General features: G+C 73.4%; 96 protein-coding genes and 1 pseudogene (2 of these 97 only partly in view). 67 read left to right on the top strand and 30 right to left on the bottom strand.

Features of this window, described 5'->3' with window-relative positions; genetic code table 11:
- The 3 genes in view from ACSDG8_RS04265 to ACSDG8_RS04255 are tightly spaced (each overlapping or abutting the next) and all read left to right on the top strand, a layout consistent with a single transcriptional unit that may run on beyond the window.
- A protein-coding gene (locus ACSDG8_RS04265; protein ID WP_210942704.1) for an ABC transporter ATP-binding protein crosses the window boundary here: on the top strand, nt 1–268 show its 3' portion. It extends 548 nt beyond the left edge of the window; 268 of the gene's 816 nt are visible here — the last part of the coding sequence; its start codon lies beyond the left edge, outside the window; its stop codon occupies nt 266–268.
- Nucleotides 265–1,182 carry an MBL fold metallo-hydrolase gene (locus tag ACSDG8_RS04260; RefSeq protein WP_210942703.1) on the top strand — a complete coding sequence of 306 codons (918 nt, stop codon included), beginning with the start codon at nt 265–267 and terminating at the stop codon, nt 1,180–1,182. Before ACSDG8_RS04265 ends, ACSDG8_RS04260 begins: the two co-directional genes overlap by 4 nt.
- Entirely contained in the window at nt 1,182–2,111 is a 930-nt protein-coding gene (locus ACSDG8_RS04255; protein ID WP_210942702.1) for an amidohydrolase family protein, read from the top strand. Before ACSDG8_RS04260 ends, ACSDG8_RS04255 begins: the two co-directional genes overlap by 1 nt.
- Before the next feature lie 36 nt (nt 2,112–2,147).
- On the opposite strand, the gene ACSDG8_RS04250 is transcribed toward ACSDG8_RS04255, so the two are convergent.
- Nucleotides 2,148–2,711, bottom strand: a complete 564-nt coding sequence (locus ACSDG8_RS04250) for a DM13 domain-containing protein (RefSeq protein WP_210942701.1) — start codon at nt 2,709–2,711, stop codon at nt 2,148–2,150.
- A 102-nt stretch (nt 2,712–2,813) separates the two neighbouring features.
- On the opposite strand from ACSDG8_RS04250, the gene ACSDG8_RS04245 reads away from it, so the two are divergent.
- Together ACSDG8_RS04245 and ACSDG8_RS04240 are read left to right on the top strand one after the other, a co-directional pair.
- The gene (locus ACSDG8_RS04245; protein ID WP_210942700.1) at nt 2,814–3,509 is read left to right on the top strand and encodes a response regulator transcription factor; all 696 of its coding nucleotides are present in this window, start codon (nt 2,814–2,816) and stop codon (nt 3,507–3,509) included.
- Nucleotides 3,506–4,528: a sensor histidine kinase gene (locus ACSDG8_RS04240; RefSeq protein ID WP_210942699.1), complete on the top strand. Its 1,023-nt coding sequence runs from the start codon at nt 3,506–3,508 to the stop codon at nt 4,526–4,528. The genes ACSDG8_RS04245 and ACSDG8_RS04240 overlap by 4 nt, the downstream gene beginning before the upstream one ends.
- Before the next feature lie 17 nt (nt 4,529–4,545).
- Here ACSDG8_RS04240 and abc-f read toward each other — a convergent pair whose 3' ends face one another.
- The gene (gene abc-f / locus ACSDG8_RS04235) at nt 4,546–6,183 is read right to left on the bottom strand and encodes a ribosomal protection-like ABC-F family protein (RefSeq protein WP_439427669.1); all 1,638 of its coding nucleotides are present in this window, start codon (nt 6,181–6,183) and stop codon (nt 4,546–4,548) included.
- Nucleotides 6,184–6,535: 352 nt separating this feature from the next.
- Here abc-f and ACSDG8_RS04230 point away from each other — a divergent pair, with 352 nt between their 5' ends.
- The 11 genes from ACSDG8_RS04230 (at nt 6,536) to ACSDG8_RS04180 (ending at nt 33,008) form a co-directional block, all read left to right on the top strand.
- On the top strand, nt 6,536–7,300 hold the full coding sequence (locus ACSDG8_RS04230) for a thioesterase II family protein (protein ID WP_247688123.1): 765 nt from the start codon (nt 6,536–6,538) through the stop codon (nt 7,298–7,300).
- Between the two features lie 161 nt (nt 7,301–7,461).
- Nucleotides 7,462–8,475: a class I SAM-dependent methyltransferase gene (locus ACSDG8_RS04225; RefSeq protein WP_210942696.1), complete on the top strand. Its 1,014-nt coding sequence runs from the start codon at nt 7,462–7,464 to the stop codon at nt 8,473–8,475.
- Nucleotides 8,472–11,099, top strand: a complete 2,628-nt coding sequence (locus ACSDG8_RS04220; protein WP_210942695.1) for an amino acid adenylation domain-containing protein — start codon at nt 8,472–8,474, stop codon at nt 11,097–11,099. The genes ACSDG8_RS04225 and ACSDG8_RS04220 overlap by 4 nt, the downstream gene beginning before the upstream one ends.
- Nucleotides 11,080–12,231, top strand: coding sequence for a potassium transporter TrkA (locus ACSDG8_RS04215; RefSeq protein WP_210942694.1), 1,152 nt, complete (start codon nt 11,080–11,082; stop codon nt 12,229–12,231). Before ACSDG8_RS04220 ends, ACSDG8_RS04215 begins: the two co-directional genes overlap by 20 nt.
- Complete coding sequence (locus ACSDG8_RS04210) at nt 12,228–13,583, top strand: DUF6002 family protein (protein ID WP_210890996.1); 1,356 nt, start codon at nt 12,228–12,230, stop codon at nt 13,581–13,583. Before ACSDG8_RS04215 ends, ACSDG8_RS04210 begins: the two co-directional genes overlap by 4 nt.
- A complete protein-coding gene (locus tag ACSDG8_RS04205; protein ID WP_210890998.1) occupies nt 13,580–15,943 on the top strand; it encodes a non-ribosomal peptide synthetase in 2,364 nt (787 codons plus the stop codon). Before ACSDG8_RS04210 ends, ACSDG8_RS04205 begins: the two co-directional genes overlap by 4 nt.
- Complete coding sequence (locus ACSDG8_RS04200; protein WP_210891000.1) at nt 15,940–17,589, top strand: beta-ketoacyl synthase N-terminal-like domain-containing protein; 1,650 nt, start codon at nt 15,940–15,942, stop codon at nt 17,587–17,589. The genes ACSDG8_RS04205 and ACSDG8_RS04200 overlap by 4 nt, the downstream gene beginning before the upstream one ends.
- On the top strand, nt 17,586–21,065 hold the full coding sequence (locus ACSDG8_RS04195; protein WP_210891002.1) for a non-ribosomal peptide synthetase: 3,480 nt from the start codon (nt 17,586–17,588) through the stop codon (nt 21,063–21,065). The genes ACSDG8_RS04200 and ACSDG8_RS04195 overlap by 4 nt, the downstream gene beginning before the upstream one ends.
- Nucleotides 21,062–23,377 (top strand): lantibiotic dehydratase, encoded by a 2,316-nt coding sequence (locus ACSDG8_RS04190; protein WP_439427668.1) that lies wholly within the window; start codon nt 21,062–21,064, stop codon nt 23,375–23,377. Before ACSDG8_RS04195 ends, ACSDG8_RS04190 begins: the two co-directional genes overlap by 4 nt.
- Nucleotides 23,374–27,711 carry a type I polyketide synthase gene (locus ACSDG8_RS04185; RefSeq protein ID WP_210891013.1) on the top strand — a complete coding sequence of 1,446 codons (4,338 nt, stop codon included), beginning with the start codon at nt 23,374–23,376 and terminating at the stop codon, nt 27,709–27,711. Before ACSDG8_RS04190 ends, ACSDG8_RS04185 begins: the two co-directional genes overlap by 4 nt.
- Nucleotides 27,708–33,008: a non-ribosomal peptide synthetase/MFS transporter gene (locus tag ACSDG8_RS04180; protein WP_210891015.1), complete on the top strand. Its 5,301-nt coding sequence runs from the start codon at nt 27,708–27,710 to the stop codon at nt 33,006–33,008. Before ACSDG8_RS04185 ends, ACSDG8_RS04180 begins: the two co-directional genes overlap by 4 nt.
- Here ACSDG8_RS04180 and ACSDG8_RS04175 read toward each other — a convergent pair.
- Nucleotides 32,976–35,291 carry a lantibiotic dehydratase gene (locus ACSDG8_RS04175; protein WP_439427667.1) on the bottom strand — a complete coding sequence of 772 codons (2,316 nt, stop codon included), beginning with the start codon at nt 35,289–35,291 and terminating at the stop codon, nt 32,976–32,978. The genes ACSDG8_RS04180 and ACSDG8_RS04175 overlap by 33 nt on opposite strands.
- Before the next feature lie 45 nt (nt 35,292–35,336).
- On the opposite strand from ACSDG8_RS04175, the gene ACSDG8_RS04170 reads away from it, so the two are divergent.
- The 6 genes from ACSDG8_RS04170 (at nt 35,337) to ACSDG8_RS04145 (ending at nt 41,637) form a co-directional block, all read left to right on the top strand.
- The gene (locus ACSDG8_RS04170; protein WP_210891027.1) at nt 35,337–36,347 is read left to right on the top strand and encodes a 3-oxoacyl-[acyl-carrier-protein] synthase III C-terminal domain-containing protein; all 1,011 of its coding nucleotides are present in this window, start codon (nt 35,337–35,339) and stop codon (nt 36,345–36,347) included.
- A complete protein-coding gene (locus ACSDG8_RS04165; protein ID WP_247677904.1) occupies nt 36,344–36,583 on the top strand; it encodes an acyl carrier protein in 240 nt (79 codons plus the stop codon). The genes ACSDG8_RS04170 and ACSDG8_RS04165 overlap by 4 nt, the downstream gene beginning before the upstream one ends.
- Entirely contained in the window at nt 36,580–37,482 is a 903-nt protein-coding gene (locus tag ACSDG8_RS04160) for a thiamine pyrophosphate-dependent dehydrogenase E1 component subunit alpha (RefSeq protein ID WP_210891028.1), read from the top strand. The genes ACSDG8_RS04165 and ACSDG8_RS04160 overlap by 4 nt, the downstream gene beginning before the upstream one ends.
- Nucleotides 37,479–39,539 carry a 2-oxo acid dehydrogenase subunit E2 gene (locus tag ACSDG8_RS04155; protein ID WP_210891030.1) on the top strand — a complete coding sequence of 687 codons (2,061 nt, stop codon included), beginning with the start codon at nt 37,479–37,481 and terminating at the stop codon, nt 39,537–39,539. The genes ACSDG8_RS04160 and ACSDG8_RS04155 overlap by 4 nt, the downstream gene beginning before the upstream one ends.
- A gap of 278 nt (nt 39,540–39,817) precedes the next feature.
- On the top strand, nt 39,818–41,041 hold the full coding sequence (locus ACSDG8_RS04150; protein WP_210891032.1) for a multidrug effflux MFS transporter: 1,224 nt from the start codon (nt 39,818–39,820) through the stop codon (nt 41,039–41,041).
- 47 nt (nt 41,042–41,088) lie between these two features.
- Entirely contained in the window at nt 41,089–41,637 is a 549-nt protein-coding gene (locus ACSDG8_RS04145; protein ID WP_210891035.1) for an adenylate kinase, read from the top strand.
- On the opposite strand, the gene ACSDG8_RS04140 is transcribed toward ACSDG8_RS04145, so the two are convergent.
- Genes ACSDG8_RS04140 through ACSDG8_RS04130 form a run of 3 tightly spaced genes read right to left on the bottom strand, consistent with a single transcriptional unit; the run spans nt 41,638 to nt 43,791 of the window.
- A complete protein-coding gene (locus ACSDG8_RS04140; protein ID WP_210891037.1) occupies nt 41,638–42,585 on the bottom strand; it encodes an acyltransferase domain-containing protein in 948 nt (315 codons plus the stop codon).
- Nucleotides 42,586–42,634: 49 nt separating this feature from the next.
- Nucleotides 42,635–42,949: a TraR/DksA family transcriptional regulator gene (locus ACSDG8_RS04135; protein ID WP_210891039.1), complete on the bottom strand. Its 315-nt coding sequence runs from the start codon at nt 42,947–42,949 to the stop codon at nt 42,635–42,637.
- A 2-nt stretch (nt 42,950–42,951) separates the two neighbouring features.
- Nucleotides 42,952–43,791, bottom strand: coding sequence for a rod shape-determining protein (locus ACSDG8_RS04130; RefSeq protein ID WP_210891041.1), 840 nt, complete (start codon nt 43,789–43,791; stop codon nt 42,952–42,954).
- 369 nt (nt 43,792–44,160) lie between these two features.
- Between ACSDG8_RS04130 and ACSDG8_RS04125 the strand changes: the two genes are divergently transcribed.
- Nucleotides 44,161–44,391 carry a potassium transporter TrkA gene (locus ACSDG8_RS04125; protein WP_210891043.1) on the top strand — a complete coding sequence of 77 codons (231 nt, stop codon included), beginning with the start codon at nt 44,161–44,163 and terminating at the stop codon, nt 44,389–44,391.
- Between the two features lie 3 nt (nt 44,392–44,394).
- On the opposite strand, the gene ACSDG8_RS04120 is transcribed toward ACSDG8_RS04125, so the two are convergent.
- Together ACSDG8_RS04120 and ACSDG8_RS04115 are read right to left on the bottom strand one after the other, a co-directional pair.
- Entirely contained in the window at nt 44,395–45,621 is a 1,227-nt protein-coding gene (locus ACSDG8_RS04120) for a PucR family transcriptional regulator (RefSeq protein WP_210891045.1), read from the bottom strand.
- A gap of 124 nt (nt 45,622–45,745) precedes the next feature.
- Nucleotides 45,746–46,711: a SpoIIE family protein phosphatase gene (locus tag ACSDG8_RS04115; RefSeq protein WP_210891605.1), complete on the bottom strand. Its 966-nt coding sequence runs from the start codon at nt 46,709–46,711 to the stop codon at nt 45,746–45,748.
- A gap of 192 nt (nt 46,712–46,903) precedes the next feature.
- Here ACSDG8_RS04115 and ACSDG8_RS04110 point away from each other — a divergent pair, with 192 nt between their 5' ends.
- Genes ACSDG8_RS04110 through ACSDG8_RS04080 form a run of 7 tightly spaced genes read left to right on the top strand, consistent with a single transcriptional unit; the run spans nt 46,904 to nt 54,664 of the window.
- Nucleotides 46,904–49,738 carry a Na+/H+ antiporter subunit A gene (locus ACSDG8_RS04110; protein WP_210891047.1) on the top strand — a complete coding sequence of 945 codons (2,835 nt, stop codon included), beginning with the start codon at nt 46,904–46,906 and terminating at the stop codon, nt 49,736–49,738.
- Nucleotides 49,735–50,214 (top strand): Na(+)/H(+) antiporter subunit C, encoded by a 480-nt coding sequence (locus ACSDG8_RS04105; RefSeq protein ID WP_210891049.1) that lies wholly within the window; start codon nt 49,735–49,737, stop codon nt 50,212–50,214. Before ACSDG8_RS04110 ends, ACSDG8_RS04105 begins: the two co-directional genes overlap by 4 nt.
- The gene (locus ACSDG8_RS04100) at nt 50,211–51,782 is read left to right on the top strand and encodes a Na+/H+ antiporter subunit D (RefSeq protein ID WP_210891050.1); all 1,572 of its coding nucleotides are present in this window, start codon (nt 50,211–50,213) and stop codon (nt 51,780–51,782) included. Before ACSDG8_RS04105 ends, ACSDG8_RS04100 begins: the two co-directional genes overlap by 4 nt.
- Nucleotides 51,779–52,381, top strand: coding sequence for a Na+/H+ antiporter subunit E (locus tag ACSDG8_RS04095; protein WP_210891052.1), 603 nt, complete (start codon nt 51,779–51,781; stop codon nt 52,379–52,381). Before ACSDG8_RS04100 ends, ACSDG8_RS04095 begins: the two co-directional genes overlap by 4 nt.
- Nucleotides 52,378–52,641, top strand: a complete 264-nt coding sequence (locus tag ACSDG8_RS04090; protein WP_043324755.1) for a monovalent cation/H+ antiporter complex subunit F — start codon at nt 52,378–52,380, stop codon at nt 52,639–52,641. Before ACSDG8_RS04095 ends, ACSDG8_RS04090 begins: the two co-directional genes overlap by 4 nt.
- Entirely contained in the window at nt 52,638–53,036 is a 399-nt protein-coding gene (mnhG, locus tag ACSDG8_RS04085; RefSeq protein ID WP_184685324.1) for a monovalent cation/H(+) antiporter subunit G, read from the top strand. The genes ACSDG8_RS04090 and mnhG overlap by 4 nt, the downstream gene beginning before the upstream one ends.
- Before the next feature lie 35 nt (nt 53,037–53,071).
- Complete coding sequence (locus ACSDG8_RS04080) at nt 53,072–54,664, top strand: amidohydrolase (protein WP_210891054.1); 1,593 nt, start codon at nt 53,072–53,074, stop codon at nt 54,662–54,664.
- Between the two features lie 43 nt (nt 54,665–54,707).
- Here ACSDG8_RS04080 and ACSDG8_RS04075 read toward each other — a convergent pair whose 3' ends face one another.
- The 5 genes from ACSDG8_RS04075 to ACSDG8_RS04055 all read right to left on the bottom strand — a co-directional run bounded on the left by ACSDG8_RS04075 (nt 54,708) and on the right by ACSDG8_RS04055 (nt 60,081).
- Entirely contained in the window at nt 54,708–56,462 is a 1,755-nt protein-coding gene (locus ACSDG8_RS04075; protein WP_210891056.1) for an exo-alpha-sialidase, read from the bottom strand.
- Between the two features lie 140 nt (nt 56,463–56,602).
- On the bottom strand, nt 56,603–57,598 hold the full coding sequence (locus ACSDG8_RS04070) for an ArsR/SmtB family transcription factor (RefSeq protein WP_210942683.1): 996 nt from the start codon (nt 57,596–57,598) through the stop codon (nt 56,603–56,605).
- Nucleotides 57,599–57,729: 131 nt separating this feature from the next.
- The gene (locus ACSDG8_RS04065; protein WP_210891060.1) at nt 57,730–58,221 is read right to left on the bottom strand and encodes a hypothetical protein; all 492 of its coding nucleotides are present in this window, start codon (nt 58,219–58,221) and stop codon (nt 57,730–57,732) included.
- Between the two features lie 58 nt (nt 58,222–58,279).
- On the bottom strand, nt 58,280–59,233 hold the full coding sequence (locus tag ACSDG8_RS04060; RefSeq protein ID WP_439427666.1) for a hypothetical protein: 954 nt from the start codon (nt 59,231–59,233) through the stop codon (nt 58,280–58,282).
- Nucleotides 59,234–59,349: 116 nt separating this feature from the next.
- Nucleotides 59,350–60,081, bottom strand: a complete 732-nt coding sequence (locus ACSDG8_RS04055) for a FadR/GntR family transcriptional regulator (RefSeq protein WP_439427665.1) — start codon at nt 60,079–60,081, stop codon at nt 59,350–59,352.
- A 138-nt stretch (nt 60,082–60,219) separates the two neighbouring features.
- Here ACSDG8_RS04055 and ACSDG8_RS04050 point away from each other — a divergent pair, with 138 nt between their 5' ends.
- The 8 genes from ACSDG8_RS04050 to ACSDG8_RS04015 all read left to right on the top strand — a co-directional run bounded on the left by ACSDG8_RS04050 (nt 60,220) and on the right by ACSDG8_RS04015 (nt 69,439).
- On the top strand, nt 60,220–61,845 hold the full coding sequence (locus tag ACSDG8_RS04050) for an ABC transporter substrate-binding protein (RefSeq protein WP_439427664.1): 1,626 nt from the start codon (nt 60,220–60,222) through the stop codon (nt 61,843–61,845).
- Nucleotides 61,846–61,948: 103 nt separating this feature from the next.
- Complete coding sequence (locus ACSDG8_RS04045; RefSeq protein WP_064446265.1) at nt 61,949–62,905, top strand: ABC transporter permease; 957 nt, start codon at nt 61,949–61,951, stop codon at nt 62,903–62,905.
- Nucleotides 62,905–64,863, top strand: coding sequence for a dipeptide/oligopeptide/nickel ABC transporter permease/ATP-binding protein (locus ACSDG8_RS04040; protein WP_439427663.1), 1,959 nt, complete (start codon nt 62,905–62,907; stop codon nt 64,861–64,863). Before ACSDG8_RS04045 ends, ACSDG8_RS04040 begins: the two co-directional genes overlap by 1 nt.
- Complete coding sequence (locus tag ACSDG8_RS04035) at nt 64,860–65,927, top strand: oligopeptide/dipeptide ABC transporter ATP-binding protein (RefSeq protein ID WP_210891069.1); 1,068 nt, start codon at nt 64,860–64,862, stop codon at nt 65,925–65,927. The genes ACSDG8_RS04040 and ACSDG8_RS04035 overlap by 4 nt, the downstream gene beginning before the upstream one ends.
- Nucleotides 65,924–66,862, top strand: a complete 939-nt coding sequence (locus ACSDG8_RS04030) for a dihydrodipicolinate synthase family protein (RefSeq protein WP_210891071.1) — start codon at nt 65,924–65,926, stop codon at nt 66,860–66,862. The genes ACSDG8_RS04035 and ACSDG8_RS04030 overlap by 4 nt, the downstream gene beginning before the upstream one ends.
- A gap of 2 nt (nt 66,863–66,864) precedes the next feature.
- Entirely contained in the window at nt 66,865–67,794 is a 930-nt protein-coding gene (locus ACSDG8_RS04025) for an ROK family protein (protein WP_439427662.1), read from the top strand.
- Nucleotides 67,791–68,480: an N-acetylmannosamine-6-phosphate 2-epimerase gene (locus ACSDG8_RS04020; protein WP_210891075.1), complete on the top strand. Its 690-nt coding sequence runs from the start codon at nt 67,791–67,793 to the stop codon at nt 68,478–68,480. Before ACSDG8_RS04025 ends, ACSDG8_RS04020 begins: the two co-directional genes overlap by 4 nt.
- Nucleotides 68,471–69,439: an acetylxylan esterase gene (locus ACSDG8_RS04015; RefSeq protein ID WP_210891077.1), complete on the top strand. Its 969-nt coding sequence runs from the start codon at nt 68,471–68,473 to the stop codon at nt 69,437–69,439. Before ACSDG8_RS04020 ends, ACSDG8_RS04015 begins: the two co-directional genes overlap by 10 nt.
- Here ACSDG8_RS04015 and ACSDG8_RS04010 read toward each other — a convergent pair.
- Nucleotides 69,436–70,479, bottom strand: a complete 1,044-nt coding sequence (locus tag ACSDG8_RS04010) for a polyprenyl synthetase family protein (protein WP_210891079.1) — start codon at nt 70,477–70,479, stop codon at nt 69,436–69,438. The genes ACSDG8_RS04015 and ACSDG8_RS04010 overlap by 4 nt on opposite strands.
- 7 nt (nt 70,480–70,486) lie before the next feature.
- A complete protein-coding gene (locus ACSDG8_RS04005; RefSeq protein WP_210891081.1) occupies nt 70,487–70,897 on the bottom strand; it encodes a hypothetical protein in 411 nt (136 codons plus the stop codon).
- Nucleotides 70,898–71,058: 161 nt separating this feature from the next.
- On the opposite strand from ACSDG8_RS04005, the gene ACSDG8_RS04000 reads away from it, so the two are divergent.
- From ACSDG8_RS04000 to ACSDG8_RS03980, 5 genes are all read left to right on the top strand, one after another.
- Nucleotides 71,059–72,621 (top strand): phenylacetate--CoA ligase family protein, encoded by a 1,563-nt coding sequence (locus ACSDG8_RS04000; protein ID WP_210891083.1) that lies wholly within the window; start codon nt 71,059–71,061, stop codon nt 72,619–72,621.
- A 3-nt stretch (nt 72,622–72,624) separates the two neighbouring features.
- Nucleotides 72,625–73,065, top strand: coding sequence for a DUF4188 domain-containing protein (locus ACSDG8_RS03995; protein WP_210891085.1), 441 nt, complete (start codon nt 72,625–72,627; stop codon nt 73,063–73,065).
- A complete protein-coding gene (locus ACSDG8_RS03990; protein WP_210891087.1) occupies nt 73,062–74,144 on the top strand; it encodes a hypothetical protein in 1,083 nt (360 codons plus the stop codon). The genes ACSDG8_RS03995 and ACSDG8_RS03990 overlap by 4 nt, the downstream gene beginning before the upstream one ends.
- Nucleotides 74,145–74,146: 2 nt before the next feature.
- Nucleotides 74,147–75,160, top strand: coding sequence for a nitroreductase (locus ACSDG8_RS03985; protein WP_210891089.1), 1,014 nt, complete (start codon nt 74,147–74,149; stop codon nt 75,158–75,160).
- 155 nt (nt 75,161–75,315) lie between these two features.
- Nucleotides 75,316–78,132: a glycosyl hydrolase family 95 catalytic domain-containing protein gene (locus tag ACSDG8_RS03980; protein WP_210891091.1), complete on the top strand. Its 2,817-nt coding sequence runs from the start codon at nt 75,316–75,318 to the stop codon at nt 78,130–78,132.
- 58 nt (nt 78,133–78,190) lie between these two features.
- Here ACSDG8_RS03980 and ACSDG8_RS03975 read toward each other — a convergent pair whose 3' ends face one another.
- Nucleotides 78,191–78,904 (bottom strand): hypothetical protein, encoded by a 714-nt coding sequence (locus ACSDG8_RS03975; RefSeq protein WP_210891093.1) that lies wholly within the window; start codon nt 78,902–78,904, stop codon nt 78,191–78,193.
- A gap of 73 nt (nt 78,905–78,977) precedes the next feature.
- On the opposite strand from ACSDG8_RS03975, the gene ACSDG8_RS03970 reads away from it, so the two are divergent.
- Nucleotides 78,978–79,805 (top strand): PIG-L family deacetylase, encoded by an 828-nt coding sequence (locus tag ACSDG8_RS03970; protein ID WP_210891095.1) that lies wholly within the window; start codon nt 78,978–78,980, stop codon nt 79,803–79,805.
- Between the two features lie 46 nt (nt 79,806–79,851).
- On the opposite strand, the gene ACSDG8_RS03965 is transcribed toward ACSDG8_RS03970, so the two are convergent.
- Complete coding sequence (locus tag ACSDG8_RS03965) at nt 79,852–80,883, bottom strand: glutamate--cysteine ligase (RefSeq protein WP_247677983.1); 1,032 nt, start codon at nt 80,881–80,883, stop codon at nt 79,852–79,854.
- 726 nt (nt 80,884–81,609) lie between these two features.
- Between ACSDG8_RS03965 and ACSDG8_RS03960 the strand changes: the two genes are divergently transcribed.
- On the top strand, nt 81,610–81,987 hold the full coding sequence (locus ACSDG8_RS03960; protein WP_307856159.1) for a transposase family protein: 378 nt from the start codon (nt 81,610–81,612) through the stop codon (nt 81,985–81,987).
- Nucleotides 81,988–82,767: 780 nt separating this feature from the next.
- Here ACSDG8_RS03960 and ACSDG8_RS03955 read toward each other — a convergent pair.
- Nucleotides 82,768–83,241 carry a transposase gene (locus ACSDG8_RS03955; RefSeq protein WP_247677985.1) on the bottom strand — a complete coding sequence of 158 codons (474 nt, stop codon included), beginning with the start codon at nt 83,239–83,241 and terminating at the stop codon, nt 82,768–82,770.
- Nucleotides 83,242–83,282: 41 nt separating this feature from the next.
- On the opposite strand from ACSDG8_RS03955, the pseudogene ACSDG8_RS03950 reads away from it, so the two are divergent.
- Both ACSDG8_RS03950 and ACSDG8_RS03945 read left to right on the top strand, forming a co-directional pair.
- Nucleotides 83,283–83,402 (top strand): annotated as a pseudogene (locus ACSDG8_RS03950) (hypothetical protein); the annotation flags it as partial.
- Nucleotides 83,403–83,555 (top strand): hypothetical protein, encoded by a 153-nt coding sequence (locus tag ACSDG8_RS03945; RefSeq protein WP_307856167.1) that lies wholly within the window; start codon nt 83,403–83,405, stop codon nt 83,553–83,555.
- Between the two features lie 81 nt (nt 83,556–83,636).
- Here the strand turns inward: ACSDG8_RS03945 and glnA are convergent, their stop codons facing one another.
- A complete protein-coding gene (gene glnA, locus ACSDG8_RS03940; protein ID WP_210891099.1) occupies nt 83,637–85,061 on the bottom strand; it encodes a type I glutamate--ammonia ligase in 1,425 nt (474 codons plus the stop codon).
- 235 nt (nt 85,062–85,296) lie between these two features.
- On the opposite strand from glnA, the gene ACSDG8_RS03935 reads away from it, so the two are divergent.
- Nucleotides 85,297–87,081 (top strand): N-acetylglutaminylglutamine amidotransferase, encoded by a 1,785-nt coding sequence (locus ACSDG8_RS03935; protein ID WP_210891607.1) that lies wholly within the window; start codon nt 85,297–85,299, stop codon nt 87,079–87,081.
- Between the two features lie 32 nt (nt 87,082–87,113).
- Nucleotides 87,114–87,377 carry a hypothetical protein gene (locus ACSDG8_RS03930; protein ID WP_241826423.1) on the top strand — a complete coding sequence of 88 codons (264 nt, stop codon included), beginning with the start codon at nt 87,114–87,116 and terminating at the stop codon, nt 87,375–87,377.
- Nucleotides 87,378–87,433: 56 nt separating this feature from the next.
- Here ACSDG8_RS03930 and ACSDG8_RS03925 read toward each other — a convergent pair whose 3' ends face one another.
- From ACSDG8_RS03925 to ACSDG8_RS03910, 4 genes are all read right to left on the bottom strand, one after another.
- Nucleotides 87,434–87,604 carry a hypothetical protein gene (locus tag ACSDG8_RS03925; RefSeq protein WP_013285860.1) on the bottom strand — a complete coding sequence of 57 codons (171 nt, stop codon included), beginning with the start codon at nt 87,602–87,604 and terminating at the stop codon, nt 87,434–87,436.
- Between the two features lie 563 nt (nt 87,605–88,167).
- Nucleotides 88,168–88,902 carry a serine/threonine protein kinase gene (locus ACSDG8_RS03920; RefSeq protein ID WP_210942674.1) on the bottom strand — a complete coding sequence of 245 codons (735 nt, stop codon included), beginning with the start codon at nt 88,900–88,902 and terminating at the stop codon, nt 88,168–88,170.
- A gap of 43 nt (nt 88,903–88,945) precedes the next feature.
- Entirely contained in the window at nt 88,946–89,935 is a 990-nt protein-coding gene (locus ACSDG8_RS03915) for an Acg family FMN-binding oxidoreductase (protein ID WP_210942673.1), read from the bottom strand.
- 107 nt (nt 89,936–90,042) lie between these two features.
- The gene (locus ACSDG8_RS03910; protein ID WP_210942672.1) at nt 90,043–91,266 is read right to left on the bottom strand and encodes a PucR family transcriptional regulator; all 1,224 of its coding nucleotides are present in this window, start codon (nt 91,264–91,266) and stop codon (nt 90,043–90,045) included.
- 83 nt (nt 91,267–91,349) lie between these two features.
- Between ACSDG8_RS03910 and ACSDG8_RS03905 the strand changes: the two genes are divergently transcribed.
- From ACSDG8_RS03905 to ACSDG8_RS03880, 6 genes are all read left to right on the top strand, one after another.
- Entirely contained in the window at nt 91,350–92,441 is a 1,092-nt protein-coding gene (locus tag ACSDG8_RS03905; protein ID WP_210942671.1) for a ferredoxin reductase, read from the top strand.
- A gap of 15 nt (nt 92,442–92,456) precedes the next feature.
- Complete coding sequence (locus ACSDG8_RS03900) at nt 92,457–93,596, top strand: fatty acid desaturase family protein (protein ID WP_210891108.1); 1,140 nt, start codon at nt 92,457–92,459, stop codon at nt 93,594–93,596.
- 169 nt (nt 93,597–93,765) lie between these two features.
- Nucleotides 93,766–95,169, top strand: a complete 1,404-nt coding sequence (locus ACSDG8_RS03895; protein ID WP_210891110.1) for a glycosyltransferase family 4 protein — start codon at nt 93,766–93,768, stop codon at nt 95,167–95,169.
- 460 nt (nt 95,170–95,629) lie between these two features.
- Nucleotides 95,630–96,823: an alanine--tRNA ligase-related protein gene (locus ACSDG8_RS03890; RefSeq protein WP_439427661.1), complete on the top strand. Its 1,194-nt coding sequence runs from the start codon at nt 95,630–95,632 to the stop codon at nt 96,821–96,823.
- Nucleotides 96,824–96,960: 137 nt separating this feature from the next.
- A complete protein-coding gene (locus ACSDG8_RS03885; protein WP_210891114.1) occupies nt 96,961–98,421 on the top strand; it encodes an ATP-binding protein in 1,461 nt (486 codons plus the stop codon).
- 16 nt (nt 98,422–98,437) lie between these two features.
- Nucleotides 98,438–100,258 carry an acyl-CoA dehydrogenase gene (locus ACSDG8_RS03880; protein WP_210891116.1) on the top strand — a complete coding sequence of 607 codons (1,821 nt, stop codon included), beginning with the start codon at nt 98,438–98,440 and terminating at the stop codon, nt 100,256–100,258.
- Nucleotides 100,259–100,993: 735 nt separating this feature from the next.
- Here ACSDG8_RS03880 and ACSDG8_RS03875 read toward each other — a convergent pair.
- On the bottom strand, nt 100,994–101,128 hold the full coding sequence (locus ACSDG8_RS03875; protein ID WP_256440755.1) for a hypothetical protein: 135 nt from the start codon (nt 101,126–101,128) through the stop codon (nt 100,994–100,996).
- 90 nt (nt 101,129–101,218) lie between these two features.
- Nucleotides 101,219–102,151 carry an SMP-30/gluconolactonase/LRE family protein gene (locus ACSDG8_RS03870; protein WP_210891610.1) on the bottom strand — a complete coding sequence of 311 codons (933 nt, stop codon included), beginning with the start codon at nt 102,149–102,151 and terminating at the stop codon, nt 101,219–101,221.
- Nucleotides 102,152–102,247: 96 nt separating this feature from the next.
- Between ACSDG8_RS03870 and ACSDG8_RS03865 the strand changes: the two genes are divergently transcribed.
- Both ACSDG8_RS03865 and fxsT read left to right on the top strand, forming a co-directional pair.
- The gene (locus ACSDG8_RS03865) at nt 102,248–102,718 is read left to right on the top strand and encodes an Lrp/AsnC family transcriptional regulator (protein ID WP_210891118.1); all 471 of its coding nucleotides are present in this window, start codon (nt 102,248–102,250) and stop codon (nt 102,716–102,718) included.
- 552 nt (nt 102,719–103,270) lie between these two features.
- Complete coding sequence (gene fxsT / locus ACSDG8_RS03860) at nt 103,271–105,295, top strand: FxSxx-COOH system tetratricopeptide repeat protein (RefSeq protein WP_210891119.1); 2,025 nt, start codon at nt 103,271–103,273, stop codon at nt 105,293–105,295.
- A gap of 171 nt (nt 105,296–105,466) precedes the next feature.
- Here the strand turns inward: fxsT and ACSDG8_RS03855 are convergent, their stop codons facing one another.
- On the bottom strand, nt 105,467–106,213 hold the full coding sequence (locus ACSDG8_RS03855) for a GntR family transcriptional regulator (RefSeq protein ID WP_210891121.1): 747 nt from the start codon (nt 106,211–106,213) through the stop codon (nt 105,467–105,469).
- A gap of 176 nt (nt 106,214–106,389) precedes the next feature.
- On the opposite strand from ACSDG8_RS03855, the gene ACSDG8_RS03850 reads away from it, so the two are divergent.
- The 5 genes from ACSDG8_RS03850 to pyrE all read left to right on the top strand — a co-directional run bounded on the left by ACSDG8_RS03850 (nt 106,390) and on the right by pyrE (nt 109,173).
- Nucleotides 106,390–107,580 carry a helix-turn-helix domain-containing protein gene (locus ACSDG8_RS03850; RefSeq protein WP_210891123.1) on the top strand — a complete coding sequence of 397 codons (1,191 nt, stop codon included), beginning with the start codon at nt 106,390–106,392 and terminating at the stop codon, nt 107,578–107,580.
- A 223-nt stretch (nt 107,581–107,803) separates the two neighbouring features.
- Nucleotides 107,804–108,244 (top strand): hypothetical protein, encoded by a 441-nt coding sequence (locus tag ACSDG8_RS03845; RefSeq protein WP_374223505.1) that lies wholly within the window; start codon nt 107,804–107,806, stop codon nt 108,242–108,244.
- On the top strand, nt 108,241–108,459 hold the full coding sequence (locus ACSDG8_RS03840; RefSeq protein WP_013477111.1) for a hypothetical protein: 219 nt from the start codon (nt 108,241–108,243) through the stop codon (nt 108,457–108,459). The genes ACSDG8_RS03845 and ACSDG8_RS03840 overlap by 4 nt, the downstream gene beginning before the upstream one ends.
- Nucleotides 108,456–108,629: a hypothetical protein gene (locus ACSDG8_RS03835; RefSeq protein WP_166456489.1), complete on the top strand. Its 174-nt coding sequence runs from the start codon at nt 108,456–108,458 to the stop codon at nt 108,627–108,629. Before ACSDG8_RS03840 ends, ACSDG8_RS03835 begins: the two co-directional genes overlap by 4 nt.
- A gap of 19 nt (nt 108,630–108,648) precedes the next feature.
- Complete coding sequence (gene pyrE, locus ACSDG8_RS03830; protein ID WP_210891125.1) at nt 108,649–109,173, top strand: orotate phosphoribosyltransferase; 525 nt, start codon at nt 108,649–108,651, stop codon at nt 109,171–109,173.
- Nucleotides 109,174–109,204: 31 nt separating this feature from the next.
- On the opposite strand, the gene ACSDG8_RS03825 is transcribed toward pyrE, so the two are convergent.
- Complete coding sequence (locus ACSDG8_RS03825) at nt 109,205–109,789, bottom strand: GIY-YIG nuclease family protein (RefSeq protein WP_210891127.1); 585 nt, start codon at nt 109,787–109,789, stop codon at nt 109,205–109,207.
- 59 nt (nt 109,790–109,848) lie between these two features.
- Here ACSDG8_RS03825 and ACSDG8_RS03820 point away from each other — a divergent pair, with 59 nt between their 5' ends.
- On the top strand, nt 109,849–110,292 hold the full coding sequence (locus ACSDG8_RS03820) for a YunG family protein (protein ID WP_307856158.1): 444 nt from the start codon (nt 109,849–109,851) through the stop codon (nt 110,290–110,292).
- Nucleotides 110,293–110,356: 64 nt separating this feature from the next.
- Entirely contained in the window at nt 110,357–110,719 is a 363-nt protein-coding gene (locus tag ACSDG8_RS03815) for an antibiotic biosynthesis monooxygenase (RefSeq protein ID WP_210942667.1), read from the top strand.
- A 46-nt stretch (nt 110,720–110,765) separates the two neighbouring features.
- On the opposite strand, the gene ACSDG8_RS03810 is transcribed toward ACSDG8_RS03815, so the two are convergent.
- Nucleotides 110,766–111,797 carry a hypothetical protein gene (locus ACSDG8_RS03810; protein WP_210891131.1) on the bottom strand — a complete coding sequence of 344 codons (1,032 nt, stop codon included), beginning with the start codon at nt 111,795–111,797 and terminating at the stop codon, nt 110,766–110,768.
- A gap of 81 nt (nt 111,798–111,878) precedes the next feature.
- Here ACSDG8_RS03810 and ACSDG8_RS03805 point away from each other — a divergent pair, with 81 nt between their 5' ends.
- Complete coding sequence (locus ACSDG8_RS03805) at nt 111,879–112,802, top strand: AEC family transporter (protein ID WP_210891133.1); 924 nt, start codon at nt 111,879–111,881, stop codon at nt 112,800–112,802.
- 6 nt (nt 112,803–112,808) lie between these two features.
- Here ACSDG8_RS03805 and ACSDG8_RS03800 read toward each other — a convergent pair whose 3' ends face one another.
- Complete coding sequence (locus tag ACSDG8_RS03800) at nt 112,809–113,462, bottom strand: Type 1 glutamine amidotransferase-like domain-containing protein (RefSeq protein WP_210891135.1); 654 nt, start codon at nt 113,460–113,462, stop codon at nt 112,809–112,811.
- A 79-nt stretch (nt 113,463–113,541) separates the two neighbouring features.
- Nucleotides 113,542–113,904, bottom strand: a complete 363-nt coding sequence (locus ACSDG8_RS03795; protein WP_210891137.1) for a nuclear transport factor 2 family protein — start codon at nt 113,902–113,904, stop codon at nt 113,542–113,544.
- A gap of 134 nt (nt 113,905–114,038) precedes the next feature.
- On the opposite strand from ACSDG8_RS03795, the gene ACSDG8_RS03790 reads away from it, so the two are divergent.
- Nucleotides 114,039–114,530 carry a hypothetical protein gene (locus ACSDG8_RS03790; protein ID WP_210891139.1) on the top strand — a complete coding sequence of 164 codons (492 nt, stop codon included), beginning with the start codon at nt 114,039–114,041 and terminating at the stop codon, nt 114,528–114,530.
- A 73-nt stretch (nt 114,531–114,603) separates the two neighbouring features.
- Nucleotides 114,604–115,050, top strand: the 5' portion of a protein-coding gene (locus tag ACSDG8_RS03785; RefSeq protein WP_210891614.1) for an AraC family transcriptional regulator. It continues 375 nt past the right edge of the window; the window shows 447 of its 822 coding nt (coding positions 1–447); the start codon lies at nt 114,604–114,606; its stop codon lies off the right edge, out of view.

Below are 115,050 nucleotides of genomic sequence, written 5' to 3'. Positions count from 1 at the left end.
GTGGAAGCGCTACGGCATGACCATCGTCTTCGTCACCCACGACATCGACGAGGCGGTCTACCTCAGTCAGCGCGTCGTGGTGCTCGGCGCCGGCGTCTGCGGCGTCCAGGCCGACATCCCGGTCGACCTGCCCGCCGACCGGGAACAGATCGGCACCCGTTCCTCCGCCCGCTTCGGCGAGCTGCGCACCCGAGTGTGGACGCAGGTCCGCCGTACCCCCGACGGCGAGCCGCACGCTCGCCGCACACCCGAGAGCGAGATGGCATGAGCAACGCCCGATGGACCGACACCGGCGGCGGCGAGGGCCCGCTCTGGTCCTTCCGGGTCGGTGAGGTCGAGGTCTTCCCGATCCGCGAGGTCGACTACTTCGTGGACCCGGCCGAGTTCTTCCCGCAGATGGAGACCGAGTCGTGGACCGACGGCGCGTTCTACACCCGGGAACCGTTCACCCACGACGGCCGGATCCTGCTCAACCAGGAGGCCCACCTGCTGCGTACGCCGGACCGGCTGATCCTGGTCGACGCGGGCGGCGGCAACGGCAAGCCGCGCAACGGCGGCGTGTTCGACCGGGCGGACCGGCCGTTCCTGGAACAGTTCGCCCGCGCCGGGGTGTCGCTCGGCGACATCGACACCGTCGTCTTCACCCACCTGCACGTCGACCACGTCGGGTTCGCGACCAGCGCGGACGGCCGCGGCGGCTGGGAGCCGACGTTCCCGAACGCCCGGTACCTGGTGGTCCGGGAGGAGTTCGACTGGTGGACCGGCCCGGACGGCGCGCGGGCCATGCAGCGTACCGGCGACTACATCGCCGACAGCATCCTGCCGCTGCGCGACGCCGGGGTGCTCGACCTGATCGAGGCCGACCACGTCCTGTCCCCGCAGGTGCACCTGGTGCCGGCGTTCGGCCACACGCCGGGCAACGTCTACCTGGTCGTCGAGTCGGCCGGGGAGCGGGCGCTGTTCGCCGGCGACATGCTGCACCACGGCGTCCAGCTGGAACGGCCGGAGTGGAGCATCCGTTACTGCGTGGTGCCGGGCGACTCCGCCGACCAGCGCCGCCGGCTGCTCGAACGAGCGGCCGACTCGGGTGACCTGCTCGTGCCGGCGCACTTCCCGTTCCCCGCGGCCGGGTACGTGCGCCGGGCCGAGCGCGGCTTCACCTACACGTTCCTCGACGTCTGATGTTCATCGCGGACTTCCACACCCACCACGCCTGTCCGGACTATCCCGCGGTGCTGCCGCACAACGCCACCGGTGTGCTCGCCGCCCGCTGGGCCGACACCGCGCGGCGGGTCGCCGACCTCGACGGCCTGCTCGCCGAGTCCGGCCGGCACGGCGTGGACCTGCGTGTCCTCAGCGCCCCGCCGGCGATGGTCACACCGCACGGCGAACGGACCCGGCCGGACGACCAGCGGCGGCTCAACGACCATCTGGCCACAGTGGTCGCCGCGCACCCGGGCCGCCTCGCCGGGCTCGCCACGATCGACGCGTTCGGCGGCGACGCGGCCGCCGGGGAGGTGGTCCGGGCCGTCCGCGAGCTGGGCCTGCCGGGCGTGGTGGTCGACTGTGCCGCCGCGGACGGGCGGCTGCTCGGCGACCCGGCCGCCCGTGCCACCCTGTCCGCCGCGGCCGAGCTGGGCGTGCCGGTCTTCGCGCATCCGATCAGCAGGTCCACGCTGACCGCCGAGTTCGCTCACCTGGGCCGGCTCGGCACGTCGCTGGCCCGCGGCACGGTCAACGCCGCCGCGCTGCTGTCCCTGCTCACCGGCGGCGTCCTGGCCGCGCTGCCGGGCATGCACGTGGTCTTCCCGATGCTCGGGATGGCCGGCCTGGCGCTCGCCGCCGCCACCGACGAGGGCGCGTTGCTCACCGCGCCGGACCGGCGCGCCCACGTGTACGCCGACACGATGGGCTTCGCGCCGTCGGCGATCCGCTTCGCCACCGACCTGCTCGGCGCCGACCACGTGGTCGTCGGCGGGGACTGGCCGGTCGCCGAACGGGAAACCACAAGGGAGCGGGTCGAGGCGGCGCTGCTCGGCGCGGGCCTCGACCCCGACGACCGGGCCCGGGTGGCCGGCGGCAACACGCTGCGGTTGCTGGGCCGCGGCTGAGCCCCGGCGCCGGGCTGCGGCGGGCCGCCCGGGGCGTCAGGCCGGCGCCGAGCCGGTCACCGCCGCGGCCAGCGGCGCCGCGCCGAACGACACCGCGAACCGCTTGCACCAGATGGACACGCTGCGCAGCCCGTCCAGGTCCACCGACGCCGGGATATCGTACGCCTGGTCGCCGATGTTACCCTTGAGGCGGCCCAGTTCCACCCAGCGGCCGTCGTCGAACACCTGCCAGCCGGCGCGGCCGGGCAGCACCTTCCGATCGGTGAGCCACACCCGCAGGTCGGGACCGTCCGACGTGTTCAGACCCCGCAGCAGCAACTGGCGGCGGCCGTCGGCGAGACGGACCAGCTGCGCCCGGCCGGACGTGTCGTGCTCGTGGGTGACGAAGTCACCGGCGGCGAGGACCACGTCGGCGGGCGGCCCGCCGGTCGCCGGCGGGGCGCTCGGGCCGGCCGTCGGCGGCTCGGTCACCGACGGCAGCGCCTCGCGCACCTCGCGGTCGGTCACCAGCCGCCACGGCTGGAACAGGTACAGGCTCACCCCGAGACCGGCGACGGCCACGACGGCGAGCACCGACAACACCACACGTCTTCTGCCCATGCCGTGAACCGTAGGGCCGGACGCGGCCGGCGGATCTTTCCGTCCGCTTACGGCCCGATCGCGGGCCGCCGCACCGGGACGCCGGTGGGTAGCGTCAGGCCCATGGAGCGCTACGTGCTCGTCGTCGACGACGACCGGACGGTGAGCGACGTCGTCCGGCGCTATCTCGAACAGGACGGCTACCGGGTCCGGCTGTCCTTCGACGGTGCGGACGCGCTCGTCGCGGCCGGGGAGCAGCCGCCCGACCTCGTGGTCCTCGACCTGATGATGCCGGGCCTCGACGGCATCGAGGTGTGCCGGCGGCTGCGTCGCCGGCTGCCGGAGCTGCCCGTCGTCATGCTCACCGCGCTCGGCGACGAGGCCGACCGGGTCGCCGGGCTGGAGGTCGGCGCGGACGACTACGTGACGAAGCCGTTCTCCCCACGGGAACTGGTGCTGCGCATCCGGTCGGTGCTGCGCCGCACGGCCCGCGACGACCGGGGACCGGCCGGGGTGCTGCGCGACGGCGACCTGACCGTCGACGCGGACCGGCGGGTCGCCGAGCGCGGCGGGGACCCGCTGGCGCTGACCGTGCGGGAGTTCGACCTGCTCGCGTTCCTGCTGGCGAACCCGGGGCGCGCGTGGTCCCGGGCCGAACTGCTGGACCGCGTGTGGGGCTGGCGCTTCGGCGACCAGTCGACGGTCACCGTCCACGTCCGGCGGCTGCGGGAGAAGATCGAGGACCGTCCCGCGCAGCCGAGCCGCATCGTCACCGTCTGGGGCGTCGGCTACCGCTACGAGCCGCAGGAGTCCGCGTGAACGAGCTGCTGGTCATCGGGCTCTACGCCCTGCTGGCCGGCGCGGTCGTCGGCGTGCTCGGCGTGGGCGCGCTGCGGCTGGTGCGCCGCCGGTCGATCCTCGCGCACATCGCGGTGCTGCTCGCGGTCACGATCGCCTCGGTGACGGCCGGCGTCACCGCCGTCGCCCAGGCCATGTTCCTGTCCGCGCACGACCTCCAGGTCGTCCTCGTGACGGTCGCGGCGTCCGCGGCGCTCAGCCTCGGCGTCGGCGTGGCGTTCGCCCGCCGGCTGGCGAAGGCGGCCGTCTGGGCCGACCAGGCCCGCCAGCGGGAACGGCAGTTGGAGGCCGGCCGCCGCGAGCTGGTCGCCTGGGTCTCCCACGACCTGCGGACGCCGCTCGCCGGCCTGCGGGCGATGGCGGAGGCGCTGGAGGACCGGGTGGTCGACGACCCGGCCACGGTGGCCGAGTACCACCACCGGATCCGGGTCGAGGCCGACCGGATGACGCGCCTGGTCGACGACCTGTTCGAGCTGTCCCGGATCAACGCCGGCGCGCTGCGGCCCGCGCTGTCCGCGGTGCCGCTCGGCGACGTCGTCTCCGACGCAATCGCCGCCACCGCGCCGCTGGCCGCCGACCGGGGGGTGCGCGTGCTCGCCCCGGAGGCCGGCTGGCCCACGGTCCGGGCCGCCGAGGCCGAACTCGCCCGCGTCGTGACGAACCTGCTCGTCAACTCGGTGCGGTACACGCCGCCGGACGGCACGGTGCGCGTCGACGCCGGCCACGACGACGGCGACGTGTGGTTCGCCGTCTCCGACACCTGCGGCGGCATCCCCGAAGCGGACCTGCCCCGGGTGTTCGACGTGGCGTTCCGGGGGACACGGGCCCGCACGCCCGCCGGCACCGACCAGCCCGCGCCGGCCGGTGGCGGGCTGGGCCTGGCCATCGTGCGCGGCCTGGTCGAGGCGCACGGCGGGCGGGTGCACGCGCACAACGTCACCGGCGGGTGCCGGTTTGTCGTGCGCCTCCCGCCCGCCTGACCACCCGCCGCGCCGGGTCAGGCGGCGTCCGGGGGACCGGTCTCGACCAGGCGCCCGTCGGCGAGGCGCAGCCAGCGGTCGATCCCGACCGCGGCGAGGAACCGCTCGTCGTGGCTGACCACGAGCAGCGCGCCCCGGTACGCGTCGAGCGCGCTCTCCAACTGCGCGACGCTCACCAGGTCGAGGTTGTTCGTCGGCTCGTCGAGCAGCAGGAGCTGCGGCGCCGGTTCGGCGCCCAGGACGCAGGCCAGGGTCGCCCGCAGCCGCTCGCCGCCGGACAGCACCCCGGCCGGCAGGTGCGCCCGCGGGCCGCGGAACAGGAAGCGGGCCAGCAGGTTCATCCGCTGCGCGTCCGGGGCCTGCGGCGCGAACGCGGCCAGGTTCTCCGCCACCGTACGGTCGGAGTCCAGCAGGTCCAGGCGCTGCGACAGGTACGCGATACGGCCGTCGGCCCGGGTGATCCGGCCCTGCTCGGGTTGCAGGTCGCCGCTGATCAGGCGCAGCAGCGTGGACTTGCCCGCGCCGTTGCCGCCGAGCAGGGCGATCCGCTCCGGTCCCCGGATCGTCAGGTCGACGCCACCGGCGGCGAACAGCGGCCGGTCGCCGTACCGGATCTGGGCTCCTTCGGCGGTGAGCAGCGTGCGCCCGGCCGGCACCTCGGTGGCGGGCAGCTCCACCGAGATCTTCCGCTCGTTGCGCAGCGCCCGCTCGGCCTCGTCGAGCCGGGCCCGGGCGTCGTCGACCCGCCCGGAGTGCATCTCGTTCGCCTTGCCCGCGGACACCTGCGCGTCCCGCTTCATGCCGCCGGCGACGATCCTCGGCAGGCCCGCGTTCTTCAGGTTGCGGGCGGCGTTGCCGGCCCGCCGGGCCGCCCGCTCGCGGGCCTCCTGCAACTCCCGTTTCTCCCGCTTGAGGTCCTGCTCGGCGTTGCGGACGTTCTTCTCCGCCACCTCCCGCGCGGCGCGCACCGCCTCCTCGTACGCGGTGAAGTTGCCGCCGTAGAAGCGCAGCTCACCGCGATCGAGTTCGGCGATGCGGTCCATCCGGTCCAGCAGCGCCCGGTCGTGGCTGACCAGCAGCAGGCAGCCGTGCCACTGCTCCAGCACGTCGTAGAGCCGGTGCCGGGCGCCCAGGTCGAGGTTGTTCGTGGGCTCGTCCAGCAGCAGCACGTCGGGCTGCTTGAGCAGCTGCGCCGCCAGGCCGAGCGAGACGACCTGCCCGCCGCTGAGGGTGTCCAGGCGCCGGTCCAGGGCGAGGTCGCCGAGGCCGAGCCGGTCCAGCTCGGCGCGGGTGCGCTCCTCGATGTCCCAGTCGCTGCCGATGGTCGTGAAGTGCCGCTCGTCGGCGTCCCCGGCCTCGATGGCGTGCAGCGCGGCGATCAGCGGGGCGATCTCCAGCACCTCCGCCACGGTCAGATCGCCGGACAGCGGCAGGCTCTGCGGGAGATAGCCCGGCACACCGTGCACGGTGACCGACCCGGCGGCGGGCCGTAGCTCACCGGCGATCAGCTTGAGCAGCGTGCTCTTGCCGGCGCCGTTCGGCGCGACCAGGCCGGTCCGGCCCGCGCCGAGGGTGAAGGAGAGGTTCTGGAAGACCGGGGTGTCGTCCGGCCAGGAGAAGGTCAGGTTCGAGCAGACGACGAAGGAATCGGACATCAGGAAGACGACCTCGAAGATGAGGGCGGGCGGACCTCAGCCGCCCGGCGGGGGACACGGTCTCGGGGTACGACGACACGACCACGGCGCCTGCCTGCGGTCGGTCACATGTCCGGTCTCACCCGGAGATGTCGTCGTCACCCGCCATGTCTGGTCTCCCTGCCTGCCTGATCGCCACTGGATCACTCCGGTCCACCGTAACACCGGCGGTGGTCGCCAGGTGGTCCTGGAGACGGGCGTGCCGGAACTGGTGGACCGGCCCCACCGTACGCGGCACCGACCGGCGGTGCGCGTAGGAAGCCGCCGACGATGCCACAGGCGATGCCACCTTCCGAGCCCTATGCTCCTGGCCATGTCCCAGGTGACTGCGAGCCGCTGGTTCGGGCCGGCCGGATCCTCGACCGGCGACGCCCAGGTGTTCGTCTTCCCGTACGCCGGTGGCGTCGCCGCCTCCTTCGCGCAGTGGCGGGAACTGGCCGCGCCGGAGCTGTCGGTGCAGGTCGCGCTGATGCCGGGCCGGGGCGCCCGGCTGCACGAGCCACCGGTGGACGACCTCGCGGAGCTGGTGGACGCGCTGGCGACAGCCGTCGCCGAGCGGGCGTCCGGGCCGTTCCTGCTGTTCGGCCACAGCCTGGGGGCGCTGGTGGCGTTCGAGGTGACCCGGGAGCTGCGCCGCCGGGGCGCGCCCGCACCGCTGGCGTTGCTGGTCGGCGGCGCGGAGGCGCCGGGGACCCGGCTGGTACGGCGGCGCGTCCACGACCTGGACGACGCCGGTCTCATCGACGCGCTGCGCGACTTCGGGGCCACGCCGGCCGCGCTGCTGGCCGACCGCGACCTGATGGAGCTGATCCTGCCCGGGGTGCGGGCCGACTTCGCGCTGTCCGAGCGGTACGCCTATCGCCAGGGGCCGCCGCTGGAGGTGCCGGTGCACGTGCTGCTCGGCGACGGGGACGAGCACGTGGACCCGGACCGGGCCGCGGGGTGGGCCCGGGAATGTGTCACCGAGCCGCGATGGCACGTGTTTCCCGGCGGGCATTTCTTCCTTACCGACCATCTGCCGGAAATCATCGACCTAATGCGACACATCGTCGCCAGTCACACCCCTGTGGCGGAATAAGCGACAAAGAGCAGGTAAGGACTCGTACCCGCGCCGGACCTTCCACAATGTCCGGTATTCGACCTGGTGAATGGCCGAGAAGCGGTGTTAAAGTTCGCCATCCGTTCGCCGAAGGGACGTCGCTGACGAGGCGGCATACTGTCGCGTGCGCCGAGGTGCTCATGAGCCGGCCGTACCTTCCGTCCCTGGTCCTGCGCGATTACCTGCACACCGTGGCGACCCTCCACCCGCAACTGCGCGAGCTGCTCGACTTCGGCCGTCCGGGCGCGGACGCGGCCCTCGCGGAACTGGCCGGCACGGTCAGCGAGTTCGACACCGACGCCACCGGCCGGGGCGATTCCTATCGCCGGGCTCAGCGGGACACGCTCGTCCGCTGGACCGGTATGCGGCGGCTGCTGGACCTCGCCACGCCGGACGCCGCCGCCCCGGTCACGCTGATCCTCGACGTGCTCGGCGGCGACGGCACGGTGGCCCGCGCCGCGAGCAGCCAGTCGGCCTGCTTCGAGTCCAAACTCGCATTCATCACCGGCGACCTGTCCGGCCACATGGTCGACAAGGCGCTCGCCCACGGCCTGCCCGCCGTCCGCCAGGCCGCGCACTTCCTGTTCCTGCGCGACGCCGGCGTGGACGCGGTGCTGCTGGCGTACGGCACGCACCACATCCCGGCGGCCCGGCGGCCGCAGGCGGTGGCGGAGGCGGCCCGGGTGGTCCGGCCCGGCGGCCGGATCGTGCTGCACGACTTCGACGAGTCCAGCCCGATGGCCGGGTTCTTCGGCGAGGTGGTGCACCCGCACGCCGCCGGCGGCCACGACTACCGGCACTTCAGCCGCGCCGAGCTGACCGGCCTGTTCACCACGGCCGGGCTGTCGGTACGCGTCGTCGACCTGTACGACCCACTGATCGTGCGCGCCGACAGCGCCGAGTCCGCGTCCGCCGGCATGCGCGACTACGTCGGCGACATGTACGGCGTGCGCGACTACTTCGCGACGCTCACCGACGACGAGGTGTGGCAGCTGCTGACACGCCACTTCGACCACACCCGCTACCTGGCCGGGATCGGCCGCGACGACGTGCCGGCCCGTCCGCTGGTCCACCGGGCCGACGGGCAGTTCGTCGCCGAGGTGCCCCGGATGGCGATCGTCGCGGTGGCGACGAGGCCGCAGGCAGCGCCGTGACCGGCCCGCGCTACCTGACCGACCTGGTGCACCGGCCCGCCGGAGCCGACGGCGACCGGCCCGCGATCGTCGGCCCGGACGGCGAGCTGAGCTACACCGCGCTGTGGGAGCGGGCCGGCGCGACGGCCGAACTGCTGCGCCGCGCCCGCGTGCGGCCGGGTGACCTGGTGGGTCTGTACCTGCACCGGTCCGTCGACTACGTGACGTCGTTGCTGGCGACGCTCGCGGTGGGCGCGGTGGCGGTCCCGATCGACCCCGAGTTGCCCTCCGGCCGGGCCGAGCAGATGCTCGCCGCGGCCGCGCCCCGGCTCGTCCTGTACGCCGACCGTCCGCCCGCCGTCGCCGCGCCCGCGTCCACCATGTGGCGGGACGTGCGTACCGCGCGGGCCGGGTCGACGGCCGACCTGACCGATCGCACCGGCTGGCTGCCGCCGGGTGAGCACGCCGCGCTCGTGCTGTTCACCTCCGGCTCCACCGGCCGGCCGAAGGGCGTGGTGCTGCACCACGCCGGGCTGGTCAACCGGCTGGCCTGGGGTCACGAGTGGTTCGGCTTCGGCGCCGACGACCGGGTGCTGCACAAGGCGTCGATCGGGTTCGACGCGTCGGTGCACGAGATCCTCTCCCCGCTGATCGCGGGCGGCACCGTGGTCGTCGCCGGGCCGGGCCTGCAGTTCGACAGCCTGGGGTTGGTCCGGCTGATCCGGCGGGAGGCGGTCACCACCGCGCACTTCGTACCGACCATGTTGCGGCACGTGCTCGACGAGCCGGAGTTCGCCGGCTGCCGCACGCTGCGGCGGGTGCTGTGCGGCGGCGAGGCGCTGGACATGCGGCTGGTCCGGCGGTTGCGCGAGGTGCTGCCGTGCGGGCTGTTCAACGGGTACGGCCCGAGCGAGACGTCGATCAATGTGTCCTACTGGGACTGCGCCGAGCCGTACGCGGGCAGCATCGCCCCGATCGGCCGGATCATCGACGGCGTCACCGCCCACGTGCTCGACGACGACCTGCGCCCGGTGCCCGAGGGCGGGACCGGCGAGCTGTGGATCGGCGGGGTCGCGGTCGGGCTGGGCTACCTGCGCGACGACGAGCGGACGGCGGAACGTTTCCGCCCCGACCCGGCGCGGCCGGGCGCGCGGCTCTACCGCACCGGCGACCTGGTGCGGATCGCGCCGCAGGGCTTCCTGGAGTTCCGCGGCCGGGCCGACGACCAGGTCAAGATCCGGGGGGTCCGGGTGGAGCCGGGCGAGGTGGCAGCCGTGCTGCGCGAGCATCCCGCCGTGCACGACGCGGTGGTGGTGACAGTCCCGGACACCGACGACGGCCCCCGCCTGGTCGGGTACGTGGTGCCGCAGCCCCGGCAGGCCCCGGCGGTCGGCGGGCTGCCGCGCTTCCCGCTTCCGAACGGCATGGCGGTCACCGCGGCGTCGCCGGACGAGGCGGTCTTCCTCTACCGGCAGATCTTCGACCAGGCCGAGTACGCCCGCTTCGGCGTCCGCGTCGGCGACGGCGCCGTGGTCGTCGACGTCGGCGCCAACATCGGGCTGTTCTCGCTCTGGGCGTCCCGGCAGGCGCGCGACGTGCGACTGGTGGCGGTCGAACCGAACCCGGACACCCTGCCGTACCTGCGCGCCAACCTCGGCCTCTACGCCGGGTCCGCGTCGATCGTCGAGGCCGCCGTGACCGACGCGGTGGGCACCGCCGAGCTGACCTCGTTCCCCGAGCTGAGCTACCTGTCCGGCCTCGGCGCCGACCGGGCCGGCGCCGCCTCCGACCTGGTCCGGTCGCACTACCGCAACGGTGGCGGCGACGCCGACGAGACCGAACAGGCGGCGCTCCTCGCGGACGCCCGCCGCCGCCTCGCCCCGGTGGCGCACGTGGTGCCGACGGTGACGCTGTCGGACCTGCTGGACCGCCTCGGGCTGGACCGCGTCGACCTGCTGAAGATCAACACCGAGGGCGCCGAGCTGAGCGTGCTGCGCGGGCTGCGCCCCGAGCACTGGCCCCGCATCCGCCAGGTCTGCCTGGAGGTCGAGCGCAGCAGCGTGACCACGCCACGGGTGCGCGAGCTGCTGTGCGCTGCCGGGTTCGAGGTGCACGACATCGGCGACTGGAACGTCGGCGCGGACGCCGACGTCAGCTACGTCTACGCCGTACGGCCGCAGGACCCGCCACCCGCGGCGACCCCCCGGGACGAGCCCGCCGACCACCTGCTGACCACCGGGCTGCTCCAGGGCTACCTGGCCTCGGCGCTGCCGCCCGCGATGCGCCCGGACCAGATCGTCCTGGTCGACCGGCTGCCCCGCCTGCCCAACGGCAAGGTCGCGCGGCTGGAGCTGCCACCACCACCGCCCCGGCCTGCCGGGCCTGCTACGGAACCCGGCGGCGGCGCCCTCACCGACCGGCTGCGCGAGGCGTGGCGGGCCACGCTCGGCGTCGACGCGGTGCACGACGACGACACGTTCGTCGCGCTCGGCGGGCACTCGCTGACCGCGCTGCGGATGGCGCTGCGGGTACGGGAGATGGCCGGGCTGGAGGTGTCCCCGGCGAGCTGCCTGCGCGCCGGGTCGTTCGCCGACTGGGTCGACCGGGTCACGGAGGCGGGACGCGATGTCAGCCCGGTCCGCTGACGCGCCGCATGTCGTCGTGGTGGGCGCCGGCCGGCTGGCCCGCTCGCTGTGCCACGCCCTGGCCGCGACGCCCACCCCGGCGCCGCTGCGCGTGACGGTCCTGGCCCGCGACCCGGACGCGGCGCTCGCGCTCGCCCGCGCCGCGCGGGTGCGCGCCACAGTCGCCGGAACCCCCGTCGCCGTCACCGCCCGGCCGTTCACCGCCGAACCCGGCGCCGAGCCGGGGGAGGGGTACGCCGCCGACGCCGCCTCGATGGCCCGGCTCCGGCCCGACGTGCTGGTCTGCGCCGCGTCCGCGCAGTCGCCGTACGAGCGGGCGGCGGCGCCGTCGGCCTGGACGGACCTGATCGCCGCGGCCGGCTTCGGCGTGACGCTGGCATTGCAGGCCGAGCTGGTGTCCCGGCTGGCCGCCGCGCTGGCCGGCGGCGCGCCCGGCGCGACGCTGGTCAACGGCGCGTTCCCGGACGCGGTCAACCCGCTGCTCGCCGCACGGGACCTGCCGGTGCGCTGCGGCATCGGCAACGTGGCGACGCTCGCCGCGTGCCTGGACGCCGCGCTCGGCCGTCCCGGCCAGCGCCGGCTGGCGGTGCTCGGCCACCACGCCCACCTCGCCGCGCCCGGCCCGGACGACGAGGACACCGCCGAGGTACGCGCCTGGCTGGACGGCCGACCCGTCCCAGACGTCACCGGGCTGCTCGCCGGCTACCGCGCGCTGCCCCGGCCGGAGCTGAACGCGCTCGCCGGGCACGCCGGGGCCGCCCTGGTGGCGGCGCTCGCCACCGGCGACGAGGTGACGGCGAGCCTGCCCGGGCCACTGGGACTGCCGGGCGGCTACCCGGTCCGGCTCACCGGCGGCCGGACCGAGCTGCGGCTGCCGGCCGAGCTGCCGGTGGCGCAGGCGGTCGCCTGGAACACCGCCGCCGGGCGCCGCGACGGCGTCGAGGTCGGCGGCGGCCACGTCCGCTATCCGGAGCGCGCCCGGGCGGCGCTGGCGTCGTACCGGCCGGACCTGGCCGGCGGCTGGCACGCGAGCGAGCTGCCCGAGATCGCCTGCCGGTTCACCGCCCTGCGTGACCATCTGCGAACGGTGCCGCCGGCGCCGGCCCGGAGTGTGTTGGAGGAAGCCCGATGACCGTGACCACCCCGGCCAGCCGCAACATGATCACCGACTACTACGACGTCATCGCCTCGGCGGTGCGCCGGTGCGGCGCGGTCCCCGGCGACGCGCCCGGCACTCCCGGCTTCGCGCCCGGCTTCGACCTGCCCGAGCTGACCCCCGAGGTACGCGGGTTCTACGCCGCCGCCACGGTCAGCTGGTCCCCGCTGGGCCACTACGGCGGGCACGACCTGACGATGCTCGACCTGACCGCCAACCCGGGCACCCGGACCACGAAGACGTTCGCCTCGATGGTGATCGTCGCCCGCGCGGTGGAGCACATCCGGCGTACCGGCGAGCGGCTGTGCATCGTGACCCCGACCTCCGGCAACAAGGGCGTCGCGCTGCGCGACTCGGTGGCCCGCGCGTACGCGGCCGGGCTGGTGACCCCGGAGCAGCTGTCCATCGTGGTGCTGGCGCCGGCGGCGACCCGGCACAAGTTCCGCCACGACGCGCTCGCCGACGATCCCGCGACACGTGCGGTGAACCCGCTGCTGCGATACACCGGCGCGGACCCGGAAGGCGTGAAGGCGCTCGGCCGCGCGTTCGTCGACGAGTACGCGGCCACCGCGTACGACAAGCACGGCGTCACCCTCTGGTACACGCTCGACCTGCGAAACTACCTGGTCGCCGACGCCGCCCGGGCCGCCTTCGAAGCCGACGTGTCGCCCGCCACCGGTTCCCGCTGGCACGCGCACGCCGTGTCCAGCGCGTTCGGCCTGCTCGGCTACAACCTGGGCCGCGACGTACTGGAGGCGGCCGGCGACGCCGACCCGGCCGACCGGCCCGGTTTCCTGCTCGTGCAGCACCTCGGCACGCCGGACATGGTGCTCAGCCTGCGCCACGGCTCGTTCGAGCGGGACCACTGCCCGGCGTACACGCTCGACGAGAGCCGGGGCGTCTGGACGCAGGACGCCGACCTGCGCTTCCCGGCCGTCACCGACGACCCGGCCGAGGTGCTCGACCCGACGTTCTACACCCACCGCCCGGTGACCTCCACGGCCATGAACGCGCTCGTGCGGCAGCACGGCGGCGACGGCATCGTGGTGTCGCGGCGCGAGTGTGTGCGGCGCTATCCGGTCGCCCGGCAGTGGCTCGCCGACGCCGGCCTGACGCTGCCGGAGGACCCGGCCCGGCTGCGGGAGTGGTCGATCCTGATGGCGCTGACCGGCGTCTGCAACGCCGTCGACCGGGGCCTGGTGCCGGCCGGGCACGAGATCGTGGTGCACGGCACCGGCAGCTACTGCGACGACTTCCGGATCGCCGAGGCCGACGCCGAGGTGTCCACGCTCGCCGACGTGGTCGCCGCCGTCCTGGACCAGCGGTGAGCCCGTCTCCGCAGCCGCTCGGCCTGCCGGAGCGGCTCGCCGCCGGGGCGCGCGCCGCGGGCGTCGACCCGGCCGCCGTCGTCCTCACCGCCACCGCCCTGCTGGTACGGCGGTACACCGGAGCCCCCGCGGTGACGCTGCGGCACGGCGACGACCCGGTGACGCTCGACCTGACCGCCGACGCGCCGATCCGGGAGTTGTGCCGGTCGCTGTGCCCGGCGCCGCCGGACCACCCGGTCGACGCCACCGTCGAGGTGAGCGCCGACCTGGCCGGCGTCACCGTGTCCGGGCTGCCCGCCGCGTACGCCGACGACCTCCGCGCCGACCTGGCCGACGTCCTGTCCACGCTGGACCCGGACGCCTCGTCGGCGGGGTTGCTGCCGTCGGCTCGCTACGAGCGGCGTCGGGCGCCGGACCTGTGGCGGCTGCACGGTGGCGACGGCACCGAGGCCGATCGGGTCCGCGGCGACACCGTCCCGGCCGCCTTCGCCGCGGCGGTGCGGGCGTACCCGGAAAGGCCGGCGGTGCTCGCCGACGACGCGACGGTGACCTACCGGGAACTCGGCGCGGCAGTCGCCGCGACCGCCGAAGCGCTGGCCGGGCCGGGTGACGTCACGGCGCCGGTGGCGGTGCTGTGCCGCCACGGCGTCGCCACGATCACCGGCATCCTGGCGGCGCTGGCGTCGGGGTCGCCGTACGTGCCGCTCGACCCGGCGTACCCGGCGGCCCGGCTGGCCGCGATGCTGCGCGACGCAGGCGTCCGGGCGATCGTCGCGGACCCCGGCCACCGGGAGCGGGCCGCCGCGCTCGCGGCCGACGCCGGGCTGGAGCTGCCTGTCGTGTCGTTGCGTCGGGGCGATCCCGGCGTGCCGGTGCCGGCCGGGCCCGCGCGCCCGGACGACCCGGCGTACGTGCTCTACACCTCCGGGTCCACCGGGAAGCCGAAGGGCGTGGTGCAGAGCCACCGCAACGTGCTGTTCGGCGTCCGCAACCACGTGCGCAACTTCGCCATGCGGCCGGACGACCGCACGAGCGTGCTCACCTCGTTCGGCTACGACATGGCGGTCACCGACACGTTCGGCGCGCTGCTGTCCGGCGCCGCCGCCGTCCCGGTCGACGTCCGCACGCACGGCCTCGGCCACCTCACCGGTGCGCTCGCCGACCGGGGCGTCACCGTCTACCACTCCACCCCGACCGTCTTCCGGTACGTGGTGGCGAGCCTCGGCGAGCACGGGCGGCTGCCGTCGGTCCGCGCGGTCGTGCTCGGCGGCGAGGAGGTCACCCGGCACGACGTGGCGCTGGCCCGGCGGGCGTTCGCGCCGGGTGTGGTGTTCGTCAACGGGTACGGCACCACCGAGATCAGCTTCGCCGCGCAGCACCACCTGCCGCCGGACGCCGACCCGGGGCGGGCAGTCGTGCCGATCGGGCACCCGCTGCCGGGCGTCGAGGTGGTGCTGACCGACCCGGCCGGACGCCCGGCCTGCCTCACCGGCGAGGTGGTCGTGCGGACCCCGTACGTCGCGCTCGGATATCTGGGCCTGCCGGAGCTGACCGCGGCCCGGTTCACCGAGCACGACGGGGTGCGCGCGTACCGGACCGGTGACGTCGCGCGGCGGCTGCCCGACGGCATGCTCGTCTACCTGGGCCGCGGCGACCGGATGGTGAAGATCCGCGGCTACCGGGTGGAGCTGGGCGAGATCGAGGCGTGCCTGGCGGCGCTGCCGGGGGTGGCCCACGCGGCGGTGGTGGCGCGGCGCGGCGCGTCCGGCGCGGGCGAGCAGGAGGTCGTCGCGTACGTGGTCGGTGCCGCCAGGACGGTCGTCGAGCCGCTGGCGCTGCGGGAACGGCTGGCCGCCGTGCTGCCGGACTTCATGGTGCCCCGGACGGTGGTGGCGGTGCCGGAGCTGCCGATCGGCCCGACCGGCAAGCTCGACCAGGCCGCCCTGCCCGACCCGGACGCCGGCCGCCAGGACGCCGCAGGGCCGCACGCGGGGCAGCCGGCCTCCGGCCGCCCGGATGCCGGGGGACCGCCGGCCGGGCCGGTCGAGCAGACCATCGCGGCGGGCTGGTGCACGGTGCTCGGACTACCCACGGTGGACCGCCTGGTGAACTTCTTCGAGGCGGGCGGGCACTCGCTCCAGCTCGCCCTGGTGCAGGGGTACCTGGAGGAACACCTCGGCCGCCGGGTGCCGCTGGCCCGGCTGGTGGAGTTCCCGACCGTGGCGGCGCTGGCCGCCCACCTGGAGTCGGCCGGGGACGCTTCGGGCGTACCGGAGGACGGCCGGCTGACCGCGGTCGGACGCCGGATGGCCCGCCGCGCCGCCGCGCGGGCCGCCGGCGGCGGGGAGGGAAGGGCGTGAGCGAGGACGACCGGATCGCGGTGGTGGGCCTGTCCTGCCGGGTCCCCGGCGCGGACGACGCGCCGGCGCTGTGGCGCAACCTGCTGTCCGGGGTGGACTCGGTGCGCCGGACCCCGGCCGGCGAGGGCGCGCCGGGCGGACCGGGCTGGGTACCGGCGTTCGGCCGGCTCGACGACCTGGAGGGTTTCGACGCGGACCTGTTCGGCTATCCCGCCGTGGCGGCGGCGCTGCTCGACCCGCAGCACCGGCTGTTCCTGGAGGTCGCCTGGCACGCCCTCGAGGACGCCGGGATCGATCCGGATCGGGACCCGGCCCAGATCGGCGTGTTCGCCGGCTGCGCGCCCAATCGCTACCTGCACCACCACCTGCTGGGCAACCCCGCGCTGGCACCGGCGGCGGGCACGCTCGCCGAGGACTGGGACGACGCGCTGACCGGGTCCGGCTGCGACTACCTGCCGACGCGGACCGCGTTCGCGCTGGGGCTGTCCGGCCCGGCCGTGGCGGTCCAGACCGCCTGCTCGACCTCGCTCGTCGCGGTGTGCCAGGCCGGGCAGAGCCTGCTGGACTACCGCTGCGACGTGGCGATAGCGGGCGGCGCGGCGGTGGTGTCCACCCGGCAGGCCGGGTACCGGCTGCGGCCGGGCGGGCTGCTGGCCACCGACGGGGTGTGCCGCCCGTACGACACCGCCGCCACCGGGCAGGTGTTCGGCAACGGCGCCGGGGCGGTGGTGCTGAAGCGGCTCGCCGACGCCCGCGCCGACGGCGACCACGTGTACGCAGTGCTCGCCGGGTGGGCGGTGAACAACGACGGCGCCGACCGGCCCGGCTTCACCGTGCCGGGCGTGTCCGGCCAGGCGGCGGTGATGGCGGAGGCGCTGGCGTCGGTCGGCTGGGACGCGGCCGACGTGGGCTACCTGGAGGGGCACGGCACCGGCACGCCGGTGGGCGACGCGATCGAGGTGGACGCGCTGGCCCGGGTACGCCGGGGCGCCCGCGCTCCGCTGCTGCTCGGCTCGGTCAAGGGCAACCTCGGCAACCTGGACGCCGCGGCGGGCGTGATCTCCCTGATCAAGGCCGTGTACGCGGTCCGCACCGGGCAGGTGCCGGGTACCGCGCACTTCACCACCGCGCACGACGACGTCGACCTGGCCGCCGCGGGCGCCGAGGTGGACGCGCAGACCCGGCCGTGGGCCGGGGAGCGGCGCGCGGGCGTCAGCTCGTTCGGCCTCGGCGGCACCAACGCGCACGTGCTGGTCGAGCCCGCGCCCGCGGCGGACGAGCCGGACGCCGGGGCGCCCGGCTCGGTGCTGCTGGGACTGTCCGCGGGCAGCCCGGTGGCGCTGCGGGAACTGGCCGCCCGGCTGGCCGTCCGGCTGGCCGACGGCGACCTGGCGGTGGCCGACGTGGCGCACACGCTCGCGGTGGGACGGCGGCGGCTGGCGTACCGGGACGCGGTCGCCTGCGCCCACGCCGGGGAGGCGGTGGCCGGATTGACCGCGCTCGCGGCCGGCGACCCGGTCGACGGCGACGAGGCCGTCCGCGCCTGGCGCGCCGGCGCCGACCTGCCCGTGCCGCCGGGGCGGCGGGTGCCGCTGCCCGGCTACCCGTTCCGGCGGACCCGGCACTGGATCGAGGCACGACGATGACCGGTCCCGAGCTGCCCTACCCCGAGGTGTGCCTGCCCGACCTGGTCGCGGCGCACGCCCGGCGGCGTCCCGGCGCGCCGGCCGTGGTGCAGGGCGACGTGACGCTCAGCTACGCCGACCTGGTCGGCCGGGCCGCCGCGCTCGCCGCCGCGCTGCGGGGCCACGGCATCGGCGCGGACGACCTCGTCGGCGTCTGCGTGGACCGCCGACCGGACCTGGTGGTCGCGTTGCTCGGCGTGCAGGCGGCCGGCGCCGGGTACGTCCCGCTCGACCCGGCGCTGCCGGCCGGCCGGTTGCGCGAGCTGGCCGCCGAGGCCCGGCTGCGCGTCGTCGTGGGTACGCCCGCCGCCGAGGCGTTCACCGGCCGGACCGTGCTGGACGTCCCCACCGGCACCGCGCTCTGGCAGCCGACCCCGGCGACGCTCGGCACCACCGCGTACGCGATGTTCACGTCCGGGTCGACCGGGCAACCGAAGGGCGCGGTGATCGAGCACCGGGCGCTGACCGAGAAGGTCACAGCGATCGCGGAGTTCTCCGGGTTCGACGCGGCGACCCGGTGCCTGGCGTTCGCCTCGATCGGGTTCGACGCGTCGGTGGTCGACATGCTCGCCCCGCTCGCCGCCGGGGGCACAGTCGTGCTCGCCGGTGACGCCGAGCGGGCCGACCCGGCCCGGCTCTACCGGATCTGCGCCGAGCAGGCAGTCGACGTGGTGGTGCTGCCGCCGCCGATTCTGCCGTTGCTGGACCCGGCCCGGCTGCCCGGCGTGCGGCTGGTCATCACCGGCGGCGAGGCCACCGGCCCGGAACAGGTCGGCCGCTGGACCGCCGGCGGGCGCCGCTTCGTCAGCGTGTACGGCCCGACCGAGGCGACGGTGCTGGTGACCTGGTTCGAGGGCAGCGGCGACTGGACCCGGCCCATCCCGATCGGCCGGCCCGCCGCCAACCACCGCATCCACCTGGTCGACGACGAGCTGCGCGAGGTCGGCCCGGGGGAGATCGGCGAGGTGCTCGCCGGCGGTCCCGGGCTCGGCCGCGGATACCTCTTCGACGCCGCCCGCACGGCGGAACGGTTCCTCCCGGACCCGTTCTCCGGCAAGCCCGGGGAGCGGCTCTACCGCACCGGGGACCTGGCCCGGTGGCTGCCGGACGGGAGCCTGGAGTTCCTCGGCCGGGCCGACCGGCAGGTCAAGATCCGCGGGCAGCGGATCGAGCTGGGCGAGGTCGAGGCCGTGCTGCGCCGCCACCCGGACGTCGACCTGGCCAGCGTCCAGGTCCGCGCCGGCGCCGGCGGTCAGGAACTCGTCGCGTACGTGGCGACCGGCCTGGACGCTGCCGAGCTGCGCGACTACTGCGCCCGGCTGCTGCCGCCCGCCGCCGTACCGGCCCGGATGCACACCATGCCCGCGCTGCCGATCACCATCAACGGCAAGATCGACACCGAGCGGCTGGCCGCGCTCGACGTCGCCGGACCGGCTCCCGTGCCGTCCGGCGAGCCGCCCGCCACCGACACCGAGCGCCTCGTCGCGCAGGCGTGGGCGGCGCTGCTGGACGTGCCCGCGGTCGGCCGCGACGACGACTTCTTCCACCAGGGCGGGCACTCGATCACCGCGATGCGGCTGGTCGCGGACCTGCGCGAGCGGCTGGGCCGCGACCTCGCCATCGAGGACGTGCTGGTCGGGCGGACGCCACGCGGCATCGCCGCCCGTGCCGACGCCGCCGCCGGAACCGGCCCGGCCCCGGTGGTCCGGGGACGGCCACCCGCGCTGTCCCCGGCGCAGCAGCGGCTGTGGTTCCTCGACCGCTACTTCCCGGCCGCCGCGTCGGCGTACAACGTCGCGTTCGCCGAACGGATCACCGGCCCGCTCGACGTGGCGGCGCTCGCCACGGCGCTCACCGCCGTCGCGGACCGCCAGCAGGTGCTGCGCTGGCGCATCCCGGAGCGCGACGGCGTACCGTACGCGGTCGCCGACCCGAGCACACCGGTGCCGCTGCCGGTACGTGACCTCGCCCCGGGCACGGATCTCGCCGGCCACCTCGCGGCGAGCGCCGCCACGCCGTTCGCGCTGGGCACCGACACGCTGTGGCGGGCCGAGCTGATCCGCACCGGCGACGACGAGCACGTGCTGGCCGTCTACGCCCACCACGCCGTGTTCGACGGCTGGTCGCAATCGCTGTTCTACGCCGACCTCGCCGCCGCGTACCGGGCCGCGCTCGGGGACGGGCCGCCGCTGCCGCCGCTGCCCGCCACCTACGGCGACTACGTGGCGTGGCGCGCCGACCGTGCCCGGCGTCGCGCCGCCGCCGACCTCGACTGGTGGCTGGACCACCTGACCGGGGCGCCTGTGGTGCTGAGACTCCCCGGAGGGCGGAACCGGCCGGCCGAACAGACGTACACCAGCGCGACGGTGCGTACCCGGCTGGACCGGGCCGCCACTGCCGCGCTCACCGACCTCGCCGCCGGGCTCGGCGCGACCCCGGCGGCCGCCGTACTCGCCGCGTTCGCGCTGGTGCTGGCCCGGCGTAGCGGCCTGCCCGACCTGGTGGTCGGCACACCCACTGTGGACCGGCGGGCCGCCGACTTCGAAGCGATGGTCGGCTTCTTCATCGAGATCGCGCCGCTGCGGCTGCGGCCGACGCCCGGGGCCGGCTTCGCCGCGCACGTCCGCGCCGCCTGGGAGGAACTGCTCGCCGCGCTCGCCCACCCGGAGGCACCTGTCGAACGCATCGTCGGCGGCCTCGGGCTGGGCGGTCTGCTCGACCGCAGCCCGCTGGTGCAGGTGCTGTTCAACATGTACACGTTCGACGAGCCCCGGCTGGACCTGGCCGGGCCGGCCGCCGAACCGGTGCCGGTGCCCGCGCCCGGCTCACCGTTCGACCTCACGCTCTACGGCATCACCCGGGACGGGCGGCTGCGCGTGGAGATCGTCTTCAACCCGGACGTCTACGGCGAGGCCCTGATCACCGACGTGCTCGCCGACGTCGAGCGGTTGCTGCGGGCCGGCGCCGCCGACCCGGAGCGGCCCGTGGCCGAGCTGCCCGCCTGGACCGCCGTCCCGGCCGGAACGGCCGACGACGTGCCCCGGGCCGCCCGGGTGAACCGGACCGGAGGCCGCGCCGGGGTGCCCGCCGCCCGCCCGGCCACCGCCACCGAGCGGCGGATCGCCTCGGTGTGGTGCGACGTGCTCGGCGTACCGGAGGTGGCCGCGACGGACAGCTTCTTCGACGTCGGCGGCGGATCGCTCGCGGTCGCGGTCGTGCAACGGCAGCTCAACCGGCTGCTCGGCACGAACCTGCGGGTCGTGGACCTGTTCCACCACCCGACCGTCCGCGCGCTCGCCGCGCACCTGGACAGCCTCAGCGCGCCCTCGTCCGGCGAGGACGCCGAGGACGAGGCGGTGGAACGCGCGGCGCGCCGGGGTGCGCTACGCCGCCAGCGGGTCCAGCGCCGCCCGGTGGTGGAGGAGGAGCCGCGGTGACGTACCTGGTCCCCCTCGGCGACACCGGCTGGTCGGTGTGGCGGGACGTGCTGCTGCGCAGCGCCGGGTTCCCCGCCGACGGACTGGACCGGTTCGCCGCGCCGGACTGCGCCGACGCCGCCGACCGGCACCTCACCGGCGAGCTGGACGAGACGGCGTTCACCACCGCGTACGCCACCGCCGTCCGGGCGTCGTCGGCGGCGCTGTGCGTGATCGCCGCCGACCCGCTGTTCCGCGAGGCCGTCGCCTGGCAGAACCCGGAAGCGCTCGTGGCGCTGGACGGGCTGCTCCGCGACGGCCCGGACGCGGCCCGCAACGTGCGCCGCCGGGGCCGGGAGAACGTCGTCGCCGGGTACTGGCAGCGCTACGTCGCCAAGTGCGAGACCATCGGCTTCTTCGGGCCGGTGTGCTGGGGCACCGTGGCACCGGCTGCGCCGGGCGTCACCGCCGTACCCGGCCCCGGGCTGCTCCGCCGCCGCGCCGTCCACCTCGAACACTGGGCGCTCGCCGCGTACGCGGACCGGCTGGCCGCCGACCCGCGGGTCCGGCAGTGGCTGGCCCCGGTCCGGGCGCCGCACGTCCACCTGGCGGACCGGGTCGTGCACCGGCCGGCCCAGCGCCCGGAAACGGTGTCGCTGAGCGAGTCGATCGCGCTGTGCCGGTGCGACGGCACCCGCCCGGCTCGGGACGTCGTCGACGACCTGGTGCGCGACGGGCAGACCGGCGTGCGCCGCGCCGAGGAGGGGTTCCTGCTGCTCGCGCAGCTCGTCGAGCGAGGGCTGCTGCGCTGGGACTTCGACCTGCCGCAGGGCTTCGCCGCGCAGGAGCACCTGCGGGAGCGGATCGCCGCGATCGGTGACCGGGAGTGCCGCGCGCGGGCGCTGGACGGGCTGGACCGGCTGGCCGCCGCCCGCACCCGGGTCGCCGACGCCGCCGGTGACCCGGCCGCGCTCACCGGCGCGCTGTCCGCGCTGGACGCCGAGTTCACGGCGCTCACCGGGCTGCCGCCGCGCCGCCGGGCCGGGCAGAACTACGCCGGGCGGGCGCTGTGTCACGAGGAGACCGCACGCGACGTGGACCTCACCGTCGGCGGCGATCTGCTCGACTCCCTGGCCCCGGCGCTGGACCTGCCGCTGCGGGCGGCGCGCTGGCTCACCGCCGAACTGGCCACGGCGTACGGCGACGCGCTGCGCGACCTGTACGACGACCTCGGCGGCGACGGGCCGGTCCGGCTCGGTGACCTGTGGTTCGTCGCGCAGGGGCCGCTGTTCGGGCCCGGTGACCGGCCGGTGGACCGGGTCGCGGCCGAGTTCGCCGCCCGCTGGGAGCGGGTGCTCGGACTGGCCGGACTGCCCGGGGGAACGGCCCGGGTGGAGTTCGGCGCGGCCGAGCTGGCGCCCCTGGTGGCCGACCGGTTCCCGGCGACCCGCCCCGGCTGGAGCGCGGGCCGGGTGCACAGCCCCGACCTGCAACTGTTCGCCGAGTCACCCGAGGCGCTGGCCGCCGGCGAGTTCGGGGCGGTGCTCGGCGAGCTGCACGCCGCGTACGCCACGTTCAACGCCGAGCTGTTCACCCACTGCCACCCCGACCTGGACCGGCTGCGGCGCGCGTACGCGGCCGACCTGGGCCCGGGGCGGCTGCGCCCGCTCTACCCGGTCGACTTCCCCCGCGTCGGCGGGCGGCTGTCCGCGTCCCTGCACGGGCCGGACGACCACCGGCTCGCGTTCGCCGACGCACCCGGCGCGCCGCGCGACCGGCTCGTGCCGGCGAACGCCGCGATCGTGTCCGAGGTGGACGGCGTGCTGGTGGCGACCGGCCCGGACGGCACGCGCTGGCCGCTGGTCGAGGTGTTCTCCGACCTGATCGCGGTGCACGCCGGTGACGCGTTCAAGCTGATGACCGACCGCCCGCACAGCCCCCGGGTGACTGTCGACCGGCTGGTGCTGGCCCGGGAGACGTGGCGCACCACTGTCGGGGCGACCGGCCTGGTCGACGCCGTCGACCAGGCGCGGCGCTACCTCGCGGTACGCCGCTGGCGGGCCGCGCTGGGCCTGCCGGAGCGGGTCTTCGTCCGGGTGGCCACCGAACTGAAGCCCACCTACGTGGACCTGACCAGCCCGCTCTACGCCAACCGGCTCTGCCTGCTGCTGCGCGCCGCCCGGCGGGCCGGCGGCGACGACGTGACGGTGACCGTGTCGGAGCTGCTGCCCGCGCTCGGGCAGGCGTGGCTGCCCGACCGCGCGGGCCGCCGCTACGTCAGCGAACTGCGCCTGCACATCAGCGATTCGGCCGAGCCGGAGGTCATGGCGTGAACGAGACAGTGGAGCCGATCGCGATCGTCGGGCTCAGCCTGCGCGTGCCAGGGGCGGCGTCGGCGGAGGAGTTCTGGCGCAACCTGGTCGTCGGCGCCGAGTCGCTCACCCGGTTCACCCGCGCGGAGCTGCTGGCCCGGGGCGTCCCGGCGGAGCAGCTCGACGACCCGGCGTACGTGCCGGTGGCCGCCGTGCTCGACGGCGTGGACCGGTTCGACGCGGAGCTGTTCGGGCTGAGCCCCCGCGACGCGGAGCTGACCGACCCGCAGCAGCGGCTGTTCCTGGAACACGCGCACGCCGCGCTCACCGACGCGGGCTGCGACCCGGCCCGCTACGACGGCGAGATCGGCGTGTACGCGGGCGGCAACGCCGACCTGTACCAGTGGGTCAACGTCCGGCGGAACCCGCGGGCGCTCGCGGACGCCGGTGAGCTGCGCGTGTCGCTCGGCAACAAGCCGGACTACTTGGCCAGCACCGTCGCGTTCCGGCTCGGCCTGCGCGGCCCGGCGATGACGGTGCAGACCGCCTGCTCGTCGTCGCTCGTCGCGGTGCACCTGGCCGCCGAGGCGCTGCGCAGCGGCGAGTGCGACACGGCGCTCGCCGGCGGCGTGTGCGTGGAACTGCCGCACGGCGTCGGGTACGTCGCCGACGAGGGCTACACCTCCGCCGACGGGCACTGCCGCCCGTTCGACGCGGACGCCGACGGCACCGTCTACGGCAGCGGCGTCGGCGTGGTCGTGCTCAAGCGGCTCTCCGACGCGCTCGCCGACGGCGACGACATCAGGGCGCTGGTCATCGGCAACGCGGTGAACAACGACGGCTCGGCCAAGGCGAGCTTCACCGCGCCGAGCGTCACCGGTCAGGTGGAGGTGGTCACGCAGGCGCTCGCGGTGGCCGGCGTCGCCCCGCGTTCGGTCGGGTACGTCGAGGCGCACGGCACCGGCACCGTCCTCGGCGACTCGATCGAGCTGGCGGCGCTGAGCACGGCGTACGGGCGGCGCACCGCCGAGCGCGGCTGGTGCGGGGTCGGCTCCACGAAGGCCAACATCGGTCACCTCAGCGCGGCCGGCGGCGTGATCGGCCTGATCAAGACCGTGCTGTCGATGCGGCACCGGCTCATCCCGCCCACCGTCAACCACGACCGGCCGCACCCGGACATCGACATCGAGGCGAGCCCGTTCTACGTGGTGTCCACGCTGACCAAGTGGGAGCCGGAGGACCAGCGACCGCTGCGGGCCGGCGTCAGCTCGCTCGGCCTCGGCGGCACCAACGCGCACCTGGTGCTCCAGGAGGCGCCGCCGCGTGTGCCCCCGGAGCCGGATCACGGCGGCGGCGAGCTGCTCCAGGTGTCCGCCGCGACCCCCGACGCGCTCGCCGCTGCGGGCGCCCGGCTGGCCGAGCGGCTCACCGGCGCGCCCGATGTGGAGCTGCGCGACGTGGCGTACACGTTGCGGGAGGGCCGGCCGGCGTACCGGCACCGGGCCGCCGTCGTCGCTGTCGACCGGGCACGGGCGGCGGCGGCGCTCACCGACCCGAAGCGCCGGGCCGCCGGGGACGCCGCGACGCCGCCCCGGGTGGGTCTGCTCCTGCCCGGCCAGGGCGCGCAGCACCCCGGCATGGGTGCGCACCTGGCCGCTACCGAGCCGGTGTTCGCCGCCGCCGTGGACGAGTGCGCCGCGATCCTCGGCTGGGACGCGAACGAGATGATCTTCGACGCCGGACCTGGTGCGGACGAGCGGCTGGCCGGACCGGCGGTGGCGCAGCCCGCGCTGTTCGCCGTCGAGTACGCGCTGGCGACGCTGTGGCGGCACTGGGGCGTCACGCCCGCCGCGATGATCGGCCACTCCGTCGGCGAACTGGTCGCCGCGACCGTCGCCGGGGTGTTCGACCTGCCGGACGCGCTGCGGCTCGCCGCCGCCCGGGGCCGCCTCGTGCAGGCCGCGCCGGAGGGCCGGATGCTCGCCGTGCAACGCGGCGCCGACGAGATCGCGCCGCTGCTGCCCGACGGCGTCGCGGTGGCGATCAGCAACGGCCCGCACACCTGCGTGCTGGGCGGCGCGCCGGAACCGGTCGCTGCCGCCGAGGTCCTCCTGCGCGGACGCGGCATCGGCTGCACGCCGCTGCGGTCGCCGTACGCGATGCACGTGCCGCTGCTGGCGGCGGTGCGCGACGAGTTCGCGGCGCTCGTGGCGGCGGTGCCGCGCCGGGCGCCGGACCTGGCGGTGTTCTCGGCCGCGACCGCCGCGCCGTTCACCGACGAGCAGATCACCGAACCGGCGTACTGGGCCGACCAGCTCTGCCGGCCGGTGCGGTTCGGCGCCACAGTGGCCGCGCTCGCCGCGACCGGCGCCGCCGACGACTGGCTGCTGCTGGAGTGCGGCCCCGGCCGGCAGCTCGCCGGTCTGGCCCGGCTGAGCCTGCCGGCGGGAGCCCGGGCGCCGCTGCGCACGCTGCCCGCGCCGGGGGAGCGGCTGACCGACAGGCAGACCGCGTACGAGGCGGCGGGCCGGCTGTGGACGGCCGGGGTGCCGGTGCGGCTGCCCGCCTCCGGCACGCCGCGCCGGGTGCCGCTGCCCGGCTACCCGTACCAGCGCGCCCGGTACTGGATCGACCCGGAGCCGGTGGCCGCGCCCGCCGAACCGGCCACCGACGAGCGGTACGACGACGGCGTGGTCGAGGTGCCGGTCTGGGGTCAACTGCCCGACGCCGCGCCCGTCGAGGCGCCCGGCCCGCTGCTGTTGTTCGCCGCAGGGGAGCGCGGCACGGCGCTCGCGGACCGGCTGCGCGAGCGCGGCGCGGACGTCACAGTGGTACGCCCCGGACCGGCCTTCGCGGTCCGCCCGGACGGCTACCGACTGCGCCCGACCAGCGTCGCCGACCACCAGCGCCTGCTCGACGAGTGCGCCGACGACGGCCGGGCCGCCCGGATCGTGCACGCGTGGGCGCTCGACGGCGACCCGGCCGGCCCGGACGCCGACGCCGTGACGGCGGCCCAGGAACACGGGTACCTCGCGCTGCTGACGCTGCTGGAGGCACTGCCGGCCGCCGACGTGGCGCTGGACGTGGTGACCGCCGGGACGGCCGACGTGACCGGATCCGACCTCCTGCGCCCGGAACACGCCACAGTCGCCGGAGTGGTGCGCTCGGTGCCGCTGGAACGCCAGGGCCTGCGTTGCCACTGGGTCGACGCCGACCCGGCCGACCCGGGCGGGGACGCGCTGGCGGACGAACTGCTCGGCGCCGAGCGGGCCGAGGCGGTCGCGCTGCGGCTGGGCGGGCGCCGCTGGACACGCGGGTTCACGGCCGCGCCGGCGCGCCGGCGTACCGGGCCGGCACCGCGCGACGGCGGGCGCTACCTGATCACCGGCGGACTGGGCCGGATCGGCGGGGCGTTCGCCGCCGAACTGGCCCGCCGGGGCGCGCGGCTGGTGCTGGTCGGCCGGACCGCCCGGCCGGACCTGGTCGAGGCGCTGGAACGGGCCGGAGCACAGGTCCGCCACGTGCGCGCCGACGTGACAGACGTGGACGCGCTGCGGACGGTACGCGCCGACATCGAGGACGACCTCGGCGGACTCGACGGCATCGTGCACGCCGCACGGCTGCCCGACACCGGGCTGTCCACCGGGTCGCGGCCGGCCGAGGCGACCGCCGAACTGCTGCCGAAGGTCACCGGCACGCTGGCGCTGCGCGCGGTCTTCGGCGACATGCCGCTCGACTTCGTGCTGCTCAGCTCCTCGGTGACAGCGCTCGCCGGTGGCCTGGGCCGCGCCGACGACACGGCCGCCAACGCGTTCCTCGACGCGTACGCGCGCAGCCCGCACGGCTGGCGGGCGCCGGTGCTGTCGGTGGCCTGGGGCGCGTGGCGGGAGGAGGGCGTACCCGACCACGACGGGCTGGCCCCGGACGCAGCGGTGCGCGCGGCGTGCCGGGTCCTCGCCGAGGGGCGGACCGGCACGGTGGCGGTCGGCGCCTACACGGTCGAGGCGGTCGCCGGGCACGAGCGGCGGCTCGCCGCGACCACGGCGGCCACCGCCTCGACGGTGACCGCCGCCGACGGCGACCTCACCGCCACCGTCGCCCGGATCTGGCGCGACGTGCTGGGCGTGGCCGAGGTCGGCCCGCACGACGACTTCTTCCGGCTCGGCGGCACCTCGCTCGTGGCCGCGCAGCTGGTGCTGCGCATCCGGCAGGCGGTGGGCGCCCGGCTGTCCATGCGGGTGCTGTTCGACGCGCCCACCGTCGCGGCGATGGCCGCCCGGATCGAGTCGCTGCGCGCCGCCCCACCGGCCGAGGCGCCCATCCCGCGCCTGCGCCGACCGGGACGGCCGGGATGACCGAGTCGCGCCACGACGTCACGCCCGTGGACGACGTCTACACCGTTCCCGCCTCGTACGCCCAGGAGCGGGTCTGGTTCACCGCCCAGCTCAGCCCAGGGCAACCACTGTTCACGATGACCGACGCGGTCACCCTGCCCGCGGGCGCCGGGCCGGAGCAGGCGCTCGCCGCGCTGCGGACGGTCACCGAGCGGCACGAGGCCATGCGCACCACGCTGCGCCTGCACGACGGACGGCTCTACCAGGACATCCACCCCACGGTCCCGGTGGAGCTGCCGGTCACCGACCTTTCCGCGCTGCCCGAGCCGGAGCGGGACGCCGCCCGCGCCCGGATCGTCGCCGAGTACGCCCGCCTCGACCTGCCGATGGACGCCGCCCCGCTGTGGCGGGCCCGGCTTCTGCGGCTCGACCCGGACACCTGGTGGCTGCTGTTCGCCGGGCACCACGTCGTCCTCGACGGCACGTCCCTGCTCCACCTGCGCGCCGAGCTGACCGAGCTGTGCGCCGCCGCCGTCGCCGGCCGCGCGCCGGACCTGCCCGAACTGCCGATCCAGTACGCCGACTACGCGGCCTGGGAACGCGACCGCCTCGACGGCCCCCGGTGGGACGAGCTGCGCGACCACTGGCGGGAGGCGCTGACCGGCCTGCCCGCCGTGCACGCGCTGACCACCGACCGGCCGCGCCCGGCGACGCTCACGTTCGACGGCGCCGACGTCCGCCGGACGCTGCCCGGGCCCGTGACGGCGGCGCTGCCGGAGCTGTCCCAGCAGGCCGCCGCGACCCCGTTCATGGTGCAGCTGGCCGCCTACGTGGCGCTGCTGCACCGGCTGTCCGGGAGCGACGACGTGGTGGTCGGCATGCCGGTGGCCGGCCGGGACCGGGCCGAGCTGGAACCGCTGCTCGGCATGTTCATGAACATGCTGGTGCTGCGCGTCGACGTGTCGGGCGATCCACCGTTCCTGACCCTCGTCCGCCGGGTCCGCCGGGTCGTGCTCGACGCCTGGGACCACCAGGACATGCCGTTCCAGAAGCTCGTCGAGGAGCTGGCGGTACGGCGCGACCCGGGCGTGCCGCCGCTCTACCAGCTCACGTTCCACCACCTGCCCACCGGCCGGGGCGAGGCGTTCGGCGGCGCCATGGACGACCTGTCGCTGGAGATCGCCGGGGACGAACTGCGGCTGGAGTACCGCACCGCGCTGTTCGAGCGTGCCGCGATGGAGGCGTTCGCGGACCGCTACCTGCTGTTGTTCGCCGCCGCCGTGGCGGCGCCCCGGACCCGGGTGAGCGCGCTGCCGGTCATGCCGGACGCCGAGCACGCGGCGGTCGTGACCGGCTGGAACGCCACCGCCGCCCCGGTGCGCCGGACCACGCTGGCGGAGCTGTTCGACGCCCAGGCCCGGCGCACGCCGGACGCGGTCGCGCTGGTCGACGGCGACACCCGGACGACGTACGGGCAGTTGTCCGACGCCGCCGGGCAGGTGGCGTCGCGGCTGGTCGCGCACGGTGTGGGACCGGAGTCGGTGGTCGCGATCCACGAGCCCCGCTCCCGCCGCCTGATCGCCGGACTGCTCGGCATCCACCGGGCCGGCGCGGCGTACCTGCCGCTGGACCCGGACCACCCGCCGCAGCGGCTGGCCTTCATGCTCGCCGACGCCGGCGCCGGGGTGCTGCTGGCCGACGACCTGCCGGACGGGCTGACCGTCCCGGGCACCGTGCTGCCGCTGACCGCGCCGGACCGGCCGCCCACCGCCGCCGGCACTGCCGCCGGACCGGGGAACGCGGCGTACGTGATCTACACGTCGGGCTCCACCGGGCGCCCGAAGGGCGTGGTCAACGAGCACGCGGCGATCGTCAACCGGCTCGACTGGATGCAGGACGCCTTCGCGCTCGGACCGGACGACGCGGTGCTGCACAAGACACCGATCGGGTTCGACGTGTCGGTGTGGGAGGTGTTCTGGCCGCTGCTCGTGGGCGCGCGGCTGGTGCTCGCCGCGCCGGGCGGGCACCGCGACCCGGCGTACCTGCGGGAGCTGATCGAACGGGAACGGATCACCACGGTCCACTTCGTGCCGTCGATGCTCGACGCGTTCCTGTCCACCGCCGGCCCGGCCGACCCGGCCCGCTGCGGGTCGCTGCGGCGGATCGTGTGCAGCGGCGAGGAACTGCCCGCCGACCTGGCCCGCCGCGCCGTGGCCGCGATCCCGTCCGCGGCGCTGCACAACCTGTACGGACCGACCGAGGCGGCGATCGACGTCACCGCCTGGGCGGCCACGCCCGACGCGCTGACCGGCCTGACCCGGGTGCCGATCGGCGGGCCGATCCGCAACGTCCGCACGTACGTGCTCGACGAGGCGATGCGCCCGGTGCCGGCCGGCGTGGCCGGACAGCTGCACCTCGGCGGCGTGCAGGTGGCCCGCGGCTACCTGAACCGCCCCGGACTCACCGCGGGCGCGTTCGTCCCCGACCCGTTCGGCGAGCCCGGCGGCCGGCTGTACGTCACCGGCGACCTGGCCCGGTGGCGTACCGACGGGACGCTGGAGTTCCTCGGCCGCATCGACGACCAGGTGAAACTGCGGGGCCTGCGGATCGAGCTGGGGGAGATCGCCGCGGTGCTGCGCGAACAGCCCGGCGTCGGCTCCGCCGCCGTCGTCGTGCGCGGCGCCACGCCCGCCGAGCAGCGCCTCGTGGCGTACCTGACGGGCGAGGCCCCGGACCCGGCGGAGCTGCGGGCGGCGCTGAAGCGGCGGCTGCCCGAGTACATGGTGCCGTCGGCGTTCGTGACGCTCGACGCGCTGCCGCTGTCCGCCAACGGCAAACTCGACACCGCCGCGCTGCCCGCACCCTCGTCCGGCGTCGCCCCCGCGCAGCGCCGTCCGCCGGTGACCCCGGTCGAGCAGACGGTGGCCGCCACCTGGCGCGACGTACTCGGCGTGCCCGAGGTCGGCCTGGACGACGACTTCTTCGAGCTGGGCGGGCACTCGCTGCTGGCGATCCGGATGCTGGCGCTGCTGCGCGAGGCGTACGGGCAGGTCGACGTCGGCGTGATGGACGTGTTCGCGCACCCGACGGTGCAGGGGCTGGCCGCGCTGATCGACGCCCCGGCGGACCAGGAGCGGCAGCGCCCGCTGCTGTACGAGCTGACCCGGCCGGTCCCGGCGGACCAGCGGGTGCGCTCGTACGTGTGCGTGCCCTACGGCGGCGGGCTCGCCAGCATCTACCAGCCGCTCGCGGACGCGCTGCCGGCCGGGCACACGCTGTTCTCCGTGGCGATCCCCGGCCACGACGTCGGCGTCCGTGACACCGAGCTGCCCTTCGACGAGCTGGTCGAGCGGTGCGTGGCCGAGATCCAGGAGCGAGTGGACGGCCCGCTGGTCCTGTACGGCCACTGCGTCGGCGGCGCGCTGCTGACCGGCATCGCCCGGCGGCTGCACGAGCGGGGGCGCCCGATCGAGGCGATCTACGCCGGGGGCGTGTTCCCGACCGCCCGCCCGGGCAACATGCTCGGCCGGCTCGTCGACTGGGCCGACTCCCGGGGCGCCGACCGGCGGTACGAGACGTTCCTGCGCTCGATCGGCGCGGAACTTGCAGACCTGGACCAGGCGCAGGTCGACCGGTTCGTGCACCACGTACGCCGGGAGGCCGCCGAGGCGCAGGAGCGGTTCACCGAGTGGCTGGACGGCGAACCGGTCCGGGTGCCCGCACCGGTGATCTCCGTCGTCGGCACCCACGACGTGCTGACCGAGTACTACGAGGAGCGGTACCGCGAGTGGAGCTTCCTCGGCGAGTCCACCGCGCTCGTGGTGCTGGACGAGGCCGGGCACTACTTCGTCAAGCAGCGGGCCGAGGCGCTCGCCGAGGTGCTCACCCGTACCCATCCCCGGCTCGCCGAGCCGTCCGCCGCGCCGCGACAGGGTGACGGCTGGGCACTGGCGGCCACCAGCACCGATCCGGTCACCGCCGAGACCGGCGTGCAACCGGGCGTACGCCGGTTTCTGGCCATCACCGCCAGCCAGCTCATCTCGTCGACCGGGTCGGCGCTGACCCAGTGGGCGGTGCCGGTCTGGGTCTACCTGGAGACCGGGTCGATGCTGTGGTTCGGCCTGTCCGGGGTGATCGCGTACCTGCCGGCGCTGCTGACGCTGCCGGTCGCCGGCGCGGTCGCGGACCGGTTCGACAGGCGCCGGGTGCTGCTGGCAGCCTGCGCGACGGCGGTGACAGCGGAGGCGCTGCTGGCGCTGCTGCTGTGGACCGACCGGCTGGGGCTGGCGGCCGTCTATACGCTGGTGTGCGTGCTCGGCGCGGCGTCGGTGTTCCAACGCATCACCTACCTGGCCGCGATCCCGCAGGTGGTGCCGAAGCGCTATCTGGGGCACGCCAACGGCATCGCGCAGCTCGCGGTCGGGCTCAGCTCGCTCGCGGTGCCGCTGCTGGCTGCGGGCCTGCTCGCCGCGATCGGCCTGGCCGGCGTCCTGGTGATCGACATCGTCAGCTACGTGGTGGCGATCGGTGTGCTGGTCGCGGTGCGGTTCCCCGACCTGCTCGGCCGGCGGCGCAAGGAGCCGTTCCTGGCCGAGCTGATCGGCGGCGCGCGGATGACGTGGGCCGAGCCGGGCTTCCGGGCCATGCTGGGCTTCTTCTCGCTCTACAACCTGTGCCTGGCGAGCCTGCTGCTGGTGCCGCCGATGGTGCTCGCGTTCGGCACGATGGGCCAGGTCGGCACCGTGGCGTTCGCCGAGGCGCTCGGCGCCGTCCTCGGCGGACTCGCCATCGCGGTGTGGGGCGGCCCGACCCGGCGCCGGATGCCCGCGCTGATCGCCATCGCGTTCGGCGTGGCGGTCAGCCTGGTGCTCAGCGGCGTCCGCCCGAGCCTGCTGCTGGTGGCGCTCGGCAGCTTCGGCGTGGGGCTGGGCCTGGGCCTGCACAACGGCATCTACCTGTCGATCATCCAGGTGAAGGTGCCGCAGCGGTTCCACGGCCGGGTGCTGGCGATCATCCAGACGCTGACCTGGGCGACGCTGCCGCTGGGCTTCGCCGTGCTGGTGCCGCTGAGCGGGTCGCTGCTGGAGCCGATGTTCGCCCCCGGCGGCGCGCTGGCCGGCAGCGTCGGCGCGCTGATCGGCACCGGCCCCGGCCGGGGACTCGGGTTCGCGTTCGTGGTGTCCGGGCTGGCCCTGGCCGTGGTGGCGCTCGGCGCCTACGGCGTACGCCGGCTGCGCCTGTTCGACACCGAGACCCCCGACGCGCCGGCGGACGCCACCGAGTGGCTACCGCACCTGCGCCGGGTCGACGATCTGTAGCCGCAGTTCCGAGGCGTACGCCCGGCCGGCCCCGTCGGTCAGCCAGGCGTCGTCCGGGCCGGGCAGCAGCTCGGTGACTGTGAGTCCGACGCCGTCGCCGCCCTTGGCGTGCGCGCCGCGCAGCAGCGTGCACAGCAGCCGGGTGTAGACGCCGCTGCTCAGGTCCACGTAGCTGGGTTTGAGTTCGGTGTCGACCCGCACGAAGATCCGCTCGGGCAGGCCGAGCGCGAGCCGCCAGCGCCGTACCGCAAGGTAGCGTTCCCGCTCGCCCTTGACCGTGTGCAGGCCGGTCTCGCCCACAGTGGTGCGCCACGTCTCGCGGACCAGCACCAGGTCGTCGACGGTGACGCGCGGCGTGCGCCCGGCGTTGCCGGCCAGCTTCCACGTGTCGAACACCTGGTAGTCGAACAGCGGCGCGAACACTTCCAGGAGCGGCCACCGCCGCCCGTCGTCGGCGTGCGCGCAAAGGGTGCCGTCGTCGTCCGGCCGCACGGTCAGGGTCGTGATCGGCACGAGGCGGTCCGGGTCGGCGCCGGGAGCGCTGACGAACCCGAGCTGGGCGTCGGCGGGCCCGTGCAGCCACTCCGCGATCCGGGCGGTGTGCCGGGGCCAGTCCACCGGCGGCAGCAGCCGCACCCGGCCGCCGGGCAGGTCGGCGCGCATCCCGTCGCGCAGCCGCTGCGGGTCCGGGTGCCCGTACGCGAAGAAGTGCGTGTCGAACGCGGCCAGGGCCACGTGCAGCTCGCCGAGCACGACTGTGAAGTCCCCGCGCAGCAGCGCCGCCTCGTCCGGGGCGCACACGTGCACGTCCGGGCTGTGGATGCGGGCGGCGGCCCAGCCGGGCGCGTCGGCGGGGAACGCGGCGGCGACCCGCTCGGTCAGCGCGACGGCGTCGAACCGCAGCTCCCGGGCGTCGGAGTCGGCGTCGGCCAGGCCGAGCACCGTCGACCACCGGTCCAGGAACTCGGCGGTGACGGCGTCGGCGGGCGGATCCGCCCCGAACACCACCGCCTGCGCCAGGAACCACAGGTCGGCCACCGGCACGTCCGCGGTGGCCGACTCCGCCGCCAGGTCGCGGTACAGGGCGGCCAGCGCGTCGGCGTACGCCTGCCCGATCGCCGCGGTCAGCCACCGCGCTGACAGCAGCAGCGGTTCCAGCGGCGCGAGCCGTGCCAGCAGCGCGTCACCGAAGCGGACGTCCAGGTCGCGGACCGTCTCCAGGTGGCACAGCGTGCGCCCGGCGTACACCTCGCCCGGCTGCTGCCGCGCGTCCCGGCCGGTCAGTTCCACGAACCGCCGGTCCAACGCGGCCATCGCGGCGGCCAGCGCGTCCGGGCTGTCGGCGGCGGCCACCGCGTCGCGCAGGTCGCTCACCGTGGCCAGGTCACCGAGCACCCGCTCGCGGACCGTGTCGTCGCCGATCGCGGCGAGCTGCTCGCGCAACGCGTCCTCGGCGGTGAGGTCGACCGGCAGGTCGAAGCCGATCCGCAGCACGCCGCGCCCGGCCAGGTCGTCGAGCTGCGCGTGCACGTCAGCGGCCCGGCGGAAGCCGCTCGCCGGGTCCGCGAGCAGCGCGGCGACCAGGCCGGCAACGCGCGGTCCGGGCCGCGCCAGCGTGAGCAGCGCGGCGGTCGCCGCCGGAAGTGTCTGCGGCGGATGGTGCGGGTGCCGCAGCACGCGGCCGCGCAGGCTCAGGTGCGGGGCGAGCCGCACCGGCAGCCAGTCCCGCACGCCGGGCACGCGGGCGAGGGCCTCCGCGAGCGCGTCCAGGCCCCACCGCTCCAGGAACACCTTCCGGGTACGCGTCAACGCCGCGCCGCGACGCACCGTCGCGATCGGACCGCTGCCGCCCAGCTCGGTCCAGCAGATCGGGCCGAAGAAGCCCACCGTGTCGTTCTTCAGGCAGTACCGCTGCCAGTACTTCGCGACGACCTCCTCCCGGTGCCGCCGGCGCAGGTTGCGCGGGGCGTGCGGGCCGTCGCGCCGGATCGCGTCGACGGCGAGCAGGACCGCCGGGTTCTGCCAGGTCAGCGCCGTACGGAAGGCGTCGTCGCAGGCGATGTCGTAGACCGCCTGCCCGAGGTCGGCCGCGGCGGCGTCGAACGCCGCAGCGAACTCCGCGGCGTCGCCGTCCCCGCGCAGGTGCCGGTCGGCCGCCTCGGCGAGCGCCGGAGCGGCGAACCGGCTCATCCCGTCGGCCGGAAAACCGGCCGACCGGAGCAACGCGGAACGCCATACGTGCCAAGGGGTTCCGGGCAGGGACGTGAGATGCTCTCGGGGCATGGGGGAATGGTAAGCAGCGGCGGATCTGCGGCGGGACGGTCGAGCATGAGCTTCGGGCTGGTGTCCTTCGGTGAGGCGCTCGGCGACCCGGCGCCCGTCGCCGACGTGGTGGCGCAGTACACCGACGACGTCAACCGCGTCCTCGGCTACGGCTACCGGCGGGTGCACCGCGCCGCGCCGGACGTCGGCCTGACCGACCTCGCCGAGCGGGCCGCCCGCCGAGCCCTGGACGCGGCCACGCTGCCCGCCGCGCGGGTGGACCTGCTGGTGCTCGCCGTCACCGACCTCACCGAACACCTCTACTGGGACGCCGCCGCCGACCTGGCGTACCGGCTCGGCGCGGCCGGCGCCGAAGCGGTGCTGCTCACCCAGGCGTGCACCACCGGTGTGCTCAGCCTCGACGCCGTCGCCGGAAAGTTCGCCACCCACCCGGAGTACGCCACCGCGCTCGTGGTGGCCGCGAACCGGACCTGCGAGGCGTACTGGAACCGGATGGAGACCCAGCCGATGGTGTTCTCCGACGGCGCGGTGGCCACAGTGGCCCGGCGCGGGCATCCCCGGCTGCGCTGGCAGGTCACCGAGGCCGCCACCGACGGCCGCTACGCCGGGTTCTACCGGCTCGACGGCGGCGGCGCGGCGGCGCCGTTCGCACCCGGCGCCGAGCCGCCGGCCGCCCGCGACGTGTGGCACGTGATGGAGTTCTTCGACTACGACCCCGAGCAGTTCGCGCAGTACGCCCGCCACCTCGACGAGCGGATGGTGCGGGTCACCGAACGCGCCTGCGAGCGGGCCGGCGTCACCGTCGCCGACCTGGCGCGGCTGATCCTCGTCGCCGACAACGAACGCGCCATGACGTCACTCGCCGAGGCCCACAAGGTGCCGCCGGAGCGAACCAACCGGGCACTGGCGGCCGAGTACGGGCATCTCGGCGCGGCGGATCAGCTGTTCGGACTGAGCCGCCTGCTCGACGCCGGTGAGCTGCACGAGGGCGACCGGGTCGCGTTGATCTCGTTGGGTCGGGGCACCCACTGGGCCTGTACGATCATCGAGGTATGAGCATGTCCAGCCGGCTGGTGCGGCTCGTCGCCGACGTGCTGGAACTGCCCGTCGACCAGGTCGACGCGCAGACCGGCCCCGCGACCACCGCCGCGTGGGTGAGCCTGCGTCACCTCCAGATCGTCGCGGCCGTCGAGGACGCGTACCGGATCTCGCTGACGCCCCGGGAGATCCGGACCGTGCGGTCGGTGGGCGACCTGCGCGCGCTGCTCGCCGAGCGGGGCGTGCCGGAGTGACAGCCGCGCCGGCCCCGCTCGACGACGCCGACCTCGACGCGGGGCTGCTCATCCGCCGCTTCGAGGAGCACCTGCTGCGCCTGTACGCCGACGGTCACCTCGCCGGCACCACGCACACCTGCCTCGGCCAGGAGTACGTCCCGGTCGCGCTGGCCCCGCTGCTGACCGGCGACTTCGTGTTCAGCAACCACCGTGGACACGGGCACTACCTGGCGCACTGCGGCGACCCGGAGGGCCTGCTGGCGGAACTGCTCGGCCGCGAGGGCGGGGTGTGCCACGGCTACGGCGGCAGCCAGCACCTGCGCCGGGACCGGTTCCTGTCCACCGGCGTGCAGGGGGAGAGCCTGCCCGCCGCTGTCGGCGTGGGACTGCACCTCAACCGCACCGGGCAGGACGCGATGGTGGTGGCGTACATCGGCGACGGGACCTGGGGCGAGGGCGCTGTCTACGAGGCGCTGAACATGGCCGCGCTGTGGCGGGTGCCGCTGCTCGTCGTGGTCGAGCACAATCGGATCGCCCAGTCCACCTCGACCACCGCGCAGCTCGCCGGCACCATCGCGGGCCGGGTCGCCGGGTTCGGCATCACCGTCAGCGAGTCCGGCTCGTTCGACCTCACCGAGGTACGCGCCGCCGCCGCGCCGCACGTCGAGCGGGTCCGCGCCACCCGGACGCCGCACGTGCTCGTGCAGCACACGGTCCGGCTCGGCCCGCACAGCAAGGGCGACGACACCCGGCCCGCCGACGAACTCGACCGGCTGCGCCGACTCGACTGGCTCCAGCGGTACGCCGAGGCGTACCCGGAGCGGTTCGCGGCCGCCGACGCGCGGGCCCGGCAGCGGGTCGCGGAGGTCTCGGCCGAGGTGCTGGCCCGGCCGCTCGCGCGCGGAGCGGCGGCGTGACGCGCGCGGAACGGGTGAGCCGTAACCTCAACCGGGCCCTGCACGCGTTGTTCGCCGCCGACGAGCGGGCCTGGCTGCTGGGGGAGGACGTCGCCGACCCGTACGGCGGGGCGTTCAAGGTGACCCAGGGCCTCTCCACCGCCTACCCGGACCGGGTGCTGTCGACGCCGCTGAGCGAGAACGGCATCACCGGCGTCGCGGGTGGCCTGGCGCTGTGCGGCGACACAGTGATCGTCGAGATCATGTTCGGGGACTTCGCCGGTCTCGCCTTCGATCCGATCCTCAACCTGATCACCAAGTCCGTCGCCATGTACGGCGAGCGCACACCGATGCGGGTGGTGATCCGCTGCCCGGTCGGCGGCGGGCGCGGCTATGGCGCGACGCACAGCCAGAGCCCGCAGAAGCACTTCATCGGCATCCCGCACCTCGCGCTGTACGAGCTGTCCCCGCTGCACGACGCGGCCGACGTGCTGGCCGCCGCGCTGCGCCGCGACGAACCGGCGATGCTGTTCGAGGACAAGATCCTCTACACCCGGCGGCGGTACGTGGACGGCCGCGTCGACGACCGCCTCGCCTTCGAGTTGCGCGGCGCGGACGGCAACTGGGCCCGCGTCCACGACCCGGACGCCACCGGCTCGCCGACGCTCGTCATCGCGCCGGGCGGGGTCGCCAACCGGGCGATCGCCGCCGCCACGCGGGCCGCCGAGCGGGGACGTACGGTCGAGGTGCTGGTCCCGGCGCGGCTCTACCCGGTGGACGTGGACGGCCTGCGCGACCTGCTCGCCGGCGCGCACGGCGTGATCGTCGCCGAGGAGAGCACCGCGGGCGGCACGTGGGGGAGCGAGGTCGCCGCCCGCCTGCACGCCGAGGCGTGGCCGCTGCTGCGCGGCCCGGTCGAGCTGGTCAGCTCCGCCGACCGGGTCATCCCGTCCGCGCCGCACCTGGAACAGGCGGTGCTGCTCGGCACCGACGCGATCCTGGACCGGATCATGCGCCTGCCCGCCGCGCCGGCGGCGACCGGCGACCGGGGCGGACCGACTGACGCCGCCCCGGCTACTCCGGCCGGCGTGTCTCCGGGCGTCCCGGTGGACGTACCGCGGCTCAACCCCAACGACGACAGCTACGTGCTGCTGGAATGGCTGGTCGCGGACGGCGCCTCGGTGGAGGCCGGTGAGCCGGTCGCGGCGGTCGAGACGTCCAAGGCGATTGAGGAACTCGCGGCGACGCAGGCCGGCGTGCTGCGTCAGGACGTGGCCGCCGGCGCCGACTGCGCCCCGGGCGCTCCCATCGGCCGGATCCTGCCCGAGTCGGCCGTGCCCGCGTCGGTGGATACGCCGGGCTCGCCCGCTGCGGCGTACCCGGAGCAGGTGGAGGCCGTGGGGACACGGTCGGCGACGCCGGGGCGGCCGCTGCCACCGGCGCAGCGCCGCATCGCCGACGTGGTGTCCACCTCGCACCGGGAGATCCCGGTGGCCTTCACCGCCGTCCGCGTCGACGTGACGGCAGCGCTCGCACACGCCCGCCGCGCCGCCGACGAGACCGGCGCCACGGTCGGCCTGACCGAGGTCGTCATCGCCGCCGTGGCCGCGCTGCACGAGCGGTTCGGTGCCCTCTACGCCCGGCTCACCGGCGACGCGCTGGTGGTCGACGCGGAAGCGCCGTCGATCGGGCTCACCGTGGACGTCGGCACCGGACTGTTCCTGCCGGTGATCCGCGACGCGGCCGGACTGGACCTCGGCGACCTCGCTGACGCCGTGGTCGCGCTGCGGATGAAGGCGCTGCGCGGCCGGCTCCGCGAGGAGGACATGGCCGGCATGAACTTCCTCGTCGCGCTCAACGACACACCCGGCGTCACGGTGGCCCGGCCGATCATCCCGCCCGGCGTCACCTGCGCCCTCTCGGTGCCGGACGTGCACCGCGAGGTCGTGCTCGACGGCGACGGCGGGGTACGCGAGCGGACGGTGGCGGACCTGGGTCTGGCGTACGACCACCGGCTCGTGAACGGGGCGCAGGCCGGGGCGTACCTGGCCGCGCTCGGCGAGGTGCTGCAACGCTGACCGGCACCCCGGATCGGCCGCCGTGCGGTCGTCGCGCGCGCCGCAGCCGCCTCGTCCCCGTCCGGCGCCGGCAGCGACGTCGGCCCCTGTCCGGCGGCGTGCCGCGCCGGTGGGCAGGCGCGTGACCTGCGTTACCTCTCGCCGAGACGGGAATGTGATCACCGGGGACGCATTTGACTCACTGTGTGAGTGCCGCACCCTCCCGCGCCCGGTCGCACGACCGGGCCGGGACGCCCCAGACGACCGATGCTGCCCCGACGCCCACCCCTGGCGACCTGATGAGCCGAGGCCAGCGGCTGAAGCTCGTGCTGGTCCTCGGCTCGCTGATCGCGGTGGGTCCGCTGACCATCGACATGTACCTGCCCGCGCTGCCCGCCATCGTCACGGACTTCGCGACCACGTCGGCGGCGGTCCAGTTGACGCTCACCGGCACGCTCGCCGGGCTCGCCGTCGGGCAGTTGCTGATCGGGCCGCTGTCGGACGCGGTCGGACGGCGCCGTCCGCTGATCGCCGGTCTGCTGCTGCACATCGTGGCGTCGGCGCTGTGCGTGATCGCCCCGAATGTCGCGGTCCTGGGCGTGCTGCGGGTCGTGCAGGGCCTCGGCGTCGCCGCGACCGCCGTGGTGGCGATGGCGGTGGTGCGTGACCTGTTCAGCGGGTCGGCGTTCGCCACCATGCTGTCCCGGCTGCTGCTGGTGATGGGCGCGGCGCCGGTCCTGGCCCCGACGCTCGGCGGCGGCGTGCTGCGGTGGACCGACTGGCGCGGCGTGTTCGTGGTCCTGGCCGTCTTCGGGGTGCTGCTCGTCGTGCTGGCCACGCTCGCCCTGCCGGAGACGCTGCCGCCCGCGCGCCGTCAGCGCGGCGGAGTCGTGGCGACCGTGATGAACTACGGCGGGCTGCTGCGGGACCGGGTCTTCGTCGGCCTGGTCCTGGTCGCCGGCCTGGCCATGGCGGCGCTGTTCGCGTACGTGGCCGGCTCGTCGTTCGTCCTCCAGGACGGGTACGGCCTCGACGAGCAGGAGTTCGGGCTGGCGTTCGGGGCCGGCGCGGTGGGCCTGATCGGCGCGACGCAGTACAACGTGCGGCTGCTGCGCCGCTACTCGTCCCAGTGGATCCTGGTGGCCTCGCTGGTGGGGGGCACGGTGGCCGGGCTGGCGCTGGTGGTGTTCGCCGCGACCGGTTTCGGCGGGCTGCCCGCGCTGCTGGTGTCGCTGTGGGTGGTGCTGGCGGCGGCGGGCCTGGCCATGCCGAACGCCCCGGCGCTGGCCCTGTCCCGCCACGGCGAGGCGGCCGGCACGGCGTCCGCTCTGCTGGGTGCGGTGCAGTTCGGCGTGGGCGCGGTGGCGGCACCGCTGGTGGGCGTGCTCGGCACCGGCGCGGTGGCGATGGCGCTGGTGGTGGCCGGCGGGATGGTGGCGGCCCTGGCGGTGCTGCTGGTCGTCGTGCGGCCGTCGCAGCTCGCCGGCCTGGAGGCGGATCCGACGGTCGCGGTCGCGCACTGACGGACCGCCCGGCGGCGCGGGATGCGCGCGGCGCCTACGCTGCTGCCATGACCGCCCCGGCCCGCATCCTGGTCGAGGGGATCCACGGGTCCGGCAAGTCGACGCTGGCCGCACGGCTGGCGCAGCGCTTCGAGGTGCCCTGGCATCCGGTCGACGACCTGCTGTGGGAGCCGGGCTGGGTGGAGGTGCCGGTCGCCGAGCAGCGGCGGCGGATCGAGGAGATCTGCCGGCGCGACCGATGGATTCTCGACGGCGCCTACCACGGCTGGCGGGACGTGGTGCTCGGCCGCGCCGACCTGGTGATCGGCCTGGACTACCCGCGCGGCGTCTCGTTCCGGCGGCTGCTGCGGCGTACGCGGCAGCGGCTGGCCAGTGGCGAGCAGATCTGCAACGGCAACCGGGAGTCGTGGGGAAGCGTGCTGTCCCTCGACTCGGTCCTCGTGTGGCACGTCACCGGGTTCGGCCGGGCGCGCCGGCGCATGCGGGCCTGGGCGGCCGACCCGGCCGGACCGCCGGTGCTGCTGTTCGCCGACCCGGCCGCTCTCGACGACTGGCTGGCGAGCGGCTCGCCGGTGCCGGGCCGGCGCGGGGCGTGACTACATCGGGAAGCGGCCGCGGCGCCACTGCCAGTGGCGGCCGGCCCGCAGGTGGTCGAGGACCGCTCGCTGCAGCGCGGTGCGGCGGGGCAGCCGGTCCAGCGGGGTGTTGAGGCTGCGGAAGACGAAGCGCAGCACCTCGACGTCGCCGTCCAGCCCGTCCATCTGCTGGTAGGGCTCCAGCGTGAACCGCCGCTGGAACCGGACGATGTTGGACTCCGCCGGCAGGTATTCGCTCAGCTGCGGGTCGAGCAGCCAGGAGCCGCAGGAGAAGGCGGTGTAGCTCTCGTCGGGGAAGTGGCGCGGGAAGAACTCCCGGGCCCGCTCCAGCGACGCGTCGACCGCCTCCGGGGTCAGCGGCCCCGAGTCGGGGATGTGCAGGTCGAGGGCGCCGGTGTCGCCGCGCTGGTGCTGGAGCCGGCCCAGCTCGTAGATGCCGCCGCGCGCGTGCAGCGTCAGCCAGCTCTGGATGACCGGCCAGCCCTCACCGTGCATCCGCCGGTCGACCGCGAGGTTGTTGCCCAGGTCGGCGAGCGTCGCCCAGGACACCTCGTCGGGGACGCCGTGGTCGGCGTGGTACGCCCGGACGACGTCGACCAGCGCCAGGTACGCGTAGGCGTAGAGATGCCGCCAGGCCGGCCCCCGGTCGCGGGGCAGCGCCGGGCCCGGCGGCAGCCAGCCGAAGCCGCCGACGTCGGCCCGGACCAGGGCGATCGAGCGGTCGAGCAGCCAGCGCAGCTCCGGGGTCCACAGTGGGGAATCCGGTTCCGGCCAGGCCGCCATGATCTCGGCGGCGTCGTCGGGGCGGACCGCGAGCCGCTCCAGCAGCGCGGGCGCGTCCGCCCGGGCGGGCAGCGGCGCGGACGGCCGGTCGCCGGCGAGCCGGCGCACCCGGTCGATCTCCTCGGCGGGCACGCCGAGCCGGCCGGCGACGTCGTCCACATCCATGGGGACGACGCTACCGGCCGGCGTCCGCGCCGACAGCCCCGCGCGGTGCTCAGCGCCGTTGCTGGCACGGCACGCAGAAGCGGGCCGAGGGGCGGATCTCCAGGCGGGCGGTCGGGATGTCCTGGCCACAGCGTTCGCAGACGCCGTACGTGCCCTCGGACATGCGCTTGAGCGCCTCGGCGGTGTCCGCGATGCCCTGGCGCGCGGCCTCGATCAGCCGGCGCAGGGTGTCCGGGTCGTGGCCGCCGTGGTCGGGCTGGCGCGTGTGCAGCGTCAGCTCGGTGAGCTGGTCGGTGTACTCGGTGAACTGCCGGTCCAGCAGTTCCCGCAGGGTGTCCGTGCGGTCGTTCAGGGCGTGCGTCATGATCAGGCGCTCCTTTCCGGGCGGCGCTGGGTGTCGTGCGGGTGGCGCAGGGCCGAGATGGCGGCCATGCCGGCGCCGGTCAGGGCGGCGGTCCGGGGTGAGGCGGCGCGGTGGACCGCGGCGCCGAGCGTCGCGACCATGCGGGCGGTCACGTCGGGCCGGGTCGCGCCGTCGCCGATGACGATCACGCCCCGGGCCAGGGCCGTACGGACCAGGGGCCGCAGCGCCGGGTCCTGGCGCAGCTCCCGGACCAGCCGCGCGGCGGAGTCGGCGAGCATGCCGGCGGTCGTCGCGTGGTTCAGGTCGCGGGTGCCGACCTCGGCGCGGCGGGCGGCCACGACGCGGCCGTCCTCCAGCAGCGCCACCTCGGTGAGCTGCGCGCCGATGTCGGCGATCAGCAGGGTGCCGGCGGCGGCGCCGGCGCCGATGGCGCCCGCCCGGACGCTGTCGAGGAACAGCAGCCGGGACGGCGCGAGGACGGCGGCGAGCACGCGGCGCGTCGCCTCCTGCTCGGCCGGCGCGGACAGCACCGGCCGGCAGGCCACCACGAGCGCGCCGACCGGCACCGACGCGCGGTGGTCACGCAGGATGCGCCGCAGCTCGGTGACGCAGGCCGGACCGTCCACGATCCGCCCGCGCCGTACGACCGGGCTGCGGAGGCCGTGACCGAGCGGGACGCTGAGCGTCCGGCCCGGTCCCAGCCAGATCCGCAGCAGGCTGCTGCCGAGGTCCACGGCGATCGGCGCCGCGTCGGCGCCCACCGGCGGGCGGGTGGTGTGGGAGCGGCCGATCAGCAGACCGGTACGCGCCGCGGAACGGACGACGGTGACGGGATGCGGCATACCGACCTCTTTCGGATCAGGTGCCCAACCGGGCGGTGGACGGTGCGGGGAAGGGGTGTGGCCGGGGGCCGGGGCCGGACGCCGGATTCGCTCGACGGCGCCGGCGGCCAGGGCTCAGGCGCGCCGCAGGTCGCCGCTCGCGGACCGGGACGCGACGAAACCGGCGAACACCGGTGGTGAAGCCATCGACGTGCGGGTCATGGTCACCACCTCCTCGCTGCTCGGGTACCGCCTAGGACCTCCAGCGTCGCCCGGAAAACCGCGCGCGGCATTGCGCACGACCGGCCAACAAAGGGCCGAATGATTGCCGGTGGCTGGACAACCGATCCGGGCACCCCCCGGAGCTATGGTTGACACGAGGAGGTTCCCGTGATCATCGAACGCACGTTCCTCCCCGGCATCGGGGTCCGGCACACGCTGACCACCGACGAGGGCCGCCGCATCGGAGTGATCGACTACCACACCGGCGGCCGGCGCGACATCGTCCACGACGACCCCGACGACCCGGACCGCATGGTGACGCTCAGCCTCACCCGCGACGAGGCGTCCGCGCTGGCGAACCTGCTCGGCTTCCCGGAACTCGTCGCCGTTCCCGCCTGAGCGTCACGCCGGCAGCGGCTTGCGCGGCCAGTCCAGCGCCCGCGCGCCGAGGACGGCGGCGTGCAGCGTGAACCGGTCCCGCGCGTCGGCGGGGTCGTAGCCGCTCAGCGCCCGGACGCGGGCCAGCCGGTAGGTGACGGTGCGGACGGAGACGTGCAGCCGGCGGGCCGCCTCGGTGCCGACCTCGCCGCAGGCGAAGTACTCGTTCAACGTGTCCAGCAGCGGCTCGGCGCCGCCGCGCGCCTGGGCCAGCGGCGTCAGCACCGCCCGGACCAGGTCCACCATGGCCGGCTGGTCGCGCAGCAGGACGCGGTAGATGAGCAGGTCGTGCGCGTCGATCACGGACGCCTCGGAGTGCAGCCGCCGCGCCGTGGTCAGCGCCTCCCGCGCCTCCTCGTAGGAGCGGGCGATGCCGTACACGCCGGGGTGCGGGCGGCCCACCGCCACCTGCCACGGCCGGCCCCGCACCAGGCGGTCCAGCTCACCGTGCATCAGCGTGCCCAGGTTCCCGGTCGGCCCGTCGCCGCGGCCCCGGTCGCCGGCCACCGGATCGGCCGGGGCGACCACCACGAGCAGCCCTTCCTTCGTGGCCACCAGCACGTCCCGGTCGCCCAGCCGGTCGAACACGGCCCGTTCCAGCGCGCTGATCGCCGCCTCCGTGTCCGGCAGCCGGCGGCCGGGCGCGGCGAGCGCGACCTGGTGTACGCGGGCCAGGTCCAGCCCGAACGGCTCGGCCCGTTCCACCAGCCCGCCGAGGTCGGAGTCCCCGCGCAGCAGGTCGTCGACGAGTTCCCGGCGCAGCGACTCCTCCCGCCGGACCAGCTCCCGCCGGGCCACCGCGTAGCCCTCGGCGAGCGTGGCGACGGCGGTGTCCACCACGTGCAGCACCGCGTCGGCGGCGGCGCGCACCGCCTCGCTGTCGTCGGAGCGGTCCAGGTGCGGAAGCTGCCGCCACACCCGCCGCGCCGCGGACAGGTAGAGGCGTACCGCGCGTCCGGCGGACACGCCCTGCTCGGCCGCGCGTCGGCCGAGGGCGCCGACCGCGTCGAGTTCGGCGCGGCGCGGACGGCGGCCGGTCACCGCCGCGTCGGTCAGCAGCCGCAGGTAGTCGCCGAGCAGCTCCACCGGCACGCCACCGGCGTCGGCGCTCGCCTCGCGGGCCACCTCGGCCAGCCACTGCTCGTCCTCGCCGCCCGCGGCCGGCGCCGGCCGTCGGACGTTGTCGGTCATCGCGGTCTCCCCGTGCCGGGCCGGCATCCGATGCCGGCCCACCGCGCCCAGCGTAGGCCGCGGGTCCGGCGCCGGCGGGCGCGACCGGCCCGCGCTGTCGGTCCGGGACCGGGCGCGCCCGGTGTCATGCCCGCGACGGCGGGCCGGGGTCGACCACGAGCGCCGGACCGATCCGCCGCCCACCCCGGGGTCCGCGGGTCAGCCGCCGCGCCGCCCCCGCCGGGTCGTCGTCGGCCGCCACCTGATCGAGTACGCGGACCCAGCGCTCGCCGTGCGCGTCGGCGAACGCGGCGCCCACCACTGCGACCCGCCGCCCCGTGACCGGCGACGGCGCCGCGTCCCCGGCCCTGGGAGTGGACCCGGCCGGGGGAGTGGAGCCGAGCGCCGGGCCGGCCGGCAGCCCGGCGAGGTCGGCCCGCTCGCCGCTGACGGTGATCAGGTCGGGCGAGCCGCAGCGCACCGCCTCCACCGCGCCGGACCGGTCCACCCGCACGATCGTGGCGCGCAGGTGACCCGCCGGCGCGAGTTCGCGTACCGCCTGGTCGAGCACCCCGGCGAGGTGCGGCGGCGACGCAGTGGGCTGGGCGTTCCGGCGGAACGTCTGCTCGATCGCCCGCCGCCCGGCGGGCGTGTCCAGCGCGGCGCCGCTGACCGTGCCGATCAGGGCGAGAAGCCCGCCGCCGCGCAGCGGAACGGCGGCGCCGATCTCACCGAGCGAGCCGCAGACCGCCAGCGCCGCGCTTCCCGGCCCGGCCGGCACGGTGAAGACCGCGACGTCCGGCGGCCCGCCGGCGCGGGTCACCGACGCGGTCCGCGTGCGTCGGCGGGCCCATGCCAGCAGGGGCACCGCGGACAGGCTGACCGCGGAGGCGAGCAGCGCCTGCGGGTCGCTGTGGTGACCGGGGATCACCGGTACGAGGACCGACGCCACCACCAGCGAGCCCGCCCACGCCGACACCAGCGCCGCCACCCGGGGCCGCGCCGAGACGCCGAGCAGGCCGGGCAGCAGCACCCAGCCGATCGGGGTGCCGACCTCGGCGACACCCATCAGCACCGCGTTCCCGGTCGTGCCCGCCAGGGCGGCTCGCATCGGCAGCACGCCCAACACCCTATCGGGGGCGCCCGCCGGGCGGCGACGGCGTACCGGCCGAAGCCCAACTTCACTCCTTACCCTGGGCAGGGCCCGGGTGACACGACACGAGCGCGTGATTCTCTCGACATTTTGTCGCGCCCGATCGCCCGTTAGGGTTGACGTACCGGGCGTCGATCTTGAGGAGTGTGTGTGCTGGTTCTGGTGGCGGTCCATGCGCTCGCAGCCGTGATCGCCCCCGTACTGGTACGCCTAGTCGGTCGACGCGCTCTCTACCTGCTGGCCGCCGTTCCCGCCGCGGCGCTGGTCTGGGCGCTGACCCGGACCGGGCAGGTGCGCTCCGGACGGCCGGTCGTCGAGACGGTCACCTGGGTGCCGCAGCTCGGCCTCGACCTCGCGCTGCGGATGGGCACGCTGTCCTGGCTGCTGGTGCTGCTCGTCGGTGGCGTCGGCGCCCTCGTGCTGATCTACAGCGCGCGCTACTTCCACTCCGACGATCCGAGCCTCGGCCGGTTCGCCGCGGTGTTCGTCGCGTTCGCCGGCGCGATGCTCGGCCTGGTGGTCTCCGACGACCTGCTGCTGCTGTACGTGTTCTGGGAACTGACCACCGTCTTTTCGTACCTGCTGATCGGCAGCGACCCCACCAAGCGGGCCAGCCGGCGCGCCGCGATGCAGGCGTTGCTCGTGACCACGCTGGGCGGCCTGGCGATGCTCGCCGGGTTCGTGATGCTCGGCCAGCACGCCGGCTCGTACCGGTGGTCCGAGATCGCCGGGAACCTGCCCGAGGGCGGGTACCTCACCGCGGCGCTGGTGCTCGTCCTGCTCGGCGTGACGAGCAAGTCGGCGATCTTCCCGTTCAGCTTCTGGCTGCCCCGCGCGATGGCCGCGCCCACGCCGGTCAGCGCCTACCTGCACGCCGCCGCCATGGTCAAGGCGGGCGTGTTCCTGGCCGCGCTGATGGGCCCCGCGGTCGGCCAGGCCACCGTGTGGCGCGCCATCCTGCTCGGCGGCGGCCTGATCACGCTGTTCCTCGGCGGCTGGACGGCGCTGCGGCAGGTCGACCTCAAGCTGCTGCTGGCGTACGGCACGGTCAGCCAGCTCGGCCTGCTCATGGTGATCCTCGGCGCGGGCACCCGCGACACCGCGCTGGCCGGCGCCGCGATGCTGCTGGCGCACGCCCTGTTCAAAGCCACCCTGTTCCTCGTCGTCGGCGTCGTCGACCACGTCACCGGCACCCGGGATCTGCGCGAGCTCAGCGGACTGGGCCGCCGCGCGCCGGTGCTGGCGGCCGTCGCCGGGCTCGCAGCCGCCTCCATGGCCGGCCTGCCGCCGCTGTTCGGCTTCGTGGCCAAAGAGGCAGCGCTGGAGGCGTTCCTGCACGGCGGGCCCGTCGAGCTGCTGGTGCTCGCCGGGGTGGTGGCCGGCTCGGCGCTCACCGTCGCGTACACGCTGCGTTTCCTCTGGGGCGCGTTCGCCGCCAAGCCCGACGTGCCCGACACCCGGGTCGAGCGGATCGAGCCGATGTTCCTCGCCCCGGCGGCGGTGCTCGCCCTGGCCGGCCTCGTGGTCGGCATCGCCGCCCCGGCGGTGGACCGGGTGCTCGCCCCGTACGCCGATCAGTTCCCGACCGCCGACCCCGGCTACCACCTCGCGCTCTGGCACGGCCTGACGCCGGCGCTCGGCCTGTCGGCGCTGGCCGTCACCGGCGGTGTCGGGCTGTTCCTGCTGCTGCAGCGACGCCGCCCGTACCTGGTCCGGCTGCCGTTCGACGGCGCCACCGGCTACGACCGGCTGGCGAGCGCCGTCGACCGCGCGGCGGTCGAACTCACCGGCGCCACCCAGCGCGGGTCCCTGCCGTTCTACCTCGGCGTCATCCTGCTGGTGCTGGTGATCCTGCCGGGCGGGGCGGTGCTGGCCGGCCTGCCCTGGGCGCAGCGGTTCCAGCTGTGGGACACGCCGCTGCAGGCCGCCGCGGGCGCGGTCGTCGTGGTCGCCGCGCTGGTGGCCGCGCGCGCCCGCCGCCGGCTGACCGCGATGATCCTGGTCGGGGTGACCGGCTACGGCACGGCGCTGCTGTTCATCCTGCACGGCGCGCCGGACCTGGCACTCACCCAGTTCCTGGTGGAGACCGTCACGATCGTGATGTTCGTGCTGGTGCTGCGCCGCCTGCCGCGCCGGTTCTCGGCCCGCCCGATCCGCGCCACCCGGCAGTTCCGGGTCGCGCTCGGCGTGGCCGTCGGCGTGGTCACCGCCGGCATGGCGTACGTCGCGGCGGGCAGCCGGGTGGCCACGCCGATCTCGGTCGACTTCCCGGACGAGGCCGTGTCCTACGGCGGCGGCAAGAACGTGGTCAACGTGACGCTCGTCGACATCCGGGCCTGGGACACGATGGGCGAGATCGCGGTGCTGGTGGTGGCAGCCACCGGCGTGGCCAGCCTGATCTTCCGCGGCACCCGCGCCCTGGACCTGCGCAGCGGCATCCCCGGCGCCGGCCGGCAGCAGTCGTCGCGCCCGCGCTGGCTCACCAGCGGCGCGACCTCCCGGCAGCAGTCGGTGATCCTCCAGGTCGTCACCCGGCTGCTCTTCCACGCCATCCTGCTGTTCTCCATCTACCTGCTCTTCTCCGGCCACAACGCGCCGGGTGGCGGGTTCGCCGCCGGCCTGGTCGCCGGCCTCGGGCTCGCGGTGCGATACCTGGCGGGCGGGCGTACCGAACTCAACGGCGCCGCGCCGGTGGACGCCGGCTTCGTGCTCGGCGCGGGACTGTTCGTGGCGGTCGGCACCGGCGTCGCCGCGATGCTGCTGGGCGGCGAGTTCCTGCAGAGCGCGACGCTCGACTTCCACCTGCCGCTGCTGGGCCACGTCCACTTCGTCACGTCCGTCTTCTTCGACGTGGGCGTCTACCTCATCGTGGTCGGCCTGGTGCTGGACATCCTGCGCAGCCTGGGCGCCGAGATGGACCGCCAGGAGGAGGACGACGAGCAGGAGAGCGAGCCGGCCGGCGTACGGGAAGAGGAGCTGGTATGAGCCCGAACATTCCCAACCTGGTCTACATCCTGGTGATCGGCGTGCTGTTCGCCACCGGGGTCACGTTGCTGCTGGAACGCAGCCTCACCCGCGTCCTGATGGGGGTCATCCTGCTCGGCAACGGCGCCAACCTGCTGCTGCTCACCGGCGGCCGGGCCGGTGGCCCGCCGATCGTCGGCACCACCGCCCAGGAGGACATGTCCGACCCGCTGCCGCAGGCGATGGTGCTGACCGCGATCGTCATCACCCTCGGCATGACCGCGTTCCTGCTCGCCCTGGCCTACCGCAGCTGGCACCTCAACGGCCACGACGAGGTGCAGGACGACGTCGAGGACCGCCGGATCATGCAACTGGCCGACCGGGACGAGGGCCCGGGCACCGCTGACGCCGACGCGGACGCGGACACCGTGGACGGCGGCCCCGCGGACGGCAGCCCCGAGGCACGGGTCCTGGCCGAGGCGGAGGGCGGCCGATGACCTGGCTCGTTCCGCTGCCGGTGGTGATGCCGCTGCTCGGCGCGGCCCTCACGCTGCTGCTCGCCCGGCGGGCCCGCGCCCAGCGCTGGGTCAGCATCATCGTGCTCGCCGCCACCGTCGCCGTGGCCGGGCTGCTCCTGGTCCAGTCCTCGCTGGACGGGCCGCTCGTGGTGGAGGTGGGCGGCTGGGCCGCGCCGATGGGCATCGTGCTCGTCGCCGACCAGCTCGCCGCGTTGATGCTCGTGGTCTCCGCCTCGGTGACCCTGTGCGTGCTCGTCTACTCCATCGGGCAGGGCATGGCCGACGGCAACGAGGAGACGCCGCTGTCGGTCTACCACCCGACCTACCTGGTGCTGACCGCCGGCGTGTGCAACGCCTTCCTCTCCGGCGACCTGTTCAACCTCTACGTCGGCTTCGAGATCCTGCTGGTCGCCAGCTACGTGCTGCTGACGCTCGGCAGCACCGAGACGCGGATCCGGGCCGGCACCACGTACGTCGTGGTCAGCCTGCTCTCGTCGCTGATCTTCCTGGTGGCGATCGGCCTGGTCTACTCGGCCACCGGCACGCTGAACCTGGCGCAGCTGGCCGACCGCCTGGACGCGCTGCCCGACGACATGCGCCTGGTGCTGCAGGGCATGCTGCTGCTGGCGTTCGGGATCAAGGCGGCGGTGTTCCCGCTGTCGGCGTGGTTGCCGGACAGCTACCCGACCGCGCCGGCGCCGGTGACGGCTGTCTTCGCCGGCCTGCTCACCAAGGTCGGCGTGTACGCGATCATCCGCACCGAGACGCTGCTGTTCCCCGGCGGCCGCACCGCCGACCTGCTCATGGTGATAGCGGCGCTGACCATGGTGGTCGGCATCCTGGGCGCGGTGGCCCAGTCGGACATCAAACGACTGCTGTCGTTCACGCTGGTCAGCCATATCGGCTACATGCTGTTCGGGGTCGGCCTGACCACCCCGCTCGGCCTGTCCGCGGCGATCTTCTACGTGGTGCACCACATCACCATCCAGACCACGCTGTTCCTCGCCGCCGGTCTGGTCGAACGACGCGGCGGCAGCACCGCGCTGGATCGTCTCGGCGGGCTGGCCCGGCTGTCGCCGCTGCTGGCGCTGCTGTTCTTCGTACCGGCGCTCAACCTGGCCGGCATCCCACCGTTCTCCGGGTTCCTCGGCAAGCTCGGCCTCGTGCAGGCCGGGGTGGACGACGGCGGGTTCCTGGCCTGGGTGCTCGTCGGCGGCGGGCTGCTGACCAGCCTGCTCACCCTCTACGCCATCGCCCGGGTGTGGAACCTGGCGTTCTGGCGGGCGCCGCACCCGGACATGCCGGAGCCCGGTGACGCCGACCGGGCGGCCCGGACCGACGGCGCCGAGCAGCCGCACGAGGGCGCGTCGCCCGCCGGCGCCGTGCTGCCCCGGCTGATGACGGTGCCGACCGCCGCCCTGGTGGTGCTCGGTCTGGCGCTGACCGTGGTGGCCGGGCCGCTGTTCGAGATCAGCACCGACGCCGCCGACGACCTGCTGCGCCGCGCCCCGTACGTGGAGGCCGTGTTCCCGGAGGGACCGCCGTGACAAGTCAGCCGAAAGCGCCGCTGACCCCCCGCGACCGCTGGCGCAACCGCGCGATCGCCGTGACCGGCCTGGTCACCGTCTGGGTGCTGCTGTGGGGCACCTTCAGCTGGGCGAACGTGATCAGCGGACTGGTGGTCGCCGCCGTGTTGCTCGTGGTCTTCCCGCTGCCCCCGGTGACGTTCGCCGGCCGGATCCGGCCGGTGCCGCTGCTGAGATTCCTGGCGCGCTTCCTGCTGGACCTGGTGGTCGCGTCCGTTCAGATCGCCTGGCTGGCCGTCCGGTCCAAACACCCGCACTCGGCGATCATCGCGGTGCCGCTGCGGGTGAACACCGACCTCAACCTCACCCTCAACGCCGAAGCCCTGTCGCTGGTGCCGGGCAGTCTGATCCTGGAGGCCGACCGGCGTACCGGCACCCTCTACGTGCACGTCATCGGCATCCGCAGCCTCGACGAGGTGGAGCGCTTCCGGCAGAGCGTGCTGGAGCTGGAGGAGCGCATCGTCACCGCCATCGGCTCGGCCGAGGAACTGGACCTGATCCGTCGATCCGCACCCACCGGCCCGTCCGGGTCGGTCGAGCTGGAAGGAGCACCGACGTGACCGTCGTCGCCGTGATCGTCACCGCGCTGCTCGTCGCGGCCGGTGGGCTCACCCTCGTCCGCATCATCCGTGGGCCGTCGATCCTCGACCGGGCCGTCGCCACCGACGTGCTGCTCGCGGTCGCGGTCGCGGCCATCGCCACCGAGGCCGCCTACAGCCGGGACGCCACCGCGCTGCCGGTGCTCGTGGTCCTCGCCCTCGTCGGGTTCGTCGGCTCGGTGAGCGTCGCCCGCTTCGCGGCCCGGAGAAACCCGAAATGACGCTCGACACGATCCTGGACACCGTCGCCGGCGTCTGCCTGATCGCGGGCGCCCTGCTCTCCCTGGCCGCCGGCATCGCGCTGATCCGTTTCCCGGACGTGCTGTCGCGGATGCACGCGGCGGCCAAGCCGCAGGTGCTCGGGCTGCTGCTGGTGCTGCTCGGCTGTGCGTTGCGGCTGCGTACCGGGGTGGACATCACCACGCTGGTCCTGGTGGGCCTGTTCCAGCTCGCCACCGCCCCGGTCGCCGCGCACATGGTCGGGCGGACCGCGTACCCGCACGACGACATCCGACGGGACCTGCTGATCACCGACGAGCTGTCCGGTGACATCGACCGGATCCGGGCGGACCGGGCCGGTGAGCCGCAGGAGACGTCGCCGGCCCACACGTCCTGAGGCTGCGCGCGAGCGCCGAGGCAGGGAGCGAGCCCATGAGCGGCACGGTCTACGAGAACGCCCGTATCCACACGCTCGACCCGGCCCGCCCGCACGCCGAGGCGATGCTGGTGCGCGGCGAGCGGATCGTCGCGGTCGGTGACCTGGCCGAGTGCCGGGACCGGGCCGGCGGCGGCGCGCGCCGGGTCGACCTCGGCGGCATGGCCGTGCTGCCCGGGCTGATCGACAGCCACATCCACTCGGCGTCCTACGTACGCGGGCTGGACCAGGTGGACATGCGTGGCACGGCGAGCCTCGACGAGGCACTGGCCCGGATCGCGCGCCGTGCCGCGACGCTGCCGCCGGACGCCTGGCTGCTCGGCGGGCGGTGGGACAGCAACAAATGGGCCCGGCCGGTGCAGCCGACCCGTACCGACCTGGACCGGGTCTGCCCGGACCGCCCGGCCGCGCTGCCCAGCATCGACGGCCACACCATCTGGGTGAACAGCGCCGCCCTGGTCCGCCTCGGCATCGACGCCGCCACCCCCGACCCGCCCGGCGGGCAGATCGCGCGCGACGAGTACGGCGAGCCGACCGGCATCCTGCGCGAGGCGGCGGCGGACGCGGCGTACGCGGTGGTGCGCTCCCCGCACGCCGGTGACCTGGTCGCGCAGTTGCGCGCGCACCTGCCCCGGCTGCTCGCCGCCGGGCTCACCGGCATCCACGACCTGGACGGGCAGGACGCCCGCGCCGCCTACGAGACGCTGTACGCCCGGGGCGAGCTGCCGCTGCGGGTGCACAAGACGATCCCCGCCACGGCGCTGGACGAGGCGATCGACAGCGGCTGGGCCACCGGCGACGGCGACCGCTGGCTGAGCACCGGCCCGGTGAAGATCTTCACCGACGGCGCGCTCGGCTCGCACACCTGCCTGATGAGCCAGCCGTACGACGGCGAGCCCGGCTACCACGGCATCGCGGTGACCCCGGCCGAGGAGTTCGAGCGGCTGGTGGCCACCGCCGCCGGGGCCGGCATCGCGGTGGCGGCGCACGCCATCGGCGACGCGGCGAACCGGATGGTGCTGCGGGCGTACGCCCGCTGGCGCGACTCGGCTGGGCCCGGCACGGCGGCACGGCTGCGGCACCGCATCGAGCACACGCAGCACCTGCTGCCCGACGACGTGCCGCTGCTCGCCCGCGCCGGCGTGATCGCCTCGATGCAGCCCACCCACTGCACCAGCGACATCCCGCTGACCAGCCGGATGCTCGCCGGCCGGGGCCTGGCCTCGTACGCCTGGCGCAGCCTGCTCGACGCCGGGGCAGTCGTGGCGTTCGGATCGGACGCCCCGGTCGAGGACCCCGACCCGTTCTTCGGCGTGCACGCCGCGGTGACCCGCCAGCAGCCCGACGGCACCCCGCCCGGCGGCGTCGACCCGCACGAGCGGCTCGACCTGGACGCGGCGCTGCGCTGCTTCACCGAGGCCGGCGCGTACGCCTCCTACGAGGAGCACCTGAAGGGCCGGCTGCGCCCCGGCATGCTCGCCGACTTCATCGCGCTGCCCACCGACCCGTACCTGGTGGAGCCGGCGCGGCTGCGGGACCTGACGGTGGCGCTGACGGTGGTCGGCGGCGTGGTGCGCTGGCAGCGCTGACCGTGTCCCGCCCGGACGCCGCTGTCCGGGCGGGACACGGCGGTCAGGCGCCCTTCACCCAGCCGAGGCTGAAGCGGGCGAAGTAGATGCCGCCGGTGTTGCCGACCTCGTACAGGTTGCCGACAGTGCCGTCGGCCAGCACCGCCATCGTCGAGTAGCCGGCGCCGCCGGGCTTGACCAGCGCCCGCGCCGGCCAGCTCGCGCCGTCGTCGGTGGACAGCCGTACGGTGAGGTCGTTTCGTGCGGTCAGGTGCGCGTTGTTGCTGAACAGCGCCGTGCGGGTGCGTACCGGGGCCCGGTTGGCGCCGACCTCGGACGGGCGCAGGTAGGACATCTCGTCGGCGTTGCAGAGCGGGTCGGGCAGCAGGGCGCTGGCCGTCGCCGGGCCGAACGTCGCGGCGCCGTCGGTGGAGGTGGCGTAGAAGCGGCTGCGGGTCGAGTTGTGCCGCATGTTCTGCACGATTGCGCCGGTGCCGCGCTCGATGGCCTTGCTCTCGTTGATGTTCCCGCCGGCGGATCCGCCGCGCCGCCACGTCGCGCCGTGGTCGTCGCTGTAGATGTTCGCGGCGTGGCTGGTGCCCGCGGAGTCCCGGTAGGCGATCGGCTGGATGAGGCGGCCGGTGCTGGTCTGGATGCCGTGGCCGGAGGAGAAGAACACCTGCCGCCAGGTCGGGTCCTTGACCGCCGGGTTCAGCTCGACGGGCGTGCTCCAGGTGGCGCCGTTGTCCCGGCTGGTGATGTAGCGCAGGTGCATGCTGTTCGGGTCGTCGGCGGTGTTCAGGCCGGAGCCGCCGGACCAGAAGCTGATGCCGGGCCGGGGGGAGTAGGTGAAGAAGCAGTAGACGACGCCGGTGGCGCGGTCCACAAGCAGGCTGGGGTCGCCGACGCCTTCGCTGGTGGTGGGCGGGGCGTGGATGACCCGCGGCTGCTCGAAGGTACGGCCGCCGTCGGTGCTGCGGATCATCACGATCTGGATGTTGTTGGTGCCGCCGCCGAGGTCGTACGAGCCGTTCACGCGGGCGTCGGCCACGGCGATGACGGTGCCGTTGTTGGTGACCGCCAGGCCGGGGATGCGGACCGAGGCGACGGTGCCGTCGTACCGGCCGCCCGGGCCGTTGAGGTCGCGGATCACGGTCTGCGTGGTGAGCAGCGTGGTGCTGGTCATCTGCGGGTTGCCGGGTGCCAGGTCGCAGGCGGTGGTGCCGCGCAGCGTGGTGTCGAAGCCGGGCGCGGTGACCCGCAGCGTGTACGGGGCGCCGGCGCCGACGGTCCAGTAGTGCAGGTAGTTGCCGCCGGCGGCGATCGTCCGGGTCCACGGCGAGCCGGTGCGTCCGGCCCACGTGACGGTGAAGTCCCGGGCAGTCGTGGTGCGGTTCTCCAGCGCGAGCTGGAGGCGGCCGTTGGTGCAGTCGAAGCTGGTGAGCGCGGACATGCCGGTGCCGCAGTGGAAGAGGCCGGAGGTGGTCTCGTCCAGGCCCGTCGGGGTCGTCGTGCGCAGCGTGTACGGCGTGCCGGGGGACAGCGTCCAGTACAGCTCGGCGCTGCTCGCGGCGGCGACCGTGCGGGTCCACGGCGAGCCGGTCCGGCCGGGCCAGGTGACGGTGTACGTCTGGGCGGTGGCGCTGCGGTTGTCGAGGCTCAGGAGCAGCCGGCCGGTGGTGCAGTCGGCGCCGACTGTGGCGGTCACGCCGGCGGGCGCGGCGGCCTGGGCGGGGCCGGCGGGCAGCACGGTGAGCAGGGCGAGCAGGGCTGCCGCGAGGACTGTTGCTCGGCGCGGTATGGCGCGGAGAGGGGACACGGTTTTCCTTCCGTGACGGGGGAGGGGGAAGACGGACCAGCCGTACGACGTCAGATGTCCGATGTCGGCACGCTAGGCGGATTCCCCCGGGCCGTCAAGGATTGGTTCCGGTCGACGCCTCGGTCCGGCTCGGGGAGCCGTCAGCGGTCGTGCCCGGGCGTCTCGCCGAGCAGCGCCTCGCCCATCGCGGTGAGCCGGTGCAGCACGAGGTTGCCGTGCCGCTGGCTGGTGATCAGCCCGGCCTCGCGCAGGATCGTGGTGTGATGGCTGGTGGTGGCCGGCGAGATGCTGGCCCGCCGGGCCAGTTCGCCGGTGGTCGCGCCGCCCGCGGCGGCGCGCAGGACGGCCACGCGGGTGTGGCCGAGCAGCGGGCCGAGCCGGCGTTGCGGGCTCCCGGATGCCGGTTCCGGCCGCTGTCGCCGGGCCGGGTAGACGAGCGTCGGGGGCAGGTCGGGATCGGCCAGTGTGATCGGCGCGTGCCAGCAGAAGTACGAGGGGACCAACGTGATCCCGCGACCGCCGAGGTGCATGTCGCGGTCCTCCGGGTAGCCGCTCACGGACAGCACCGGCGGATGCCAGCGCGCCTCCGGGCTCAGGTCGTCGAGGATCTGTCCGGCGCCGGTGTCGAGGACCCGGGCCCCGCGCAGGGCCCGGTCCCCGGAGACGGCGGAGACGATGTCCGTCCAGTGCGGAGCGACGGCGACCCGGAAGTAGGCGCGCAGCGCGTCGCCGAGGCCGTGCAGGGCGGCGAGCCGGCCGGCGGCCAGGTCGCCCAGCCAGGCGCCGCCGAGCGGGGTCACCATCCGGCCCATCTCGGCGCGGATCCGGCGGGTCGGGGTGCCGAGCATCCGGTCGATCCCGTCGTCGAGGTCGCTGACCAGGCTGGGCGTCAGGAAGTCCGGGAAGTACCGCTTGCGGGGCGCGACGGGCAGCAGCCGCTCACGCACCGCCGGGACCAGGCCGGCTCGTTGCAGATCCGCGCGCACCTGCCGGTGCCAGCGGTCGTAACCCGCGTACCCGGCGCGGGTCTGCAGGCGGTGCAGGCTGCAGATGATCTCCCACAGTGGATCAGGCCGGGTTGCCAGCCGCGTGCGGCTGAGGTCCCCGGCCGTGAAATGGATGCGTAGCGTCCCCATGACGCTCAGTGTTCCGAGGTGGCCCGCCGCGCTCAGTCTCATCCACGACATTGACGTACATCACTGCATCTGGACGCGGGCAGCCGGACGGGGCGGCAGCCGGCCGGCTGCCGCCCCTCGTGGTCCTGGTCTCAGCCGGCGCTGCAGCTCGTCCGCCACCGGTGTGAGGCGATGTTGTCGTTCGTGTTCGCCATGTAACCGTCGCGGTTGGAGCCCCAGCTGAACCAGGCCCCGGTGAGGTCGTCCCACGCGTCACCCGCGCCGAGGCAGGCGTACGCGCCGGTGTAGTTGGGGTGGATGTAGAGGGCGACCGGCCGGCCGCTGTTCGAGTCGTTCCACGCCGAGGACGCCAGGTTGCGCATGCTGGCCCTGTTGTTGTTGTCGCAGTTGGCGTTCTCGGCGACGTTGATCGTGTCCCAGTTGGTGTCGGCGTTGTACCACCAGCACCACCGGCCCGACCAGTAGGCGTCCTGGCTGACGTACAGGTAGCCGCTGCCGGCCGCCGCGCGCTGGGTGTCGGCGTGCGGGGTCGGCCGGGGCGCGGCCTGGGCGGCGGTGGCGGTGAAGGCCAGCGCGGCTGCCGCCGCGACCACTGTGGCCAGCACGGCACGTACTGCTCTCATGGGTTTCCCTCCGGTCGGGTCCTGCCGTGGCGGTCCGCCACGGACGTCGTGGGGTGGGTCAGCCGGCGGCCAGCGCGGCGCGGGCCCGCGGCAGCGCGGCGGTTTCGAAGCGCAGCCGGTCGGCCACCTCGGTGCGGAACCGTCGTTCGACGGCGCGGCGGTGCTCGGCGTCGAGCTGCCGGGAGAGCCGGCCGAGCCCGGTGCGCGTGGCGCAGGTCGCCTCGCTCACCGCCAGCTCGACTTCTCCGGTCGCGACGGAGCCGGACGCCGGTTCGGGCACCGACGCGCGGGCCGCGGCCGGGTCGGCGACGTCGTGCCCGGCGGCGCGCATGCACCGCCGCCACGCCGTCACGCCGGCGGCGTAGCGGGGGTCGGCGAGCACCCGGCCGACGCGCAGCCCGGCGAGGTTGTCGGTGATTTTGACGACGCGATACCAGCCGGGCAGGTCGAGATAGAGCCGGCGCTCCGCCTCCGAGGTGCAGCTGTGACTGCTGCGGCGCAGCACGCCGCCGGCCGGCAGCGTCGCGCGCAGGGCGTCCGGCTCGCCGGGGTCGCCGTTCACAGCGCGTACGGCGGCGGCGCCGCGCTCCGGCGGCAGTTCGCGGGCGTACCGCGCGTTCGGGGCGGCCGCCATCGCCTCCTGGAGCCGGCGTTCCAGGACGCCGCCGTATCCGTGGCGGCGGGCGTAGGACACGTCGTCGAGGACGTACGGGAACTCACGTCGCTCCGGCACCGGACGCCGGGGCGCCGGCCAGTAGCGGAACCCGCGACGCTGCATGCAGTCGCGGATCAGCAACTGCGTGGCGGCGTACAGCACCTCCGCGGGTGGGGCGGACGGGGGTGGGGCGGACACTGCCGGCGCGCTCGCGACAGGCGGCCCGGCCGCGCCGCGCTCGTCGGGCGGCGCTGCGGTGTCCCGGCCCGCGCCCATCGTCCCGGCGACCGCCGCCGCGAGGACGGCCGGAACCGCGACGGCGTACCACAGTGACCGCGACCGCCACGCCTTCGCCATGACACCCACCTCGGCCGTCCGGGGCGCCCGACGCGCCCGTCACAGACAGCTTCGGCACGGGGCACGCCCCGGGACAGAGGACTTCGATCAGGCTCGAACGACAGGTCCCCAGCGGGTCAGGGCTGGGCGGCGCGGGCGATGCTGGCCCGGATGGGCGCGTAGTGCTCGGCGATGGCCGAGCGCAGCGCCGCCGCGTCCCCGGAGGTGAGGGCGGCGACGATGGCCTGGTGCCGCTGGGCGGTGATCACCCGGTCCTCCGGCTCGGTCCGCAGGGTGGGCGCGACGATGGCCTGCACCTGCCAGAACGCCTCGGTCAGCTGCACCAGCAGGTCGTTGCCGAGCGGCTCCATCAGCTTCAGGTGGAAGGCCCGGTCGACGTCGAGGAAGTCCTCACCCTGTGCCGCCCGGCTGCGCATCTCCTCGGCGAGCGCGGACAGCTCCGACCGGTGCTCATCGTCGAGGGCGTCGATGACGGTGGCCGCCAGTCCCTGCTCCAGCGTCTGGCGGATGTCGACGACCTGGGCCAGTACGTGGTGGTCGTCCTCGCCGCTGAGCAGGCCCCGGAACGTCAGGCTCTCCACCAGGGCGTTGAGGGACATCCGGCCGACGAACGTGCCGTGACCGTGGCGCACCTCGACGATGTCGAGCGCGGAGAGGATCTTGACGGCCTCGCGGACGCTGGAGCGGCTGGCGCCGACCGCCTCGCACAGCTCCGCCTCGGTGGGCAGGAGATTGCCCGGCTTGAGGCGGTTGCGCAGGATGTACTCCTTGATCCTGGTGGCGACCTCCTGCCGGCGAGGGCTCGGCCGCTCGGCGCCGCGTAGCGGACTGGCGTCAATGGTCGTCATCTGCCCCTTGCCCTTCGTTTCCGAATCTGACACTCTCACCCTACCGGCATCAGACGTCAGACGTCATACACCTTATGCTTAACATCCCCGAGCGCGAGCGGTCACGCGAGCGCATGAAGAGCCTATGGAGGCAGCTACGTGAGCACCACCGGTAAGCCGTCGAGGAGCCGGCGCGCCCTGCGCGGCCGCGTCCGCTCCCTGACCGTCGCCTCCCTCGCGGGCGGACTCGCGGTCGCGCTGGCGGCCTGCAGTGGCGGTCCCGCCTCGACCAACGCCGTGGGCGACGGGAAGGGGGGCACGTCCATCGAGGCCACGCTGGCCTTCACGCTCTCCAGCGGTTTCGATCCCGGCAACGCCTCCTCGGCCGTGGCGACCGCTGTCAACCAGCACGTCTTCGAGGGCCTCGTCGACCTCGACCCGATCACGCGGGAACCCTACAACGCCCTGGCCAAGAGCGACCCGACCCCCGGGGCCGACGACCGGACCTGGACCGTGACGCTGCGCGACGGCGCGAAGTTCTCCGACGGCACCCCGGTCACCGCCGAGGACGTGGCCTGGTCCTTCACCCGCGTGCTCAAGCCCGCGGACCCGAAGGCGCCGCCGCTCATGCAGGGCTTCGTCTCCTTCATCGACGCCGTCACGGCCAAGGACGCGACGACCGTCGAGTTCACGCTGAAGTACCCGTTCGCGTTGTTCAGCGAGCGGATCGCGGTCATCAAGATCGTCCCCAAGGCGAAGACCGGTGACGCGGCCGCGGCCAAGGCGTTCGACACCGCCCCGATCGGCTCCGGCCCGTTCAAGGTGGACAGCGCGTCCAAGGAATCCGGCATCAAGCTGAGCAAGAACGCGAACTACAACGGCCCGCGCGCCGCCAAGGTCGAGACGATGACGTGGAACACCACCACCGAGGCGTCCGCCCGCGTGTCGGACCTGCAGGGCGGCCGGGTGCAGGCCATCGAGGCCGTGCCGTACCTGAACGTGGACTCGCTCAAGGACAAGTACACGATCGACGTGAAGCAGGCCTTCAACCAGGTCTTCCTCATGTTCAACAACGCCGCCGCGCCGTTCAGCGACAAGCGCGTCCGCCAGGCCCTGCACTACGCCATCGACAAGGACGCGGTCATCAAGACCGCGCTCAACGGCTACGGCAGCCCGGCGACCAGCTACCTCGACGAGGGCAACAAGGCGTACCAGAAGGCCGCCACCGTCTACGACTACAACCCGGACAAGGCCAAGGCGCTGCTCCAGGAGGCCGGCGTCACCAACCTGTCGTTCCGGCTCGACACCACCGACAGCTCCGTGGTCAAGGACGTCGCCCCGCTGGTCATCGAGCAGTGGAAGAAGATCGGCGTCAACGCCACGCTCAACACCGTGCCGTCCTCGGCCATCTACGGCGACATCGTCCCCAAGGACACGTTCCGGGTGCTCATGGCCACCGGTGACCCGAGCGTCTTCGGCGTCGACACCGACCTGCTGATGCGCTGGTACTACTTCGGCGAGACCTGGCCGGGGCAGCGCTACCGCTGGAGCGACGCCGACCGCAAGACCATGGGCGACCTGCTGGACAAGGCCGCGCAGACCTCCGACGAGGCGGCCCGCAAGGCGCTGTGGAAGCAGGCCCTGGACATGGCGGCGGACCAGGTGCCGCTGTACCCGATCCTGCACACCAAGGTCGTCACCGCGTACGACCCGGCCAAGGTGGACGGCTTCTCCGGCGCCTCCACCACCGGCCTGTACTTCCTGGGCACCGGCCGGACCGGCTGAGCCCACGCGCGGGGTTCCGGCCCCGCAGACGTCCCGCCCGGCCCACGTGACCCGTGCGGCCGGGCGGGCGTCCCGGCGCCCCCCGCCACGAGAAAGAGAATCCATGCTGACCGTCCTGAACCTGGTCGCACGACGATTCCTGACGCTGATCCCCCTGGTGCTGGGCATCACGCTCTTCGTCTTCGTGATCATGCAGTTCTCCCCGATCGACCCGGCGCTCTCAGTCCTCGGTGACCAGGCCACGCCGGCGCAGGTCGAGGCGTTCCGCGCCGCCAACGGCCTGAACGACCCGCTGCCGCTGCGCTACCTGCACTTCCTCGGTGACCTCGTCCGCGGTGACCTCGGCATGACGTTCCCGCCGTCGGTCCCGGTCGCCGAGAAGATCGCCATGGCGTTGCCGCTGACCATCCAGCTCACCGCGCTCGGCGTCGTCGGCGCGCTCGTCATCGCGCTGGCCCTCGGCATCCCCGCCGCCCTGTACCGGGACCGCTGGCCCGACCAGGTCATCCGGATCGTCTCCATGGCCGGCATCGCCACGCCGTCGTTCTGGCTGGCCCTGCTGTTCATCCAGGAGTTCTCGGTCCGCCGCCCGATCTTCCCGACCGGCGGATACGTCAACCCCGCCGACTCGGTCGGCCTCTGGTTGCAGTCCCTGGCCCTGCCCGCGCTGGCGCTCGCCGTACCGGTCGGCTGCTCGCTGGCCCGCATCGTCCGCACGTCGATGGTCGAGGAACTCGACAAGGACTACGTCCGCACCGCCGTCGGCGCCGGGCTGCCGCCGCGCGTGGTGATCGGCCGCAACGTGCTGCGCAACGCGCTGGTCAACCCGCTCACGGCGCTCGGCCTGCGCATCGGCTACCTGATCGGCGGCACCGTCGTCATCGAGGCCATCTTCTCGCTGCCCGGCATGGGCACCCAGATCATGAGCGCCGTCCAGCAGAACGACACCGCGCTCGCCCAGGGCACCGTGCTGACCATCGCGCTCTGCTTCGTCCTGGTCAACCTGGTCGTCGACATCCTCTACCTCTTCGCCAACCCCCGACTGCGCGGAGGCCACTGATGCGCCGCTCCCTCGCCACGCGGCTGTCCCGCCCCGGCATGGCCTTCGCCCGGCTCGGCCTCGCGGCCCGGTTCGCGCTCGGGTTCGTCGCACTCATCGTCGTGGTCGGCGTGCTCGCCCCGCTGCTGCTGCGCCACGACCCCACCCAGACCGGGCTCGGACCGGCGCTGACCGGCCCGAACGGCGACTTCTGGTTCGGCCTGGACAAGCTCGGCCGCGACGTCTTCTCCCGGCTGGTCGCCGGCACCCGCCGCTCGCTGATCGTCGGGTTCGGCGCGGCCGGCATCGCGCTGGTGCTCGGCGCCATCCTCGGCGCGATCGCCGGCAGCAGCCGGACCGTCGTCGACGAGATCATCATGCGCTGCCTCGACGTGGTCATGGCCTTCCCCACGATCGTGCTCTCCGCGCTGCTGATCATCTCGTTCGGCAAGAACAGCCTGCTGGTCCTCGTCATCGCGATCGGCTTCGTGTTCACCCCGTCGGTCGCGCGCATCGTCCGCGCCAACGTGCTGTCCCAGTACGGCGAGGACTATGTGGCCGCCGAGCGCATCATCGGCGCCCGCCGCCCGCACATCCTCTGGCGGCATGTGCTGCGCAACTGCGCCGCCCCGATCCTCGTCTTCGTCACCGTCATGGTGGCCGACGCGATCGTCTTCGAGGCGTCGCTGTCCTTCATCGGCGGCGGCCTCGCCCCGCAGGAGGCGGCCTCCTCGTGGGGCTCGGTCATCGCCTTCGGCAAGGAGATGGTGCAGATCGGCGGCTGGTGGGCAACGTTCTTCCCCGGCCTGCTGATCCTGCTCACAGTGCTCGCGCTCAACGTGCTCTCCGAGGGCATGTCCGACGCCTGGGCCGCCCCGGCTGCGCGCCGCGCCACGTCCACCACCAGCGGTGACGCGCTGGAGCAGGCGCAGCCCGGCACCGGCGAGGTGGTCGAGCTACCAGGCCTGGCCGAGGCGGCGCAGCGGCTGCGCGAACGCGCCCGCCCGCTGCCGCAGGGCAAGCCGGTCCTTCAGGTCAGCGACCTGTCCATCGGCTTCGAGGGCCGCCACCGCGGCGTGGACATCGTCGACGGGCTCACCTTCGACGTACGCCCCGGCGAGGTCGTCGGCCTGGTGGGGGAGTCCGGCTCCGGCAAGTCGCTCAGCGTCCTCGCGGTGATGGGCCTGCTGCCGCAGGGCGCCCGGGTACGCGGCGAGATCCGCTTCCAGGACACGGACCTGCTGAAGCTGAACGCCAAGGGCCGCCGCGCCCTGATGGGCCGCGAGATCGCCATGGTCTACCAGGACGCGCTGTCGGCGCTGAACCCGGCGCTGCGCGTCGGCGCCCAGCTCGCCCAGATGATCCGCCGCGGCGGCACCCGCTCCGCCGAGGAGCTGATGCGGCTGGTCGGGCTCGACCCGCGGCGCACGCTCGCCGCGTACCCGCACGAGCTGTCCGGCGGCCAGCGGCAGCGCGTGGTGATCGCCATGGCGCTGTCCCGCGACCCGAAGCTGATCATCGCGGACGAGCCGACCACCGCGCTCGACGTCACGGTGCAGGCCCAGGTGATGAAGCTGCTGCTGGACCTGCGCGAGCGGCTCGGCTTCGCCCTCATCCTGGTCAGCCACGACCTCGCCCTGGTCAGTGACGTCTGCGACCGGGTCGTGGTGATGTACGGCGGCCAGATCGTCGAGACCGGCGTGACCGCCGACGTGATGGAGGCGCCCGCCCACCACTACGCCCGCGGCCTGCTCGGTTCCGTCCTGTCCCTGGAGACCGGCGCGGAACGGCTCACCCAGATCCGCGGCGTGGTGCCGTCACCGGCCGACTTCCCGAAGGGCTGCCGGTTCTCCGACCGTTGCCCGATGGCGACCGAGATCTGCCGGGACACCGCACCCGCCCTGGCGGGCACGGACGGCCACGGGTACGCCTGCCACCACCCCGCCGTCACCGTCAGCGAGAAGGAGCCGGCCCGATGAGCACCACCACCGAGCACCGGCCGATCGCCGAGCTGAACGACGTGCACGTGGTGCACGCCTCGCGCGGCGGCGGCATGTTCAGCCGGGAGAAGGTCTACGCGCTCACCGGCGCCGACCTGGTCATCCGGGCCGGCGAGACGGTCGGCATCGTCGGCGAGTCCGGCTGCGGCAAGTCCACGTTGGCCAAGGTGCTCGTCGGCCTGCAACGGCCTACCGCCGGCACGGTGTCGTTCGCCGGCAAGGACGTGTGGTCGATGAGCGCCGCCGAACGGCGCGAACACATCGGCGCCGGCGTCGGCATGATCTTCCAGGACCCCGCCACGTCGCTGAACCGCCGCATGCCGGTACGCGACATCCTGCGCGACCCGCTCGACGTGCACCGCCGGGGCACCCGGGAGCAGCGCGAGAAGCGGGTGACCGAGCTGATGGCCCTGGTCGGCCTGCCCCGCTCGGTCGCCGACGTGCTGCCCAGCCAGCTCTCCGGCGGCCAGCGCCAGCGGGTGTCCATCGCCCGCGCGCTGGCCCTGGAACCGGGGCTGGTCATCGCCGACGAGCCGACCAGCTCGCTCGACGTGTCGGTCCGGGCGCAGATCCTCAACCTGCTGCTGGACCTCAAGGACCGGCTCGGACTGGCCATGGTGCTGGTGTCGCACGACATCCAGACCGTCAAGCGGGTCAGCGACCGGGTCGTCACCATGTACCTGGGCCGCATCGTCGAGCAGACGCCCGCCGACCTGCTCCCCGAGGGCGGACGGCACCCGTACACCCGGGCGCTGTTCTCGGCCACGCCGGGCCTGCTCTCGCCGATCGAGCCCATTCCGCTGGTCGGCCCGGTCCCGTCCGCGACCCGGCCGCCGAGCGGCTGCCCGTTCCGGACCCGCTGCTGGGCCGTCACCGACGGCTGCGCCGTGGACATGCCCGCGCCGCGCCCCGCCGAGGGCACCGGCCACGAGTTCCGCTGCCACCACCCGGTGCCCGCCGGAACCGCCAACACCGAACTGGTCGCGCTCGCCGCCTCGGCGACCGGCCGCACCACAACTGAGTCTGTCGAGGAGAACCTGTGACCACCCCCGCCCCGCGGTTCGCCGGAGTCGTGCCGCCGGCCGTCACCCCCCTGACCGAGGAGGGCGAGGTCGACGTCCACTCCCTGGAACGGCTGGTCGAGTGGCTGCTCGACGCCGGGGTCGACGGCATCTTCGCGCTCGGCAGCTCCGGCGAGACGGTCTTTCTCACCGACCGGCAGCGGGACCTGGCGCTGGAGACCATCGTCAAGACCGCCGGCGGCGCCGTGCCGGTCCTCGCCGGCTGCATCGAACCGACCACCCGCCGCGTCGTGGAACGGGCCGAGGCGTCCACCCGCCTCGGCGCGGACGGCCTGGTCGTGACCGCGCCGTTCTACGCCATCGTCGGCCCGCACGAGATCGAGCGGCACTTCCGCGCGGTCGCCGCCGCGGTCGAGCTTCCGCTGCTGGCGTACGACATCCCGGTCTGCGTGCACAGCAAGCTCTCCGTCGACCTGCTGACCCGGCTCGCCGCCGACGGCGTGCTCGCAGGAGTCAAGGACTCCAGCGGCGACGACGTCGCGTTCCGCCAGCTGGCGCTGGCCGTCGCCGAGCACGCGCCGGAGCGCGACTTCAGCCTGCTCACCGGCCACGAGGTGGTGGTCGACGCGATGATGCTCGCGGGCGGGTCCGGCTCGGTGCCCGGACTGGGCAACGTGGACCCCGCCGGGTACGTGCGGCTGCACCGCGCCTGCCTGGCCGGCGACTGGACCGCCGCCCGCCGGGAGCAGGACCGCCTGACCCGGCTGTTCCGCATCGTCGACGCCGCCGACCCGGCCACCTCGGCGGGCGCGACCCGGGGCGTCGGCGCGTTCAAGACCGCGCTGTCCCTGCTGGGTGTCATCGCCGGCAACGCGGTGTCGCTGCCGCTGCGGCCGCTGGACGCCGCCGAGACGGGCCGCGTGCGTACCCAGCTGGAACTGGCCGGGCTGCTCTGACCATGCCTGAGGTGAGCACCATCGGTCTGGTCGCCGCGCTCGACATCGGCGGCACCAAGACCACCGCCGCGCTGGTCACCGCCGGGGGAGAGGTGGTCAGCCGGCGCACCGCGCCGACGCCGGGTCGCTCCGGCGCCGCAGCGGTGCTCGACACCGCCGCCGGCCTGGTCGAGAAGCTGCGGGCGGACGCGCCGGACGTCGTACGGGCGCTCGGCGTCGGCAGCGCCGGCGTGATCGACAGCGGTTCCGGCCGGGTGCTGTCCGCCACCGACGTGCTGACCGGGTGGACCGGCACGGACCTGCGCGGCGACCTGGCCCGGCGCCTGGGCGTGCCGGTGACCGTGATCAACGACGTGCACGCCCACGCGCTCGGCGAGGCGCGTCACGGCGTCGCGGCCGGACACGACACGGTGCTCTACGTCGCCGTGGGCACCGGCGTCGGCGCGTCGTTCGTCCTCGGCGAGACGGTGCTCGCCGGTGCGCACAGTGCGGCCGGGCACGCCGGGCACCAGCCGTCGCCGTACGCCGGAACGTTGCCCTGCACCTGCGGCGGGCGCGGGCACCTGGAGGCGATCGCCGCCGGGCCCGCGCTCACCGCCGAGTACATCCGGCGTACCGGCCGGCCGGTGGCCGACCTGCGGGCCGTCGCCGCGCTCGCGGCAGGCGGCGACGAGACGGCCCGGGACGTCGTCCGGCTCGGCGGCGCTGCTGTCGGTTCCGCCGTCGGCGGCCTGGTCAACGTGCTCGACCCGGCCGCCGTGGTGATCGGCGGTGGCGTCACCGGGCTCGGCGAGCCGTGGTGGCGCGCGCTGCGCGACGCGGTGCCCGCCGAGACGCTGCCCGCCCTGGCCGGCGTCCCGGTCCTCGCCTCCACCCTCGGCCCCGACGCGCCGCTGCTCGGCGCCGCCTCGCTCGCCTGGAAGGTCTCATGAACGCGCTCGTCGACCAGCTCCGTGACCGTCTGGTGGTCTCCTGTCAGGCGTACCCGGGTGAGCCGATGCGTGACCCGGACACCATGCGCCGGGTCGCGCTCGCCACCGTCCGGGGCGGCGCCGCCGGCATCCGCGCGCAGGGACTGGCGGATATCGCGGCCATCCGGGCGGCGGTGGACCTGCCGCTGATCGGGCTCTGGAAGGACGGCGACGACGACGTCTTCATCACCCCGACCCTCGATCACGCGCTCGCCGTCGCCGACGCCGGGGCGCACGTCGTCGCGCTCGACGGCACGTCCCGGCCCCGGCCCGACGGCCGTACCCTCGCCGAGACGGTCGCCGCCGTGCACGAGCGCACCGGCGCGCTCGTGATGGCCGACTGCTCCACGCTGGACGAGGGCGTCGCGGCGGCAGCCGCGGGCGCCGACCTGGTCGGCACCACGCTCGCCGGGTACACCGCGTACACCACGAAGGGCGACGGGCCGGACCTGGACCTGGTCGCCCGGCTCGCCGCCGCGGTCGACGTCCCGGTGGTCGCCGAGGGACGCATCCACACGCCGGAGCAGGCCGCGCAGGCGCTGCGGGCGGGCGCGTGGACGGTGGTGGTCGGCACCGCCATCACCCACCCGAGCACGATCACCGGCTGGTTCGCCGCTGCCGTGCGGGAGGCCGCGTCGTGCCGCTGACCGACTTCGACCTGGCCGGCTGCCTCGCGTACCGGCCGGAGCTGGACGTGCCGGCGGACCTGGACGCGTTCTGGGCGCGCACGCTCGACGGCGGCGGCGACCCGGCGGCGGCGGTCTACGAGCCGGTCGACACCGGGCTGACCCAGATCCGCACGCACGCCGCCACGATCCCCGGTTTCGGCGGCGAGCCGGTACGCGGATGGCTGCACCTGCCCGCCGGCGCCGACGGGCCGCTGCCCTGCGTGGTCGAGTACCTCGGCTACGGTCGGGGCCGCGGCCTGGCACACGAGAAGCTGTTCTGGGCCGCGGCCGGCTTCGCGCACCTGATCATGGACAGCCGGGGCCAGGGCTGGAGCGCTGCCACCGGCGGCACGCCCGACCCGCACCCCTACCCGGCCGGCACCGTGCCCGGCTTCCTCACCCGGGGCGTCGCCGATCCGGCGGAGCACTACTACCGGCGGCTCATCACCGACGCGGTCCGCTTCGCCGAGGCCGCCCGGCGGCACCCGGCCGTCGACCCGGCGCGGGTGGCGGTCACCGGCTTCAGCCAGGGCGGCGGCCTCGCCTTGGCCGCCGGCGCGCTGTGCCCGGACGTCGTCGCCGTCATGCCGGACGTGCCGTTCCTGTGCGACATCCGCCGGGGCGTGCGCGTCTCCGGGCCGGACAGCCCGTACGCCGAGGTCGTCGACTACCTCGCGCTGCACCGCGACCGCGCGGACCAGGTCTTCCGCACGCTGTCCTACCTGGACGCCGCCGTGCTCGCGCCCCGCGCCACCGCGCCGGCGCTGTTCTCCGTCGCCCTGCGCGACCAGGTCTGCCCGCCGTCGACCTGCTTCGCCGCCTACCACCGCTACGGCGGCGACAAGGACGTGCGGGTGTACGAGTTCAACGACCACGAGGGCGGCGAGGCGGCACACCAGCGCGAACAGCTCACCTGGTTGCGCGGGATCCTGGGCTAGCGCGCGCGTTCCACCACGTAGTCGGTCAGCTCCAGCAGGAAACGTCCGTCCTCGGTGTCGGCGGCGGCGCCCAGCGCCCGCTCACCCTCACGCCGGGCGGCGAGCGCGAGATCCCGGGCGCTGCGCCGCGCCGACTCCACACAGTCGTACGCGAGCAGCCGCCCGTGCAGCCAGCGCACCTCGGCGTCGGTGCGCTGCGCGCGGGTACGGCTCAGCAACCGCACGAGCCGTTCACGTTCCTCCGGCGTGCATCGCCGCATGAAGTCGATCAGGATCAGCGTGCGTTTGCCCTCCCACAGGTCACCGGCGATCTCCTTGCCGTACCGGGCGTAGTCGCCGACGAGGTTCAGCGCGTCGTCCTGGATCTGGAACGCCGCCCCCAGGTACCAGCCGTACCGGTCGAGCACGTCGACGGCGTTCTCCCAGCCGGTCGCCACGAGGACGCCGGTGCGGCACGGGTAGATGCACGTGTACCAGGAGGTCTTCTTCAGGCACATCCGGTAGTAGTCGTCCGCGTCCAGGTCGCACACGTTGTCGCGGATCCAGCCGATCTCGATGGCCTGCCCCTCCAGCGAGTGGCGCATCATCAGCTCGGTCTCGGTGAACAGCCGCCAGGCGATCCCGGATCCGAGCGCCGCCCGGTTCGCCGCCAGCCGCCGCAACGCCAGCAGGTTCGTCATGTTGCCGACGTTCAGCGCCACGCCCACGCCGTACTCGGCGTGCAGCGTCCGCCCGCCGCGCCGCTGCTCGCTCTCGTCCTGGATGTCGTCGTGGATGAGGAACGCGTTGTGGAACAACTCCACAGTCACGGCGGCGTTGAGGCCCACCGCGTCGCCGCCGCCGAACGCCCGGCACGTCGCCAGGCACAGCGCGGCGCGCAGACCCTTGCCCCAGCGCCGGGGGTACTCCGAGACCAGGTCGTACAGGTAGCGCGGGCCGCCGTCGGGCACGTCGTCGAGCAGCGCGCCGAGGGCGAGCCCGCGATAGCGCTCCAGCATCCGTTCCACGTGCCCGCCGGCCACCCCGGCGGTCGGCGCCATCGCGCCGCTACCGGTCCGTCGGCCGCTTCGGGGCCGGCGACGCCAGCCGGTCCGCGAGCCCGTTCGCGACCTCGGGGGCCAGCCGCGCGAGATTGAGTACGGTGTCCAGCGCGTCGTGCGCGTCCGACGTGTACCGGCGGATCACCTCGCCGCGCTGTTCGTCGGCCATCTTCAGCTGCCCGACCACGGTGTCGATGAGGGCGTGCCCGTCGGTGCGGACCCGCGCGACGAGTTCGTCGAACGCCTCCGGGTCCACCCGTCGGCTCTCGGTCAGCTTCTCCTCGAGCCGCCGGGCGCCGGCCAGCCCCGCCGCGAGTTCCTCCTCCAGCACCGTGGCCGCGTGGGTCACGGTCTCCGAGGTCTCCTCGGCCACCTTTTCGAAGCGTTCGTTCGTGCGCTCACGCTTGCCGTCTGTCATGGGCGAAGTGTCACCGGACCAGCGACGACGCACCAGGCGAGTGTCGCCATGGTGACTGAGCGTGTCCGATCCGGACGGCGTCGTCACTGGGTACGGGTACTCAGCGCAGTACCGTTCCGTCGCTCATGTGCGGGCGTCGCGGCGCCGACAGGATTCTTGTCATGGCCGAGACGCTGCACCGACACGCCGCTGCACGTACCGTCGACATGCCGCTGCCCGCCGAGGCCGCGCTGGCCCCCGCCGGCCGCGCCGTCGCCGCGATGGCCCGGCTCATCGCCCACCACCCCGCCGGCTGGCGGTGGCTGGCCCGGCGCCACCACCCGGTCCTGGACCGGCTCGCCGCCGCGAACGCGCGGTCGACCTGCGTGCGGGCCGCCCGGCGGGTGCCCGCCTACCAGGCGTTCCTGCGGGCCCGCCCGGGCGGGCTGCGCCGCCGGCTGCGGGACTTCCCGGAGACCGACAAGCGCGGGTACGTGATGGCGTACGACTCCTCCGCCCGGTGCCGGGACGGACGGCTGCCGGAGCGGGGCGTGGTGGTCGACGAGTCGGCGGGCTCGTCCGGGCGGCCGTTCAACTGGCCGCGCGGCGAGCGGGAGCTGCGGGCTGTGCACCGCGACATCGCCGGGTACACCGGGCTGGCGTTCCCGATGCGCCGCCCGTTCGTCATAAACGCGTATTCGATGGGCGCCTGGGCGACCGGCACCACGACCGGCGCGGCGATGGCCCGGATCGCAACGGTGAAGAACACCGGCCCCGACCTGGGGAAGATCGTGGACACGCTGCGCGAGTTCGGCCCCGGCCACGACTACCTGGTGACCGCGTACCCGCCGTTCCTCAAGCACCTGCGGGACCGCCTCGACGCCGAGGACTTCCCCTGGTCGCGGTACCGGATCTTCGCCAGCTGCGGCGGCGAGGGGATGACCGAGGCGCTGCGCGACTACCTGGAACAGCGGTTCGTGCGGGTGCGCTCGGCGTACGGGGCGTCGGACCTGACCATCGGCATCGGCGCGGAGACCCGGTTCACCGTATGGCTGCGGCGGCGGCTGCGCACCGACGCGGGACTGCGCGCGGAACTGCTCGGCCGCGGCGAGCAGCGGCTGCCGATGGTGTTCCAGTACAACCCGTTCGCCACCTACCTGGAGACCAACGAGCGGCGGGAACTGCTCTGCACCGTCACCGGCCCGCACGTGCTCCAGCCCCGGCTGCGCTACAACGTCGGCGACGAGGCGCTGTTGGTGCCGTACCGGCGGATCGTGGAACTGGCGCACGCCGACCCGGTGCGCCGCGCCGAGTTCCGTACCGCGGTGTCCGAGGAGCGGATGACGCTGCCGCTGCTGCTGTTGTTCGGCCGCAGCGACTCCACGGTGTCCTACCTGGGCGCGAACCTCTACCCGCAGGACGTCGAGTACGGCCTCTACACCGGCAACCCGTACGCCGCCGAGATCAGCCGGTTCTGCCTGGCGCTGCAGGAGGACGCGACGCTGGAGACCCGGCCGGTGATCCACGTCGAGCTGCGCCGCCCGCTGGACGCCGCGGCCCGCGCGGCGCTCGCCGACGCCTGCCGCGACGGGGTACGCGCGCACCTGACCTCGGTGTCGCGGGACTTCGCGCAGTCCCTGGTGGAGGACCCGACCGCCGGTGACCTGCGGGTCGAGCTGCACGAGCCGGGCGGCGGCCCGTTCGCCGGCATGGAAAAGCTGAAGAACGTCTACCTGGTGAGGTGAGCGATGCGTACCCGTGACTTCTCCCGCGCCCCCGCGCAGGCCCGCGCCGGCGCCATGTTCATCGGCGCCACCCGGTACGCGAACCCGCTGGTGCTGCTGCGCCTGGCCCCGGACTGGATCCGGATGGTGCGGGACATGCGCCGGATGTCCGGCTACTGCTGGCACACCGTCTACTGGCAGTTCCCGCTGACGCTCGGCACCATCGCGTTCTTCACCGACCGGGACGCGCTGCTGCGCTTCGCCCGCACCCGGCACCACCGCAAGCTGATGATGTGGCTGACCGACGGCACCCGCAACGCCACCGCCGGCTTCATCCGCCTCTACACCGCCTCCCCGGACGGCTACTCCAACGGCGCGTGGCGGGCCGAGGACGGCGCGATGGGCCACATCGAGCAGTTCACGCCGCTGGGCGCGGAGACGACCGGGCCGGCGGTGCGCCGGTGACCGGCCACCGGTTCGAGCGGGTCACCGGCCGGCGTGGCCTGCGCGACTTCCTCACCCTCACCGACTGGCTGTACGCGGGCGAGCCCCGGTACGTGCCGACGCCCCGGCAGCAGATCCGCCGCTGGTGGCGCGACGGCGTGCCGATGTACGTGCTGCGCGACGCCGCCGGCGCCGTGGCCGGGCGGACCACGTTGCACACCGACGCGGACCTCGACGCCAAGCTGGGCCGCCGGTGTCAGCTGTTCGGGCTGACCGAGTTCACCGCGCCGGCCGCCGGGCCGCTGTTCGACGCGATCGCCGCGCACGCGACGCCCGGCCGGGATCTGCTGTTCGGGCCGGTGGCGCTGCTGCCCAACCAGGCCGGGGGAGTGATCACCGCCGGGTACGCCGACCGGGGTTTCGTGGACAGCGCCTGGAACCCGCCGTACTACCCGGACGCCTACGAGGAGAACGGGTTCACCAGGCGGTTCGTCTCCGACACGTGGGTCTGCCCGGTGCCGCCGCCGGTCGGGCAGCCGCCCGCGATGGGGGTGCAGCCGGACGGCGCGCGGCTGGAACTGCACCACGGGGACACGCGGCGGCTCGACGCGCAGCTCGACCTGCTGCGCGGGATGCTCAACGACTCCTTCGCCCAGCTCGGTTACTACACGCCGATCTCGGCGGCCCAGCTGCGGCGGCAGACCGACGGGCTGGCGTATCTGCTCGACGAGTCGCTGCTGCTCTACCTGACCCGCGACGGGCACCCGGTGGCGTTCGTGCTCTGCGTGCCGGACATCAGCGACTTCCTGGTCGCGGTGCGCGGCGACCTGAACCCGGTCAACCAGCTGCGGCTGCTGGCGACCCGCCGCCGGTACCGGCGGGAGGCGGTGCTGATCGTCAAGGGTGTGGTGCCGCAGTTCCAGGGGCGCGGCTACCAGCGGCTGCTGTCCGAGCACCTGCACCGCAACCTGCACGACGGCGGCTACACGGCGCTGCGCAGCACGTACGTCGGACGCGACAACCCGGCGTCGGCGGCCCAGTACCGGCGCCTCGGCGGACGCCCGCTGCACGGCTATACGTTCTACGCCAAGGAGCGGTGAGCATGGACCTCGCCGCGTTCCGCGCGCTGGAGCCGCTGTGCTGGCGGGCCCCGAGCGCCCACAACACGCAGCCGTGGCGGCTGCGCTACGAGCACTGGGCCGTCACCGTCGGCTGGGACCCGGCCGACACGCTGCCGGCGGGCGACCCGACCGGCCGGGATCTGCGACTGTCGCTGGGCGCGTTCGTGGAGACCTGCCTGATCGTCGCCGCCGACGCGGGGCTACGGCTGGACTGGGCCGCCGACCACGACGAGGCGGACCGGCGGGTCGGACGGCTACGCCCGGGACGGCAGCCGTACCGCACGCCGTTCCGCGCCGCCGACGTGCGGGACCGGCGTACCCACCGGGGCCGGTTCACCGGCGGCCCGGACGCCGGCGTGGTCGCCGCAGTGGACGCGGTCGTGCGGCGGGCCGGTGGCGCGGCCCGCGTCGTGCCGGCGGCCGGACGGCTGCGCGCGCTGCTGCGCACCGCCGACCAGCGGGTGTACGCCGAGCCGGCGGTGGTCGCGGAGCTGCGCCGCTGGCTGCGCCTGGACCGGGCGTGCCCGCGCTACCGGGCCGACGGGCTCAGTGACCGCTGCCTCGGGCTGGGCCGGGCGGCGGCCACCGGGCTGCGGGCGGCGCTGGCCGCGTACCCGGCGTTGCGCCCCCTGGGGCTGCCGCGCCTGCTCGCCGCCGGCGACGATCCGCTCGCGCGCGGCGGCGGCGTGCTGGCGCTGATCGCGCCGCCGGACCTGGACGCGGCCGGGCAGGTCGAGTTCGGACGGGTGCTGATGCGGGCGTGGCTGACGTTGCACGCGGCCGGACTGGCCGCGCACCCGCTCAGTCAGCTCGTGGACGTGGCCGAGACCCGGGACGCGCTCGGGACGCTGCTGGACGTGGCGCCGGAGCGGATCGTGCACGTGGCCCGCGTGGGCCGGCCGGCCGATCCGGCACCCCGCTCGGCGCGCCGGGTGCAGCACGGATCATCCCTGTTAGCGGTAACACCCCTTGACGCGGTGTCACTTCATCCATGAGAGTCCATGTTGGCTCACGTGTCGCCCGGTCGGGAGCCCTGGGCGCGGAGTGGCAGGAAACGGCGTCCGGGCGCGCGAGGCAGTTCTGTTAGCGATAACAGGACTGCGTCACGCGCCCGGACCCGCCTCTGATCCGCGTGGTTGGGAGAAGAACCATGTCTGAAGTGACACGACGAAACGTCATCAAGGCCACGGCGGCGGGCGCCGGCGCCGCGCTGGTGCCGGCCGCCTGGAGCGCCGCCGCCCGCGCCGGCTCCGCGGCACCGGCGCAGGTGCTCGCCGCGAACGACCTGGCACTCTGGTACGACGAACCGGCCGGCACCGACTGGCTGCGCGCCCTGCCGATCGGCAACGGGCGGCTCGGCGCGATGGTGTTCGGCAACATGGACACCGAACGGCTCCAGCTCAACGAGGACACCGTGTGGGCCGGCGGCCCGTACGACTCGGCGAACACCCGGGGCGCGGCCAACCTGGCCGAGATCCGCCGCCGCGTCTTCGCCGACCAGTGGACCTCGGCCCAGGACCTGATCAACCAGACCATGATGGGCAGCCCCGGCGGTCAGCTCGCCTACCAGACCGTCGGCGACCTCCGGCTCTCCTTCGGGTCGGCGAGCGGGGCGACGCAGTACAACCGGACGCTCGACCTCACCACCGCCACCGTCACCACCACGTACGTGCTCAATGGCGTACGGCACCAGCGGGAGGTGTTCGCCAGCGCCCCCGACCAGGTCATAGTGCTCCGGCTGACCGCCGACCGGGCGAACGCGATCACGTTCTCCGCCGCGTTCGACAGCCCGCAGCGGACCACCGTGTCCAGCCCGGACGGCGCGACCATCGCGCTCGACGGTATCTCCGGCTCGATGGAGGGCGTCAACGGCTCGGTGCGGTTCCTGGCGCTGGCCAACGCCGCCGTCACCGGTGGCACGGTCAGCAGCTCCGGCGGCACGCTACGGGTGTCCGGCGCGACAAGCGTGACGGTCCTGATCTCGATCGGGTCCAGCTACGTCAACTACCGCACCGTCAACGGCGACTACCAGGGGCTCGCCCGCAACCGGCTGAACGCCGCCAAGAGCGTGGGCGTCGACCAGCTCCGCACCCGGCACCGCGCCGACTACCAGGCGCTGTTCAACCGGGTGACCCTCGACCTGGGCCGCACCGCCGCCGCCGACCAGCCCACCGACGTACGGATCGCGCAGCACGCGAGCACCAACGATCCGCAGTTCGCCGCGCTGCTGTTCCAGTTCGGGCGGTACCTGCTGATCTCCTCGTCGCGGCCGGGCACCCAGCCGGCGAACCTCCAGGGCATCTGGAACGACTCGCTGACGCCGTCCTGGGACTCGAAGTACACGGTCAACGCCAACCTGCCGATGAACTACTGGCCGGCCGACACCACGAACCTGTCCGAGTGCTTCCTGCCGGTCTTCGACATGGTCAAGGACCTCACTGTCACCGGCGCGCGGGTCGCCCAGGCGCAGTACGGCGCCGGTGGCTGGGTCACCCACCACAACACCGACGCCTGGCGGGGCGCGTCGGTCGTGGACGGCGCGTTCTGGGGCATGTGGCAGACCGGCGGGGCCTGGCTGAGCACGCTCATCTGGGACCACTACCTGTTCACCGGCGACAGCGGATTCCTCCAGGCCAACTACCCGGCCCTCAAGGGCGCCGCCCAGTTCTTCCTCGACACCCTGGTCGCCCACCCGACGCTCGGCTACCTGGTGACGAACCCGTCGAACTCGCCGGAGCTGGCGCACCACGCGAACGCGAGCGTCTGCGCCGGGCCCACGATGGACAACCAGATCCTGCGTGACCTGTTCGACGCCGCGGCCCGGGCCAGCGAGGCGCTCGGCGTCGACACCACGTTCCGGTCCCAGGTGCGTACGGCCAAGGACCGGCTGCCGCCGAGCCGCGTCGGCTCCCGGGGCAACGTGCAGGAGTGGCTCGCCGACTGGGTGGAGACCGAGCGCACCCACCGGCACGTCTCCCACCTGTACGGACTGCACCCCAGCAACCAGATCACCAAGCGGGGCACCCCGGCGCTGTACGAGGCCGCCCGTAAGACGCTGGAGCTGCGCGGCGACGACGGGACCGGCTGGTCCCTCGCCTGGAAGATCAATTTCTGGGCCCGGCTGGAGGACGGCGCCCGCGCCCACAAGCTCCTGCGCGACCTGGTACGCACCGACCGGCTCGCGCCGAACATGTTCGACCTGCACCCGCCGTTCCAGATCGACGGCAACTTCGGCGCCACCTCGGGCATCGCCGAGATGCTGCTGCACAGCCACACCGGCGAGCTGCACCTGCTGCCCGCGCTGCCGACCGCCTGGCCCGCCGGCCAGGTGGCGGGGCTGCGCGGCCGGGGCGGCTACACGGTGGGGCTGGCCTGGAGCAACGGCCAGGCCGACGAGATCAGCGTCCGCGCCGACCGCGACGGCACGCTGCGACTGCGGTCCCGGCTGTTCACCGGCAGCTTCACCGTCACCGACGTCACCGACGGCAGTACACCTGCCACCACCCGGCCGGAGTCCGACGTCGTGGCGCTCACCGTCCGCGCCGGCCACACCTACCGCGCGGCCCGGCCGGGCGTGACACCGTCGCCGACGGTGACACCGACGTCCTCGCCGACTCCGACTCCGACCCCGACGCCGACTCCGACGACCAGTTCGCCGGCGCCGTCCGGCGCGCGTGCCACGTACGCGGTCACCGGCTCCTGGTCGGGCGGCTTCCAGGCCGAGGTCACGGTGACCGCCGGCGCCACCGCGATCCGCGGCTGGACGGTGTCCTGGACGTTCCCGAACGGGCAGGTGATCAACCAGATCTGGAGCGGCACGCACACCCAGAACGGCGCGAACGTGACGGTGCGCAACGTCGACTACAACGGCTCGGTGCCGGCCGGCGGCTCCACCACGTTCGGCTTCATCGGCACGGCCGGCGGTGCCAACAACCCGCCGACCAACATCACCTGCACGACCACCTGACCGCCCGCGCGGCACGTCCCCGCCGCGGCCACCCGGCCGGGGCGGGGCGTGCGGCCGGTCAGGCCAGCAGCGTCTCGCGCAGCCGCGCGCCAAGATTGAGCTCGCCGACCACCCGGGGGCCGGCCGGGTCGTACACGGCGATGCGGTGGTTGCGGCGCATCATCTCCCGCACCGCCGGCGGCAGCCGGGGCGGGTCGTCCATCGTCGCGAGCACCCGCGCGCCGGTGTCCGTCAGCCGCTCCACGAGCGACGCGCTGTCGGTGTCCACCCGCACCCGGCCGAACTCCCAGCCGACGGTGGTCAGGTCGAGCACCTCGAACAGCCGCGTCACGAACGGCTGCGGGTCGGTCACCTTGTCCAGCCGGTCGGCCCGCCCGCCGACCGCCGCCACGGCGCCGGCCACCTGCGCGTACGGGTGCAGCCCGCTGGGTAGCGCGCCGAGCGGCCAGCGCAGCGCGGGCCCGGCCTCCTTCCACAGGGGCCGGTAGTTGCGGCGGTGCACAAGCAGCCGCCTCCCGGTACGCCGGAACACCTCCTGCGCCTGGCACTGCAGGTCGGCGTGGGCCTGATCGGCGGCCTCGCAGACGATGCCGGCGGCCACCACGAGACCGTCGTCATCGGACAGCAGCCGGGTGATCGCGTCCACCTGGTCCGGGAACCGGAGGCGGGCGTGCGCCCCGTAGGACTGCCGGACGTCCCGCAGCAGCTCCTGCTGGCGTGTGGGGTCCAGTTCGACCCGTCCGCCGCCGAGCAACCGCTGGAGCCAACCCATCGCGCCTCGCTTCCGTCGCGGTCTGCGGACCGGGCAATGCTAGTTCGTCGGCCGTTGCTCGTATGGTGACGGGGTGACGGATCGATCCCTGACCCTGATGGCGGTGCACGCGCACCCCGACGACGAGGCGACGAGCACCGGAGGCGTCCTGGCCCGCTACGCGGCCGAGGGCGTCACCACGGTGCTCGTGACGTGCACCGACGGGGGGTGCGGCGACGGTCCCGGCGGGATCAAGCCGGACGACCCCGGGCACGACCCGCAGGCCGTGGTCGAGATGCGCCGTGCCGAGCTGGCCGCCAGCTGCGAGGCGCTCAAGGTGACCCACCTTGAGACGCTCGACTACGGCGACTCCGGAATGATGGGCTGGGCGACGAACGACGCGCCCGGCGCGTTCTGGAACACGCCGGTGGCCGAGGCGGCCGGCCGGCTGGCCGAGCTGATCCGGCGCTACCGCCCCGACGTCGTGGTCACCTACGACGAGAACGGCTTCTACGGCCACCCCGACCACATCCAGGCGCACCGGATCACGATGGCCGCCGTCGAGCAGACCGGCATCCCGGCCAAGGTCTACTGGACCACCGTGCCGCGCAGCGCGTTTCAGCAGTTCGGCACCGTCATGCGCGAGATCGGGGTGGAGTTCCCCGAGCCGGAGGCGACCGACGAGATGCCGGCGCTGGGCCTGCCGGACGACGAGATCACCACCTGGGTCGACACCCGCGGCTACGGCGGGCAGAAGTTCGCCTCGCTGGCCGCGCACGCCAGCCAGGCGGAGAACATCTTCTTCCTGCGGCTGGGGCAGGAGCGGTTCACCGAGCTGATGGGCATGGAGACGTTCGTGCGCGTACGGGACACCACCGGCGCGCCGACGCCGGAGGACGACCTGTTCGCCGGGCTGCGCTGAGCGGCCGCCGGCCCGGTCCGGCGTGTCGTCGGCCGGGCCGCTCATCTCAGGCCGCGACGGTCTGCGCGGCCAGGTGCGCGAGCACCACGCGGACGTCGCCGCCGGTGTCGGCCATGACCTGACGCTGCCGGGTGGCGCCGGTGCCCTCGTGGCGTACCCGGTCCATCTGGTGCCGGACCAGGTCCAGGTCGCCGTGGCGGGTCAGCGCGGGCGTGACGAGGTCGAGCATGTCGCCGACGAGGTCCCAGGCGGGCCGGGGCCGCCCGGCACGCAGGTCGATCAGGTCACCGTCCACACCGTCGTGTGCGGCCCGCCAGTGCGCGGCGGCGACCAGGCAGTCGCGGATGCGCTGGGCCGGCACGCCGTCGCGTACGTCGCCGATCGCGGTGGCGACCAGCGCCCGGACCAGCCCGGCGATCAGGACCGTGTCGTCGACTGTGGGGCAGACGTCGCCGACGCGGATCTCCACTGTGGGGTACGACGCCGACGGGCGGGCGTACCAGTAGACCATCGCGGCGTCGAGCATGATGCCGGCGGTGATCAGGTCCCGGACCGTGGCGTCGTAGTCGGCGGCGGAGTGGAAGTGCGGCGTCGGTCCGATGCTCGGCCACCGTTCCAGCTGCATCGAGCGCCAGCTGGCGTGCCCGGTGTCCCGCCCGTCGTGCAGCGGCGAGTTGGTGGTGAGCGCCTGCACCACCGGCAGCCACGGACGCAGGTGGTTGCAGACCTGCACGGCCAGCTCCCGGTCGGGCACGCCGACGTGCACGTGGCAGCCGCAGACCGCGGGATCGTGGGCCACCGGGCCGAACCGGCGGGACATGTCGTGGTAGCGCTGCTCGTCGGGCACGGTGCGGTGGGCCTCGCAGACCGGCGTGGCGCCGACGGCCACCAGTCGCGCCCCGGCCGCCCCGGCCGCCCGGGCAGCTGCCCGGCGCAGCGTGACCAGGTGCTCGCGGAGCTGACCGAGGTCGGGGCTGACCGGGGTCACCATCTCCACCATGCTGTGCCGGAACTCCTGCCGGCTCTGCTCTCGGGCGGTTCCGGAGAGCGCGTCGCGGACCCGGTCGGCGACCGGCATGCTCTCGCCGGTGACCGGGTCCAGCAGCAGGAACTCCTCTTCCACCCCGAGGGTCAGGACGGTGGGGATCTCCGGTGTCGGGGTGGTGGCGGTGGTGGTGGTGGGCCGCGGCCTCACCGACGGCTCCACCGGCACGGAACGGTCGGCGTGTCGTCGTGAGGCGGAGTCATGTCTCGACGGTACGAGGCCGGGGGCCGTCCCGAGGCCGTTTCCGCCGACCACCGCCCCCGCGGGTGGCGGGGGCGGTGGGGTCGCTCAGCAGTCGTAGTACATGGCGAATTAACCGCGCATGGCGGCTGACCTGGGGGAGGGGCGTCGATCAAGCCGCTGAGCAGGCCGTATGCCGTATATCAATTTCCATCGTTATCCACTGTTTCCAGGCGGCATCTGTACCCCTCGTGTACCTAATGATCATGGGGTGGTGTTGTGCGAGCGGTTCCGATGTTGACCGGTGTGGCATCCCGTCGCGGTCTGGTGGCCTCCGGTGTGCGACGGGTACCCGGTCGCTGCCGGGGCATCCCAGAGTCGCCGAGGGTTCGGGGCGAGTAGCCCCGGCCGCCGGAGGCTATCCGCGGGTCGTAGGGCCGGAGGCCCTATCCGCCGGAGGCATCATTCCGCCCGGTCTCCTTGAACCGTGGCGGCAGCGGCCAAACGGGGGTGAACGTATCGTCTTGCCGGCCCGGTCCCAGCGCTCGGCTGAGATTGACGTACACCGGTCCGTAGGACGTGTCCAATCGCCAGTCGCCCCCTTGTGCTCCCGGGCTGCTCGCGGCGTTGGTGGACCTACCGGATCCGCGCGCCCGCCGGGGAGTACGCCACGCGCTGACCAGCGTGGTCGCGGCGGTGGTCTGCGCGGTGGTGGCCGGCTGCCGCTCGTACGCGGCGATCGGTGAGTGGGTCGCGGACCTACCGGCGGACACCGCACAGTTTGCTGGGTATCGACCCGCAGCGGCGTCCGTCGGAGGCAATGCTCCGCCGGCTGCTACAGGCGCTGAATCCGGACCAATTGACCGCGGTGATCGCCGCGTGGCGAGACGGTCGGCGCGTAGCAGTCGCGCCACGTGCTGCACGAGTTCCCTGGGGACGTCGAGGATGGCACGATAAGCGATCACGCGGGGTCCTTCCTGGTATCAGATTCCGTCGCAAGAACCTGTCTACCGGGGGCTGGTCGAGATCACCCCATTGACGACAATCCTGGCGCTGCCGTCCTTGCGGGGCCGTCGATCTTCGGATAACCTGACGTCCACTTCAATACGGGGAGGTTGTTTTGGTTATGGGCATGCGTAAACGGATAGGGTCTTACGTATTCGCGGCTATCGCGGCCTGCGGGATTTTCCTGTCAGTTTCTGTGAGTCCGGCTGCGGCTGGGACGTGTAGTACCCCGGGGTGTGGGGGTGTTGTCACCAACGGGGCATCGCAGAGCATCGCGGTCGCCAACTGCTGGTCGGGTACGGGCACCCGGAACTACAGCACTAATCTGCCGTCGTCGTGGTGCCCGAATGGTTGGAGCACCACCAAAGCTGGCGCGATGATGAACCTTGGCCGGGGCGACAGCACGTACGGGTATTCGAAGTATTACGACACTGATGCGTTCCGCGTTTATGCGGGTTGTCGGGTTGTCGGTAACTGGGGCGGCGCGAGCGGTTCGCAGTTCGTTTTTGACAGGCGAGGACTTTCCAGTATGTGGGTCAAAATTACCGACTGGGATAACGCCTACATTCGTAGCATTACCTGTTAGTGAAAGCTGACCACCTTATGCGCTGCGACAGTTTCGACGTGTGGATTCCGGCGGCTCTGCATTTGTAGGGTGGGCCGAAGACGGGCGAATCAGGGTCAGTAGATGCGTGCTGGCACTGGTTCGCCCGTCGCGTCTGGTCGCCTGACCTAGTGCCTCGTCATGCAGCCTTGAACGGGTAATCCGGGTGCCGGATCTTGGAGTTGGTCGCGTATCCGGTTTTCGGGTTGGCGCCGTTGGTTGTGCCAGCGGATGTAGTCGCCGATCGCAGTGTCTTGTTGGGTGTGGGTGCGGTGGTCGGTGCCGTTGAGCGCGAAGTAGCGCAGGGCGGTGAACTCGGCTTCGATCCAGTTCAACCAGGAACTGTAGGTCGGCAGGAGCACCAACTCGGCCTGGTTGGCGGCGCACCAGGCCCGGACGCTGGGATGCTTGTGCGGGGAGAAGTTGTCCAGGATCAGGTGCAGCGCCTGGCCGGGCCAGCGCCGGCGCAGGCTCTTGAGGAAGTCCAGGAACTCACCCGAGCGTTTCCGGTCCCGGATCCGGTAGTGGATCTTCCCGGTGGACAGGTCAAGGTTGGCGATCATGTGCCGGGCACCGAGGTCACGGTGATAGGTCGCCCGCAGGCGGACCGGCCGGCCCTGCGGTTTCCACGCTTTACCGGACCGTGGTTGCAGGTTCAGCGAGTGCCCGGGAAGCCGTCGGGCTGCCGGCGCGGTGGGGGATTCACGGACTACGGCACCACTACGCGACGGTCCTGATCCACGCGGGCGCGTCGGTGAAGACGGTGCAGCTCGCGTTGGGGCACAGCACACCGACCATCACGCTCAACACCTACGTGCACGAGTGGCCGGACGTGCTCGACCGGACCCGGCTGCTCATCGACGGTGCGCTCGGCCAACACGAAACGGCGGCCACGCCGGCTGTGAGCCGGGCATGACCGCCGTCCGTGAGGTTGTACCCAACCTGTACCCAAGATCAGTAGTGATCCTGTTGGTCCAGGTCAGAGCCTTGATCAGGCTCAGCAGTCGTAGTACATGGCGAACTCGTGCGGGGTCGGGCGCAGGCGCACCGGGTCGACCTCGTTGGCCCGCTTCCAGTCGACCCAGGTGGAGATCAGGTCGGCGGTGAAGACGTTCCCGTCGAGCAGGTAGTCGTGGTCGGCCTCCAGCGCCGTCAGCGCCTCGGACAGGGAGCCGGGCACCTGCTTGACGTCGCCCCACTCCTCCGGCGGGAGGTCGTAGAGGTCCTTGTCGATCGGCGCCGGCGGCTCGATCTTGCTCTTGATGCCGTCGAGACCGGCCATGAGCATCGCGGAGAAGGCGAGGTAGACGTTCGCCGACGGGTCGGGGACCCGGAACTCGACGCGCTTGGCCTTCGGGTTGCTGCCGGTGACCGGGATACGGGTGCACGCGGAGCGGTTGCGCTGCGAGTAGACCAGGTTGACCGGCGCCTCGAAGCCGGGGACGAGCCGGCGGTAGGAGTTGATGGTCGGGTTGGTGAAGGCCAGCAGCGAGGGGGCGTGGTGCAGGAGGCCGCCGATGTACCAGCGGGCGGTGTCGGACAGGCCGGCGTAGCCGGTCTCGTCGTAGAACAGCGGTTCGCCGCCGCGCCAGAGGCTCTGGTGGGTGTGCATGCCGGAGCCGTTGTCACCGAAGAGCGGCTTGGGCATGAACGTGGCCGTCTTGCCGTGCGCCCACGCCTCGTTCTTGATCAGATACTTGAAGAGCTGGAGCTGGTCGGCCGAGTGCAGCAACGTCGAGAACCTATAGTTGATCTCGGACTGCCCACCCGTGCCGACCTCGTGGTGTGACCGTTCCACCGTGAACCCGGCGTCGACCATCCGGCGGACCATGCTGTCGCGCAGGTCGGCGTAGTGGTCGACCGGCGGCACGGGGAAGTAGCCGCCCTTGTAGGCGGTCTTGTAGCCGCGGTTGCCGCCTTCTTCGATCCGGCCGGTGTTCCAGGCGCCCTCGATCGAGTCGATGTAGTAGAACGACTGGTGGGCGGAGGTTTCGTGGCGGATGGAGTCGAAGATGTAGAACTCGGCTTCGGCGCCGAAGTAGGCGGTGTCGGCGATGCCGCTGGCGGCGAGGTAGGCCTCGGCCTTCTTGGCGACGTTGCGGGGGTCGCGGGAGTAGGCCTCGCGGGTGAACGGGTCGTGGATGAAGAAGTTCAGCGCGAGGGTCTTCTGGGCCCGGAACGGGTCGATGAAGGCGGTGGCGACGTCCGGCAGCAGGAGCATGTCGGACTCGTGGATGGCCTGGAACCCGCGGATCGAGGAGCCGTCGAAGGCGAGGCCGTCGGTGAACACGCTGTCGTCGAACGACTCGACCGGCAGGTTGAAGTGCTGCATCACGCCGGGCAGGTCACAGAAACGTACGTCGACGAACTTCACGTCCTCGTTGGCGAGGTATCGCAGGAGTTCCTCGGAATTGGCGAACACACGTCCTCCTGGCAGGCGTCGTTGATCCTGGCCACGTCCCGTGGCCGGACCGCCCGGGGACATGGCCCGTACCGCCACCGTACGACGGCTCGCCGCGCCCGGCTCGCCAACCGCCCATCCGGGTTTCCTGCGCCACACCCCGGGTAGTCCGCTTCCCCGGCGGACCGCCCGGGGGAGACGACGCGGCGGGAGGTTGGCATGGTGGGTGCTCCGCGACTGACCGGTGGGCGCTGAGATGTGCGGGATCAGCGGTGAGGCCAGGTTCGACGGGGCCACCCCCGACACCGACGCGGTGAACCGGATGACAGCGGCCATGCGTTCACGCGGCCCGGACGGCGAGGGCGCGTGGGACGACGGCTGGGTCGCGCTGGGGCACCGCCGGCTCACCGTCATCGACCTGTCCGAGGCCGGCGCCCAGCCGATGGTCCGCGACGACCTCGGGCTGGCGCTCGTGTTCAACGGCTGCGTCTACAACTACCCGCAGCTGCGCGACGAACTGCGCGCCGCCGGGCACACGTTCCACAGCACCAGCGACACCGAGGTGATCCTGGTGGCGTACGCGCAGTGGGGGGAGCGGTTCGTCGACCACCTGGTCGGCATGTTCGCCGTGGCGCTCGTGGACCGGCGGCGCCGGCGCCTCGTGCTGGCCCGCGACCGGCTCGGCATCAAACCGCTGTACCTCGCCGAGTCCCCGGGCCGGCTCCGGTTCGCCTCCACGCTGCCGGCGCTGCTGGCCGGGGGCGACGTCGACACCGGCATCGACCGGGTCGCGCTGCACCACTACCTGTCCTGGCACTCGATCGTGCCGGCGCCGCGCACGATCCTGCGCGGGATACGCAAGCTGCCCCCGGCCACCGTCCGGGTGGTGGACGCCGACGGGCACAGCAGCGAGCGCGTCTACTGGCGGCCCGAGTACCGGCGCGACAGGGCCCACGACGGCATGGACGCCGCCGACTGGCGGGCCGCCGTCGGGGACGCGCTGCGCACCGCCGTACGCCGCCGGCTGGTCGCCGACGTGCCGGTCGGGGTGCTGCTCTCCGGCGGCCTCGACTCCAGCATGATCGTCGCGTTGCTCGACGGCGCCGGCCAGCACCACCTCCAGACGTTCAGCATCGGCTTCGACAGCCGCGGCGACGAGGCCGGCGACGAGTTCCACTACTCCGACCTGGTCGCCCGCGCGTTCGGCACCGACCACCACCGCATCCAGCTCGCCGACGGCGATCTCGGCCCGGCCGTACGCGCCACAGTGGCGGCCATGACCGAGCCGATGGGCAGCCACGACGTGGTGGCGTTCCACCTGCTCTCCGAGCAGGTCGCCCGGCACGTGAAGGTGGCACAGTCGGGCCAGGGCGCCGACGAGGTGTTCGCCGGCTACGGCTACCACCACCGGCTGGCCGACGCGGCCCGCGAGGACGCCGCTACCGAGTTCACCGCCGCGTTCTTCGACCGCGACCACGCCGGGCTGAACCGGGTGGTCGACCCCGCGTACGCCTGCGATCGGGACGCCAGCGGCGAGCTGGTCGCCGCGGACCTGGCCGCGCCCGGCGCCCAGACCGCCGTGGACGCGGTGCTGCGCCTGGACACGCACCTGATGCTGCCCGACGACCCGGTCAAGCGGGTCGACAGCATGAGCATGGCGTGGGGGCTGGAGGTGCGGACGCCCTTCCTGGACCAGGACCTGGTGACGCTCGCCGCGGCCTGCCCGCCCGAGCACAAGCTGGCGCAGGGCGGCAAGGGCGTGCTCAAGGAGGTGGCCCGGGAGGTGCTGCCCGCCGAGGTCATCGACCGGCCCAAGGGCTACTTCCCGGTGCCGGCGCTGCGCAACGTCGACGGGCCCGTGCGAGAGTTGGTGGTCGAGGCGCTCAGCGCGCCCGAGGCGCGCCGGCGCGGGTTGTTCCGCCGGGAGTACGTCGACGAGCTGCTGGCCGAGCCGGATCGGGCACAGGCCGCCGCCGGCAGCAACAAGCTGTGGCAACTGGGCCTGCTGGAGTTGTGGTTGCAGTCGCACGGCGTGAGCTGAAGGGCCGGCCGGCCCGCGGCGGCGAGAGGAGCATGGTGAAGTTCGTCATCGAGAGCGAAGCCGACGGCACCGTGGGATTCACGGTGGTCGGCGGCGACGGACGGGTGCTCGCCACCGGGCAGCCCTGCCCGGACAAGGGCGCCGCGCTCGCCGCGGTGGGGGAGATGATGCACGCGCTGGGTGACGCCTGCATCGAGGACCGGACCGGGGCGACCGCCGGGCCGGTGGCCGGCACCCGGACCGAGATCGGCGACGACATGTCGGACATCGGCCGCTCCGGCATCCCGCCGGTCTGAGGCTGCTCCTCTTCGGCCGCCGGAACCCGCCCGGTCGGCCGGGCGGGTTCGCGCGCTCACTGCTCGTCGTCGAGCACGTCCGTGTGGCCGTCACGGGTGACTGTGGGCGGCAGATGCTCGTCCGGCTGGGGCGCCTCGGCCAGCGTGTGGTGCGGGTCGCCGTCGGGCGAGAACAGCACCCGATCGGTCTTGCGGGTCTTCTCCTGCTCCTCCTCCGGCTCCGTCACCGGGTTCTCCCTCCGCTCACCGGCGCCCCGGGCAGGCCGCCTCGCCTCACGCTATGCGTCGGACGGGCCCCGGGAGCGGGTTTCCGCCCGACGGCTGCCCCGCGGTCGCAGGTCTGGCCGGTCGCGGTCCGAACCGTGCGATCGACTGAGGCTCGCGCACGCCGTCGTGGCCGGCGTGCCGGCGTGCCGATGTCCGACGCCGGCCCCTGGTCGTCCCGCCGCGTCGGCGGTCGCCGTCACGGAACGTAGTGCCGGAGCTGCGCCCGCGTGGTTCACCTCGGGCCACTTTGCTCTGCAGCCATCGGCGCGGCGATAACTCACGGCTACCGCTGCGTATGAGGCTGCAGAGCAAAGTCGCCGAAGAGGCAACAGCGTCGCCGGCGGCCAGTTGAGCAATTTCCCTGCCCAAGTGCGGTGCCCGCGAAAAGGCGGTGCATTCGCTCGGGAAACCGCTCCTCACTCACTGTGACGACATGCTGGATCAGGGTCGAGGTGACGGAAAGTCACGACTCGGTTCGGGTGCGGTTCGCCTGAGGCCGGTGAAGGCGGCAGCCGGAGTAGGGTCAGGCGGCCCGCCAGTCGCGGACCAGGGCGGCCACGGTGGCGTGCCGCGCGGCCGGGTCGGCGCGCGTGGCCCGATCGACGACCGCGCGTTGCGCGGTGGTGCCGCGCCAGCCGGACGGGCCGTCGAGCAGGTGGTGCAGCGTGCGGCCGAGCGCGTGCACACTGGTGCGCTCGTCGATGGTCGCGCCCCGGGTCAGCTCCTCCGGCGACATGTAGCGGTGGGACCCGGGCAGCCGGTCGGAGTCGAGCACGAACGCCCCCGGCCGGTACTCGTCCAGGTCGATCAGCCACATCCGGCGGGCGTCGAAGTCGTAGAGGAAGCAGCCGTCGTACAGGTCGACAGCGACGTACCCGGCCGCGCTCACCGCCACGTGCACGTCGAGGATCGCATCCAGCGCCGCGCGTACCTCGGCGACCGGGAGCCGCTGGAAGCGGGCCAGCCCGCTCCGGTCGCTGCCGTGGACGGTGGCGTGGTTGAGCACGACCCCGTCGCGCCACGGGTACACGACGGTCGGGCCGTCGGCGCCGTCGCGTACCAGCTCGGGCCGCACGAGCGCGGGGTGCCGGACCGCGGCGTGCAGGCCCAGGGCGCGCGTCAGCGACACCCGTGCCGCGGCCGTCCCGGCCCGCTTGACGAACCAGCGCCGGCCCGCCGACTCCACGCCGTAGGAGACGCACCCGGAGTCCTGGTCCCCGAAGACCACGAACGCGGCGGCCGGATCCAGATTCCACACGCGTCGAGGCTACGACGAAACGGGACCGCACCGGTCACCGCAGTCAGTCCACCACCTCGATGACGTCCGCCGGCGCCCGGCGGGGCGCGGGCGGCAGCTCGGCCTCCGGACCCCAGCCGACGCGCACGACGAGGTACGGGTCGCCGATGTCGGCGAGCAGCTCACGCATCATGCGGCGCGGCCAGGCCAGCTCGACGGCGTCGCTGAGCGGCGCGCTGGCCAGCCCCTCGGCGGTGGCGGTGAGCAGCAGCGCCGACAGCGCCTCACCGCCGCGCAACCAGGCGGCCGGCTCGTCGCCCTCGCCGAACAGGATCAGGTACGCCGCGCCGCGGTCGAAGTCCGTGCCCGCGCTGAGCCCCGCCGCCCCGCCGGGCGCGTAGTCACGCAGCGGCACCCGTCGTGGGGAGGGCCGCACGGCGGTGGTGGCGGGCACGCCGTCGCCGCTGCCCGGCGGCCGGTTGGTCCACCGGTTCAGCTCCTCCCGGTACGCGGGGTCGGCCAGCTCCGCCTCGGCGGCACGGCCCGTGGACACGGCGAGCATCGGCATCTGGTCCGGCCGGACCACGTGCAGGTGGGCGCCCTCGCCTTCGACGGCGTCGCCGAGCCGGGCCAGCACCGCCTCCGGCACCGGCCGGTCGCCGTACGCCCGCCGGTCGGTGCGGCGGCCCGGGATCGCGTCGACCAGCCGGCCCGCAGGCACGTCCAGGTCGGTCGGGCCGGTCGTGCGCAGCCGGGCCAGCAACGACGGGTCGGCCGGGTCGGGCAGCCTCTCGACCGCCGCCGCCCAGCCGAACGCCGCCAGCGACACGCGCGCGTGGTGCAGGGCGGCGCCGCAGCTCAGCATCAGCAGCCGGCCGTCCGGGTCGGTGTGGGTGAGCTGCCGGTCCGGCTCGGCGCGCAGCTCCAGCGCGTCGCCGGTGATCCGCCAGCGCCAGGGCTGGGTGTTGAACACCGACGGGGCGTGCAGGGACTGCCGGGCGGCCGCCTCCAGCACCCGTACCCTCGGGTCCTGGTCGGTCGATGCGCTGTTCATGGCGGCCCTCCTTGCTCGCTCGTCCCCTTCCGACCCTGCCCGCCGCCGTCGCGGGCGGACAGGGCCGGAGGTCCCGGCCGCACCGGGCCGTGCGCCCCGGCGCGGCGTCAGGTGTCGTCCGGCTCCGGGGGTACGGCCAGCGCGATGGTGAGGTCGAGGACCGTGGCGGGGTCGTGCAGCCGGTCGCCGAACAGCTCGCGGAGCTTGCCCATCCGATAGCGGACGGTCTGCGGGTGCACGAACAGGTCGGCGGCCACCTCGTCGCGGCGTCCCTGGTGCAGCAGCCACGACCGCAGTGTCTCGGCCAGCCGGTGCGCGGTGGCCGGAGGCAGCGCGGCCAGCGGCGCGAGGGCCTGTGCACGCAGGTCGGCCAGGGCCTCCGGGTCCATGCTGAGCAGCAGCGTGGCCAGGTGACGCTCGGTGTCGACCGGTCCGGCCTCCGGCTCGCCGAGGTCGAGCGCGAGCGCCCGGGTGGCCCGCTGGTACGACGCGGCGACCCGGTGCCAGGGGCGGGCCGGGCCGAGGACCGCCCGGTGCCCGTGCAGCAGCCGGGTGAGCTGGCGGCGCCGGCCGCCGTGCATGTCCGGCACCAGCAGTACGGCCAGTTCCTCGACCGGGTTCATGCCGGGCAGGTCCTCGCCGCTCTCCAGCGTGTGCGGGCTGAGCAGCGCCAGCACCGCGCGCAGGTGGCGGCGGGGCAGCAGCACCACTGTCAGCGTCTGCGGCGGCGGCCAGTCGGCGCGTTCGGCGCTGCGCCGCAGCGACTCCTCCGGCTCGCCGGCCAGCAACTGCTGGGTGAGCCGTTCCAGGCTGCGGCGGCGCATCCGGCCGGCGCTGGCCAGCTCGTCGGCGTGCCCGGCCACGCTCGCGGCCGACAACTCGTCGATGTAGGCGAACATCAACTCGGCGAACTCGGCCACCGTCGCGGCGGAGAGCCCGCTGCGTACCGTCGTGGTGGACACCTCGCGCCAGGCCACCCGGGCGCCCACCCGGTACGCGGCCAGCAGCGCGTCCATGCTCCGCCCCGAGCGGGCCTCGCCGCTGCCCAGCGCGTACGCGGCCTCCAGGGCCGGGGCCAGGGGAGTGCTCGGGTCGAACGCCTGGGTACCCTCTATGAGCTGGAGGAACGTGCCGAGCGCGATGCGTACCGCGTTTTCGATCTTCGCCCGCATGGCGCCGGTGAGCGCGCCGGAGTAGTCCGGCACCTCGGCGGTGATCGCGGAGACGGTCCGCTCGGCGACCATCGGCAGCCGGTTGCGCAGCGTCGCGGCCATCCCGGCCTCGAGGTTGAGGTGCGCGGCGCGCTGCCCGGTGCCGGTCTCCAACGTCATGTTGTTCCCTCCGAACAAAAACCCGCGACCTTTTCACCTTTGTCGGTCAAGATGTTATGCGATCTGGCGGTCACGCTGGTCATATGACCACAACTGCCTCCCGCCGCCCTCAGAAGGTCACCTTCCGGGACAGGCTGCTGCGGCTGGCCGGAGCGGTCACCACGCCGGTGCTGCCCGACGACTACCTCGACCTGATCGCGCCGCTGCGCGCCGGCGCCCCGCTGCGCGGCAAGATCGTCGCGGTCCGCCCGGAGACCCGCGACGCGGCCACGCTGGTGATCCAGCCCGGCCGCGCCTGGCAGGGGCACCTGCCCGGGCAGTACATCCGCCTCGGCGTCGACGTCGACGGCGTGCGCCAGTGGCGCGCGTACTCGGTCACCTCGGCGCCGGACGCCGCGGACGGCCGGATCAGCGTCACCGTGAAGGCCATCCCCGACGGCAAGGTCAGCAACCACCTGGTCCGCCGGGTCCGGCCCGGCACGCTGATCCACCTCGACCAGGCCCAGGGCGACTTCGTGCTCCCGAGCGCGACGCCCGAGCGGGTCCTGTTCGTCACCGCCGGCAGCGGCATCACCCCGGTCATGGGGATGCTGCGCTCCGGGCTGGCCGACCGGGCCGACGTGGTGCTCGTGCACTCGGCGCCCACCCGCGACGACGTCATCTTCGGCGCGGAACTGCGCGCGCTCGCCGAACGCGGCGTGCTGCGGCTGGTCGAGCGGCACACCGACACCGACGGCCTGCTCGACGTCGCCGAACTGGCCGCCCTGGTGCCCGACCACCTCGACCGGGAGGCGTGGGCGTGCGGACCGATCGGCATGCTCGACGCGGTTGAGGGGTACTGGTCCTCGAACGGCCTCGTCGAGCGGTTGCACACCGAGCGGTTCCGCCCGACGGTGATCACGCCGGGCGAGGGAGGCACTGTGACGTTCACCGGAGCAGGGGTGACCGTCGAGTCCGACGGCGCCACCACCCTGCTCGACGCGGGGGAGAACGCCGGAGTGCTGATGCCTTCCGGATGCCGGATGGGCATCTGCTTCGGCTGCGTCGTACCGCTGCGCCAGGGCGCCGTCCGCGACCTGCGCAACGGCGACGTCACCACGGCCGTACCGGGGGACGGCGTGCTCGTCCAGACGTGCGTGTCGGCCGCCGCCGGTACCTGCGACATCGATCTCTGACAGGAGCCACCCAACGTGACCGTCATCCAGAAGAAGGCCGTCAACCCGATCGCCCACCTGAGCGCCGAGGACATCGAGATCATCGGCAAGGAGTTGGACGCGATCCGGGACCGGGTACTCGCCGACCGGGGGGAGCGGGACGCCCGCTACATCCGCAAGGTGGTCAAGACCCAGCGGACACTGGAGATGAGTAGTCGCGCGGTCCTGCTGTTCTCGCTGTTCCCGCCGGCCTGGATCGTCGGCACGGCCGGCCTCACGGTCGCCAAGATCCTGGAGAACATGGAGATCGGGCACAACGTCCTGCACGGCCAGTGGGACTGGATGCGCGACCCGAAGATCCACTCCACCACTTGGGAGTGGGACCACGTCTCCCCGGCCGACCAGTGGAAGCAGTCGCACAACGAGCTGCACCACCGCTACACCAACGTCGTCGGCAAGGACAACGACCTCGGGTACGGCATCATGCGCGTCGACGAGGACCAGCCGTGGCACCCCATGCACCTCGGGCAGCCGCTGTGGAACCTGCTCAACGCCGCGTTCTTCGAGTACGGCATCGCCGCGTACGACATGGAGCTGGGCGACCACCTGAAGCAGCGCAGGCTCAAGGACCCGAAGTTCCGGGCCAAGGCCCGGGCGGTCGGCCGCAAGATCCGCCGCCAGGTGCTCAAGGACTACGTGGTGCACCCGCTGCTGTCCGGCCCGTCGTTCCTGACCACGCTCGCCGCCACGTTCACCGCGAACCTGCTGCGCAACGTGTGGAGCCACTCCGTGATCATGTGCGGGCACTTCCCCAACGGCGTGGAGACGTTCGAGAAGACCTCCATCGAGGGCGAGACCCGCGGCGAGTGGTACCTGCGCCAGATGCTCGGCTCGGCCAACATCAGCGGCAGCCGGCTGCTGCACATCATGACCGGCAACCTGTCGTACCAGATCGAGCACCACCTCTTCCCCGACCTGCCCAGCAACCGCTACCAGGAGATCGCGCCGCAGGTGCGGGCGCTGTTCGACAGGTACGGCCTGCACTACACCACCGGCCCGCTGCCCAAGCAGGTCGCCTCCGCCTGGTGGAAGGTCATCCGCCTGTCGCTGCCCAACCGCAACGACAGCCGGCAGCCGGTCGCCCCGGCCCAGCTCGCCTCCTCCGGCACGGCCTGACCCGCCCGTTCGGTGCACGGCCGGTGAACTTCCACCGGCCGGCACCTGACCATCCGCTGCACAGTCGGCATCCGCGCAGCTCAGAGCCGGTTTCGCGGCCGTCGAGACAGCCCCGCGTCCCCGTACACTCGCGCCCGTCCGGGCGTACGGGTGAAGGGGTGGAACGCCGATGCGGCGCGACGACACGACGCGGCTCCGCCGGCGCGTGGTCATGCTCGTCGACAACGCGGTCGACTGTGACTCGCGGGTGCAGAAGGCGGCCCGCTCGGCCGCCGACGCCGGCTGGCACGTCACGCTGATCGGCTGCGCCCACGTCGACGCCGAACGCCGCTGGCGGCTCGGCGACGCCGAGGTACGCGTCCTGCCGCTCGCCGCCGCACCGGCCGGCGTTTCCGGTCTCGGGGGCGGCGTCTCCGCTTCGGGCCGGGACATCGGTTCGCGCGGCGGCTCCGGCCTGCGGGGCGTGTCCGGACTGCGGGCTCGGCTTTTGGCCCGGGGCGGGCTGCCGTTGCGCGCGGCGCGACTGGCCCGCCGGCCGGTCGAGAACGCCGAGGTCCGCTACTGGCGCGCCCGGCTGCGCGACGGGGCCTGGCGGCAGCTGGAGCCGGGGCTCTGGGACTACGAACGGGTCACCGGACCGGTCGTCGACGACCTGCGCCCCGACCTGATCCACGCGCACGACTTCCGGATGCTCGGCGTGGCCGCCCGCGCCGTGGACCGCGCCCGCGCCGCCGGACGCGACATCAAGCTGGTCTGGGACGCGCACGAGTGGCTGCCCGGCGCGCGACCGCGTAGCGACAACGTCCGCTGGCTGCCCGCCCACCTCGGTTACGTCCGCGAGTACGTCGGCCACGCCGACGCGGTGGTCACCGTCTCCGACACGCTCGCCGACCTGTTGGTACGCGACCACGCCCTGCCCGAACGCCCGACCGTGATCCTCAACGCCCCGGTCACCGCCGCCCTCGATGAGGACGCCCCCGACCTGCGGAAGCGGTGCGGTCTGCCCCAGGGCACGCCGCTGCTCGTCTACAGCGGGGCGATGGCGGTCCAGCGCGGCGTGGACACGGTGGTCGAGGCGTTGCCGCTGCTGCCCGGCGTACACCTGGCGCTTGTCGTCGCCGCCCCGGACGCCGCCTACGTCCGCCAGGTCGTCGCCCGCGGGGCCCGGCACGGGGTGGGTGACCGGTTGCACGTGCTGCCGTACGTGCCGCACCGCCAGCTCGTCGCGTTCCTCGCTACCGCCGACATCGGGCTGATCCCGCTGCACCACTGGCCCAACCACGAGATCGCGTTGATCACCAAGTTCTTCGAGTACGCGCACGCGCGGCTGCCGATCGTGGTCAGCGACGTACGCACCATGGCCGATACGGTCCGCGCCACCGGCCAGGGCGAGGTGTTCCGCGCCCGTGACGCCGCCGACCTGGCCCGCGCGGTCCGGGCGGTCCTCGCTGACCCGGCCCGTTACCGCGCCGCCTACGAGGGCCCGGACTCGCCGCTGCCCGGGTGGACGTGGGGGGCGCAGGCCGAGCGCCTGGACGCGCTCTACCGCCGCCTGCTCACTCCCACCCGCTGACGCCAGCTCCGGTGGAACACCACGGGTGTCTCCGGCCCGTTTTGACACCCATGACGTTCCACCCCCGCCTTGGGGCGGCCATGGTCAACTCCAGTTCGGGGAAGTGGCGGCATCCGAGTGCCGGTAAACCCTCCATTTCGGGGAAGTGGTGTTGATCTTGCGCGGGCCGGGGTGCGGGGCGCGCGGGGCACGTGGGGCGCGCGGGGCGCGGTGCGGGGCGCGCGGGGCACGCGGAAAAGGGCTGGGCGGGACAGTCGGGCCGGGCTACCGTCGGTGTATGCAGAGCAGGCGCACCTTTACCGCCGCGGCCGCGCGAGCTTCCCGCTCGCCGGTTGCCGCCGCCTGAACCTGCCCCACACCCACGCCGGCGACCGGAAACGGTCCGCCGGCGTCGTCGTGTCGACGCTGTGAAGCGCGCGCGGCGGGCCGTCCGGTCACCCGTACCCGGAAGGCACCCGCCATGACACCCGACGACATCACCCGGACGTTCCTCGACCACTACCACCGGCACGACCATCGGGACGCGCCGGAGACTTCACTCATTCCGCCGCCCGGAGACCCGGTGCTGTTCACCACGTCCGGCATGCACCCGCTCACGCCGTACCTGCTGGGGCGACCGCACCCGGGCGGACGGCGACTGGCGAACGTGCAGCGGTGCCTGCGCACCACGGACCTGGACGAGATCGGCGACGACACGCACCTGACCGTGTTCCAGATGCTCGGCTCCTGGTCGCTCGGCGACTACGACATCGCGACCAGCCTCCGCTGGGGTTTCGACCTGCTCACCGACGGGTTCGGCATCCCGGTGGAGAGGCTGCACGCCACGGTCTTCGGTGGCGGCAGCGGTGAAGGCCCGGACGACATCGCGCGGGACACCTGGACCGGGCTCGGCGTGCCGGTGGAGGCGCTGGGCGAGGACAACTGGTGGTCCAACGGCCCGACCGGTCCCTGCGGACCGGACTCGGAGATCTTCGTGTGGACCGGCGACGGCCCGCCCACCGGCACACCCAGTACCGACGCGCGCTGGGTGGAGGTGTGGAACCACGTGCAGATGCGCTACCACAGGCACCCCGACGGGCGGCTCACGCCGCTGCCGCACTTCAGCATCGACACCGGTATGGGCCTGGAACGGCTGGAGATGGTGCTGCGCGGCGACCGGTCCGTGTTCACCGGCGACGGACTGCGGCCGTGGGTGGACGCGGTCCGCGACCGGTGGGACCTGCGCGGTGAGGACCTGCGCGTGGTCTCCGACCACCTGCGGTCCGCGGTGGTCGTGCTCGGTGACGGGGTACGCCCCGGCAACACCGGTCGCGGGTACGTGCTGCGGCGGCTGCTGCGCCGCGCGCTGACGGTGCTGTGGCGCGACGACCCGGCGCGCAGCCTCGGCGGGCTGCCGCCCGAGCTGTACGCGGACACGCTGCGTCGCTTCCGCCAACTGCCCGGTCCGGGCACGCCGCCGGTCGACGTCGGCTCGCTGCACGCGACGCTCGTGGACGAGGAGCGCCGCTTCCGTGGGCTGCTGCGACGCGGACGGCCCCTTGTCGACCGGGTACGGGAGCGCGGCCCGTTGACCGAGCGCGACTACCACTGGCTGCACGACACCCACGGGCTGCCCCGCGACCTGGTCGACGGCCTGCTCGCCGAGACCAGCTGAGCAGCAGCCGGGGTGAGCAAGGGCCGGCCGGGCGGCAGCAGCCGGCGCAGCGGTGGCCGCCCGGCCGGGCCGGTGCCAGACTCGGAGGCGGACGCCACGCGAGGGAAGCGGACGCCGCCGTGAGGAGAGGGCTGCCGATGACCGAGGTACGGCCGGACGAGGAGACGGTGCCGCTGCTCGGCGCCGAGGTGCGTATCGCCGACGCGGCCGGGCTGCTCGCCGCCGCCGTCGACGGGCCGGTGGAGTTGCTGGTCGACGGCGACTTCCCGGCCCCGGTGCGGGAGGTGCGCTGCACCGTACGCGCCGGCACCGCCGACGGGCAGCCGGCGCACCGCTTCGAGGCGTACCTGCGGGTGGAGAGCACCCCGGCGGGCCTGCTGGCCCTCGGTCTGGCCGGGCCGGTCGGCGTGCTGCTCGCCGAACGGCTGGCCGCCCGCGGCGGCGACGGCCCGGCCGCCACGGTGGGCCGGATGGCCGCGGAGGCCGGACGGCGGATCTGGCCGCGACCGGTCGCCACGCTCGCCGCGCCGCCCGGCGACGAGGCCGGCCGGGAGGTGCTGCGCGCGGCCCGGGAAGCGGGGCTGCGGCCGCGCGTCGACCAGGACAACGGCACGGTACGCATCCACGCCGACGTACCAAGCGCCGAGGTGGATGCGGCGCACCTGCGGGCGATGCTGGGCCTGCTGTTCCAGGCCGTACGCGAGTTGTCCGGCGACAGCGACGAGCCGACCGTGCTGCGCGGACGGACGTACCTCGTGGGGCGGCGACCGGTGACGGCGGCCGGGCCGCCCAGCGCGGCGGTGACCCTCGACCAGGTCGGCGGACTGTCCGACGTGGTCGCGCGGTTCCGCGAGGTGGCGGTGTCGTTCCGGCACCCCGCGGCGATGGCCCGGTGGGGCGCGCGCCGGCCCCAGGGCATCCTGATGTACGGGCCGCCGGGCACCGGCAAGACCATGCTGGCCCGCGCGCTGGCGAACGAGATCGGCGCGGACTTCGTGGAGATCCGCACCCCGGAGATCCTGGACAAGTACCTCGGCGGCTCCGAACGCAACATCAAGCGGATCTTCCGGGAGGCGCGCCGCTACCGGCGGCCCACCGTGATGCTGTTCGACGAGTTCGACTCGATCATCAGCTACGCCGGCGCCGGCGGGGACGCGGCCAGCCAGGCCGTCAACGCCGTCGCGGGCATCTTCAAGCAGGAGATGAACACGCTGTTCGAGGAGAACCCCGACGTCATCGTGGTGGCCACCACGAACTTCCCGCAGCGCGTCGACGCCTCGCTGATCCGCTCCGGCCGCTTCGACCTGAAGATCGCCATTCCGGCGCCGGACGACGCCGGACGCGCGGAGATCCTCGCCAAGATGGTCCGCGAGCTGATCGACCGGCACGAGCGGCCGGGCTTCCGGATGTTCGCCGACGACCTCGACCCGGCCGCGCTCGCGGCCGACACGGCCGGGCTGACCGGCGCGGACCTCCGCGAGGTGCTGCGGCGGGTGCAACTCGCCAAGGCACTCCGGGAGGCGGCGGAGGGTGCGCCGCCGGCTCCGATCGGTCAGGATGACCTGCGGGAGGCCGTCGCCGGGTTGCGCCGCGGCTGACCGGAAGGAGTCCACGTTGTCCTCGTCCGATCTGCTGCTGTCCCGCCGTGACCTCGCGTTCCTGCTGCACGACTGGCTGGACGTGACCCGGCTGACCGAGCGCCCCCGCTACGCCGAGCACACCCGGGAGACCGTCGACGCGGTGCTCGACCTCGCCGCCCAGGTGGCCGCCGAACGGTTCGCCCCGCACAACCGGGCCGCCGACACCGGTGAGCCCACGTTCGACGGGCAGCGCGTACGGACCATCCCGCAGGTGAAAGCCGCCCTGGAGGCGTTCGCCGAGACCGGGCTGCTCGCCGCCACCATGGACGAGTCGGTCGGCGGCCTGCAACTGCCGCACGCCGTGGCCGCCGCCGCGTTCGCCTGGTTCCAGGCCGCCAACGTGGGCACGTCGGCGTACCCGATGCTCACCCTCGGCAACGCCAACCTGCTGCTCGCCCACGGCAGCGCCGAGCAGATCGACACCTGGGTACGCCCGATGGTCGAGGGGCGGTTCTTCGGCACCATGTGCCTGTCCGAGCCGCAGGCCGGCAGCTCCCTGACCGACCTCACCACGCGGGCCGAGCCGCAGGACGACGGCACGTACCGGATCGTCGGCACCAAGATGTGGATCTCCGGCGGCGACCACGAGCTGGCCGAGAACATCGTCCACCTGGTGCTCGCCCGCATCCCCGGCGCGCCGCCCGGCGTGAAGGGCCTGTCGCTGTTCATCGTGCCGAAGCTGCTGCTCGACGACGACGGCAACCTCGGGCCGCGCAACGACGTGGTGCTGGTCGGGCTCAACCACAAGCTCGGCTACCGGGGCACCACGAACACGTTGCTGAACTTCGGCGAGGGCGTGCACCGGCCGTACGGGCGGGCCGGGGCGGTCGGCTACCTGGTGGGGCAGCCCCACCAGGGGCTCGCGGTGATGTTCCACATGATGAACGAGGCGCGCATCGGCATCGGGGCCGGCGCCACAGCACTCGGGTACACCGCGTACCTGAAGTCCGTCGCGTACGCCCGGCAGCGCCCGCAGGGCCGCCCGGTCGCCGACAAGGACCCCACCACGCCGCAGGTGCCCATCGTGGCCCACCCCGACGTACGCCGGATGCTGCTGGCCCAGAAGAGCTACGTGGAGGGCGCGCTCGCGCTGGTGCTCTACTGCGGACGGCTGTTGGACGAGCAGAAGACCGCGCCCGCCGAGGCCGACCGGGAACGGGCGCAGCTGCTGCTGGACCTGCTCACCCCGATCACCAAGAGCTGGCCGGCGCAGTGGTGCCTGGCCGCCAACGACCTGGCCATCCAGGTGCACGGCGGGTACGGCTACACCCGCGACTACGACGTCGAACAGCACTGGCGCGACAACCGGCTCAACGCCATCCACGAGGGCACCCACGGCATCCAGGCGCTGGACCTGCTCGGCCGCAAGGTCACCATGCGCGACGGCGCCGCGCTGGAACTGCTGCTGGAGACGATTCGCGGCACCGTCAGCCGGGCGTGGAAGGCCGACGGGTTCGCCTCCGAGCTGGCCGGACAGCTCGCCGCCGCGGTGGATCGGATCGCCGTGGTGACGCGGCGGTTGTGGGCGCCGGGCGATCCGGAGCTGGCGCTGGCGAACGCCTCGGTGTACCTGGAGGCGGTCGGGCACGTGGTGATCGCGTGGATGTGGCTGGAGCAGGTGCTGGCGGTGGAGGCGCTGGGGTCGCCGGACGGGGCCGAGGGGGAGTTCCTGGCGGGGAAGAGGCAGGCGGCGCGGTACTTCTACCGGTGGGAGTTGCCGAAGGTGGGGGCGCAGTTCGACCTGCTGGAAGGGCTGGACCGGACGACGCTGGACATGCGCGAAAGCTGGTTCTGAGCTGTGTGTCGGGCTAAGCCGGCCCTGCCGTCACCACCAGAGCCACTGAGCACCCTGTCGGTGATGCCTGGTCGTCGGGACGGTGTCGACCATCCCGTTACCGCGATGTTCCTTCGCAGCGCTACGGCATGCGGCTCTCGCGGCCTGACGCTCCCTGCTGGTCCAGACCGCGTGGACGAACCAACGCGGTGGGCCTCCGCCCTCGGCCAGCAATCGCAGGCCGGTTCGCGGGGACTGTGGACCGTCTTTGTCCGTACGAGACATGGTCGCCCCTTTCAGCCGCGGGCGCGGCCACCCGGGGTGAAACGAGCCTAGGCTGTGCGCCGTGGCAGGAATGACGTTGCTCCTGCTGTGCCCATGCGTGTTCTTCGTGTTGCTGTTCTTCGCCGCGACCGCGATCCTCTGGTTTCAGACCAAGCCGGGCAGCCGGTAGCTGAATCGGCCGTCGGAATGAGGGACGGTAGGGCCTCCGGCCCGAACCGGAGCCAGGTCTTCGGCAGGTTCAGAAGTCGCCGGCACGCCCGATCGTTCGGGGAGCATGCCGCGCTGATCGCGGCATGTGAGGACGTTCCTTCAATTAGCGCTATCGTTGGGTCGTGGATCGACCTCGTAGCGGCCTATCTCGCTCGCGGCGAAGAGCCTCCTGCTGAGCTGCTGGAGAAGACGAAAGAAACCAGTGACGCGTACGACGATGAGGTCCGCTACCTCGACGAGTAGGCCAGTCTCCGGACATCTCTACGGCTGACGCGACTCCAGATCTGCTCTGCCCTTGTCAGTGAGCGTGGCGCTGCTGGACCAGAACTCCAGGCTCTCGAAGCAGAGGATCAGGTCCTCGTTGCGCAGGCCGCGGATCAGATCCCGCCAAAGCACCTCCGGGTGTCCGGAAGGTGGCTCCTCTCCGAAGAACTCGGCCACCGGCGTGGGATCACCCGGATGCTCAACGCTGTACTGCTCCAGCGCTCACCGCCCTTCGCTGTCGGCGGGGCGAGGGTAGCGGGCGCCATTGAAGGTGACCCGCAGCGTGTACACGGAGCGCCCGGCGGTGATGAACAGCTGGTTGCGTTTCGGTCCGCCGAAGGTGAGATTGGCGACCGGTTCGGGCAGGAGCAACTTCCCGATGAGGGTGCCGTCGGGGTCGAAGCAGTGCACGCCGTCCCGCGCCGCGGCCCACAGCCGGCCGGTGTCGTCGATGCGCAGGCCGTCGAAGCGCCCGTTGTCACACTCGGCGAAGATCTTGCCGCCGCTGAGGGCCCCGTCGGCGGTTACCTCGAAGACACGGATGTGGCTGGGTTCCTGGCGGGTGTCGGCGATGAACAGCTGCTGTTCGTCCGGCGAGAAGGCAAGCCCGTTGGGGCGACAGAAGTCGTCGGCGACCACACGCAGGTCCCCGGTGGCGGGGTCAAGCCGGAACACGTAGCACAAGCCACCGAACTCGGGCTCGGCCTTGTTTCCTTCGTAGTCGCTGTTGATGCCGTAGATCGGGTCGGTGAACCAGATCGTGCCGTCGGCCCGTACGACGACGTCATTGGGGCTGTTGAGCTGCTTGCCGTCGTAGCGGTCTACCAGCACGGTGACAGTGCTGTCGTGCTCGGTGCGGGTCACCCGCCGGTTTCCCTGTTCGCAGGTGATCAGCCGGCCCTGCCGGTCAATGGTGTTGCCGTTGGCGTAGCCCGAGGGCTGGCGGAACACGCCGACCGTGCCGGTGGTCTCGTCCCAGCGCAGCAGCCGATCGTTGGGAATGTCGCTCCACACCAGATAGCGGCCGGCCGCGAAGTATGCCGGGCCTTCCGTCTTGCGGGCGCCGCCGTGCAGGACTTCCAAGACGAAGTCACCGTCGAGGTACCGGAACCTCTCATCCAACAGCCGGAACTCGGCAGGGAAATTGTCAGACACGCGGCCCTCCATCCGGAATGGTGTTCTGAGGAAGAGCATGATTGCCGAACCTGGTACGGTCAACCCGTTCGCCTTCCAGATCACGATGGGAACCTGATGGTTGACGGTACTGATCGCGCCCTGTTGACTCAGCTGCAGCGCGACGCGACCCAGTCCTACACCGCCTTGGGTGAGTCGGTCGGCCTGTCCGCAGGCTCGGCGCACGAACGCGTGCGCAAGCTGCGCGAGCGAGGCGTCATCCGCCGCACCACCGTCGACGTCGACCCCGCCGCCGTCGGCCGTGGCGTGCTCGCCTTCGTGATGCTTGGCGCTAATGCGTGGATGGGCGACACGGCCATCCGTGACGCGCTCGCGGCCCTACCCGAGATTCAGGAGGCGCACATCATTGCCGGCGCGGCGAGCGTGCTGGTGAAGATCCGCACCGCTACCACCGAAGACCTGCAAGCCGTGCTGAGGCGCCTCTTCGCGATCGACGGAGTTACCAGCACTCAGACCATCGTCGTACTGGAGTCGTTCTTCGAACGTCCTATCAACGTCAACGACCAGTGTCCCGACGGCCAGAAGTAAGCTGCGGTGCCTAGACAGAGCCGCACTCCACCTAGTCGAAGATCGGACGCACGCACATCGGCAGATCCGGATGTGTAAGAACGAGTCGCCGCGATGCCGGTATGGGATCTCGCCGACCCTGTAGGCGGGGTAGTTGAACGTGACCCGCGGGCGGGCGTCGTCCGGGTGAGTGCGGGTGATGAAGTCTCTTAGCGGTTCCAGGTCTCTCTGGTTGGCAGGGAGGTCACCCGTCGACGGGTACGCCCTCGGAAACTGGCCGGTCAGATCGCCGTGGCAGTGGGCCGAATCCCTCGGCTGACTGCTCTGCCCAAGGCTCCGACCGGCGGCGCCAACGCCGACCAGCGCCGTGTCGGGCCGTGCGAGGGGAGCAATCGAAGGCATTGGGCTTTCGCCTGTCTCGGTGTCCACAGGCGAGGATCCGCTCGGCGCATCCATCGACAAGGTGTAAAGTCTAAGATCCACGGATCGCCGTTGACGCGCTCATTGAAGGCGGGGTAACGGTTGAGAGGAATCGCGCGGTGGCTAGTAGCTACCGGTGCCAGCGCAATGCTGGTGGCAGCGACCTGGCTCGTGTGCCAGGTGTGGGCTGATTTGGACGTGCAGACATCAGCAACGGTAGCCGCACTCGTATGCCCGGTCATCGGTGCGGCGCTGGCTGCCTGGGCCAGCAATTCGGGGGACCAGAAGCCTGCCGCGAGATCCGCTCCTTCGAGTGGACGTCGCGAAGTTGTCAACAACCTCCCGCCGCGCAACCGCTCTTTCGTCGGGCGAGACGCTCAACTCGCCGCTTTTGAGAACGGCCTGGAGAGGCGGACGTCGGCGGTCGTGCAGGTGCTGCATGGAATCGGCGGTGTCGGAAAAACCACGTTGAGTATCGAATACGCCTACCGTCGCATGGGAAGCTACGACTTCATCTGGTGGATCGACGCGGAGACGCCCTCGATGATCGGTGGCCAGATGGCGTCGTTGGGCGTCGAGGCCGGGTGGATGAAGGCGGCGGCCGACATCCCGTCTGCGCTCCGTGAGGTGAGCCTCCAGTTGGCACGCACCGATCGATGGCTGCTGATCTTCGACAACGCCGAGGATCCGGTCTCGCTGGCGCAGTGGGTGCCTCAGGGGCCGGGCCACGTCATCGTCACCTCCCGGAATCCTGCCTGGGAGATGGTCGGCGGTCCGGTTGCCGTGAACCCGTTCTCTCGAGCTGAATCGGTGGCCCTCATGAGACGTCTCTCGCCCACGTTGAGCAGCGGTGAGGCGAACGACATCGCCGGCCGCCTGGAAGATCTGCCCTTGGCGGTCGCACAGGCGTGCTCTCTCATGAACGAAACAGGTATGTCGGCAGCGGAGTACCTCAAGGAACTGGATCGCAACGGGAGAGAGCTGCTGGAGAACGGGCGCCTGCCGACGTACCCCACGCCGCTGACTCAGGTGGTGGTGACCGCTCTTCGGCGGATGGAGGGAGACTGCCCGGCAGCCGTTCAGCTTCTTGAGATTTGCTCGATGATGGCGGCCGAGCCGATCCCGGTGGAGTTGTTTTCTCCAGAGATCAGCACTGTCCTGGCCGAGCCGCTGGCAGGGCAGTTGCAGACGACGCTGGGGATGCGCCGGACGCTCGGGTGGATCTCGCGCTACGGCGTGGCCCGGGTAGATGAGAAGTCGATTCTGCTTCACCGGCTCGTGCAACTGGTGATCAGCGGAAGTATCGACGCGGAACGCCGCCCAGAGATTCGTCGGTGGGCCGACGAGGCTCTTGCGAACCTGTGCCCGGCCGACACCAGGAGCACTTCTTCCTGGGAACTCTGGGACCGGCTGATGCCACATTTACTGGCGAGCGACCTCGTCGATACTCCATCAAGAGCTCTGCGATCTGCGGCTTATAGGCTGGCTTGGTATCTGAACGAGCGTGGCGAACTGGAACGCAGCCGCGAGCTCGCTGCCACCTTCTACGAGCACTGGCGGGTCTCCCTCGGCCCCAATGATCCGCAGACTCTCTCCGCCGCCCACACCCTGGGTAGTGCGTTGTGGCGGCAGGCGCGGTACGCGGAGAGTCAGGACGTGGCCGTCGAGGTGTACAAGCGGAGCAGTCAGGTCTTCGGAAATGATCATTTGTCGACGCTCAACGCAGCGGATCACGTCGCATCCAATCTCCGGGAGCTCGGAAAGCCACGAGAGGCTCGTGCCCTGCACGAGGACACCCTGAAGCGGAAGACGCGGATTTTCGGTGATGAGCACCTGGAGACGCTGGGAACCGCGCACAATCTTGCTCTGGATCTTCGGGCCCTCGGTCTGCACGAGGAAAGCTTGATCCTCAACCAGGAGACCTACGTGCGTCGGCGGAGGGTACTCGGCGACGATCACCCCCATACGCTGCTCTCGGCCCATGACGTGGCGGCTGGCCTGCTTGCTGTCGGTCGCGCCGATGAGGCGCTGGCTCTTTGTCGGGAGACGTTGACCAGGCGGATCGAGGTGCTCGGGGAGGAGCATCCGGAGACGGTGAAGACGGTGCGTCTTACGGACCAGATCCTGTCGGCCGCAGCCGAGGACACCCGATCTCCGATGCCAGGCCTCATGCCGTAACCGTCACTGCATGAGGCACCTGTCAGCATCCCTGTCTGCGCTGGGACGCAAGCAGTGGGTCCGCGGTGGTGTCGCAGGGACCGGTGCGAGCCTGTCGGTGCAGGCCGCCACAGCCACCCCATGGCCCTGCGCTTCGGTGGCGAAGCCTTCGCCGAATGGTTCCCGCCCTCGTCAGTCGATGGGGAGACGGTAGACGAGGTCGTATCGACCGCCGGGCAGCACGATGTCGGCCGTCTCCACCGGCGTACCGCCCGCCGTGTAGGTCCGCTCGATGGTGTGCACGAACGTGCGGGCCGGCAGGTGGAGCGCCTCGACCTCGTCGGCCGTCGCTGATCGAAGGCTGACGCGTTCCACGACCTCGTGGACCCGTACGCCGATGGCGTCCATGCGGGCGACGACGCCCTTGATTTCTCTGTCCTCGGGCCACTCGATCGGAGTGCCCTTGGTGAGGGCAAGTGGTTCGTGCGACACGGAGAGCTGTATCGGTTCGCCGTCGGCGAGGAAACGGTACGACGTCCGCATCACCGGCGCTCCCGGCTCGATGCCGAGCCGGGCGGCAATCCGCTCATCGGCTCGCTCATGTCGGCTGTCGTGCTTCCAGGTGCCCTGCTGCCCGGCGCCGGCCGCGTCGCGCGCGAACGGGGACGTCGGGCCGTCGCCAAAGCGGACGTCTCGGCCTCGGGCGTGACGGACCAGCCGGGTGGTGTCCCGGACGTACACGCCGGATCCGGCGCGACCCTCCACGATGCCTTCGCCCTTCAGTACGGCAATGGCCCACTTGGCGACGGTCCGGCTCACGTCGTACTGGCGCATCAGGCCGGACTCGGACGGCAACTTGGCCCCAGCGGGCAGCTCTCCGGACAGGATCGCGGCGCGTAGGTCGGCGGCGATAGCCAAGTAGGCGGGCGGCGTTGGCATGTCGGCGGCACCTCCGGTCAGCTCATCCAGTCGACCACAGAGCGCGGGGGATCGGCAGGTAGGAACCGCCTCGACGTCAGTACAAGAGCACCGATCCACGTACACTGACGCGTGGGCATGCCGGCTCACCGGCCGGTGCCGCAGTCCCAGCCCTCGTCCTGGGAGGCAGGCGAGACATGGCGAGCAAGGCCGACACGATCGGCGCCCGGATCCGCTACTGGCGGATGCGCCGTGGCGGGATGAGCCAGGCCGTCCTCGCCGGGCTCGCCGGAGTCAGCCAGTCCTACATTTCCCAGGTCGAGTCCGGCCGCAAGACGATCGACAGACGGTCTACCCTGGTCGCCGTCGCCGCCGCGTTGCAGATCACTGTTGCGGACCTGCTCGGTCAGGGCACCGAGACGGGTGATCCGGCGCGTGAGCGTGCGGCGGAGTGCGTGCCGGCGATCTGGTCGGCGCTGATCGAGATCGAGGACGGCGAGCGGCGGCCGTCGAGCCTCACCCGGGAAGAACTGGCGGCGGGTATCGCGCGCAGTGAGCAGCTTCGCCACCGCTCGAACTTCCCGGCCATGGCCCAGATGCTGCCCGGCCTGCTGCTGGAGGCTGCTGCGGCGGGCGGACCCGCGCTCGCTCAGGTGGCGTACCAGGCATCGGCCTGCCTGCGGCACCTCGGGTACCGCCACTTGGCGTTGAACGCGGCGCGGGTCGCGGTCGCGGCGGCCGAGGACGTCGAGGAGGCGGCATGGCTGGGCGCGACCCGTTTCGCGTACGCGCAGAGCCTGCCGATCGAGTCGGCTCCGCTCGCCGCGCGGGCGGCTGACCGGTCTCTCGCGGAACTTCAGTCCGCCGCCTCGGACGAGCGGGTCCGGCAGATGCTCGGCCAGTTGCACCTGTCGGCGGCTCTCGCCTCGACAGTCAGCGGGCGCCCGGACGTCGCGCGCGACCATCTGACCGAGGCTGCCCGGGAAGCGGCGACCCTCGGCGACCCGGCGGACGGCATGGGATTCAACGGCTGCGGGTTCGGGCCGACGAACGTGACGCTGTGGGAGATGTCCATCGCCGCCGAGTCCGGCGAGCCCGGCCGGGTGATCGAACTGTCCCGCACGGTACGGCCGCAGGTGTTGGCGGCGTCGATCCGGCAGATGTCGTACTGGCTCGACCTCGGGCGGGCGCTGGCCGATTCCGGTCGCCGGGACAACGAGGCGATCGCGGCGTTCGTGCGCGCGGAGCAGGCCGCGCCGGTGCCTTTCTCCCTCAACCCGCTCGCCCAGGACGCGGTCGTCGCGATGGCGCAGCGAGCCAAGCGCCGCGCCGTGCCGAACGAGTTGCGCCTGCTCGCCGGGCGGCTGGGCATAAGCCTGGCGGCATAACCAGCGGTAATTTCTCCATCACCATGCGGCCCTAGTGTCCGATTTCGGTGAGGAGACGCCTCATCCTGCTGGGCGCGACGTCGCACTCCCTTGTGAAGTGATCCGTCGCGCCGGAGCGGACGGAGGTGGTGATGGGCGGTCGGAACGGCTGGCACCGAACGGGCCAGGAGGCGCAGACGGCCGAGTGGGAGGCGGCGAAGCGGCGGATCCTCGCGCTGGCTGAATCGGATCACTCGCAGGCAGCGCCCGGCGAGTCGGCAGCGACCCAAGCGCCGCGCCGGGACGCCGACGGCGTCACACCCGCCGCGCGGCGCCTGCCGTACGAGGGCTACCTCCTCGCTGTCGCGTCGACGCTCGCACGTCGGCATCGCCCGGCCTGGTCGTGGCGGAAGTGGCGGTGGGTGTGCCGCTGCGGTGCGGACCTTCCGTGCCGGAACCGCCACCGCGTACCGATCAATCGCGGTCACTGGCCGTCGCAGGAGGACCAGTGACGACTGCGGAACAGGCGATCCTGGCGGTGCACGTACGGGGTCTGGACGGGATGTGCGTGGGTTGCCGGCTGTGGTGGGCGCGGCTGACTCCGTACCCCTGCTGGCAGGTCGCGTGGGCGACGAGCCGGCAGGCGCGCGCGAGCGTCGCCCGCTTCCTGGGGGTGCGCGGGTGAGCACCCACGGGCCGGTGCTGCCGGTCTGGACGTGCGGTGGATGCGGTGCGCCGTGGCCGTGCGCGACGCGGCGGCGGGAGTTGCTTGCGGAGTACGAGGGCGCGCCGGTGTCGCTGGCGGTGTACCTGGGGGCGCAGTTGGTGCGGGCGACGGCGGATCTGAGTTGGGCGCCGGCGGGGACGTTGCATCGGCGGTTCCTGGGGTGGCTGCGGTGAGCGTGTTGCGGGCCGGCGACGAGAAGTTCCACTACAGCGACGGGTCGCACCGGTGGACGGCGCCGGATCCGGAGTACGACCAGGAGGTGTGGGAGGAGCAGGTCCGCCAGCACAAGCTGGGGCACCTGCGCAACGAGCGCCCGAGGGTACGCATCCGGCGGATCGGGTGACGGGTGCGAGACTGGGCCGGTGACTCACCTGCTCGCGCGCCGCGTCTACGACACCTGCCATCTCACCGGAGAGTTCCGTCTCCGGTCGGGGCAGGTCAGCGACGAGTACTTCGACAAGTACCTGTTCGAGGGGAAGCCGGATCTGCTGCGCGACGTCGCCGAGGCGATGGTGGCTCTGCTGCCGGAGTGCGACGTGCTGGCGGGGATGGAGATGGGTGGCATTCCGCTCGCCACGGTGATGTCGCAGCTGACCGGGCTGCCGACGGTCTTCGTGCGCAAGCAGGCCAAGGATTACGGCACCGCGAAGGTGGCCGAGGGCGGGCCGGTGAGCGGTCTGCGGGTCGTCGTGATCGAGGACGTCGTGACCACGGGAGGCGCGCTGCTGGCGTCGTGCGGACACCTGCGGTCCGTCGGCGCGCAGGTCGAGACGGTGGTCTGCGCCATCGACCGCGAGCAGGGCGGCCGCGAGAACCTGGCGGCCGAAGGGCTGCACCTCCGCGCAGCCCTCACCCGCCGGGACCTGGAAGCCGCACTGACGGCGTGAGGCTCGACCTCCACCAGCAGTGTGCCGGGCGTCAGGGCTCGACCGGGCCGCTGCTGACGTTGTACGAGTTCTTGGCGGCTACCACTGCCGCCTGGATGTGCTCGGGGTCGACGCCGTGGACGTTGAGCGGCGGGTGCAGACGCCGGACGAGTTCGGCCTCGATCTCGGTCGGCTCGGGGTCCTCCGCCCAGGTCAGGCGCAGGTGCGTGTGCATCCACGCGGTCAGCCGCGCCTCGTCCTCGGGGACCAGGACGACCCGGTCGGTCCAGGTCGTCCGGTAATTCTCGGACACGAGGAGCCCGGCCAGCGTGCGGCGCAGCGTCGAGCTGCCCGAGCGTCGCAGGTGGTTGCGCAGGATCCGGCCCCGCAGGCTGGTGGCTCGCCCGAGATAGAGCATCCGCCGCGACGGGTCGCTGTCGTTCGGCGGCCCGGGAAGGTCGGGGAGGACCGAGGGCGGGGCCCACCAGGCGTAGACGCCGCTGCCACGGGCGAGCCGCTTGACGGCGACGTCGAGCGCGACCGGCGGGCCGGAGAGCAGCCGCAGGGCTTCGTCGACCCGTTCTTCGCGGGTCGGGACGTCGGCGGGTCGCCGTTCGGGGAAGGTCACCGGGACCATCCTAGGCGCGTGGCGGTACCCCTTGACTCTCGACCCGGTCGAGGGCCGACCCTTCCCGGGTGACGTATGAGGAGCACGACCGGCGATCAGTCCCGCTCGCGATCGACCTGGAGATGCTGCGGCCGGTGCTGCGCGCGAGCTGGGGAGCGGACACCTGCGACCCGCACGACGTGGAGGATTGGCACGCCGGCAACGCGGCACGTGGCCAGTGCGGGGTGACCGCGCTGATCATCCAGGACCTGCTCGGCGGGGAGCTGATCCTCGGCGAGGTCCGCGCCGGAGACGCCAAGGTCGGCCACCACTACTGGAACCGGCTGGCCGACGGCCGCGAGGTGGACCTGACGGCTGACCAGTTCCACCCACCGGAAGTCGTTGTCGGCGGCCAGGCTCAGCAACGCCCGCCGGGCCCACCGGAACGGTGCCGCCGGCAGTACGAGATCCTGCGGGACCGGGTCTTCGTAGCCCTCTACGGCGGCAGGTCAGTGAACCGATCTGCCTCTTGATGTCAACTCCGGTTGAGGTTGCAGGATGGCGGCGACCTGCCCCTGCGTGATGAGGAGTGCGTACGTGAGCGTCGACGTCAGCTTCCACTCGATCATCGACTACACGGTTGACGGACCCGGCACCCAACAGGAGCTGGTAGCGGCCTTCGCCGAGATCCAGGAGCGCTGGGTGCGCTTCTACCCCGGCTACCAGTCGGCCCGCTTCTACCTGAGCACCGACGGCACCCGGGTCTACACGATCGTGCGGTGGGCCAGCGAGGCGGACTACCGCAATTTCGTGGAAACCTCGGACACCGCGGGTCGAATGGCCGCCATCTCTCAGGCCCTGGAGGGCCTGTCCGGCAAGGCCGAAGCGCGTATGAGTGGCGTTCCCACGTACACCGTCGCCCACGAGGTCGGCCCAGGGCCACGGCGTCTCGACATCTGATCAAGAGGTGTGGGACGAGCGGGCTCTCGACGGGCGATCAAACGGCTCAGCGCCCACCCCGCCACTGCGCGTCGCGCCGGGCCTGGAGGCGGCGGTGCTTCTCGGTCGCCTCGGCGGCCTGCCGGCGGAGTGTCCCGACCCACGGGTACGACCCGGGGTGGTCGAGCAGATGGTCCCAGATCGCGCCGAGAGCGAAGGCGTGCCGGCCGAGCACTCCCTCGTGCCGCAGGGTGAAGCCGCCCAGGCCGGAGATCAGCCGGACCGTGCTCGGCCGGCCGTCCGGCAGCGTGACGAGCGGTTCAGGGAACATCGGCTCATCCGCGGTCGTCCACGTCCAACGCAGGGTCTCGTCGTCGATTCGTTCCAGCCGGATCGCCAGGTCACCGGCCGGCACCACAGTCGCCGGGACCTCGACCGGCGTGGGCCGGTGACGCACCACCGTCACCCGGTCCAGGTCGGCGTCGTCCTCGTGCGGGTCGGCCGACGGTGGCAGCATCGCCGGGCGGGCGGACGGACGCGGGACCAGGGACAGCAGAGCCCACTCGGCGGCCCCGGCCGGATTCTGCTCCCGCTGCTCCCAACCGCGATCATCCGGGCCAGCCAGCACGGTGTGCCAACGTGTCGCCTCGGTGACCGCCCAGATGTGCAGCTCATGCCGCTCGGGCGGGTCGTCGTCGGTGCGTACCGACTCGTGCAACCGGTTGCGGGCGTGCGCCCGCACCCGGATCAGCCCGCGGGGGACGGCGACGTCGGTGAGCGCATCCGGAGGACCGCCCATCAGGCCGACGACCGACAGCAGGCCGGTGGGGCTCCAGAGGGTCGCCTCGCTGACAAAGTCCCACCCGTCCTCGACGTCCGCCGGTGGGCCGGGCAGGACACGCGCGCGCATCTCGATCCAGCCGGTGTGGATGCCGCAGAAGCCGGTGAACTGGGAGGGGCCGCCGGGGTGCAAGAGTTTGTCGCCGACCGTGTAGATGGGCATGCCGGTTTCCCACGGCACGGTGGACACGTCGTACTGGCAGTAGCTGACGAAGACCCGCGTCCAGTCGGGTTGTTGTCCGTGGCGCGTGTCGACCATCACCGCATCGTAATCGCGTCCTGATCGGACGGTGGGGGCGTCGTGCTCGCCCGGTCCGGACGGGATGCGAGGCTGACCGCGATGAGCATGGCGTCGGCGTTCGTACCGATCTGGGTCCTCACCGCGGTCGGCTACGCGGCCTGTCGCTGGGGCCTGCTGGGCGAGGCGGCGGCGTCGGTGCTCGGCCGGTTCGTGTTCCAGCTCGCGATGCCGGCCGCTCTGTTCCTGGCCCTGGCCCGGATGCCGCTGTCCGGGTTCGCCGGCCGTTCGTTGCTCGCCTTCGGGGTGAGCACCGTCGCTGTGGTCGCGGTCGGGTGGGTGGGCGCGAGCCGGCTGTTCGGTAGCGAGCCCGGCGAGCGGCCGATCTGGGGCATGGCCGCCGGGTACGTGAACTCGGCGAACCTGGGCATCCCGATCGCGACGCAGGTTCTCGGCGACGTGTCGTTCCTGGCGGCGGTGGTGCTGCTTCAGGTGCTGGTGGTGGCGCCGGTGATCGTTGTCGCCCTCGACCGGCACAGCGACCCGGACGGGCGGGTGCGGGTGCGCCGGATCGCTTCTCTGCCCGTACGCAATCCGGTGATCCTGGCGTCGCTGCTCGGTGTCGCCTGCTCGGCTGAGGGCGTGCGTCTGCCGTCGGCGGCCGTCGCGCCGCTGACCCTGCTGGCGGGCGCCGCGGTTCCGGCCGCGCTGGTCGCGCTCGGCGCGTCGCTGCGCCGCACGGGGCCGTCGCCTGCCGAGCCGGCCGCGCCCGCCGCGCTCGCCGTGATCACCGCGCTGAAGCTGGTCGCACAGCCGGTCATCGCGTACGCGGCCGGGCTGGCCCTGGGCCTGTCCGCGCCGCAGGTGTTCGCGGTGGTGGTGTGCGCGGGCCTGCCGACGGCGCAGAACACGTTCATCTTCGCCCAGGAGTACGGCGTCGGTGAGACGGTGGCCAACCGGTCGGTGGTGGTGACCACGACGCTGTCGCTGGTCACTGTGGCCGCGGCGGCGGCGCTGCTCGGGTAGCTACCGCTATGCGGGGAACCGCCTCCACTGCCCCTCGGAGACGACCTCGACAGTGCCGTCGACCACCGTGATCGCCGTCTGGTCGTCGATCGCGTACGCCGGACCCGCGATCTCGGCCGCCCACTTCTCGGCGTTCGCCATGGTGTTGTCCGGTTCCATACCCAGGTGCGGGAAGATCGAGAAGTCGACGAGCCCCAGCGTGCGGTCGTCGGGCGCGGACTGCCACTCGACGAAGTCCTTCCCGACGCGGGGGGTCAGCACCATGCTCCCCGCGCTCAGCCCCACCCAGACGGTGTCCGGCAGCGACGGCAGCAGGTCCGCCAGCCCGGACTGCCGCATCCAGTGGCACAGGTACGTCGCGTCGCCGCCGTGCACGAGGATGACGTCCGCCTCGCGGACCCAGGGGACCCACCGCTCCTCGCCGATGCTCGGTAGCGCGGTCAGTTCGAGGACGCCCAGCGACTTCCAGCCCAGCCCGGTCATGGGTAGCGGCGTCTGACCGGTGATGAAGCGCCAGGCCGAGGCCGGGCCGCCCATCGGGTAGGCCGCCGTGGGGATGCAGAGCGCGTTGGACTCGGCGATCGGCTTGCCCAGCAGGCCGACGAGGGCATCCTGGATGCTCGGGTTCTGGACGCCCGCGGATGTGAGAAGAAGCTTCACGCCTACCTCCGGTGGTAGCGGTTGGGTGCACGGGAATGCAGACCGGGCGCCGTATCGAAACTCATCGCCACGCCTCGCGTCACTCGCGGATCTCCATCGCTGTCACCAGGCCGTCGTCGAGGCGGTAGACGTGCGTCACGGTGTGGTCGGCGAGCTTCGCACCAGCTTTGTCGTGCACCACTTGATGAACGGTGACGGCGATCCGGCCGTCCGGCTCCGTGCGGAACGCGGTCGGCGTGACGACGGGTTCGAGCTGGTCCCACTGCCGCCGCCAGTAGGCACTCACCTGGTCCCGGCCGCTGAGGACGCCTCCTTCCCAGCCGTTGGGCCACGAGACGTCCGGCGTCATGGCGGCCAGCAGCGTGGGGATGTCACGCCTGTTGAAGGCCGCGTAGAGGTTCGTGAGCAACGCCTGGGAGGTCCGGCGTCTCGGCGAGTCCATCGAGCCAGCATGGCCGGTGGACGAGCCCTCCTGAAGGCAACTTCGCGGTCAGCAGAACGGCAAACCCGAGGGCCGCGCCTCCGGCGGATCGTCTGAGCCCGTCCGGCTGGAATCGCGTTCGTAGACTTCCGGCCGTGCGAGTTCCTCTTGCGATCGCCGGGGTGGTCGTCGTGCTGGGTGCGGCGGCCGCGACCGTGGCCGGGGTGCGCTGGACGGCCGCCGGCGAACCGGTTTCCGTGACGGCGCCGCCGGGAGCGTCCACCACGCTGCCGGAAGGCGCCTACGAGCTGGTCGTCGACAACCGGGCGCACGAGCTCTACGTCGACCTGCGCACCGACCGCGGTGATCCGGAGGTCGACACATACGCCATGCCGTTAGCGACCGGTTGGGAGGAGGTCCGGTCCGCTGTCGCCGGGCAGCTCGACGGCTGGAAGCAGGCCGGGAGCTGCCCCGACAGAGGGCAGTGGCTAGTGCAGTGCGCCTGGTCGGAGCCGACCCGCTGGTGGCCCCGCACGGTGTGGATCGTCTTCCTCCGGCCGGCCCCGCCCGATGACCGCAGGTCCTACCTGTGGCCCGACAACACGGTGCTGTTGATCGGCTCTGCCCGGGGTGCCGACCGTTCGTGAACCGGCCCCGGCGGGGCGTCGGCGACGACGGCGGGGCGTCCGCGATGCTGTCGACGTGGAGTACGTATCCAGAGTGCCGCGACCGCCGCTGGACGGGCTGATCGACGACCTCTACTACCTGGCGGGCACGCCGCCGTACCCCCGGTTGACGCTGCCGCCGATGCCGGCGGCGCTGCTCATCGTCAACCTCGGCGCGCCGTTCCGCGTCCGCGGTGGCACCGACATCGAGACCACCGGGTACGCCGACGGCTGCGTGATCACCACGCCCACCCGCGCGTTCGAGTTCGGCTACCCTCGCCCGACCCGGTCCGTCGGCGTACACGTCAAGCCGTGGGGCCTCGCGCCGTTCCTGCCGATGCCCGCGGCCGAGCTGTGCGACCGCCCGGTGACGCTGGAGCAGGTCTGGGGCCGGCCCGCCGTCGCCGAGCTGCGCGACCGGCTGGCCGCGGCGGACGGGCCGCACGAGATGCTGACGCTGCTCGAGGAGGAGCTGATGCGGCGGCTGTCCGAGACCACCGGC

This window comes from Micromonospora sp. LA-10 (assembly GCF_051853095.1).
In the GTDB taxonomy this organism is placed as follows: Bacteria; Actinomycetota; Actinomycetes; order Mycobacteriales; family Micromonosporaceae; genus Micromonospora; species Micromonospora echinospora_A.
The sequence above is the reverse complement of the archived record's forward strand: the minus strand, read 5'-3'. Positions and strand labels throughout refer to the sequence as shown.

Bases quoted from the DNA above. Each gene is read 5' to 3' on its own strand.
- ACSDG8_RS04260 (WP_210942703.1), top strand. From the start codon at position 265: ATGAGCAACGCCCGATGGACCGACACCGGCGGCGGCGAGGGCCCGCTC.
- ACSDG8_RS04255 (WP_210942702.1), top strand. From the start codon at position 1,182: ATGTTCATCGCGGACTTCCACACCCACCACGCCTGTCCGGACTATCCC.
- ACSDG8_RS04250 (WP_210942701.1), bottom strand. From the start codon at position 2,711: ATGGGCAGAAGACGTGTGGTGTTGTCGGTGCTCGCCGTCGTGGCCGTC.
- ACSDG8_RS04245 (WP_210942700.1), top strand. From the start codon at position 2,814: ATGGAGCGCTACGTGCTCGTCGTCGACGACGACCGGACGGTGAGCGAC.
- abc-f (WP_439427669.1), bottom strand. From the start codon at position 6,183: ATGTCCGATTCCTTCGTCGTCTGCTCGAACCTGACCTTCTCCTGGCCG.
- ACSDG8_RS04230 (WP_247688123.1), top strand. From the start codon at position 6,536: ATGTCCCAGGTGACTGCGAGCCGCTGGTTCGGGCCGGCCGGATCCTCG.
- ACSDG8_RS04225 (WP_210942696.1), top strand. From the start codon at position 7,462: ATGAGCCGGCCGTACCTTCCGTCCCTGGTCCTGCGCGATTACCTGCAC.
- ACSDG8_RS04215 (WP_210942694.1), top strand. From the start codon at position 11,080: ATGTCAGCCCGGTCCGCTGACGCGCCGCATGTCGTCGTGGTGGGCGCC.
- ACSDG8_RS04210 (WP_210890996.1), top strand. From the start codon at position 12,228: ATGACCGTGACCACCCCGGCCAGCCGCAACATGATCACCGACTACTAC.
- ACSDG8_RS04195 (WP_210891002.1), top strand. From the start codon at position 17,586: ATGACCGGTCCCGAGCTGCCCTACCCCGAGGTGTGCCTGCCCGACCTG.
- ACSDG8_RS04180 (WP_210891015.1), top strand. From the start codon at position 27,708: ATGACCGAGTCGCGCCACGACGTCACGCCCGTGGACGACGTCTACACC.
- ACSDG8_RS04175 (WP_439427667.1), bottom strand. From the start codon at position 35,291: ATGCCCCGAGAGCATCTCACGTCCCTGCCCGGAACCCCTTGGCACGTA.
- ACSDG8_RS04170 (WP_210891027.1), top strand. From the start codon at position 35,337: ATGAGCTTCGGGCTGGTGTCCTTCGGTGAGGCGCTCGGCGACCCGGCG.
- ACSDG8_RS04165 (WP_247677904.1), top strand. From the start codon at position 36,344: ATGAGCATGTCCAGCCGGCTGGTGCGGCTCGTCGCCGACGTGCTGGAA.
- ACSDG8_RS04150 (WP_210891032.1), top strand. From the start codon at position 39,818: ATGAGCCGAGGCCAGCGGCTGAAGCTCGTGCTGGTCCTCGGCTCGCTG.
- ACSDG8_RS04145 (WP_210891035.1), top strand. From the start codon at position 41,089: ATGACCGCCCCGGCCCGCATCCTGGTCGAGGGGATCCACGGGTCCGGC.
- ACSDG8_RS04140 (WP_210891037.1), bottom strand. From the start codon at position 42,585: ATGGATGTGGACGACGTCGCCGGCCGGCTCGGCGTGCCCGCCGAGGAG.
- ACSDG8_RS04135 (WP_210891039.1), bottom strand. From the start codon at position 42,949: ATGACGCACGCCCTGAACGACCGCACGGACACCCTGCGGGAACTGCTG.
- ACSDG8_RS04130 (WP_210891041.1), bottom strand. From the start codon at position 43,791: ATGCCGCATCCCGTCACCGTCGTCCGTTCCGCGGCGCGTACCGGTCTG.
- ACSDG8_RS04120 (WP_210891045.1), bottom strand. From the start codon at position 45,621: ATGACCGACAACGTCCGACGGCCGGCGCCGGCCGCGGGCGGCGAGGAC.
- ACSDG8_RS04115 (WP_210891605.1), bottom strand. From the start codon at position 46,711: ATGCGAGCCGCCCTGGCGGGCACGACCGGGAACGCGGTGCTGATGGGT.
- ACSDG8_RS04105 (WP_210891049.1), top strand. From the start codon at position 49,735: ATGAGCCCGAACATTCCCAACCTGGTCTACATCCTGGTGATCGGCGTG.
- ACSDG8_RS04100 (WP_210891050.1), top strand. From the start codon at position 50,211: ATGACCTGGCTCGTTCCGCTGCCGGTGGTGATGCCGCTGCTCGGCGCG.
- mnhG (WP_184685324.1), top strand. From the start codon at position 52,638: ATGACGCTCGACACGATCCTGGACACCGTCGCCGGCGTCTGCCTGATC.
- ACSDG8_RS04080 (WP_210891054.1), top strand. From the start codon at position 53,072: ATGAGCGGCACGGTCTACGAGAACGCCCGTATCCACACGCTCGACCCG.
- ACSDG8_RS04070 (WP_210942683.1), bottom strand. From the start codon at position 57,598: ATGGGGACGCTACGCATCCATTTCACGGCCGGGGACCTCAGCCGCACG.
- ACSDG8_RS04065 (WP_210891060.1), bottom strand. From the start codon at position 58,221: ATGAGAGCAGTACGTGCCGTGCTGGCCACAGTGGTCGCGGCGGCAGCC.
- ACSDG8_RS04060 (WP_439427666.1), bottom strand. From the start codon at position 59,233: ATGGCGAAGGCGTGGCGGTCGCGGTCACTGTGGTACGCCGTCGCGGTT.
- ACSDG8_RS04055 (WP_439427665.1), bottom strand. From the start codon at position 60,081: ATGACGACCATTGACGCCAGTCCGCTACGCGGCGCCGAGCGGCCGAGC.
- ACSDG8_RS04045 (WP_064446265.1), top strand. From the start codon at position 61,949: ATGCTGACCGTCCTGAACCTGGTCGCACGACGATTCCTGACGCTGATC.
- ACSDG8_RS04040 (WP_439427663.1), top strand. From the start codon at position 62,905: ATGCGCCGCTCCCTCGCCACGCGGCTGTCCCGCCCCGGCATGGCCTTC.
- ACSDG8_RS04035 (WP_210891069.1), top strand. From the start codon at position 64,860: ATGAGCACCACCACCGAGCACCGGCCGATCGCCGAGCTGAACGACGTG.
- ACSDG8_RS04025 (WP_439427662.1), top strand. From the start codon at position 66,865: ATGCCTGAGGTGAGCACCATCGGTCTGGTCGCCGCGCTCGACATCGGC.
- ACSDG8_RS04020 (WP_210891075.1), top strand. From the start codon at position 67,791: ATGAACGCGCTCGTCGACCAGCTCCGTGACCGTCTGGTGGTCTCCTGT.
- ACSDG8_RS04010 (WP_210891079.1), bottom strand. From the start codon at position 70,479: ATGGCGCCGACCGCCGGGGTGGCCGGCGGGCACGTGGAACGGATGCTG.
- ACSDG8_RS04005 (WP_210891081.1), bottom strand. From the start codon at position 70,897: ATGACAGACGGCAAGCGTGAGCGCACGAACGAACGCTTCGAAAAGGTG.
- ACSDG8_RS04000 (WP_210891083.1), top strand. From the start codon at position 71,059: ATGGCCGAGACGCTGCACCGACACGCCGCTGCACGTACCGTCGACATG.
- ACSDG8_RS03995 (WP_210891085.1), top strand. From the start codon at position 72,625: ATGCGTACCCGTGACTTCTCCCGCGCCCCCGCGCAGGCCCGCGCCGGC.
- ACSDG8_RS03985 (WP_210891089.1), top strand. From the start codon at position 74,147: ATGGACCTCGCCGCGTTCCGCGCGCTGGAGCCGCTGTGCTGGCGGGCC.
- ACSDG8_RS03980 (WP_210891091.1), top strand. From the start codon at position 75,316: ATGTCTGAAGTGACACGACGAAACGTCATCAAGGCCACGGCGGCGGGC.
- ACSDG8_RS03975 (WP_210891093.1), bottom strand. From the start codon at position 78,904: ATGGGTTGGCTCCAGCGGTTGCTCGGCGGCGGACGGGTCGAACTGGAC.
- ACSDG8_RS03965 (WP_247677983.1), bottom strand. From the start codon at position 80,883: ATGCCGGTCGCCGACCGGGTCCGCGACGCGCTCTCCGGAACCGCCCGA.
- ACSDG8_RS03935 (WP_210891607.1), top strand. From the start codon at position 85,297: ATGTGCGGGATCAGCGGTGAGGCCAGGTTCGACGGGGCCACCCCCGAC.
- ACSDG8_RS03930 (WP_241826423.1), top strand. From the start codon at position 87,114: ATGGTGAAGTTCGTCATCGAGAGCGAAGCCGACGGCACCGTGGGATTC.
- ACSDG8_RS03915 (WP_210942673.1), bottom strand. From the start codon at position 89,935: ATGAACAGCGCATCGACCGACCAGGACCCGAGGGTACGGGTGCTGGAG.
- ACSDG8_RS03910 (WP_210942672.1), bottom strand. From the start codon at position 91,266: ATGACGTTGGAGACCGGCACCGGGCAGCGCGCCGCGCACCTCAACCTC.
- ACSDG8_RS03905 (WP_210942671.1), top strand. From the start codon at position 91,350: ATGACCACAACTGCCTCCCGCCGCCCTCAGAAGGTCACCTTCCGGGAC.
- ACSDG8_RS03895 (WP_210891110.1), top strand. From the start codon at position 93,766: ATGCGGCGCGACGACACGACGCGGCTCCGCCGGCGCGTGGTCATGCTC.
- ACSDG8_RS03890 (WP_439427661.1), top strand. From the start codon at position 95,630: ATGACACCCGACGACATCACCCGGACGTTCCTCGACCACTACCACCGG.
- ACSDG8_RS03885 (WP_210891114.1), top strand. From the start codon at position 96,961: ATGACCGAGGTACGGCCGGACGAGGAGACGGTGCCGCTGCTCGGCGCC.
- ACSDG8_RS03865 (WP_210891118.1), top strand. From the start codon at position 102,248: ATGGTTGACGGTACTGATCGCGCCCTGTTGACTCAGCTGCAGCGCGAC.
- ACSDG8_RS03855 (WP_210891121.1), bottom strand. From the start codon at position 106,213: ATGCCAACGCCGCCCGCCTACTTGGCTATCGCCGCCGACCTACGCGCC.
- ACSDG8_RS03850 (WP_210891123.1), top strand. From the start codon at position 106,390: ATGGCGAGCAAGGCCGACACGATCGGCGCCCGGATCCGCTACTGGCGG.
- ACSDG8_RS03825 (WP_210891127.1), bottom strand. From the start codon at position 109,789: ATGGTCCCGGTGACCTTCCCCGAACGGCGACCCGCCGACGTCCCGACC.
- ACSDG8_RS03810 (WP_210891131.1), bottom strand. From the start codon at position 111,797: ATGGTCGACACGCGCCACGGACAACAACCCGACTGGACGCGGGTCTTC.
- ACSDG8_RS03805 (WP_210891133.1), top strand. From the start codon at position 111,879: ATGAGCATGGCGTCGGCGTTCGTACCGATCTGGGTCCTCACCGCGGTC.
- ACSDG8_RS03795 (WP_210891137.1), bottom strand. From the start codon at position 113,904: ATGGACTCGCCGAGACGCCGGACCTCCCAGGCGTTGCTCACGAACCTC.